Raw genomic sequence first — 115,343 nt, forward strand, 5'->3', positions numbered from 1 at the left:
AGGACGCGAAGCGCAAGATCGCCGACGGCCACGAGGTCGCCCTCCCGGACTTTGCGCGAGATCCGGCAAGCGGGAAAGGCAAAATCCGGCGGATAGACGCCTCCCCGCTGCGCATGCCGGAGGCTCGTCTTGTCCATGTCGCCGCTCTCCAGCCATGCGGCCGCATCCGCGGCGGCAACGACCTCCATCCCGTACGTCCGTTCGAAATAAGCCGCCCCGGCGGCGTGGTCCGCATGCGCATGGGTCAAAATCAGCGTTTTAATCCGGTCCATGCCGAAGCCGGCGGCGGCGATGTTGGCCTCGATCCGTTCCGGATCGACGCCTCCGCCGGCGTCGATGAGGGCGCATTGCTCCCCGCCGTCCAGCAAATAGACGTTGCAGTCGGTCGGGTCGCTCAGCTCCATGCCGAACTTTCCGCTCCCGACCAAATAAACCCGATCGGCGATTTTCACCGTCGCTCCCCCTTGCCGTCGCGTTCATTCCGGTATATAGGCTACGCATTCGATCTCCACCCGCATGCCGGGCGGAAACTTGCCGATCTCGACCGTGCTGCGGGCCGGCGGGTCCTGCTTGAAAAAGCTTGCGTATACCCGATCGTACTCCGCGAACGCGTCCAAGTCGTCCAGGAAAGCCGTCACTTTCAGCACGTGATCGAGGGAAGAGCCCGCTTCCCGCAAAATTTCCGCCATATATTCAAGCACCAGTTTCGTTTGGGCGGCCATATCGCCGGGGTGCTTGACGGTTTTGGACCCGAGCTCGAACGGACACGTTCCCGCCACGTACACCGTGTTGCCGAATTTGACCGCTTGCGAATAGCTGCCCGCCGGCTGCGGGGCTTTGTCGGTGCGGATGATTTCCTTGTTCATCGAAAAGCTCCTTTTTCATCAAAAAATTTCGGAAACGGCCTCCCGTTTCCCGCTCTTGGGCTTTAGCGGAACGTTCGCGCCAGCTCCATGTAAAACTCGGTCGCCCGCTCGACGTCGGACACGGCGACCCATTCCTCGCGGGAGTGGGCCTGGGCGATCGAGCCCGGTCCGTAGACGATGCTGGGGATGCCTTTGATTCCCTGCAGCTTGCTTGCATTGCTGCCGTACGTTTCTCCGAATACGCCGCTATTCAGGCCGAGCGCCGAAGCCGCGTCCCGCGCGCGCCGCACGAGCGGGTTGCCCGGCGGCGTATGGAGCGCCCAATCGAGCAGCAGCGGCTCGATCGCGCATTTGATTCCTTGCGCCGCGCACCATCCTTGCAGCTCCTCCTCGATATCCGCCAGCACCCGATGCGGATTTTCGCCGGGGACGATCCGGCGGTCCACCTCGATGACGCAGCTTTCGGGCACGATGTTGATTTGCTTTCCGCCGCGGATCGTCCCGATGGACAAGGTTGCCGGACCGCACAGGGCGTCGCTGAGGCGCCCGAGCTCCGGCGTCATTTTTTCCTGCAAATATTGAACGATTTTCGCCATCGACACGATGGCGTTTTCCCCCTCGTGAGGAACGGAGCTGTGCGCCGATTTGCCGAACGTCCGCACGGCGAAACGAACGCAGCCCTTGTGCGAGGCGACGATTTTCAGCTCGGTCGGCTCGCCGACGACCGCGGCCGATATCGGCATGTCCAGCTCCAGAAATTTAAGCAGTCCGGTAAACGCATGCTCCTCGTCGACGGACGCGCATAAGACGAGGTCGCACCTCAGCAGCTCGGGATAGCGCGCGCACTGCTCCATCGCGTACATCATCGCCGCAAGCGAACCCTTCGTATCGCAGGCTCCCCTGCCGAACAGCCGCCCGTCGCGGATGGCCGGCACGAGCGGCCGCTCCATGCTGCCGAGCGAAACGGTGTCCATATGGGCCTCGTACAACAGCACGGAATCGGGGTGTCCCGTCCTCAGCTCGACGATCAGGTTGTCCCTTCCTTCGGCGACCGGCTGCCTTCGCACCGGCAGGCCGATCCGCCGAAAAAAACGCTCGATATAACGGGAAAGCTCCATTTCGCCGTTCGCCCCGTCCCCGTAGTGCGGGTTGACGCTCTGAATGCGGACGAGGTCCTCCAAAATATCGATGACCGGATGCTTCATCGTCCGCTTCCGCCCTCCCCGCGCAAGGCCGCAAGAGGCCTTGCGGCGGCGATGCGCGGTCCCCACTCGAGCAGCCATTCCCACGGCAGGCTTTCTCCGCCGACCATATACGGCACGCCGTCGTCCGGGGCGAATTCGTCGGTTCCGAGCGCCGCGTGGAACGTCTTTTTGTATTCGTTGATGACCATCGGAACGTAATATTCGCCGATCGGCACGCCCGTCCAATCGTGCGCCTTCGTATCGAAATAGTGCAGCTTGATCAGGCGGTAATCTTCCTCAGCGTGCCGGAGCGCTTGCGTCGCGTACTCGCGCAGCCTGCCGGCGTCCGCCTGTCCCGAATCCCGCTCGTCCAGAAACCGGTTAAAGAACAGCCCGGCCCGGATAACCTCGCGCATGCGCCTTGCCATCACGAGCGTCGCTTCGGCATTTTCCCGCCGGATCCGGCTCAAGCCCTCCGCCGCGGCGATCGCCGCAAGCTCTTCGATCGCCCGTTCGGCCGCCTCCGCGCATTGCGCCAAATAAGCGGCGCCTTCGTCGCCGACGTACTTGTTCGGCATGAACGGAAACGACGGCAGCGTCGGGCAAATTTGCGTCTCGTGGATGCACGGAAGCGTCCGAATGACCCGCTCGTACCGCTCCCCGTCCGCCTCGCCGTGCAGGTGGCGCGAGGCAAACGCCAAAAAGGCGTCGCGGTCGAACCTCCAGCAATCCCAGCCGTACTGGGCCGTCGCCATAAAAAACAGCTCGTGCCCGTACCATTCGAAGCCGTAGCCGTTGATCGCCGAGCAGTTTGTGTTGACCGCCCCCTGAAACTGGGCGATGTCGTTCCACAAGTGCTGGAACGCATAGTTGCGCAGCGATTCCGGGAACGTATCGGGAATCAGGTACGGAATTCGGCCGAGGCTGGCGGCGAAGCCGCTGCCCTCGCAGTTGCGCGACCAGATGCGATCCGGCCCGAACACCCGCGCCCATTTCAAAAATTCCCGGTCGTCATCCTCCAGTCCCGGCGCCCAGAACAGCTTCACGTCCTCCGGCAGCTTGTCCCGCCAGGCGGCGAGGTACGCTTCGTCCTTGACGATCGGCGGCTCCCGCAGCCAGCGAATGCCGATCAGCGTCTCGGGCTTCAGAACCTTGCGGTATTCGGCAAGCAGCTCGGCCGTTACGGTATGCTTCGCGTCGTTCGGCGGCAAATGGCCGTACTTGCGTTTGCATTCCGCGCATTGGCAAAACCACTGCACCTCTTCGCTCTCCTCGAAGACGAGGCCGTCAAACCCGAGCTCCTCGATCCGCTTGACGCTGGCGAGAAGATAATCGCGTACGTCGACCCGCGACGTGCACATCGAATCGTAATTGTTCACGTGCCCCGCGGCGATCAGTTCGGGCGACAGCACGCTCCGGCTTTCCGGGTGAACGACGGGGTACCCGCCGCTGTACGAGTTCATGCCGATATACGCATAGATCTCGATGCCCCGGTCGTTCGCGTACCGGATCAGCTCCTGAAGGAACGGCTTGCGCAAATTCGGGTGGGTGAACGAAACCTCGACCCAATCGCCGATCTCCTCGGACCACGTTTCCATTCGCAAGCCGCGAAGCTCCGTCTCCGGATACGCCGGGAATTCGAACGGCCAAAAACCGTACATGACGACGTTCAGCGCGTTGATTTTATGCCGGAAGCACCAGTCGACGAACGTCTTCCAACGTTCTCCGTCCCATAGCTGCGTGCCGAACCCCGCCCGGGCGAATCCCGCGTACCACGTCAGCGTCGGCGAGATGATCCGGCGGCCGATATCGGGGCCGTCGGCAATGGAAAGCTCCGGAACGCTGCCGTCCCCGGAGCTTTCGGCAAGCTCGAGCAGCGTCGCCGCCCCGTGCAGCGCCCCTTGGAGGTGCAGCGCGTAGACCGTCGCGCCGGACGCGTCGACTTCGAGCTTGTAAGACTGTTCGGGGAAAGCCTGCCCCCGCAGCTCTTCTTCCGCCTGCGAAGGCATCGTTTCCGGACCTTTGAATCGGATCGCGCGGGAGGAAGACGCGTCCTCCGCCGCGGCCGGCGCCGCTCCGAGCTTGACCAGCTCGGAGCGGACGACGTCGGCGGCTTCCCGCAAGGAAGGGTCCGCATGCAGCGTGATCGGCCCGGGAACGAGCGGAAAGCGCCCGTTCCGGAAAACCGCATGCTTGGGGGTTGGCAGCAGCTCGGCCGGCTGCCGTTCGTAGGTAACCCGCATTCGTGTCCGCTCCTTTTTTAAACCGAGTATTCAAACTTTACTGGATGTATTGGTCCACGTTGTCTTTATTGATCGGAACGTAGTCGACCAGTTCCTTCTTTTCGAACTTCTCGCCTTCGATCAGCCCGACGGCGACTTCGATCGCCCGCTTGCCTTCCTCCGTCACGTTGTCGAGCACGGTCGCGGCCATACGTCCTTCCTTGACGGCCTTGAGCGCGTCGGCGATGCCGTCGATGCCGACGACGAGAATGTCGGTGCGGCCGGCCGCCTCAACCGCTTGCAGCGCGCCCATCGCCATTTCGTCGTTTTGGGCGGCGATGGCGTTCAGCTCCGGAAACCGCTGCAGCCAGTCTTCCGTAATGCTCATCGCTTCGTCGCGGTTCCAGTTGGCGGTTTGCTCGGTCACGAGCTTGACGTCCGGATATTTGTCGAACAGCGCTTTCTGGAGCCCGGCGCCGCGAGTAATTTCCGCGGAATGGCCGATCTGGCCTTGAAGCAGCGCGACGTTCCCTTTGCCGTCCAGCAATTCGGCCAAAATTTCGCCCATCATTACCCCGGACTGCTCGGGATCGGTGCCGACGAACACGTCGTAATTTTCGTTTTCGGTGAAGGTGATCGCTTCGACGAGCGGAATGCCCGCTTCCTTCACGCGGTCGACCGCCGGACTCGAGCCGACCATGTCGACGGCGTTCAAAATGATCGCGTCCACCTTTTGCGAGATCAGGTTGTCGACCTGGTTCAGCTGTTCCTCGATTTTGTCCTGGCTGTCCATGACGAGCAGCTCGACGTTCAGTTCGTCGGCTTTTTCCTGCATCGATTCGACGAGCGATTTGATGAATTCGTGCGACAGACCCTGAGCGGCTACGCCGATCCGGTACTCCTTGCCCGCGGCTTCCCCCGAAGCTCCGCCCTCCGCGCTCGGCGAGGCGGTATTGCCTCCTTCGTTCCCCCCGCATGCCGCCAGCACCGTCGATGCCAGCGCAAGAGTCCCCAACCACTTCCAGCTTTTCATTTTTGCCATCTCTCGTTTCTCCTCTCGTCTATTCGGTTTTATGAAATCAGACGCGAGCGCCGCTTGCCGCGGCGGGCTCGGCCTCCGATTCTGGAGGTTAAGCGCGCTTTGCCCGTTGATCCAGAATGACCGCTCCCGCGATGATGACGCCCTTGATGATTTGCTGCCAATAGGAGGATACGTCGAGCAAATTCAACCCGTTGTTGATGACGCCGATAATGAGGACGCCGACGATCGTGCCGAGCATCGAGCCCCGCCCGCCGAACAGGCTCGTCCCGCCGATGACGACGGCGGCGATCGCGTCCAGCTCGTAGCCCATGCCGCTGTTCGGCTGTCCGGAGCTGATCCGCGAAGCGAGCAGTACGCCGGCAAGGCCGGCCAGCAGGCCGTTGATGACGTACACCCAGATTTTGACCCGGCTGACCCGGATTCCGGAAATGTGGGCCGCGTTTTCATTGCCGCCGACGGCAAATATATAGCGCCCGAACTTCGTTTTGTAGAGGATGATGCTCATGATGACGGTTACGAGGATGAACAAAACGACCGGGAACGGGATGGGGCCGAGATAGCCTTGGCCGAGAAATTTAAAGGAAGGAGAATCGATGACGATGGGACGTCCGTTCGTATAAATGAGCGCAATGCCCCGGGCGATCGTCATCATGGCGAGCGTGGCGACGAAGGGCGCGACGTTGAGCTTGGCGCTCATCGTGCCGCTGACCCCGCCGAGCGCGCCGCTTGCCAGCATGCCCGCGAGCAAAGCCACGATCGCCAGATCGGGATTATAGCTTACGATGCTAGCGGCGATGACGGCCGATACGGCCATCATCGAGCCGATGGACAAGTCGATGCCTGCCGTCAAAATAACGAACGTCATGCCGACGGCCAATATGCCGTTGATGGAGACTTGCCTCAGCACGTTCATCAGGTTCGTAAAGGTAAGGAAGGCGTCGGAAACGATGCTGAGGACGATGACGGCAAGCAGCAGAATGCCGATGAGGCCGTATTTGCGGAGCATGTCGGCCGGAATTCCGCCTCCGCCGGGCGGGGGCTGGCGTTTTAAGGAAAGACCGTTAAGCAATCCGCTCACCTCCGATGGCGCAGGCGAGAATTTGCTCCTGCGTCGCTTGTCCGCCCTGGAACTCGCCCTTGATTCTGCCTTGCCCCATGACCAAAATCCGGTCGCTCATCCCGATCACTTCGGGCAATTCCGATGAAACCATAATGATGGCCAACCCCTCTTTCGCCAGACTTGACATCAGTTTGTAAATTTCCGCTTTCGCTCCGACATCGATGCCTCGCGTCGGCTCGTCGAGAATGAGCACCTTGGGCCTCGTCATCAGCCATTTGGCGATGACGACCTTCTGTTGGTTGCCGCCGCTCAAATTTTGCACGTCCTGGTCGATGTCGCGCATTTTGATGCGGATTTTGCCGGTCATCTCCTCGACGTTGCGAACTTCGTTTTTGGCCGACAGGAACGGGCTTCCTCCGGAAATCGGCATGCTGGCCAGCGTCATGTTCTCGCGGATCGACCGGCAGAGCACGAGCCCGAGCTCCTTGCGGTCCTCCGTCACCATCGCAAGACCTTGGCGAATGGCGTCGGTCGGGTGCTTGATCGCGACCGGCTTCCCTTCCAGCCGCACCTCTCCGCCGTCCAGCCGGTCGATGCCGAACATCGCCCGCATCACTTCGCTGCGACCCGCTCCCATCAGGCCGGCGATGCCGAGAATTTCGCCCGCTCGGACCTGGAACGAAATGTCCTCGAACGCGGAATGCCGCCTTAAGCCCACCGCCTCCAGCACGACGTCGCCCCGGGTTGCCGCCTCCTTCGGATAGATCGCGTCCAGGGGACGCCCGACCATCATGGAAATGAGCCGGTCGGCGTCGAGGTTCGCGATGTCCTCCGAGCCGACGTACTCGCCGTCCCGAAGCACGGTTACGCGGTCGGTCTTGGAGAAAATCTCCTCCATCCGGTGGGAAATGTAAACGATCGGGACGCCTTTTTGCTTCAGATTGTCCATCGTCCGAAAAAGCGTTTTCACTTCGCTCTCCGACAGGGCCGACGTCGGCTCGTCCATAATGATCAGCTTGGCCCGGTACGATACCGCTTTGATGATTTCCAGCATCTGCTTTTCGGCGACGCTCAGGCGCCCGACCGATTGACCCGGCTCCAGCGGAAAATCGAACTCGTCCAGCAGCTCCCGGGTTTGGCGATAGAGCTCCTTGCGATTCAGAAAAATCCCGCCGCGCACCGGCTCCCGCCCGAGAAAAATATTTTCCGCGACCGTCATTTCCGGAATCGGATTGAGCTCCTGATGAATCATCGCGATGCCGAGGCCGAGCGCCGTCTGCGGCGAATCGATTTTGACGGGGTGCCCGTCGAAGACGATTTCGCCTTCGTCGGGCTTCACCAGACCGGTCAATATTTTCATCAACGTCGACTTGCCCGCCCCGTTCTCGCCCATTAACGCATGCACTTCGCCCCGGCGAACTTCGAGGGATACCCGGTTTAACGCCTTCACGCCGAAAAAGGCTTTGGATATGCCCGTCATTTTTAAAACCGCGTCTCCCACTTATGCCCCTCCCTCTTCAACGAAATGGCAGGCTTCCCTTCCGATCCGCCAGGCGCCCGGAGGATCGGCGGAAGCGCGCCCGCTCAAAACCAGAGCGTCTCTCCGTCCTCCCAATGCTTGTCCTCGTCCAGCTCGATGAATTCGCGGTACGAGCGGTAAATGTGCTTGCGCATGATTTTTTCCGCATTGTCGGGATTCCGCTCCTTGAGCGCCTCGATCAGCTCGAGATGCTGCTCGACTTCTTTTTCTTTGGTCGAATTCGAGCCGAGAATCCGGTTCACGAGCGAAATCTGGAACGAGATCGATTCGTAGGTATGGATCAGCCGCGCGTGATTGGACAGCTTGATGATCGACTGGTGAATGAACAGCGAGTCGGGCAGCAGCGTTTCGACGGAATCGTCGTCCAGCTTCGCCTTCATTTCCGAGTAAAAGCTCTCCAGGTCGTCGATCGCCGCCTGCGGCGCGATCTGGGTCGCGATGCGGATGGCCAGCCCCTCGATGGCCGCCCGAAGCGAATAGATTTCGAACACGTCGCTCCGCTGCAGTTCGTTCACGACCGGCCCTTTGTTCGGCACGATCGTCACGACGCCTTCTCCGGCCAGGATGTGCATCGCCTCCCGGACCGGCGTCTGGCTGATGCCGAGCTCGCGGGCAAACTTCGTTTCGACGATTCGGTCTCCCGGATTCAACTCCCCGCTTAAAATCAGCTGCTTGAAATATTCGACCAGATCGTGGCTGATGTTCTGCTTGTCCATAAAGGGCGGCCTCGTAACGATAGGCTTCACTCCTTATCACCTTCCCGTATTGGTTTGCCGTTCGGCATCTTTAGGGATGTCATATTCTCTTACACCATATTCTATAATCTATATTATATATTATATATAATCTTGGCAAGACCGAATTTTTTATTTTTATTCCCGAAGCTCCGTTTTCTCGTTTTCGGGAACTTGTCTTCCGGTCAAGCGCTCCGCAAAGCGCAGCAAAGACGATGGGGCACCCGCATGTCGGGAGCCTTCATCGTCTTTGCCTTTGCGCTATCGCCTTAACCTGCGGTAAAGTCAAACCTGAAAACGGGATACGAGCCGGGTCAGCTCGGCGGACATTTCGTTAAGCTTGTCCGCCGACTCCGCCATAGCCCCAGGCGGAGCATCTGCTCCTCCGTCCCCGCCGCCATCCGGGCCGCTCCGTCGGCGGAAACTTTCGCGATTGCGGCCAACTGCTGCACGGAAGCCGCCACCTCTTCGGACCCCGCCGACATCTGTTCCGTAATGGCGGACATATCCTCGGTCTGCGCGGATACGTCGCGGATCGCATCGAAGATGCCGTCAAACACCTCGCTGCTCTCTCTCGTCACCTGCATGCCGCCGTTTACCTCCTCAAGGCCCTGCCGCATCAAATGAACCGCTTCGCCGATTTCATGCGCAATCTGCGACGTGATGCTGGCGATGTCCCCGGCGGCGCTGGCGGACTGGTCGGCCAGCTTGCGGACTTCTCCCGAGACGACGGCAAAGCCCTTGCCGGCTTCGCCTGCGCGGGCGGCTTCGATGGCCGCATTCAGCGCGAGGAGTTCGGTCTGGGACGCGATGTCCGAAATCCCTTTTACGATATTCCCGATCTGGCGCGAACGCTCGTCGAGCATCCGGACGATATCGGACGATTCGTTGACGCTCCGGCTGATGCCGGTCATTTGCCGGACGACTCGCTCGATCGCATTTTGGCCTTCGCCCGCGTTTTCCTTCATCCCGCCGGCAGCCTCCATAACCTGGCCCGCAAGCCGCGCGATGTCCTGGATGCCTTGCGCCATCTCCTCCATCACCCGCGCGCTTTCGCCGGCCGCCTGGTTTTGGGCCTGCGCTCCGCCCAGCACCTCGCGGATAATCGCTGCATTCCGCTCGTAGTCGTTTTTGTCGCTGCGCACCCGATCGGCCAGATCGCGGGAAGCGTCCGCTGCCAGCACCGCCTTTTCCTGTACGCCCTTTATGATGCTTCGCATTTCTCCGACCATTTCCGAAAACTTGACGTTCAGTTCCCCGAAATCGTCCTTCCGGTCGGTTCGCAGCGACACGTCCAGCCGGCCCTCGCTCACTTGTCCGATCGCCGCGAACAGCTCTCTGACCGGGGCGAGCGTGCGCCTCGTGAGGAAGAACTGGACGATCATCATGCCGAGCAGCGCGGCCGCCATCACAAGCAGCGACAACGTCTGAATCCGGCGGGCGTTCTCGCGGATGAGGGAGGCGCTCATATCGACTCCCAGTACGGCCGCGACGTTGCCTTCCTCGTCCAGCACAGGCTCGACGATGCTGATCCAGTCCCCGTATTGATCCTTGTAAATCGGGGTCTGCGACGCTTTCTTCGTCGCGACCACCGTATCGATCGCCTGTTGAACCGCCTCCGGATTTTCGTAGGTCGTCCCCGAAACGAGTCCCGCTTCCGCGATATGATCGGGCGTGGCGATTACTGTAACCTCTCCGTTCGCGTTGGTCGCGGCGGAAAAAAGATAAGCCTGGGCGACATTCGGATTGACCGCCGAAATGGTCGTCAGGCGCTCTGTCAGACGGCGTACCGGCTCGCGGTCCAAGCCGGGCTCCGCGATCGCCTTCGCAACGTCCTCCGCATTCAGCGGCAGCAGGGCCATGGCGGCAATCCCGTAGGCTTGCTCGTACAAATAGTCGGTCGTCATCCGCTTCTGCATCGCCACTCCCGACGCCGTCAGCACGGCGCCGACGATCGCGATGCTCAGGAAGGAAATCAGCAGGTTTTTTGCAAAAAAAGTTAAACGAATAGACTTCGCCATTTCGGACGTCCTCTCCCCGAATCCGATTCCGCTTGACCGCGTGTCTGACGGACGATCAAACGTCGCCCAGTACGGGCGGCACCTCTTTATAACCTTTGGACTTGACAAAGCCGTAGACGACTCCGATCGCCAGCCAGGCGAAGCCGATATACAGAGTCTTCGAATCGAAGCCGCTCCAGATGAAGGCGATGACCGAGAAGCCGATCAGCGGCGAGATCAGATACCGGAAGGCGTCGAAGCCGCTTCTTTGCTTTTTGCGAAAGAAAAAGTGCGTCACGACGGCAAGATTCAGCAGCATGTAAGTCGTCATGGCCCCGAAGTTGACGAGCCTGGCCAGGAAATCCAGCGAAAGAAACAAGGCGACGAGGATCGACACCGCCCCGACGAACAGGGTGGCATTGGCCGGGGTCTTGAACTTCGGATGAACCTTGGCCAGGAAACCGGAAAAAGGAAGCATTTTGTCCCGGCTCATCGAGAAGATGACGCGGGAGATGGCGGATTGGACGGTCAGCGCGTTGGCGATGCCGACCGAGACGACGCCGACGACGATAAAGGCGTAATACAGACCGTCGCCGCCTACCTCGCGCATGATGTCGAAATACCCCATTCCCGGGTCGAGATCGCCGTATTCGGGATGCGCCAGCGAGGCCATATAGGATTGCATGAGAAACAGCATGCCGATGAGCGCCAGCGAAGCGACGACGGACCGTCCGACCGTGCGGGTCGGATTTCGGGTTTCTTCGGACAGGGTGCTGATGCTGTCGAACCCGATAAACCCGAGCACCGCGATGGAAGCGGCCGTGGCGATAAGCTGCAGGTCGATTTTGCCCGGCTGATAAAACGGCGCGATGGAGAAATGGCCCATGCCGTTTCCGTCGATCAGGACGTATTTGAGCGCGCACAGGACAAAGATGGCGATCAGACCGAGCTGGCAGATCAGGAACAGATAGCTCGCCCATCGGGTCAGAGAGATGCCCCTGGCATTGACGATCGTGATAATGAGCGTAAAGACGAGGATCATCAACCCGTTCGGAACGCCGGGCAATGCGGCAGACAGCCAAAGATTGGAGAAAGCGATCAGCATTCCCGGGATAATCAGATAGTCCATAATAATAATCCAGCCGGTCAGAAACCCGATATGCGGATTCATTCCCCGCTGCACGAACGAGTACGCCGAGCCCGCGATCGGAAATTCCTTGCTCATGGAAGCGTAGCTCATCGCGGTAAAGATCATGGCGACGACGCCGACCAGATAGACGAGCGGAGCCATGCCGCCGCTGGCTATGGAGGCGGAGGCATATACCTGCGTCGGCGCGATCGGCAGCATCGTGATCAGGCCGAATACGACGAGATCCTTGAATGTTAGCGTTCGCTTCAACTCTTGGGCGTACCCGGTCGCCGAATCCCCTTCGGAAAGCCGGGACGAATCGGAAATCGGACGAATCGGAAGAGCGTTTTCCCTCGATTTGGATACTTCGGACATATACAGCGCCTCTCCTTCTCCTTCTATTTGTTGCCTGTCTCCCGTTCATGGTCGGTTCCCGCCGGGGGCAAGCCTGGTTATCGTCTGCCGAGCGCGTTCAGTTCTTCCCGCACGAAAATGCCTTTCGCGCTGCGAATCGCGGCGATCCGTTCTTCGGCAAGCCTGGCGGCCGCCTGATCGGTCGGGATTCCCAACTCCTTCGAAATGGAAAAAATGCGGGCGATGCCGAATCGAATCTCCTCGATCTTCCGGAAAGCGCGCTCCCGATTGTAGCCGTTCAGCTCGTCGGCGATGTTGATGACGCCGCCGGCATTGAGCACGTAATCCGGCGCATAAGCGATGCCAAGCTCGTACAGCATGCGGCCGTGGCGTTCTTCCTGCAATTGGTTGTTGGCAGACCCCGCGACGATTTTGGCTTTAAGCCGGGGAATCGTCTCATCGTTGATCGTGGCTCCGAGCGCGCAAGGCGCGTAGATATCGCATGCCGCATCGTAAATATCGGCCGGATCCACCGCCTTCGCCCCGAATTCCTCGACCGCCCGGCGAACCTGATGCTCGTTAATATCGCAGACGACGAGCCTCGCGCCCTCCTCGCGCAAATAGCGGCACAGGTGGTAGGCGACATTCCCGACGCCTTGAACCGCGACGACCTTGCCCTCAAGCCGGTCGGAGCCGAAAACCTCGTGCGCCGCGGCCTTCATCCCGTGGTAGACGCCGAACGCCGTAGCCGGCGAAGGATTGCCGGACGAGCCGAAGGTCGGCGAGACGCCGGTGACATAGCTCGTTTCCAGACGGATCGTGTCCATATCCTCGACCGTCGTTCCGACGTCCTCGGCCGTTATATACCGCCCTCCCAAACCTTGAATATAGCGGCCGAAAGCGCGGAACATCGCCTCGCTTTTGTCCCGGCGGGGATCCCCGATGATGACCGCCTTGCCGCCCCCTAGATCGAGTCCGGATACGGCATGCTTGTACGTCATCCCCTTCGCGAGGCGGAGCACGTCCTCAAGCGCTTCGTCCTCGCTCGCGTAATTCCACATCCTTGTGCCGCCGAGCGCAGGTCCCAGCGTCGTATCGTGAATGGCGATGATCGCCTTCAGTCCCGAACGCCTGTCCTGGCAGAACAGCACCTGCTCGTAATCGTCCAACTCCATGCGTTCGAAAATCATTGTTCAATCCCTCCTGTACAAGTTGAACCAACCGCGCCCGGCCAGCGCGGCCAGCGCCGCCATCGCGCAAGCGAACGCCGCGGTAGCGGCCGTCAGCCCGATCCATGACGTCGCATAGCCAAGACCGAGAACCGGAACGGCGACGCCGAGATACGTCATCGCGTAAAAAACGGAGACGAGATCGCCCCTCATGCCGTCGGGAGCCGCCGCATTGACGGCCGCCAGACTCGCGGCGTACAGCGGACCGTGACCGAGACCGACGCAAACGGTGGACAGCATCAGCATCCAAAGCGTCGGATGCGACAACGCGACGATGAGCAGCGCCAATCCGGCCGCGATGCAGCCGAAGCCGATCATGACCCCTCTCAGAGGAGACAGAAACCGCAGAAGGGGCTGGCTCGCCGCCGAAACGCCCATCGCCAGGGCGGCCGCGACGCCTGCGGCCGACAGGCTGGACCTTCCCGTCCATGCCTCCATCGAAGATGGAATCACCGACATGTACAAGCTGATCACTCCCCAGGCGATGAAGGACGTCAGCGCCGCCGGATAGAAGGCGGGCTTCGCCTGCGCCGGAACCGCGGGCCAGCGCAGGCGATTCGCTTTCTGCCCGGCACCGTCCGGGCCGATGCGGACGAACAGCAAACCGGCAAAGCCGGGCAATGTCAGCAGAATATGAACGAAATAAGGCAGCTGCGTCGGCAGAGGACCGTATTGCGCCAAAGCGCCGCCCAAGACCGGTCCGAGCGCGTTGCCCGCCGTGACCGCGATCGCCGCCGCATAGGCCGCCTTGCTGCGGCTTCGCTCCCGGTGCAAAATCGTCATCGCCGCAATCGCCACGCCATTGAACATGCCGGCCGACAACCCTTGAAACAACCGCGCGACCAGCAACGGCGGCAGACCGTCCGCCAGCGCCAGGAAGAGCGAGCCCAGCATCGCGGAGATCAGGCCGCCGATCAGAATGCCGCGCGATCCGAGCCGGTCCGATAACTGGCCGAACAGCACGATGGAGGGGATAACCGCAAAGGCGTAGGCCGCATAGACGAGCGTTACCGTCCCGGGCGTCAGCGCCCACATCTGCTTGTATACCGCATACAGCGGAGAAGCCACATTAATTCCTAAAATCGCGACGAACAAGCTGTAGGCGACAATCCAATAAGCGGCGGAGCCGCTTCGTGCCGCCTTTGCCCGGATTCGCACGACATCCTTCAGCCCTTCCAGCCCCGCAAGCAACGAGTCCAACCGTTCTTGCTCGCCGCAGCAGGCGTCGAGCTTCAGGCGCGCATGACCGGGATTGCGCGAGCGCACGACGATCACGCGCTCGATGTTGCAGCCGAACGAAGCGATCACTTGCGAGATGGCCGCCAACGCCCCCGGCCGGTTGCGTACGATCGCGCGAATCGTGAGCGTTGCCATGTGTATCCCCTCCTGTACATCGATCCGGGCGGCAGGCCCCGGCCCTTTTTCAACCGCAGCCTGTATCGGCCCCGCTTCGGGAACCGCTGTGCTCCGACAGGCCCACGCCGTCGCCGGGCGCGCCGCCTTCGGGTTCGCCGGCGTCTTTTTCTTCCGCGCCGAGCACCGAGATGAGCTTGCGCAGCCGTTCGCGAAGCAGCCGGCAGTCGCGCGCCGACAGCTTCACGCCCAGATCCAGTCTAAAGACGCCCGGTTCGGCCGCGGGCTGCAATTCCATGCTTACGAGCGCGATGCCGCTGCGGTTCAGCACTCCGACGATTCGCAGCAAAGCGTCCGGGGAGTTGCGGAACACCACTCTGAGCGCGCGGGCGGCCGCCTGTTCATCCGGGAGACGGTATCCGGTCATATGCTCACTCCGTCGTCAGGGCAACGTACTTCAGCACCGTGTATTCCTCAAGCCCCTGACGGCCGCCTTCCCTGCCGATGCCGCTCTCCTTCACCCCGCCGAACGGAGCCTGCGGGTAGGCGAGCGAAGTTCCGTTAACGCCGATGTTGCCTGTTTTCAATACCCGAATCATGCGGTGAATGCGCGCGAAATTCTGCGTATATACATAAGCAGCAAGTCCGTAGTCGGTGTCGTTGGCGGCCGCCACGACCTCCTCCTCCGTTCGAAACGCCAGCACCGGCGCGACCGGACCGAAGATCTCCTCGCGCGCGATGTCCATCTCTCCCGTGACCCCGGCAATCAGCGTAGGCGCATAGAAGTAGCCGTCCGCATACGGTTCCGCCTGCAGCCGGCGGCCGCCCGCCAGCAATTCGCCGCCCTTGGCGACGGCGTCGCCGACAAGACGCTCGACCTTGGCGAGCGCAGCGCCGCTGATCAGCGGACCTACATCCGCGCCTTCGGACAAGCCCGGGCCCGTCCGAAGACGGCGCACGCGGGAGAGCAGGGCGGCGACGAAGGCATCGCGGATGTCCTCGTGAACATAAATCCGATTGATGCCGTTGCATACCTGACCGCAGTTTTCGAACTTGTTCGCGACAATGTCGGCAGCCGCTTTTTCCGGATCGGCATCCGGGAAGACGATGACCGGCGAGTTGCCGCCCAGCTCCAGCGACACCTTTTTAACCGTCCGGGCGGCCTGCTCCATGAGCAGCTTCCCGATGCGGGTCGACCCGGTAAACGAAATTTTTCGGATCGCCGGATGGGCCATCAAACGGGCGCCGATGCGGGCCGCTTCGCCCGTGACCAGATTGGCCGCTCCGGCCGGGATGCCGGTCGCCATCAAATGGTCGAACAAGGCGATGGCGGTAAGCGGCGTCGTCTCGGCCGGCTTTAAGACGAGGGTGCAGCCGGCCGCCAGAGCGGGAGCGACCTTGCGAGCCACGGTCGCCGCCGGGAAATTCATCGGCGTGATCAGGCCGACGACGCCGGCCGCCTCCCGGTATACGAGCAGTTGCTGCCCCTCGTTGGAGGCGGGGATAATTTCGCCGTAAGCCCGCTTTCCTTCTTCCGCATACCAGCGGATGATCGCCGCCGCGCCCGCGATCTCGCCGCGCGACTCGACGAGCGGCTTGCCTTGCTCGAGGGTCAGCAAGCTGGCGAGCTCCTCCGAATGGTCGAGCAGGCGCTGCGCCCATTCGTTCAGATAACCCGCTCGAACGCCCGCCGGCAGCCGCGACCACGAATCGAATGCCTGCCCGGCGCTTTCTATCGCGCGATCGACGGCTTCGTCCTCCAGATCGGGCACCCGGGCGATCGTCCTTCCGGTTGCCGGATTTTCCACTTCCATTGCCGCCGTGCCTTGAACCCGTTCTCCGCCGATCCAGTTGCAACTGTATCGATCCAGCTCTATTGGCGTTTTCATTCGTGCTCCTCCTTCGCCGGCCGCGGCGTCTGCGCGCGATCGGCCCGCGTCCTTCTGCGGCTTAAATGAATTCGAAATACTTCTTGCGCTCCCAGTCCGTGACCGCCTTGGAGAAATCGTCGATCTCGAGCTTCGCGGCTTGCAGATAATGATTGACGACCGCGTCGCCGAGCAGCGACCTGGCCGCCTCGCTTCGTTCGAGATTGTCGCGGGCCTCCATCAGGCTGGACGGGAGAAGCGGAACCGCCTGGGTTCCCGCGTTGCCCTTGACCGGCGCCGGAATGTCGATCCGGTTTTTGATGCCGTACAGGCCGGAGGCGAGCATGGCCGTCAGCACGAGATAATGATTCGCGTCGGCTCCGGGCACGCGGTTCTCGAATCGGGCCGATCGGCCTTTGCCGTCGAAGCGGAAGGACGTGCTGCGATTGTCGATGCCCCAGCTTATCGTGTTGGGCGCGCCAGAACCGAAGTCCGCAAGACGCTTATACGAATTGATATAAGGGGCGTAAAACAGCATCATTTCCGGCGCGAGCGCCATCATGCCGCCCAGGAAATAACGGCCCGTTTCCGATAGTCCGCATTCCCCCTCGGGATCGGACAGCAGGTTGGTTTCGCCTTCCGAATCCCACAGGCTGATATGGGTATGGCCGCTGCTGCCGGAATCTCCGGCGTCCTGCTTCGCCATAAACGTCGCCATCAGCCCGTTCAGCGCCGCCATCTCCTTGATTCCGTTTTTGTATATGGCCGTCCGGTCCGCCATCTCCAGCGCCTCCGCATACCGGACGTTCAACTCGATTTGTCCCTTGCCCCATTCGCCCTTCAACGCCTCGATCGGCACGCCCGCCGCCTCCAGGTTCTCGACGAGCATGCCGAGAAACCCGTGATCGACCGTCAGCCGGTAAATGGAATAGTCGATCGGATATTCGAACAACGGCTTCAGGTCCGTAAAGTTTTTGGCGCGGACGGTCTCCGAAGTTTCCTTGAATACGTAAAATTCGATCTCCGATGCCGCAAAGGCTTTTATGCCCATCGAGGCCGCCTCGGCAATTTGTTTTTTCAACATATTGCGCGGCGCTACGGCAACCTCCGAACCGTCCTTTTCATACGTGTCCGAAAGCACGAACGCCGTTTTGGGCGACCACGGATACGGCCGCAGCGTCGTCAGATCCGGCACCGTCTTTATATCGTGCACCCCGGTATCCCAGTTGCAATAGTCGAATGCGCCGAAGTTAAGGCTCACATCCCAGGCAAAATTCAAGGCGCACGTATGGATGCCGTCTTTGGCCTCCTCGAGAAAATAAGAGACGGGCACTCTTTTGCCGAACAGCTTCCCCTGCATATCGACCGCCGCGATCACCACCGAGCGAATCTCCCCGCCTTCCGCCATTCGCGCCAGCTGCGCCAAATCCAATCTGCTCATGTTCGGTTCTCCCTCTTTTCTGTTGCGTGTGCGGTTAATGAATCGTCCAGCCGCCGTCTACAAACACGGTCGTGCCCGTTACATATTCGGATTCGGGCTGCGCCAGAAACAGCACGGCATTGGCGATATCGTCGGGCACCGCGATCCGACCCGCCGGAATGCGTTCAAGCACCCAGGCCTTAACGTCCGGATTCTCCAGTCCCTTCGCCGTGAACGGCGTTTCGACGACGCCTGGCGCAACGGCGTTGACCGTAATTCCGTAACGGGCCAGTTCGAGCGCCATCGCCTTTGTCAAAAGGTTCAGGCCGCCTTTGGAGGAATTGTAGTGCGGCTGGCAGTGTCCGCTGCTCGAAACGATGCGATGGGCCTCAACGGAGGTGATATTGACGATTCTGCCTTTGACGCCCGCCTCGATCATCGCCTTGGCGGCCGCCTGGGAGCAGAGGAACGGCGCCTTCAGATTGACGTTGTGAACCTTGTCCCACTCCTCCTCGGAGAGTTCCAGAAATTCCGTAAACGCGACGATGCCGGCATTGTTGACCAAAATATCGAGTCCGCCGAACGTTTCGACCGTCGTCCGGATCATCCGCTCCACATCGGCTTTTCGAGTCACGTCGGCCAGGACGACTGCCGCATTCGCCGGTTCGGGCGCAAGCTCCGCCGTCTGCCGCGCGCCCTCTTCCGAGATATCCGCGATGACGACTTTCGCTCCTTCCTTCAGAAAACGCAGCGCAATCGAACGTCCGTTGCCGGATCCCGCTCCCGTGACAATGACGACCTTATCCTTGAATTTCATGCCTATCATCCTTTGCTTGTTTAATGAATTGCTTCAGAATTTGCTTGTAGCGGCCAAGGGACGGAATGTCCGCATATTCGCCGGGGCCGTGGTGATGGGCGCCCGCCGGTCCGAACTCGACGGCCGGAATGCCATGCAGAGCGTAAAACCGGGTATCGGCAGAGCCGTCTTGTCCGAAAAAGGAAGTTCCGGCGATGGCCTGCAGTTTTCGGACGAGCTTGTGCTCCGCCGTCGTGTCGACCGGGTAGCCGTGAAAATGGACCTTGATCTCGGCGTCGGGCAGCGCCTGCCGGATCATCCGAAGCAGGTCGTCCGCCTTCTGGCCGGGCAAATAACGGATATCGACGCCGAACGTACAGCGGTCCGGCACCTGATTGAACACCGTACCTGCCTGAATTTTGGCGAGATTGAGCGACGGACGTTCGAAGTAAGGCGTGCTCTCTTCGAATATTCGCATCGAAGCGATTTTCTCGTAGTGCCGCAGCGCTTCGAGTATCGCGTTTTTGCCGAGCCAAGGCCGGCTTCCGTGGGCGGCGACGCCCGTCGCCTCGACGACGAGCTGGAGAATGCCTTTGGCTTGCAGCGCGATGTTCAGATCCGTCGGCTCCCCGCAGATGGCGATATCTCCTACCTCTCCCTGCTCGACCAGATAGCCCGTCCCCCTCTCGCCCCCGCTCTCTTCGTCGGGCACGAGCGCAAGCTTGACGGTGCAATCCGGCACGTCCTTCGCCAGTTCCGTCATCAGCACCATCATGCTGGCGACGGCTCCCAGCATGTCATAGCTGCCCCGGCCGTACAGTCTGCCGTTTTCCACGCGAGGCGCGAAGTCGTCGGGCTCTCCGGGCACGACGTCCAGGTGGCCGTTCAGCATGATGACGGGCAACCCCGATCCGACGGAGGCCACTACGCTTTTCAGGCCTTGATTCTCGTAAACTTTAACGTTCACACCCCCTTGTTCCAACCAGTCCGCGCAATAATCGGCGCATGCGTTGATCCGCTCGGGCGTCGTCGTTTCGAACCGGATCAGATGGCTGGCCAGAGCGGCGATTCGCTCTTCGTCCAGTCCGAGTGGCATTGTCATATTCAGCTGATGTCACCTCTCGTCTTTAAAAATGCCTGCACCATTATTCAAGCAAGAATCGTGCCAACGCATTGAAACGCAATCTTTTTTGTCAAAAAACGCGGATTATCGCGCTTCATTCCCGCCCCGCAACCTTTCTTCCAAAATAACGGGCTCTTTCCGTCCCGCTTCGCCCCTTCGCCTTCCTCCCATTAATCCCGTTTTATCTCATTTATCCTGTTTGTCCCGTTTATTAAGGGAACAAAAAAATGCCTTTTGAAGATTCAAAGGCATCTTTGGCTTCCGCCGTCATTATCGACTGTTCAGCAGCTCGTACCCTTTTCTGGTCAAACGGCAGCCCCCCCGGCCGATGCGAACCTCCACCAGCCCCCGCCGGTTCAGAACGCCGATCCAATGCCGCATTTGACTTTCGGCAATCAGCAAGCCTTCGCTCTCCGCAAGCTTGATGAGGTTCCGTCTTCCCGCAGGGCGGCCTGCCAATTGCGCTTTCAGGATCAACTCGAGAATCGCGCGTTCGAGTCGGCCTTCCTCCATGTAAGCGGCCGGAACCGCCCTCGCGTCCGGGGCCGGACGCGCGACCGTCCCGATGGGCGCAGCGTCTCCGGCAGGCTGTTCGATGGCGAACGGAAGCTCCTCTACGGAAAATTCTCCCTCGCTCATAATCATCATGTATTCGATCGTATTCTCCAGTTCTCTAATATTTCCCGGCCACTCGTAACAGGCCAGCGCCGCCATGAAGCCGGGGCCCGGCTCGCGGTCGACGCCCCTTCTTTCCAGAAAGAAGCGGACGAGCGGCGGAATATCCGCCTTTCTCTCGCGGAGCGGCGGAATCTCGATATGAAGCACTTTCAGACGATAATACAAATCCTCCCGAAACCGGCCTTCCTTGACCATCTGATATAAATCGCGATTGGTGGCCGCGATAATCCGCACGTCGACTGGAAGCACCTTCGTCCCGCCCACCTTCATAATTTCCTTCTGCTGCAGCACGCGAAGCAGCCTTGTCTGGAGAGCGGGGCTGATGTCTCCGATCTCGTCGAGGAAAATCGTTCCCCGGTGCGCCTGCTCGAACAGCCCCGGCTTGCCTCCCCGCCGCGCGCCCGTGAACGCGCCGTCTTCATAGCCGAACAGCTCCGACTCCAGCAGATTCTCGGAGAGCGCGCTGCAATTGACCGCGATAAAGGGAAAAGAGGCGCGCGGGGAATGATTGTGAATCGAGTGGGCGAACAATTCCTTTCCCGTTCCGTTTTCGCCGAGAATCAGCACGCTAAGCTCGCTTTCCGCCATCTTCCGGGCTCTTGCGATGATGCGGAGCATTTGTTCGGAAGAAGTCACGATGTCGCGGAACGAAAATTTGGCCGCGTGTCCCTTGTCCCGCAGCTGGGTGCGCAGCTTGAGCTCCAGCTCCTCGACCTTCTGGGCGATCTTGAAGATGAGGACGCTCTCCGAATGGCCTCCTCGTCCGAGAATGCGCATATTGTTGACAATGACGGCCTGCTTGCCCACCGTGAGCAGCCGATCCTTCAGTTCCTCGGGAGAATCCAGCAACGCGCGGTCAAGGCCGTGGCCGCCAAACAGTTCGCCGATCGTTCGGCCGGCCCACGACGGTGCCGGTTCCCCGAAGATTTCCTCCGCCGTCCGGTTGACGAACGTGATCGAGCCTCCCTCGTCGTACGTCACCACCCCGTCCTGCACCATATTCAGCGTTTCCTCGAACAAATTTTTGGCGTCGATCAGCCGGTGCATCGTTTGCTGCAAGCCTTGGCTGAGCGATACGATCCGCTCTCCGTACTCGTCCAGCAGCTTGCGGGTCTCGTGATTCAGCAGATTGAAGCGGGTCAGAATTTCGACAATCGTGCTGACGTCCACCACGCGCGGCCCGATATCGATCGTTTCCTTGACCGAGTCCGGGATAAGATGCGCTTCGCCCGGCGTAATGGCAGCGGAGACATCGTAAATGTCCGGCACGCCAGGGTAGTAGGGCAGCAGGTCCACTTGCCTGAGACCGGACTCGTAAAGCAGCGAGATCGTTTCGACGACCGAGTCGCGCTCGTCGTTGACGACCAAGTAACGGTTGCCCGGCGGCAGCTTGCGGATCAATTCCCATCCCGCTCGGGTCAGCGTGCGCTTGATGATCAGCACGTCGGTGAGCTTGGCGCCGCTGTGCAAGGGAGGGTGACGGGTAAAAAGGATATGCGAGCTGAACAGGACGAGATCCATCTCTTCGCCCTCGTGCCAGTCCGTAACCGGATACGGATAAAAAGTCATATAGGCGCCCAACAGCTCGTCCAGCTGCCTGCAAAGCATGGACCCCGTTTCCCGCGTCCCCGCGATCACCGCGATGCGGATGTTTTCCAACTTCTCACCCTCCTCTCAAATGCTGCCTCTGGGAGGTCTTGCCGATGCCAAGCTCCTCCCGGTATTTGGCGACCGTCCTCCGCGCGACCGCGATGCCCTCCGCGGCAAGAAGATCGGACAGGGCCTGGTCGGACAACGGCTTATTTCGGTCTTCGCAGCCGATCAGCCGCTTGATTTTCCCTTTGACCGCATCCTGCGACGATTCGCCGGAGATGCTGCGCAGGCTGGACGAGAAAAAGCTCTTAAGCGCCAGCACCCCCGGTCGGTCAAAACGTATTTGCTTTGAACGGCCCGGCTCACCGTCGACTCGTGCAGCTCCAACGAACGCGCGATATCCTGAAGAGACAGCGGCCTCAGATGACCGGGGCCCCGGCCCAGAAATTCCTCCTGCCGCACGACAATCTCTCCGATGACGCGAAGAAGGGTTTGTTCCCGCTGTTCGATGCTCCCGATAAATTGCGCGGCGGCCCGTCGGCACTCCTGCAGATAGGTTCGTACCGAACGGGAAACGCCGTTCGTCCGCAGCATGGAGGCGTAGCCGTCCGCGATGACGAGCCGGGGATAAGCCCCGGCATGGAGATAAACGGCATATCCCGTCTGCCGCCGAACAATGACGGCGTCGGGAACGATATAAGACGTCCGCTCCCGCGCAAACCGGGCTCCGGGGCGGGGATCCAGCCCCGGACGAGGCGAATCGCATCCCGGAGCCGTTCGGCCGGCGCCTTCAATTTCGCGGCGATTTTCCCGATATTTCCCTCGCTCAGATCCGTCAGGCAGCTCTCGACAAGCCGCTCGGCCAATTCATTCCTTTGTTCCAGCCGTCCGAGCTGAAGAAGCAGGCAGTCGCGAAGTCCGTACGCCCCGACGCCCGCCGGCTCGAAGCTTCGCACTGCGACGAGCGCCTTCTCCACTTCGGTCTCCGGCATCCGGAGCGCATGCGCCATGTCCGCCACCGTCATCGTCAAATAGCCGGCATCCGTCAAATTTCCGATAATAAAAGCGGCGGCCCGATACAGGACGGAACGCCGATCGACCGAAAAATTCAGTTGTTCCGTCAGCACGGCCTCCAGACTGTCGCCCGGGCCCGCCTGCGCTCCCCACTCCTCGAAGCCGGCGGTTCGCGTCCTCCCCCCCGGATCCCGGCGGTCAAAATAGCCGTCAAAGCCCGAAAGGTCGTTCCCGCCGGCCGCTTCTTCCAGCATCGGATTGTTCCAAAGTTGTTCGTAAATCAGCGATGTCAACTCTTCTGACGAACATTGAAGGACTTGGAGGCTTTGTCTCATCCCGGCGCTCAAAGACAGCTTCATCGCCTGCGACTGGACTAGGTTTGCGCCTGTCATCAAGATTGCCACCCTCTGGATTCGTTATATGCGTTATGTTTAGTAACAAAGATATAACGCGTCATCGGAACTGTCAACAAACATTCAATGCCTATACGCAAAAAAACGCCCTCTGCTTGGCATGATTAGCCAGGCAAAGGGCGTTCTTTCGTTGCGGAAAATGGGGCCCGCTAAGGACGGACTGTTGCAGCGCGCCGCTCTTACAGCGTCTTCTGACCGGGCTTCCAGTTGACCGGGCACAGGCCGCCGGATTGCAGCGCCTGCAAAATGCGCAGCGTCTCGTCGACGCTGCGGCCGACGTTCATGTCGGTGACGACCTGGTAGCGCAGCACGCCTTCCGGATCGACGATGAACAGACCGCGGTGCGCGGCGCCGGACGCGTCGTCGAGAATGCCGTAGGCATGGGCGACTTCCTTCGTGAAGTCGGACGCGATCGGGAAGCGGATGTCGCCGATGCCGCCGGCGTCGCGCGGCGTCTGGATCCAGGCGCGGTGCGTATGCACGCTGTCGACCGAAGCGCCGACGATTTCGCAGTTCAGCTCTTTGAATTGGTCGTAAGCGTCGCTGAAGCCGACGATTTCGGTCGGGCAAACGAACGTGAAGTCATACGGCCAGAAGAAGAAGACGAGCCATTTGCCGCGGTAATCTTCCAGGGAGACCGTTTCTTCGAGCGTCTCCATGTTTTTGGTCGAAAGCAGCTTGAACGAAGGGGCGGGCGTGCCGACTTTGGCGAACGGATATTGTACGGTATGCAAGGTCATGATGTCATCCTCCTAAGATGAAAGTGTATAGTTGCAATCAAGGCCGACTGGTCCTCAGGCTTTCAGTTCTTCCAGCGCGCGGGTCAGTTCGGTTTGGTTGAAGCCCAAAATTTTGCGCTCGCCGATGACGGTGACCGGCACCGACCGCATGCCCGAATTCCACAGTTCTTCGGCATACTTCTCGTCGAGGTCGATGTTGCGCTCCTCGAAGGCGACGTTTTGCTCGGCCAAAAACGACTTTACTTTTTTGCAATAGACGCAGTGCGTGCTCGTGTAAATGATAACGGTCGGGTTCGACATGGCGGGTTCCTCCTTTTAGTTAACGGCTGCGGCTTGCGCCTCGGCTTCCGCGGTTTCCAAAAAACGTTCGCAATCGAGGGCGGCCATGCAGCCGGTTCCGGCGGCGCTGATCGCCTGGCGGTACTTGTTGTCCTGGACGTCGCCGCAAGCGAACACGCCCGGAATATTCGTTTCCGTCGAGCCCGGCTTGACGACCAGATAGCCGACCTCGTCGGTTTCCAGTTGACCGTCCAGAAATTTCGTGTTCGGGTTGTGGCCGATCGCGACGAAGACGCCTTCGGCTTCGATCAGCTCTTCCTCTCCCGTCTCGTTGTTGCGAACCTTCAGGCCTTTCACGCCGGTTTCGCTCGCCACGACCTCAAGCGGGGTGCGGTTCAAGCTCCAGCTGATCTTCTCGTTTTGGCGCGCCCGGTCCTGCATGATCTTCGAGGCGCGCAGTTCGTTGCGGCGGTTCACCAGCACGACTTCCGAAGCGAAGCGCGTCAGGAAATTCGCTTCCTCCATCGCGGAGTCTCCCCCGCCGACGACGATGATTTTTTTGCCCCGGTAGAAAAATCCGTCGCATGTCGCGCACGTGCTGACGCCGCGGCCGACGTTGTCCCTCTCGCCGGGAATGCCCAGGTACTTGGCCGACGCGCCGGTGGAAACGATGATGCTTTCCGCCTGCAGCTCGCCCATTCCTTCGACGGTTACGGCGAACGGACGTTTGGACAGGTCCGTTTTCGTCACCCATCCGCGGATGAACTCGGCGCCGAACCGTTCGGCCTGCTTGCGCATGTTGTCCATCAGCTCCGGCCCCATGATCCCTTCCGGGAAGCCGGGGAAGTTTTCAACCTCCGTCGTCGTCGTCAGCTGGCCGCCAGGCTCGGGCCCTTCGATGACGAGCGGGTTCAAATTCGCTCTTGCCAAGTAGATTGCCGCCGTCAGCCCCGCAGGGCCCGTGCCGATAATAATCGTTTTCCGCATGAACTCCACTCCTTATTATATTTAGATTAAGTATAAGCGATGTCTACAAAAATAGCATATCATCCGCCGGTCGACCTTTCATGAAGATGGAATGAAGACATCATGAAGGTTTCATGAAACGGCGCCGGGCGGCGATATGCCTTCTGTTTTTTCAGTCGGCGATGCGGTATCCGATGCCCCTGACCGTCAAAATGTAGCCGGGATTGCGGGGATCGTCGCCGAGCTTTTTGCGCAAGCTTTTAATATGGACGTCGATCGAATTACTGCCCCCGAAATAGGTTTCGCCCCAGATCGATTCCATCAGCCCCTGCCGCGACATAACCCCGTCGGCCGAAAGAAGCGCCTTGAGCAAATCGTACTCCATGCGCGTGAGCTCGATTTTTTGGCTGCCTTTGTGCACGGTCATTTTTTTCAGGTCCATCCGGATGTCCCGAAACGCGAGCATATCCGCCAGCTCCGTGCTGGACACCGGCTCGCGGCTTTCGACCAAAATCTGAATGCGTTCGACCGCCGTCTCGAGCGGACCGGGCCACGGGTGGACATACGCGGCGTTCGGGGGAGCCTCCGACCGGTCCCCGACCAAGTACAGGACCGATCCGGCCGGCGGCGGCGCCTCGTTTCCGTCCGTCTCGAGCGGTGCCACCGTGCGGTCGACGATCATCAGGTCGGGATGAAGGCTCGCAAGCAGCGGCTCCCGCTCATGGTGAAACACGAGCACGTCGTAGCATTTTTCCGTCAGTTCCGAAACGAGCCCCTGCAGCCTTCCGGGAAACGGACTGATGATGACGATCCGCCGCGTCGTTTCGCAGTATGCTCCATAGGGCCCGTTTACTTGTTCGGTCTCGAGGTTTTGCATTCCGCGCACACTCCCTTGAACAAAAATTGCTCCTCGGTTATGTCGTAGCCCGTCTCGACCTCGATTCGCTTCAGCCATTCCGCGGGCGTTTCCGTCATCACCTCGTCCACCCGCCCGCAGGACGTGCACACGATATGATGGTGGTCTTCCGTCCGGGCATCGTAACGGCTCGCGTCGCCCTGAAGCTTCAGTTCGCGAATGAGCCCTTCGTCGGTCAAAAAGCGGAGCGAATTGTATACGGTGGCATAGGCGACGCTTCGGCCGTCCGCTTTGAGCCGGTCGATAATGTCCGCGGCCGTCGGATGGTCGTGCGAGTCGTTGATGATATCGAGCACAAGCTTGCGCGGCGCAGTCAATCCTTTTCTCGTCATGGACTGCCCCTCCTTTGATAATTATACTTAGTCTAAAATTATATCAAAAAAGGGGGTTTGTCAAACGTTTGGGCAGATTTTCCAATTTACGCTCACGCTCCGTCACGTCTGCTTCCGGCCCCGATCTTGGCGACCCCGACTCTGCCGGAAAAAAACGCCGCGCCCCCGCCCATGTCCGCCAGCCGGTCCGGCGTCAGCGCATTGACGGCGCGCTTGCCGTCCGGGCCGTCCGCCCACAAGCCGAGGCTTACGGCCACGCCCCGCAAAACGTCGCGCCCGACCGAAGCCGTCAGCTCGCATTCGCCCCGGGCGTTCCATACGCGCACCGCATCCCCGTCGGCAATGCCGAGCTCGGCCGCGTCCAGTTCGTTCAAAACGAGCTTCGGCGATTTCTCCATTTGCGCGTGCTTCGCGTTATTGGAAAACGTCGAGTTCAAAAAGTTGTGGTTCGGTCCCGGAATAAACAGGAACGGCAGCTCTCCGTCGTCCGCGAGCGGAACGAACGTAGGCAGCGGCGGCAGCCCTTTGCGCTCCATCGCCTTCGAATACAGCTCGATTTTGCCGCTCGGCGTCCGCAGCTTGCCGGGAAGGGGCGGTCTCGCCTTAACCTTGACGAACGGCTTCTCCCGCAGCAGCTCCAGCGTAATGCCGTCATAGGCGGGGTTGAACGGCGCGTTCAGCGCCTGTCGGATCAGATCGTCCTCCGTATCCCGGAAGGCCTCGTCCTCGAACCCCATCGCTTCGGCCAGCAGGCGGAACGTCTCGACGTTCGATTTGCTTTCGCCGTACGGCGCGATTACCGGCTCCTGAATTTGCACATAATGATGCCAATAGGAATGATAAAAATCGGTATTTTCCAGCGACGACGTCGCCGGCAGCACGATGTCCGCGTACGCGGCCGTCTCCGTCAAAAACAGATCGTGCACGACGGTGAAGAGGTCCTCCCGCCTGAGCCCCTCGCGCACCTTGTTCGTGTCCGGGGCGACGATCGCCGGATTCGAATTGTACACGTACAGCGAGCGAATCGGCGGGTCGAGCTCGAGCAGCGCGCTGCCGATCCGGTTCATGTTGACCGAGCGCGGCTTCGTCCGGCGCAAATCCGGGCGCGTCAGCGCCTTGTCGTTGTGGGCGACGTGCCCGCCGTTGCCTTTGATCGCTCCTCCGCCCAGGTCGAGCCAGGAGCCGGTAACCGCGGGCAGGCAAGCGATCGTCCGGACGCACATGCCGCCGTTGTCGTGGTGCTGCGGGCCGTTGCCGATGCGGATGAAGGCCGGCTTCGTCCCGCCGTAAAGCCTCGCCAGCCGCACGATGTCTTCCGGGGGGACGCCGGTAATGGCCGAAACCGCAAGCGGATCGTACTGCCGTACGTGCTCGCGCAGCTCTTCGTGCCCGACGGTATATTCGCGCAAAAAGGCTTCGTTCGCAAGCCCTTCCGCGAACAGCACGTGCATCATGCCGAGGGCGAGCGCGGCGTCGGTGCCGGGCCGGATCGGAACGAACCAGTCGGCCCAGCGCGCGGTGCGGTTGCGATGAACGTCGATGGCGACGACGGTCGCGCCGTTTTTGCGGGCTTTTTCCGCGATCGTTACCTGGTGCATGTTCGTCGAGACCGCATTGATGCCCCACATGACGATGAGCTTCGCGTGAACGGTATCCTCCGGGTCCGTGCCGTAGCTTCCGCCCATCGTGTAGCGGTAGCCTTCCGTGCCGGCCGATTCGCAAATCGTCCGCTCCAGCTCCGACGACCCGAGCCGGTGGAAAAACCGCCGGTCCATCCCTTCGGTTCCGATCCGCCCCATATTGCCGTAGAAGCTGTAGGGCAAAATGGCCTCCGGCCCGGACTCCGCGATCAACTCCTTCCAGCGCCCGGCGATCGTCTTCAGCGCTTCGTCCCAACCGACTCGCTCGAATTTCCCCTCGCCCTTCGGCCCCGTCCGCTTAAGCGGGTAGGCGAGCCGCTTCGGATCGTAAATCCGCTCCGTCAAATGGCGGACTTTGTTGCAGATCGCGCCCAACGTGACCGGATGGGACGGATCGCCTTCGATTTTGACGATGCGGCCGTCCTTTTTGTGAACGAGCAGTCCGCATTGATCCGGACAGTCGAGGGAACAGACGGACGGAAAGACGCCGTCGGGCATCTCCGTCCATCGCAGGCTTGCGCGCCGTTGCATAAATCTACCTCCCTGTTTTGCATCTCGCCAAGGGCCTTTTCCGTATGGTTCAGCATATGTCTAGGATAACCCCTGCGGCGATGCAAAACAATAAAGAGAATGGAGGCTTCCCTCAACCCTGCGGCCTTCGCGCGACGCTGCCCCGAATCCAGGCGGCCAGGCAAAGAAGCAGGCCGATCGCGATAAACGCGAAATCGAACACGATGTGGCTCGACCCCAAATAGCGGTCGAAATCGACTTCGCTCGACGGCCCCCAAACGCTCAAAACGAGGGTGAAAAACCCGATCGGGAAGGCGATCGCCTTGTAATCTTCGATCCCCAGCCACTGCGCCGTCCCCAGCACCGCGGCGTACTGATAGGTGGCCAACTGCAGGAACGTTCCCGGAAGCCAAACGGCCAGCAGCAGGGCGTCGACATGCTGGAAAAATTCGCCGATCGCGATATAGCGGACGACCTCGATGAACGGGTAATTCAGCGTGCCCGCATGCTTTCCGAACAGAAAAACCGACACGAGGCCGGAGACGACGAGCGTAAGCATCAGCGAAAACCAGGTCAGCAAAGTATAGGTTTTCGCCTGCCGCTGATTCGAAATCAGCGGGTAGTACAGCCCCAGCATGATGTATCCGGCGAACCAGCTCGTCGGAACGAGCGCGCCCTTGACGGAAGGAAGAGGTCCTTGCCCCATGATCGGCAAAACGTTCGTCACCTCCCACTCGGGAATGGTCAGCACGATCAGGAAGCCGAACACGAGCACCGTGACCGGCAGAAACAGCTGCGCGAGCCTCCCCAGCGCCTCCACTCCCCCTCTGACCGCATAAGCCGCAAGAAGCATGATCCCGCCCGCCGGGACGAGCGGAGGCGTTCGATCCAGAAAAACGGCGGAAATGAAATCGCCGTATATCCGCAAAATGACGGAAGTCAGGTAGACACAGTAAAAAATGACGGCCGCCCCCGCCGCCTTTCCCCCGACCGTGCCCAGCAGCCGCTTGCCGTATTGAACGACCGTCTCCTTCGGAAACATGCGGGCCATGCGAAGAATCGCTATCACGTAGACCAGGCCGACCAGATGGGCCCAGACGGGCGACAGCCATAAATCGCGGCCCGCTTCCTTGCCCGTGATTTTGGGAATCAGAAGCAAGCCGTCATAAGCCAGGATGGAATAAAAAAGAATCCCGAATTGCGCCGCCGAAATTCTTCCTTTCTCCATGGAGCGCCCTCCTCAGCTCAGCTTGCCGGCCAGCGGCTTGCAGATCCAATCGATCAGTTCCATCGGTCCCGGCATATTCGGAAACATCAGGACGAGCACCGCGGCAAGCCAGCCGGCGGCGGCCACGGCTACGAGCGCCGCCCTTTCCTTCTTGCGGCAGGGATCCAGGCTGCGCCATTCGGCCCCGACGATCGCCGCGACGACGAGCGACACTCCCGCGACCTTCAGCCAGATCATCGGCTCTCCCCCGTTTTCGGCGTTCGCCCGACGGGCTCGTTGTTCATGCCGATGCGGCGGACGTTCACCCGAACCGCGACCTCGACTTCCAGCGAAGGAAAAACCTGCTTCCAGCGGGCCTTCATCCGGTTCCATTCCCGCGGGCGGCTGCGGTTGATCGCTTCCCCGAACCCGAAGACATCGGATTTCATCTTTTGCGCCCGCTCGACGGCAAGCTCGACTTTTCGGCGGATATGCTCCGCCTCGGCCTTTTCCGTTTTGCGAATATATTCCGGGTCGGCCAAAGCGTAAGGGGTCGTATTCTGAATGATGCTCAACTCCGTCTCGATGCGAATTTCCATAGCGGGGCGATCTCCTTTCAGATGGGGAATCAACCGGGTTTTCGCGGACATCACCATGAGCGAGACGAGCGGAGGAGACGCTTCCAGCTTGACGGTTTCGATATCGCGATGCAATTGCTCCAGCACCCACTTGGTTCCCGAAAACGCTTCTTCGTCCATTTCGCCTGCCATGCGGCCTTCGGAAAGAACGGCATACCCTTTGATGTAAGGGGCGGTTTCCTTGCCGTCGCGCGAAAGGTTGATAAGGGGCACGACCGCGTCTTCCGTTTCATCGGTCATCTTTTGAATGAGCCGGTTCATCGTCATTGGCTTGGGGAACAGGCGAGCGGCTTCGCCCCCCAAAAAGTCGGCTTTCGTTTGTTCGAGGGAATACCCGGAAGCGAAAAAATCGCGGACGCTTCCTCCGAAAACGAACGGCTGCACCCGCAGGCGCACTTCGTTGTCGCGGACCAGGTAATCCAGCTGCTCGCGAAACCCGGCGCGCGCCAGCTTTTCCCCCACGACAAGCATTTCCAGCTGCCCCCAATAGATCGTGCGGGGCAGCTTGGCTTGCAGCTTGCTCACCGCATCGGCGGCGGTTTCGCCCTCGGCGGACCGAACGATCGTTTGCCCCCCGCCCCCCGGCTGGCTCCCGCTTTGCGCCCGGCTGCCGTCCTCCTGCTTCGGAACGATGATTTCCAGCGTCATCTCGACGGCTCCGCTCTCCTTCCGGTCCAAGCCGACGCTCGTCACGATCGCCAATCCGTTCACTTCCTCCCGGTCCCAGCAGCCGGCAATCGGCGCGATTGCAAGCGCCAGGAACAAAAGCGGCAAGCGCTCGCTCAAAAGCCGCCAATAGGCAACCGTCCGTTCAGGCATGCCGCTTCATTCCTCCTCTCCCCGTCCCGGCTCCGGCCGCTGTCCGGGGGCAAGCCGGTCCCGGTTTCGCCCGTTCGCGAAGCTCGGGCGCTTCGTCATCTTCCACCAGGGAACCCGGACCATCGTATCCTTCGTATCGCTGGCGACGAACGGCGCGAACGGCGTCAGGTAGGGAACGCCGAACGATCGCAGCGTGCACAGGTGAATGGCGATGGCGATAATGCCGAACATGACGCCCAGCATGCCGAGCATGCCTCCCAGCACGATGAGCAGGAGCCGGAGCAGGCGGATGGACAGCTCGATCGAATAGTGAGGGGCCGTAAACCCCGCGATGCCGGTAAACGCGATAATGATGACGATCGGCGCGGAGACGAGGCCGGCGGAAACGGCAGCCTCTCCTACGACGAGCGCGCCGACGATCGTGACGGCCGAGCCGATCTGCCGCGGCAGACGCAGGCCCGCTTCGCGCAGCACCTCGAACGCCAGCTGCATCATCAGCACTTCCACGATCGTCGGGAACGGAATGGCTTCCCGCGCCGACGCGATGCTGATCATTAATTTGCCCGGCACCATCTCCTGGTGAAAATTCAGGAGCGCGACGTACGCCGCCGGAAGGATGAGCGAAATGAACAGCGTGCAGTACCGCAAAAAACGGAGCGTGCTGGAGTACAACGAGCGGTTGTAGTAATCGTCCGCCGCCTGCAGCAGCGTAACGAGCGTCACGGGGACGATCAGCACGTTGGGGGTGCCGTCGACGAGGATGACGACGCGGCCTTCGAGCAGGCTCGCCGCCGCGATATCGACCCGCTCCGTAAATTGCTGCTGCGGAAACGGCGAGTACGGGCTGTCCTCCGTCAGCTCTTCGATATATCCCGTTTCCAGCACGCTGTCCAGGTCGATTCGCTCGATCCGCCGCCGCACCTCCTCGACCAGAGACGGCTTGGCCAGCCCTTCGATGAAGGCAATATAGACGTCCGTCTCGGTATAACGGCCGAGCTGCAGCGATTGCAGCTTCAGCTTGACGGTCTGGACTTTCCGGCGGAGGAGCGACAGATTGGTCGCGATCGATTCGGTAAAGCCTTCGCGCGGCCCCCGAAGCGACGGCTCGGTTTTCGGCTCTTCCACCGCTCGTTTTTCCCACTTGGCGATTTTGAGCAGCAAGGCGCGCTCGCAATCGTCGATCAGCAGCAAAGGGTCCCCTTTGATCAATTGACGGGCGCATTCGCCGATCGTGCCGATCTCCTCGACCGACACGATGGACAGCACCCGGTTTTTGACCTCTTGCAAATCCGCCTTCTCCGCCGGTTCCGACCGCATCAGCGGCTTCAGCACGCTGACATCGATCTCCTGCCGGTCCGACATGCCGGGGATATAGACGAGCTCGGCCTTCACCGTTCCGCCGATCAGGAACGTCCGGAACGAGACGTCGTCAGAGAGGCTGAAAATCCGTTTGAGAGCTTCCACGTTTCGGTCCAGCGACGCGGACAAAGCCGCGCTTTCTTCCGGCACGAACGTTTCGGAAGCTTGGTTTGGTTTGAAAGACCGTTTTCGCATCACCGTCACCCTGTTTCGCTTCGGCGGCCGCCCGTTTCATTTTTTCCTCGATTCCGTTAGGGTTGCCAAAAACCGCCGTTTCATGAATGTCCCGGGAAAACGCAAATTCGAATGCAAAAAATCGTCGCATTATACGTAATTATTACGATTAAACAACAGACTTAAACCGGAATTTATTCGACCGTAAAAGAACGGCCCTTCGAGACCGTTCCGCATCCACCGGGGCCTACAGATCAGGTATTTCCGGGCCATCGGGGGAACAAACGGACGGAAAGATCCCGTCCGACAGCTCCGCAAACGATCCGCTTTTCCGTCGGATCCGCGTTTTCTCTTTTCGCATTTCGCTATTTCCATACGACTTTTTCGCCGTAGTCCTTGCCCCATTCGTACATCAGCTTCAAAATCGGCATCAGCCCCTCGCCGTATTCCGTCATGGAATATTCCACTCTCGGCGGCACCTCGGCGTACACCTTGCGGCGAACGAGTCCGTCGTCCTCCAGCTCGCGGAGCTGGTTTGTCAGCATCTTCTGCGTAATCGAAGGGATGAGCCGCTTCAGCTCGCTGAACCGTTTCGTTCCTTCCAAACCCAGATGCCACAAAATGATAAGCTTCCATTTTCCGCCTATGACCGCCAGCGTCAGCTCTTTTTCGCAATTGATTTCTTTCAGGTTGATTCGTTCTTTCAACTCGGTGGCCATGATATTCGAAGCCTCCCCTTTCAAAAGCCCCGCCGGGGCCCAATAGTATCCTTGCGGTAACTACATTACGGCAAAGTGCGTTCTTCCGAAAAAGACGGCATACGTCTAGAATAACCCCTGTACCCTAGCAAACACAACAAACGATTGGAGGAACGGTTATTATGCAACTGCAATTGGCGCTGGATCTGGTGGGCATCCCGGAAGCGATCGAACTCGTTCGGGAGGTCGAAGCGTTTATCGATATCGTGGAAATCGGCACCCCTGTCGTCATCAACGAAGGACTTCATGCGGTCAAAGCGGTCAAGGACGCGTTCCCGAAGCTTAACGTGCTGGCCGATCTGAAAATTATGGACGCGGGCGGCTATGAAGTAATGAAAGCTTCCGAAGCGGGTGCGGATATCGTGACCGTGCTCGGCGTCTCGGACAATTCGACCATCGTCGGAGCCGTGGAAGAAGCGAAAAAACGGAACAAAAAAATTATGGTCGACATGATCAACGTCAAAAATCTGGAGGAACGCGCGCAAGAGATCGACGGGCTCGGCGTGGATTATATTTGCGTCCATTCCGGATACGACCACCAGGCCGCGGGCCTCGACTCGTTTGCGGATTTGGCGGCGATCCAGCGCGTCGTCAAAAACGCCAAAACCGCGATCGCGGGCGGCATCAAGCTGGACACGCTGCCCGAGGTCGTGGCGGCGGGGCCGGATTTGGTCATCGTCGGCGGCGGGATTACCGGCCAGGCCGACAAGCCTTCGGTCGCCGCGGAGATGCGGCGGCTGATCGGACGGGCCTGACCCGATGGCCGGTCAGCAACGGCCCGTTGCCGCGGACGCTTGGACGGAACGCGTGCTGGAGGAGCTGATCCGCACGGTGGCGGCCGTGCCCGGGGCGGCTTTGGAGGCGGTCGCCGGGCAGATCGGCGGGGCCCGTCGAGTCTACGTAGCGGGCGCGGGGCGGTCGGGCCTCATGATGCGGGCGTTTGCCATGCGGCTCATGCACCTGGGGTTCGAAGCGCACGTGGCGGGAGAGACGGTGACGCCGGGAATCGGGGAGGGCGACCTGCTCGTGATCGGATCCGGGTCGGGAACGACCGGGAGTCTGCTTCGCATGGCGGAGAAAGCGAAAGGAGTCGGCGCCCGGCTCGCGCTGCTGACGACCGCCGCAGATTCCGACATCGGGCAATTGGCGGACGTGACCGTGCCGATTCCCGCCGCGGCGAAGGAGCAAAGGGGCTCGTCTAAAAGCGTGCAGCCGATGGGCTCCCTGTTCGAGCAGAGCCTGCTGCTCACGCTCGATGCTGTCGTCCTGAAGCTGATGGAGGCCGGGTCGGTCGACGCCCGCGCCATGATGGCCAGGCACGCGAATCTGGAATAAACCGAAAGGCCGCCAGGCGGGAACAATCGTTTCTTCCTCGCACGGCGGCCTTTCGGTTTTTCCCGCCAGCCTTCGGGTGATCTCGGCTGACGCTTTAGCGCGTTTCCCGGTGCAGCGTGCGGCGCTTCAGCCGCGGGCAGTATTTCATGCGCTCCAGCCGCTCCGGGTGCGTTCGTTTGTTTTTCGTCGTCGTATAGTTGCGGTCGCCCGTTTCGGTACAGGCCAATGTAATCGTGACTCTCATCGTTCGGTCTCCTTTGCATTGTACTTAAGAAATTTTAAGAGCAAGCGCTTTTGAGCGAATTTCATGACGCCTTCCAGCCTAATTTACCGCGTTACGCGGAGGTCGGGCCTTCCTCTTCGCCTCAATCGCCTCAATTGCGAAAGCATCAGCCGGACGAGGCTCGCCTTAGCCCCCGGCCAGCTCTGCCTGCATTCCGGGGAACGGGTCCTTCAGAACGCTCCAATTTCCCGCAAGCTCGTCCTCGGTCAGCAGGCAGCCGTCGAGTTCGGACTCGATCGTTCCCCGGTCGAGTCCGATGCCGATGAACACGACTTTATTGATCCGGTCTCCGTATGCCGGGTGCCAGCGCTCGCGGAGCTCCTCTTCCTCGCGCAGAACCTGCTCCCGCTCCTCTTCCGGCAGCGCCGCCAGCCAATAGCCCGCAGGCCCCATCTGGATCGACGGGCCCGCCTGGCTGAAGCTTTGCGCCATCTCGTTGCGCGTCGCCAGCCATACCACTCCTTTGGCGCGGACGATCTCTTCCGGCCATTCCGACATCCACCGCATCAGACGCTCCGGATGGAACGGGCGAATGCGCTCGTACACGAACGAGCCGATGCCGTATTCCTCCGTTTCCGGCGTATGCTCCGGCGCTTCCAGCTCCTTGATCCAGCCCGCCGACCGGCTTGCTTCCTCGAAGTCGAACCGCCCGGTGTTCAAAATTTCCGCCGGATCTACCCGGCCCTGCTCGCTCCGAATGATGCGGGCCCGCGGCTGCAGCCTGCGCAGCAGGCGCTCCAGTTCTTCCAGCTTGTCGGGCGCCACTTTATCGCACTTGTTCAAGACGAGCACGTCGCAGAACTCGATCTGGTCGATCAGCAGATCGACGACCTCCCGCGTATCGTCTTCTCCGGCCGCCTGCTTGCGGTCGAGCAGCGTCTCCCCGGACGAAAAATCGTGCCAGAACCGGTAGGCATCCACGACGGTGACCATCGTATCGAGACGGCAAAAGCGGGTCAAATCGATGCCGAGCTCCTCGTCGATATAGCTGAACGTTTGCGCCACGGGAACGGGCTCGGCAATGCCGGTCGACTCGATCAATATGTAGTCGAACCTCCCCTCCTTCGCCAGCCGCTCGACCTCTTGGAGCAAATCGTCGCGCAGCGTGCAGCAGATGCAGCCGTTGGACATTTCCACCAGCTTCTCCTCCGTGCGCGACAAGCCTCCCCCGTCGCGGATCAGGTCCGCGTCGATATTCACTTCGCTCAAATCGTTGACGATGACGGCGACCTTCAAGCCGTTGCGGTTGTTCAACACATGGTTGAGAATCGTCGTCTTGCCGGCTCCCAGGTATCCGCTCAGCACGGTGACCGGGATCTTGTTCGAGTTCGGATTCGGGTTCAGGTTCGGGTTATTTGTCATGTCGATCCCTCCAAAAATGTAATTTTTACGATTATGAATCAAGGATAAACCGGACAACATTTGCCTGTCGCTGCGCTTGCGCATCCCCGACATCCAAACGATGTCCGGCTATCCCGTTCGCCTGTACGGCATCACCCATCGTCTCACGACGTGGTTCTGGCGGTCTTCCTCACGCCATCGTCTTTTTCGCGCCATACGATGCTCATTCGCCGGATTATTGTGTAATTATTACGGGTACTAGACGAGCATCAGCCTGGAATCCTATGTCGATAAGATTAGCGCCTTTCGAGACTAAGGCATCTGTCCGACGCCCCGCCTTCGCCATGGCATTTGTACGATTTTTCATCCAAATCCGCCACGTCAGGCGGGTCTGCGTACGTTTTTGTATGATTTTTCATACAAAAACCCTCCCTTTGCCGCTTTCGCCATGGTATTTGTACGATTTTTCATACAAAATCGCTATTTCAGGCGGGTCTGCGCACGTTTTTGTATGATATTTCATACAAAAACCCTTCTTTTTCCGCTTTCGCCATGGCATTTGTACGATTTTTCATCCAAATCCGCCACGCCAGGCGGGTCTGTGTATGTTTTTGTACGATTTTTCATCCAAATCCGCCATTTCAGGCGGGTCTGCACACGCTTTTGTATAATATTTCATACAAAGACCCTTCATCCGCGAACGAAATACGCTAGTTACGCGTTCAACGCCTTCGTCAGCGCTTCGAGATTGTTCCGCATCACGCCGAGATAGTCGAGATTGCTGTCCTGCTCTTCTTTCGTCAGCCCTTCCAGCGGGTTCAGCACGTCGGTCGAGGCTCCGATTTCATCGGCGATCGTTTGCGCGACTTTCGGGTCGACCAGCGTTTCGAAGAAAATCGTTTTGACGTCATGCTCTTTCGCCAGTTCTACGACTTCGGCCATTTCTTCGGGGGAAGGCTCCTGGTCGGGGTCAAGCCGGAAATCGGAATTTGCGTCAAGCCGTACCGTTTGGCCAAATAACCGAATGCGGCGTGCTGCGTGACGAATTCCTTGCGCTTGGCGTTCCGGAGGGCTTCGCCGAACTCCGCGTCCAGCTCCTGAAGCTTCGCGATATAGGCATCCGCATTCGCTTTGTAATCGTCCTTATGCTCCGGGTCCGCTTGAGCCAAGGCCGCTTCGATGGTTCGCACTTCCTGCTGGGCGAGCACCGGGTCCAGCCATACGTGCGGATCGAGCGATTCCTCTTCATGACCGTGCTCTTCTTCGCCTGCATGAGCCTCTTCGGCGGCATGCTCGTCTTCATGCGCGTGCTCGTCTTCATGCGCGTGCTCTTCCTCCGCCGCATGCTCCTCGCCTTCGCCGTGGTGATGATGGGCCTCGCCTTCCTGCAATTCAATGCCTTCGCTCGCCCGGACGACGACGCGATCCGAGTTCGCCGCGCTCTCGAGCGCGCTGTCTACCCATCCCTCGACGATGCCGTGATAGACGAATACATCGGCTTCGCTAATTTGGGCCATATCCTTCGGGGCCGGCTCCCAGTCGTGCGGCTCGGTTCCTGCCGACACGAGCGCCGTCACGTCGGCGTGCTCCCCCGCCACCTGACGCGTAAATTCATACATCGGATAAAAAGTCGTAACGACTTTAAGCTTGCCATCCTGCGGCGCCTCCGCACTCGCGGTTGCCGATGCCGTTGCTTCTGCGCTCGCCGAGCCGGACGGACTGGCCGACGTATTCGAATTGCCGCCTCCGCAGCCCGCGAGCGCGAGCGCAACCGACGCAAGCAGCAGAGACGATTTCAAAAGCTTGTTGCTCATTCTTCTTTTCCTCCAGACTGTACGTATGAGTATTTATTCGATAAACGGGGAATGCGAGCCTCGCTCTCACTCTCCGTCCAATCGCGTTTCCGGTTGGTCCTTTTGCCGAAACGGACCACGATTTTTTGCAAAGCTATGCCGGCCAGCAGCATAAGCAGCAGCGACAGCGCGATCGTCGCCCCCGGCGGCGTGCTGAATTCGTAGGAGGCAGTCAACCCCGAGAACACGCCGCAAAGCGCTGCGATCATCGCGATCCAAAGCGCCGCCCGAAAGCTCGGAGCGATCCGGATCGCAAGCGAGGCCGGCAGCACGATCAGCGATGACACGAGCAGCACGCCGACGATCGGCATCGCCGCGGCCACGATCATCCCGGTCAGAACGCTGAAGCCCATGGAAATCCATTTGACCGGGAGACCGTTCGTCTTCGCCGTATCTTCGTCGAACGTCATCTGATACAGCGGGCGCCGCAGCAAATAGAAAAAGACGGCCCGAGAACGGTCACGGCGAGCATCAGAAGCAGTTCCGTCCGGTTGACGGCGACGACGGAGCCGAACAAATAGGAGCTGAAGCTTTTGTTGACGGCGCTGTTCATGCTCATCAAAATGACGGCCGTCGACAAGCCGCCGACCATAATAATGGCGATCGAAATTTCGCTGTAAGATTTATACGTTCTGCGGACGTATTCGACGGCGACCGCGCCGACCAATGCGACGACGAAACCCGATACCGTCGGATTCAGGTGCAGCAGCGCGCCCGCGGCGATCCCGGCCAGCGATACGTGCGACAGCATATCCGCCATCAGCGCCTGCCGGCGAAGCAGCAAGTACACGCCCAGCACCGAGGCGATTACCGCGATTAGTGCACCGGCGAAAAATGCCCTTTGCATGAAGTCGTAGTGCAGCATTTCCAGCCCCCATCCTCCTTTCGCTGAAGCTCGATGATCCGATCCAAATAGGGACTTGCTTCCGTCAAGCCGTGCGTAACCATGACGACGGTCCGCCCGTGCTGCCGGACCTGATGATGCATCAGCTCGTAAAAGCCCATCCGGCTCTCTTGATCCATCCCCGTCGTCGGTTCGTCCAGCACGAGCAAATCCGGCTCCATGGCGAGCGCCCGGGCGATGCAAATCCGCTGCTTCTGTCCGCCCGACAATTCGCCGATTCGGCGGTGCCGCCATTCCCACATGCCGACCTGGCGCAGCGCTTCTTCGGCGCGCTCCCGATCTTCGGCTCGCAGCTTGCGAAACCAGGAGCCGCTGCCGTAGCGTCCGGACAGAACAAATTCCCAAACTTTGCTCGGAAAGCCGCTGTTGAACGCGGCGATCTGCTGGGGAACGTATCCGACCGCCAGCTTCCGGCCGCCGTCGCCTTTTTTGGCCAGTTCGATCCGGCCGGACCACGGCTTAAGCAAGCCCAGCATCAGCTTTAGCAGCGTCGTCTTCGACGCGCCGTTCGGGCCGGTTACCGCGACGAACTCTCCGGGCAATATGTCCACGCTCACATCCACCAGACTGGGGACGTCCGAGTAGCCGAATACGACATCCCGCATCGAGGCCAATGTTTGCTGCATGTTCGCTCTTCCTCTCGTTCCGTTCTCTTTCGTTCTAATTGTAATAATTACGTGCCTTGGGCAACAAATGTAATAATTACGGCTTAAGCGCAACGAAACGGATGCGGCTAGCGTGCGCCGCATCCGGATCTCGTTCAGGGCGTCGATTCAAGCCTGCACTGCTCGCACAGGCCGTATATTTCAAACCGGTGGTTCAAAATTTTATAATTGCCCGGCAGCTGCAACCCGTCTTTCATCGGGCAGTAATCGAACGTTTCCGTCTTCTCGCAGTTCATGCAAATCAAGTGATGATGGTGGTGATTGAGGCAGGACGCCTTGAATTTCAAGCCGCCTTCCATAAAATAGAACTGCTCCAGCACGCCCATCTCGCTCAGCATCCGCAAATTGCGGTAAACGGTATCGAAGCTGACGCTTGGATACTTCACCGACAACTGGTCGTAAACGTCTTTCGGAGAAAGATAGCCGTCCGTGGACGAAAAAATTTTCGCCAGCGACCTGCGCTGATCGGTAATTCTCCACCCGCTGCGGGACATCATCGCGACCATGTCCTGAACCTTCTCGTGATCGCCGACGGAACGCTGCGGGTCGCTGCTATGATCGTGATCGGACAACGGAATCCCCTCTTTTCCTCGTACAGGATGTCCGAAGCTTATTAACGTAATAATTACTAATAGATCATAATGCTCATTGCTCCAATTGTCAACTCGGCTGCGTCCGTACGTCAGTGGTCAGCGTCAAGCCTGCGCGTCACTTTAACGCCAAATGCATGCAGCCGCCCGCAGTTGAGTAAAAATGACTCATTTTACCGCCTCTCGTGCACGCTAACGATCCAGTTGAGTCGTCATGACTCATCTCGACCCGCCAAGCGCGCACAGCCGCCCGCAGTTGAGTAAAAATGACTCATTTTACCGCCTCTCGTGCACGCTAACGATCCAGTTGAGTCGTCATGACTCATCTCGACCCTTACGCACCTGCCGATCTGCCGACACGAACTCCTCAAGAAAAAAATCCCTCCCCGCCGTTATTCGGCGGATGAGAGGGATTTTGCTTCCTTCATCTATCCGACCAACTATTCATTCGCCCGAACCCGCAAAGCCAGATAAGGCCTGCCCGGCAGCTCCACCCGGCATTTGCCCGCGAGCGACGGCGCGATCGTTTCGATCGTCATCGCCTGCGTATCGATCAGCTCGAACCGGAACGTCAGTCCCTCCGGCAGTTCGAACTCCCGATACTTGGGCCTGTGGATGCCGAAGTAAAGCAAATAATAGCTGTATTCGACGCCGATGGCCGGCACGTCGGGGATGGAGGCGACCGGCTTCAGGCATGCCGGCGCTTCCTCCAGCAGCTTTCGCAAAAACGCGATTCGGGCCGGGCTTTCGCCGTACAGCCTGCCGCCCTTCGCCCACCACAGCTCGTCCGCGGGATGCACGTACGTTTCGCCGTGGCCGACAAAGCCGCCTCTGAACGTTCCGTCCCAGACGCGATGCGCCATTTCCTCGGCGGGCAGGTTGCCCCAGCGCTGCGGAATGTTGCCTTCGTAGCCGCATTCGTCGACGACGATCGGCTTGCGGTATTGCTTGTGCCAATGGGGCACGAGCGTGACGTCCCAGTGCTGCACGCTGCAGTGGGTCACCCAGCTTTTGCCGTGATCGTACATGCGGATGCTGTCGGGATCGTACATCCGGGTCCAATTGTGAATGGACCTCGGGTGCCCGTACGGATCCTCCTCCTGCACGATGCGGAACAAGCGGTCCCAGTCGCCCTCCGACTTCCGGTCCATCAAATCGTACTCGTTGGCGAGCGACCACCAGACGTTCCGGTAAGCGGACAGGCGGGCCAGAACGTAGCGCAGATAGAACGCATCCTGCTCGGCCGTCATTTCGTCGAAGCCCCAGCGTCCGTTGTCGTACGGGTGGAACAAAATGAGATCGGCTTCGATGCCCAGCCGTCCCAGCTCCTCGATGCTCTTTTCCAGTCTGGCAAAAAATTCGGGATCGAACCGGTCAAAATCGAAGCCGTCCGCCCGGCTGCCCGGAAACGGGAAGCGTTCCGGATCGGTTGCGTTAAAGCTGTAATTTTTCGGAAAGACTCACATTCTCAGCTTGTTGAACGGCGAAGCGGCGAGCGTTCGCAGCGTCGCTTCCCGCAGCTCCTCCTCCTGGTGAATCCAGGCGTAGCACGTCGTGCCGAAGGGAAGATATGCGCCCCCGTCCGCGTATTCAAAATGAAGCTCGTCGCGTACCCGCACGGGTCCCCGATTCGCCGGGGACCGCGGGGCGATGCATTCGAACCGCCCCTTATGGCCCGAGAGCGCTTCGCAGGAGCTCGTCGTTTCGTAACTCCACGTTCCTTCCCGGTCGGGCATAAACCGGATGCGGTAAACCCCGTTCCCGTCGTAAAAGCCCGGGACCGTCACTTTCCGGCTGCCGCAGGCGAATTCCCCATGCAGCCGGATTTCCCGAAACGGATTGCCGCCGGCCGGCCCCTCGATCGACCATTCGAATAGTTCCCAGCGCTCAACCGAACCCGATCCGCTCAAACCCATCCCTCTTTCCGACTCGTATTGTCAGCCTTTGATCCCCGTCGTCGAAATCCCCTCGACGAAATACCGCTGCAGCGAGAAAAACAAAATAAGCGAAGGAACAAGCGCCACCACGGACATCGCGAACAGCGGCCCCCAGGCCGATTCCCCCGACGAGTCCATGAACATGCGAAGGCCGAGCGGAACCGTATACAGGCTGGAGGTGTTCAAATACAGCAGTTGGCTGAAAAAATCGTCCCATGTCCAAATGAAGGTGAAAATGGCCGTCGTGACGAGAGCCGGAAAAGCGAGCGGCAGCACGATGCGCCAGTAGATGCCGAACCGGCCGCAGCCGTCGATCGTCGCCGATTCGTCGAGCTCGCGGGGCAAGCCGCGGATGAACTGCACCATGAGGAAGACGAAAAACGCTTCCGTCGCGAGAAACTTCGGGATAAAAAGCGGCAAATACGAGTCGACCCAGCCCATTTCCTGAAACAGAATGTATTGCGGGATAATCGTCACATGGTGCGGAAGCATGATCGTCACGAGCATGATCGCGAACCAGAAGCTTTTGAGCGTGAATTCCATGCGCCCGAACGCGTAAGCGGCGAGCGAGCAGGAGATCAGATTGCCGACCAGGCAGAGCGCGCAGACGATCAGCGAGTTGACCATGAAGGTCCAGAACGGCGTTCCCGATACGCCCTGCCAGCCCAATTTGTAGTTGTCGAGCGTAAACTCCGCCGGCCACAGGCTGAGATCGGAAAAAATCAGCTGGCTCGGCTTGAACGAGCTCATGATCAGCCACAAAATCGGGTAAAGCATGACGACGCCGAGCGCGATGATGAACGGATGAAGCCAGGCGTTGCGTCCCAGCAGCGTGCGAATGCGCATATCGGTCATCTCCCCCGTCGCCGTAAGTGACCCAGTATTTGGACGTCGTGAACACGATTCCGGTCAAAACGCCGATGATGATCAGCAGCACCCAGGCCATTGCGGACGCGTAGCCCATTTCAAAGAAGGAAAATCCCTTCATATACAGATACAGCGTGTAAAATAACGTGGAATCGAGCGGGCCGCCCTTGCCGCCGCTTATAATGAACGCCTGCGTAAACGCCTGAAACGAGCCGATCATTTGAATGATCAGGTTGAAGAGCAGGACCGGCGACAGCATCGGCAGCGTGATCCGGACAAACTGGCGAACCTTGCCGGCTCCGTCCACCTGCGCCGCTTCGTAATACTCGGTCGGGATTTGCTTCAAGCCGGCCAGGAAAATGATCATCGAGGAGCCGAACTGCCAAACCGTCAGCGCCACGATCGAATAAAGCGCATACTTCGGATTGGCGATCCAGTCCGGCGCATCGAAGCCGAACATCCACAGCAGCGCCTGGTTGACGATGCCTTCGCCGCCGAAAATTTTCCGCCACAACACGGCGATCGCGACGCTGCCGCCAAGCAGCGTCGGGATGTAATAGATCGTCCGGTACAAGCCGAGTCCCTTGAGCCCCTTGTTCATCAAAATCGCGACCAGCAGCGCGAATCCGAGCTTGAGCGGGACCGACACAAACACATAAATAAAGGTGACTTTCAGCGAAGCGAAATATTTCGGATCGGACCCGAACATCGTCTCGTAATTTTGCCAGCCGATCCATTTCGCCGGCGTCAGCATGTCGTACGAGGTAAACGAAAGATACAGCGAACTGACCATCGGACCGAGCGTGAGCACCAGAAAACCGAGTAGCCAGGGGAGGAGAAACGCGTAGGGAACCGCGTTTTTCCTCCATAATCTTCGAATCCAACTATCGGAAGTTCGGTTCATTCCTGGTCCCTCCTCATCATTTCAAGGATTTGTCGATCGCGGCTTGCGCGCCGTCCACGATAATTTGCGCCGCCTGCTCCACGCTGCCTTGCTTGAACGATACCGTTTCGGCCGCCTGCGTCATCGCGGTATTGAACTCGACGCTGTTCGGCAATTCGCGGTCCATCGTGCGGGAGTTGGCGATGGCGAGATCCAAATATTCGTACACCATCTTGTTCGTGGCCGTACCGCTGTCCTTCAAAGCGTCGCGCACCTTGGAGGAACCCGGAATGCCGCGCTCGCTGCCGAGAATGGCCGTCGCCTCCGGATCGTTCACCATGAAGCTGATGAACATGGCGACTTCCTTCGGGTGCTCGGTCTTCGCATAGCCCGTGAGGAACTGGCTCGGCTGGATCCACATGCCTTGCGTCGTGCCGCCGGAAGGAGGCAGAACCGCGCCCAGTTCATCCTGCATCAGGCTTTGGTACGCATTGATCTGGTTGGACCAGACGACGGACAGCACGGCTTTGCTCTGCACGATGGCCGACGTGTCGGGACCCGTTTCCGTGTAGGCGGAAGCGGCTTCTTCGGCGGTCGGAATGAGCCCGGCCGCGCGGTAGCGGTCCCAGATCGAAAGCCAGTCGGCGGCGTCCTGGACGCCGATGCCGGTTTTCCCGGCGGCGACGTCGTACATCGGCTTGCCGGATTGGCGGGCATAATAGGCAAAAAACGGAGCCGAGCTGGACAGGTCGGTGAAGGCGTAGTAATCGTCTCCGAGCTTTTCCTTCAATTGCGTGCCGTAAGCCTCGAATTCTTCCCAGGTCATGCTTTCCTTCGGCGGCTCCATGCCGGCTTTTTCCACGAGCGCTTTATTGTAAATGAGCGCCAGCGCGTTGCTGCCTAGAGAAATACCGTATTGCTTGCCGTCCATCGCCCCCGCTTCGACGACGGAAGGATCGAAATGGGATACGTCGATTTCCTTGCCCATATAAGGCGTCAGGTCGAGCAGGGAGCCTCTCGCGGCATAGTCCGGATAATTGTTTCCGAATTGCAGCAGGTCGGGGGCGCTCCCCCCGCGATCAGCGTGTTCAGCTTGTCCCAGTAACTGTCGCTGCCCATGTACTCGCCTTTGATCGTAATATTCGGATATTTCTGATGGAACAGCTCCAGCACTTTCAGCGTCGCGTCGTGGCGCGCCTGGGATCCCCACCACATCATGCGCAGCTCGACCGGTTCGCCGGACGAGGACTCTCCGGACGCCCCTCCCTCGGAAGCCGACGAAGAAGCTGGCGCCGAACCGCTTGGGGACGAACCGGAACCTCCTCCTCCGCATGCGGACAATACCAGAACGAACGAAAGAATCAGGCTCGTAAACCACATTTTTTTTGTCATTGATGTGCGCCTCCCGCTTTTCTCCGATTTCATTCCTTGCATCGTCTTTGTTTAGTAAATTATTACAAATCATCTAACTAAACGAAAGCGGTTACTAAATAAAAATCACTTTTAGGTAAACGCTTTCATTTCTTGTTATTCATCATATCATCGAGAATTCACCGAGGTCAAGCCGATTTTGACTAAATTTGAGCTTAACAAGCTAAATTAATTTTAATTTAGTGATGAATTGTTTAGTTCGAAGGCGATTGATCCTTGATTATCTTATCCCTCAATGAAAAAGCTGCCGGTACTGGCGGGGAGACATCCCTTCGAGCCTGGAAAAGCAGGAGCTGAAGTAAGGAGCCTGGTTGAAACCGACCTCCTCCGCGATGCGGGCGACGGTCCAGTCGGTCTGCATCAGGAGGAGCTTGCTCTGCTCGATTCGAAAACGAAGCAAATATTCCATCGGCGTGCAGCCGTATTCCCGCTGCATGCAGCGGGCGATATAAACCGGATGGAAGTTCAGGCTCTCCCCTAGCTCCTTTACGGTAATCTCCTCGCGATAACGGCTGCGCAGGAAGGCCGCCGCCCGCTCCGCGCACTCCTTGCCCGGGGAAGCCCGGCGCGATTCCGGAGAGGCCGCGAGCAGCTGCGCGAGCTCCTGAAACAGCAGCTGCTGCTTGAAGCGAGCGGCGCTAAGATGCGCATTCGGATGAAGCCGGCTCAAATGCTCGAACAGCTCCTCCGCTTTTCCCGGCTTTGCCAATCGGATAAACTGCGGCATCCGGATCGAAAACGTCCGCACCGCGAAATTTTCATCCCCCGCGACGCTGTCATTGGACTCCCCGCTTCGTTCCGCCGGGCCGTCCGCGACGGCCCAAGCCCCCGTCGTTTGAAAGTGAAGCCAATAATATTCGGTTCGCTCCCGGCACCCTTCCTGTCCGTAATGAAAGCAATCCGGGCGCAGGATGAGCGCGCAGCCCGGTCCGACTTCGTAATGCCGATCCTCTTCCCCCATAAATAAGCAGCCTTTCCGCACGAACAGCAAATCGAACACCCGGATGTTCCGGCGGCTCATATGACGGTCCCCGGGAACGAAAATCGTATGGCCGCAAGCGATATAATGCAGCAGCGGAGGGACGGTGAACTCCAGCAGGCTCATGGGAGCGCTTCCTTTCCAATCAGGTTTCAAAATTGAACGTTTACGTTTTGAAAATGAACCATCGCCGTCAGTATACCATCTATAATCTGTTAGGGATATAACGAGACTATCCATCGTTCCCGAAGGGAAGCAACCAGTCCAGTCAGGGGGTTTCATTTGTGAATCCTAAATATTCGCTTTGGGCGCTTTCCTGGCCCGTTTTTATCGAATTGCTCCTTCAGACGCTGCTCGGTACCGTCGATACGATCATGGTCAGCCGAATTTCGGACGAGGCCGTCGCCGTCGTCGGCTTCGCCAACCAGCTGTTCAATGCGCTCAACACGCTGTTCATGACGATCGCGACCGGCGCCGGCATTCTCGTCGCGCAGCGGCTCGGCATGAAGCGCGGGGAGGATGCCCGCACGATCGCGATTATGGCCGTGTCGGCATGCGCGCTCGTCGGTATGGCGCTAAGCGTCGTTCTGTACGCATTCGCAAGTCCGATCGCCGGACTGCTGAACGTTTCCGACGAATTGCTCCCGCTTTGGAACGTCTATGTTTCCCATCTCGGCGGAGGCATGTTCCTGACGGCGCTCATCGCCGTGCTCGGCACCGTCATCCGCAATACCGGCAATACGAGAGGCCCGATGTACATCAGCATCGCCATGAACGTCATCCATATCGTCCTGAACTACGGCTTTATTTTCGGCGCCCTCGGCATGCCGAAATGGGGGCTGCTCGGCGTGACGGTGTCCGGCAACCTGTCCAAGCTTTTTGCCGCTGCGATTTTGCTGTACCTGTTCGTATTCGCCTTCGAGCGAACGATCCGAATCCGCGACTTCCGCGTTTTCGACGCTTCCCTGTTCAAGGAAGTGCTGAAAATCGGCTGGCCGCTCGGCATCAATATGTCGTGCTGGGTGTTCTCGCAGCTCGCGATCTATGCGTTCCTTGCCGATCTGGGCGACAAGGAGCTCGCCGCCCGGACGTACATGAACACGCTCGAATCGTTCTGCTTCATGCTGGGCAGCGCCATCGCGCTTGCCGTCCAGATACAGATCGCCCATCTGTTCGGCGCGGGCAATATCCGGGAAGCCTACCGGGCGGCTTACCGCGCGCTTGCGATCGGCCTCGGGTTCGTCGCGGCCTGCGCGCTGCTGCTCTTCCTGTTCGGCCGTCCGATGCTCGGCCTGTTCACGAAAGACGGCGAAATCGTCGCCATGGGCGTTTCGCTGCTCGGACTGAACCTGCTGCTTCAACCCGGCAAAATGCTGAACATGGCGCTCGGCAACTCGCTGAACGCCGTCGGAGATACGCGCTTTACGATGTATATTTCGATCGGCTCGATGTCCGTCATCGCGACGGGCTGCTCGTACTGGCTCGGGCTTCACGCGGGCTGGGGGCTGATCGGCATTTACTGCTGCATGATCGCGGACGAATACGTGCGGGGAATTCTTTCTCTGATCCGATGGAGGGGAAAAAAGTTTTTGCTGAAGGGCAGCGGAAGCGGCGCCCAGGGACGCTTCGAGGCGGCACCGGCCATTCATCTGTGACGCGATTCTCGCAACGACGGTCCGAAAAACAAAAAACTCGTCTCCCGGCGCGCTTTCAAGCGGCCAAGGGACGAGTTTTCTAGTTTCGGCGGAGCGCCTTCAATCGAAATCGTAACGCTGCTCCTTAAAGGGATCGCCGTACATGTGGTACCCGTTCCGCTCCCAGAAGCCCGGCTTATCCTTGGCCATGAACTCGATGCCGCGCAGCCATTTGGCGCTTTTCCAGAAATACAGATGCGGCACGACCATGCGAACGGGATACCCGTGCTCGGGCGTCAACAGCTCTCCGTTATGCTTCAAGCCGAAAAAGGACGTATCGCGCAAAAAATCTTCAAGCGGCAGATTCGTCGTCCATCCCTGTTCGGCGTGCAGCATCACGAAACGAGCCTCCGGCTTCGGCTTCACTCGCTCCATCAGCGTCGACACCGCGACGCCTTCCCAGACGTTGTCCAGCCTGGACCAGGTCGTGACGCAGTGAATATCGTTGACGAACTCTCGGCGCGGAAGCTTCATGAATTCGGCATAGGAGATCGCGACTTCCTCCTCGACGAGACCGAACACGCGCAAATCCCATTTGCTCATATCCCGGTAGTAAGGCACTTCTCCGTGATGGAGAACGGGAAAGCTGGTCGTCAAACGCTGGCCCGGCGGAACCCGCGACTCCATGTTCGTCATGCTCATTTTAAGCCCCCTCCTTCGACTTTGCCTCAATCCGTTTAAATTTTCGACATCATGTTAGTTTGCGCCGAATTTGCCGAAAAAAGCCGCGGCGCGCAGCGAATCTAAACCTGATCCTCCACAAGCGGCAAATAAATAATAAATTCCGTGCCCTCATTCAGTTCGCTGTCGACCTGGATCGTGCCGCCATGATTGCGGATAATCCGATAGCTCACCGACATGCCGAGACCGGTTCCTTCCTGTTTGGTCGTGAAAAAGGGATCGAACAGCTTCGTCATCGTGAGCCGGTCCATTCCTTTGCCGTTATCGCGGATCCGAATGACGGCGTAGCGGTTTTCCCGGTTGGCGGACATTTGAATCAGTCCGTTGCGGTTGTCGCCCGCCCCTGGATCGCATCCATCGAGTTTTTCATAATGTTCAGCAGCACTTGCTTGATCTGCTTGACGTCGATGGCGATCTGAATGGCCGGATCGAAGATTTCGCACTTCAGTTCGCAGCCTTTCATATTGGCTTCGCTTTCGAACAGCAAAATCGATTCCTTCAGCAGCATGCCGACCGAAATCCGCTGCTTCATCGGAGCGGAAGGCTTCGACGAATTCAGAAACTCGAAAATGATGTCGTTGGCGCGGTCGATCTCGGATAAAATGATGCGAACGTATTCCTGCTTGCCGATCGTCTCCAAATACGGCTTCAGCAATTGGATAAAACCGCGTATCGAGGTTAAAGGATTGCGAACTTCGTGCGCGATGGACGCGGCGATTTTGCCGAGCATGGCGAGCTTGTCGTTTTGAAACGCGGACTGCTCGATTTGCTTGTATTCGGACACGTCCTTGACGCTGACCAGGTAATCCCCGTCCAATTCGTCGATTTGCGTAATGCTGATCAGCAGAAAACGGCCTTGCGAATCCTGAAACTCCCCATAGTTCCTGCGATAGTACAGCATATCTTTGTACATCCGCACGAAAATCGCCCGAACGGACTTGCGCAATGCCGGATGGAACATCAGCTGGCGCAGCGAATTGCCGATCAACGCGTTGCGCGGGGCCTGCATCAAACGGGACATCTGAACGTTCAAAAAACGTAGATTTCCCTCCGAATCGAAAAGAGCGATTCCGCTGTCCATATGCTGCAAAATCGTCTCGAATTTACTCGGACGAACTTCTTCGATCGGAAGCGACTGAATGGCGGCTTCCTTCAGACGCCTCATTTCGGCCCCTTCCTGACCGGCCGCGGCTTCGGGAAGCCTCATCGAAGTCAGAATTTCCATCAGGAAAAGCAGGGACCGGTGCATGAGCGCAACCCGATCTTCCGCTTCGGCGTTGGAAAGCAAGTACTTCAAGCTCTCCTCATGATGGCTGAGGAGTTCATCGGTGGGTACTCCTTGCAGATGCTGCAGCAATTCCGCTTTTTCCGCAAAAGAGCCTGCTTTCCCCAGCGCGAATTCCGCCAAGGCCGGAAAATAGCGAGTTTTCCACCTCTTCATGAACGACTCCTCCCGATTTCTCGTCTATCGACAGGTTCGTATTGCCAAAAAATCACATTAATCATAGCTATGGATGAAACATCCTGTCAATGAGAGATCGTGTCGTTCGATGTAGAATGAAGACTGATCGCCGTTTTCTTCCTTAGCGCTCGCTCCGGTTCGAATTCCCGTGTTCCTTCCGGCCGCGGTTCTCGCCGGATTCCTTGCGGTCGTCCTCGTTTTCCGCCTTCCGGCCTCCCTCCGATCCGGAGCCGCTCCCGCCCCGGTTTGACGAACTCCATTGCCCGTTCGCGTTCTCGCCGCTCGTCCCCCCGCTCCCGGATGGCTGCCGGACCTGTTCGTTATGGCCGACGCCGTTTCGGCGGTTGCCGCTCGGACTTTCGTTTCGGTTGTCGTCTCGGTTGTCGTTTTGGTTATCGTTGCGATTGCCATTCTCTTTCCCGGTCGGGGCGCCGTTCGGTTTTTCGGTCGGATCGCCGTTCCCGCCCTGTCCGTTTGGCCGTTGCCCGCGGTTATCCGGCTGCTGCCGGTTCTCTTCCTTGTCCCGGCTATTCTCGCGCTCTTCGCCCTTTTGCCCGGCCGGCTTCGGAGTCCCGGATTGGACGTCGGTCTGCCCGCCATCCTCGCGCTGCTCCGGCTCCTCCTGACGGTGCTGCCGATCGGTTGCCCGCCGCTCGTCGCGCTGCTTCTTGTCCTCTTCAACTTTGGCCTTCGACGCTTCGACGAGCGCCTTCCATTCGTCCTTGCCCTTTTCCTTGTCCGCGGAGGCCGATTCGCTCTCGGTTCCGGCTTCGTTTCCGGTTGCGCTCCCGTTTTCGTTTCCGGTTCCCGCCAGCACCCGATCGACGCCGCCCCAGTCGCTCGCGATCGTTTTCAACGATTCGCGCCTCAGCGTCTCAAGCGGTACCTCGTGCCCCTGGCTTTCCGCTTTCAGCCAGAACGCCATCTTGCCGGCCGACACGCCGCTTTTGATCGCTTCTTCCCTTACCTCCTCGGGGACCGACACGACCGTAATTTCCGGAAGCTGCTCCGCCCCTTCGGACGCTTGCCGGGCCGCCTGCCGGATCGCTTCCTCGATTTCGCCGATCACTTCCGCTTCCCAATCGACGTCGACTTTCCCGACCGCTACGCTGGCCAGCACGACTTCTCCGTCCGCGCTTAGCAGCTTTCGGGAAGCGAGCTCCGCGGCGAGCCGCGCCGTCACTTCCGCCACCGGCTTCCCCTTGTAATCCGCGACAGCTTCGACGATCGGACGCGCGTCCCCGTTGATCGCATGCAGCTCCCGAACGTTTTCGTTGCTGTCGAGACCGAACTCAACGCTCGGATTGACATCCATCGTCACGTAAGCCACGACCGGCGGCGTTCGGAACGCCCACAATCCGACCAGCAGAAGAACAAGCGCAGCCGCGGAGGCGCATGAAGCGAACACGCGCTTGCGATTCGCAAAAAAGCCCCGATCCGCCGCTTGAAGCTCGGATTCCCATTCGATTTCGTCGCCGATTCGAAAATGAGGCCGGCGTCTGATGCGAACGAAACGGCCGCCGGGCGCAAGCGCGATCGCTTCCTTTTTCTCCAAAGACATAATGACGGCCCGCTTCATTCCGACGCTCCCCCTTTATCCTCCGGCTCCTCTTCCTCTATGTACGGCTTCAGCCATCCGTACGGCCCTCCCGCGATAAGGGCGACCGCGATCAAATACTTCCGGTTGCGCTCCAGCGTTTTTCTCGATACGCGTTCCTTTTCGCACAGCTCCTTGAGGGGCAGCTGACGCTTTTCTTTAAGCAAGGCAAATAAATCGGGCGTTTCAGCCAGCCTCCGGCCGATGCCCAGCAGCAGCTTGCGCGAATCGTAATGCTTCGGGGAATGATCGCTCAATTCCGCAAATCGGATGCCGAAGCCCGCCAGTTCCTCGGCCAGCGCCTCGATTTCCTCCCGGCGCGCGGCTTTTTCCCGATCGAGATCGTATGCCGCCAGCGCCTCTTTCGACTCGAGCCTCGTTAGCGGAGACAGCCCCTCGTCTTCTCCCGCGCTCTCCATCGCGCTGAACGGGACAAGCGCTGCATGCCGCTCCTCCTTGCGCGCAAAATCGATCAAGCGCCTCGTCATCACCTGCGCGGCGAAGCTGAGAAATTTTCCGCCCGATTCGGGGGAGTACCCGTTTATGGCTTCGTCGAACGCCGTGAGCGCCACGCTGTATTCGTCATCCCGCGAAGGATCGATATAGCGTTTGCTGAAGCGGCTGGCGGTTTTCAAAATAAAAGGACGGTATTGTTGGATCAAATCATTGCGGAGTTCTTCGTTTCCCAGTTGAATGGATGCAACGGCTTCTTCCGGCGATTGGCCGACGGACGCACTGTCCGCGTTGAAGCGCGAGCGTCCGACCCATCTTCTCCACAGTGCGAGCAGCAAAAACTCACCCCACAACTACAAAATTCGAACGTCGATCCTTTTATGAGCGGGTACCCCGCTTTATGCATGCAGAAAAATCGCCCCGCACCGCGGCGCTGCCGACCAGTGGGGGCGATCAACACTTCCGTATTCCATCGGCTAATGAGCGCCGCCGCTCGTTCGCTTGAGCCTCAGCTTATGGCGGCGCTGGGCCAGCATGCCGAGACGGCGCTTGAGCTGCTGCTCCCATTCCGCGTCTTCCAGTTCCTTCGCAAACGTAAGCAAATCCAAGGCCATATCGATCTGATACTGAACGACGTAAAGCGGATCCTCATCCTCGTTGTTCACACAGTTTTCGTGGAGGGCTTTATCCGATTCGTCCACGTAGTCTTGAAAATCGACTTCGGATGCTCCGTCGCCGTGCGCGTACTCGGCCAAAATTTCGTATTCGTTCTCGACCAGATAATGAACCTCGACCCTGTGGCAAACCGGACAAAACAAAATGGGGACATTATGGATTCGCGTTCTGTAATGCTTCAGCGTCCCCTTCGTGCCGATCATGCTGGCTCCGCAGCAAAAACTCATCGATACCCCTCCCCGTTCCGCGCGTTTGGATGATTTTATTCACTATATTCTCTTTGCGAATATAGAATTCCTGCCGATAAATCGCATGCCGCTATTCTTCATTTTGACGTATTTTGTCGGGAAAAGCAAAGGCGCATGCATCATGCATGCGCCTTTGCCGATATGAAAGTTAAACATTCATTATTTGGCAACCAGGTGCTTGTCCCCCGGTTTCCAGTTCATCGGGCACAGACCGCCGGATTGAAGCGCTTGAAGCACGCGGAGCGTTTCTTCGACGCTGCGGCCTACGTCGTTATGGTTGACGACCTGGTATTTCAGTTCGCCTTCCGGATCGATGATGAACAGGCCGCGCAGAGCGACGCCTTCTTCTTCGATCAGGACGCCGTAGTCCTTCGCCGTCTTCTTCGTAATGTCGGCAGCGAGCGGGAAGTTCAGCTTGCCGAGACCGTTGTCGTTAACCGGCGTGTTGATCCAGGCGCGGTGGCTGTGGATGCTGTCCACGCTGACGCCGAGAATTTCGGTGTTCAGCGCTTTGAATTGGTCGGCCGCTTCGGAAAGAGCGGTAATTTCCGTCGGGCAAACGAACGTGAAGTCCAGCGGGTAGAAGAAAAATACGAGCCATTTGCCTTTGTAATCGGAAAGGGACGCTTTGCCGAAGCCTTGTCCGTCGCCAAGAGCCGTTTCAAGGTTGAAATCCGGAGCCGGGCGACCTACCAAACGTTCTGCCATTATGGATTACCTCCTACTTTTCCGGCCTTGTGGCCGGGCTTATGTCTATTCCAATCCTACCATCATTGAGAAAGAAAATCAATATGGAACGATTACTTATTTAGAATAAATACAAACAAGTGATCAGCGTGCCATGGCCGCGACGATCAGGTCGCCCATTGCCGTCGTGCCGATCGCTTTGCTCTTGTCGACCGCGATGTCGCCCGTGCGGTGGCCGGCGTCAAGCACTTGCTTCACGGCGTTTTCGATGACGTTGCCCGCTTCCTCGAAACCGAAGGTGAGCTTGAACATAAGCGCGACCGACAGAATCGTCGCGATCGGGTTGGAAATGCCTTGGCCCGCGATATCGGGAGCGGAGCCGTGCACCGGCTCGTACAGGCCGAAGCTGCCTTCGCCGAGCGACGCGGAGGACAGCATGCCGATGGAGCCGGTCAGCATGGCGGCTTCGTCGCTCAGGATGTCTCCGAACATGTTCTCCGTCACGATGACGTCGAAGCTCGACGGGCGGCGCAGCAATTGCATCGCGCAGTTGTCGACCAGCACGTGCTCCAGCTCGACGTCCGGATATTCCGGCGCGATGCGGTTCACCGTTTCCCGCCATAGACGGGACGTCTCCAGTACGTTCGCCTTGTCGACGGAGGCGAGACGCTTGCTGCGTTTTTGCGCGATTTCGAACGCCTGGCGAACGATCCGCTCCACTTCCGCTACGTTATAAACGCACGTATCGACGGCTTCTTGTCCGCCCGCGCCCTCGCGGCGGAACTTCTCGCCGAAGTAGATGCCGCCCGTCAGCTCGCGCACGACGATCAGATCGGTGCCTTCCAGCACTTCGGGCTTCAGCGTGGAAGCGTCTTTCAGGCAGTCGAACACGACGGCCGGACGGATGTTGGAAAACAGGCCGAGCGCTTTGCGGATGCCCAGCAAGCCGGTTTCCGGACGAAGCTCCTTCGGATTGTTGTCCCATTTCGGGCCGCCGACGGCGCCGAGCAGCACGGCGTCCGCTTTTTGGCAAATTTCCAGCGTCTCCTGCGGCAGCGGCGTTCCTTTCTCGTCGATCGCGATGCCGCCGAACAGGCCGTATTCCAGTTCGAATTTGTAGCCGAACAGCTCTTCCGTTTTTTTCAATACTTTGACCGCTTCCGCCACGACCTCGGGGCCGATTCCGTCCCCGGGGATGACGGCGATTTTTTTCACTTCTGCCATAATTGCGATTCACTCCCGTTTTCCATAAGATTTACGTGTCCGAGACTCTCCATTCATTTGTAGCACATTTCCTCTGAGAGGCAAAATAGATAAATCCTATTGTTTTCATATTCGGGAACTATAACCGATCCAGCGCGCGTGCCAAACCCGGCCGAACGGGGAGCAGGCCCTTATCGCCCGGCTGTAGGGCCGGCGAGGCGGCCTGCCGCCGCCCATTAACGAATTCCCACGATCAGACGAGCACGCTCTCGATCGCGCGCGTCATTTTTTCCATGCCGGAAATCGTGGCGTCGTAGTCGTTGTGCGTAAAATTCATCCGCATGCAGTTCGTCGGCGCGTTTTCCGCGAAGAAGGTTACGCCCGGCACGAAAGCGACGCCCAGCTCGACGCATGTTTTAAGCAGCTCCGTCGTATTGACCGATTCCGGGAATTCCAGCCAGAAAAACATGCCGCCCTTCGGCTCCTGCCATTTCACCCCGGGCCAATCGTGCTTCTTCAGCAGGTCGGCCATTTGCCGCATCCGCGCCTCGTACTCCTTCCGGACAAACTCGATATGGCCGTCCAGATCGAAATGCGCAAGCAATTGGTACAGCGTCTGCTGGTCGAGCGAGCTCGAATGCAAATCGGCGGCTTGCTTGGCCTGCGACATCGCGCGGATCAGCTTCGAATCGCCGATGACCCAGCCGGTGCGAAGCGCGGGCGCGACCGTCTTGGAGAACGTGCTCGTGTACACGACGCACGAGTTATCCGTTTGCTCGTCCAGCGACAGGATCGACGGGTACGTGCGGGATGCGTCTCCGAATTTCAGCTCGCCGTACGGGTCGTCCTCGAGAATGAGCGTGTCCGAAGCCCGGCATGCCTCCAGCACGGCGCGGCGGCGCTCCTCGCTCCATACCTTTCCCGTCGGATTCGAAAAGGTCGGGATGACGTAAAACATTTTCGGCTTGTGCTGCTTGATTTTCGCCGCCAGATCGTCCAAATCCGGGCCGTCCAGGTCCGCGTCGACCGAAATCGGCACGGCGCCGTAGGAGCGGAACACCTGCAGCGCCGACAAGTAGGTCGGGCGCTCGACGAGAATGACATCGCCCGGGTCGATGTAAATCCGGGTCAGCAAATCGATCGCCTGCTGGGAGCCGGTCGTCAGCAGCATGTTTTCGGGCTTCGCCTTCACGCCTTTGCGGGCCATCCGGTCGCACAGCGCTTCCCGGAGCGGCATATACCCTTCGGTCAGCCCGTATTGCAGCGCTTTGTTGCCCTGCTCCATGACGCGACCGAACGCTTCGCTGACCGCCGCGACGGGAAAGTGCTCCTCCGCGGGCAAGCCTCCGGCAAACGAGATGATCGAATTGCCCTGCGTCAGCTTCAAAATTTCGCGCACCGCCGAAGAGGAGAAGCTCCCCAGCTTGGCGGAAAACCGATAATTCATGTAAGGGTTCCTCTTTTCGTGGCAAAATGGGCGAAGCCCCCGCTTGCCGGGGACCTCGCAGCCGAAAAGGATAAACGTGAAATTCAGCCTTTACGGTTCGTTTAAATGAGCGTCACGTTGTCGCGGCGGGCGCGCGTCGGCGCGTTTCGCTTGTCGATCAGGCGATTGAGCGCGTCGACGTAGGCGCGGGCGCTCGCCTCGAGGATGTCGGTGCTGACGCCGCGGCCCTGCGCGCTTACTTCGCCCTGCCGCAGGACGACGTGAACGTCGCCGAGCGCATCGGTGCCGTCGGTGACGGATTTGATCGTGTAATCGTCGAGGACGACTTCTTCCTTCGTCAGCTCGTCGATCGCGCGGTAAATCGCGTCGACCGAACCGTTGCCGACCGCTTTCGTCTCGATTGGGCCGCCGTCCGTTTGGAGACGGACGGTTGCCTCCGGTCCTTTGCGGCTGTCGAAGGCGATGACCAGTTGGTCGAGCGCGTACACTTCCGGCGTATCGACCATCTTCTCTTCCATCAGCGCGATGATGTCTTCGTTGCTGACGTCTTTCTTGCGGTCGGCCAAATCCTTGAACTTGCCGAAAGCGGCGTTCAGCTGATCCCCGGTCAGGTTTTCGAAGCCGAGATCGACCAGCTTCTCCCGGAACGCATGGCGGCCGGAATGCTTGCCGAGCACGAGCTTGCTGTCCTTGAGGCCGATCGTCGCCGGGGAGATGATCTCGTACGTCGTCTTCTCCTTCAGCACGCCGTCCTGGTGAATGCCGGACTCGTGGGCGAACGCGTTCGCGCCGACGATCGCTTTGTTGCCGGGAACGACCATGCCCGTCAGCTTGCTGACGAGCCGGCTCGTTTTGGCGATTTCCTGCAGGTTCAGCGTCGTCTTCGCCTGGAAAAATTCGGCCCGCGTATGCAGCGCAAGCGCGACTTCCTCAAGCGCCGTGTTGCCGGCGCGCTCGCCGATGCCGTTGATCGTGCCCTCGATTTGATCGGCTCCGTTCAAAATCGCCGCGAGCGCGTTCGCCGTCGCCATGCCGAGATCGTCGTGGCAGTGCGCGGAAAGCTGGATGCGATCGATGTCCGGCACCTTTTCCTTCAGCGTCTTGAAAATGTTGCCGAACTCTTGCGGCGTCATATAGCCGACCGTATCGGGGATGTTGACGACGGAAACGCCGTTCTTGACGGCAAGCTCAGTCACCTCGCAGAGGAAGTCCAGCTCCGTCCGACCCGCATCCTCGGCGGAAAACTCGATTTTGCTGAAATACTTTTTGGCATATTGAATGGCGCGCTCGGCCGTTTCCAGTACCTGTTCCTTTTCCATCCGGAGCTTGTGCTTGCGGTGAATCGGGGACGTGGCGAGAAAAATATGAATGCAGGGATCCTGCGCGTCCTTCAGCGCGTCGCGCACGGCGTCGATGTCCTGTTCGCGGGAACGCGCAAGTCCGACGATGCTGGCGTTTTTGACGGCTTTCGCCACCGCGTTCACCGCGGCCAGATCGCCGGGGGAAGCGGCCGGAAAGCCGGCTTCGATCCGGTCGACGCCGAGACGCTCCAATTGGTAAGCCATTTCCAATTTCTCTTGGGTGTTCAGGTTGACGCCCGGGGATTGCTCCCCGTCGCGGAGCGTCGTGTCAAAAATATATATTTTTCGCATATGGCAACTGGTTGCCCGCACCTCCTGAAACCGGGATTAAGTTCGGACCGTTCGCTTTTCGTCCGGCCACGAATCGATTATATCATAAACTTGATAAATAACCCCGGCCGAAGCCGGGGTTGTCCATCGCGCTATTGGGGGGATTACTTGTTGATCCAGTGCATCAGGCCGCGAAGCTGGGAACCGACCACTTCGATCGGATGCTCGGCTTCGTTGCGGCGAGTCGCCGTCAGGAACGCGCGTCCGGATTGATTTTCCAGGATGAAGTCGCGGGCGAAGCGGCCGGCTTGGATGTCGGCGAGCACTTCTTTCATCGCTTTTTTCGTTTCGTCGGTCACGATGCGAGGACCGGTTACATAATCGCCGTACTCGGCCGTATTGGAGATCGAGCTGCGCATTGCGGCAAGTCCGCCTTCGTACATCAGGTCGACGATCAGCTTCAGCTCGTGCAAACATTCGAAGTAGGCCATTTCCGGAGCGTAGCCCGCTTCGACGAGCGTTTCGAAACCGGCTTTGACGAGGGCGCTCGCGCCGCCGCACAGAACGGCTTGTTCGCCGAACAGGTCGGTTTCCGTCTCTTCGCGGAACGTCGTTTCGATGACGCCCGCGCGGGTGCAGCCGATGCCTTTGGCATAGGCCATGCCGATTTCGAACGCTTTGCCGGTGCCGTTTTGGTGGATGGCGATCAGGCCGGGAACGCCGAAGCCTTCGACGTACGTGCGGCGAACCAGGTGGCCCGGCGATTTCGGAGCGACGAGCAGAACGTCGGCGTCGGCCGGCGCGACGATTTGGCCGAAGTGCACGTTGAAGCCGTGGGAGAACATCAGGGCCGCGCCTTTTTTGAGGTTCGGCTCGATTTCGTTTTTGTAGACGGCGGCTTGCGTTTCGTCCGGCATCAAAATTTGCACGACGTCCGCTTTGCGGGTCGCGTCGGCGACGGACAGCACTTCGAAGCCGTCGTTGCGGGCCGCTTCCGCGGATTTGCCTTCGCGAAGACCGATGATGACGGACAGGCCGCTGTCGCGCAGGTTTTGCGCTTGAGCGTGGCCTTGGCTGCCGTAGCCGATGACGGCGATCGTTTTGCCTTTCAGGGCGCCGAGGTCGGCGTCTTTTTCGTGGAATAACTTAACTGCCATGGAATGTGTTCCTCCTTAAATTGTAAAACCTTTTTATGGCAACCCTCATGGAACGGGCGTCCCAAGAGAGAACCGGCCTTTGTCGGCGGTTCTCTCCTCGAACTCCCGCTCCCTGGGGGAGCGGTCAAAAGCGGGATAAGGCCCCGATTACTTCGCGCCGCGCGTCAAAGCGGTAACGCCGGTGCGGGAAATTTCGCGAATGCCGTACGGCTTCAGCAGCTCGATCATCGCCTCGATCTTTTCCGGATCGCCGACGACCTGGACGATCAGGCTGTTCGGGCTGATGTCGACGACGGCGGCGCGGAACGTCTCGACGACGCCCAAAATCTCCGGCCGGGCCGACGGCTCGGCGGAAACCTTGATCAATCCCAGTTCCCGGCCGACCATCGGATTGGAACCGACGTCGATGACTTTGATGACGTCGATAATTTTGTAAAGCTGCTTTTGAATTTGTTCGAGCGTGTGCTCGTCGCCGCTCGTCACGATGACCATGCGGGACAGCCCCGGCTCTTCCGAACTTCCTACGGTAATGCTTTCGATATTGAAGCCGCGTCTGCCGAACAGGCCGGACACCCGCTGCAGAACGCCCGGCTGGTCGTTGACGAGAATCGCGATCGTATGCTTCCGGTTCATTCCGCATCCCCCATGATCATTTGGTCGATCGAACTGCCCTGCGGCACCATCGGATAAACGTTCTCTCCCTTGCGGACGACGAATTCGACGACCGCCGGGCCCGGGTGCTTCAACGCTTCCTCCCAGGCGCGGCGCGCCTCCTCCTTGTTCGTCGCGCGGAATCCCTTGACGCCGTACGCCTCCGCCAGCTTCACGAAGTCCGGGCTTCCGGACAGGTCGATATGGCTGTAGCGGTTGTCGTAAATGAGCTCCTGCCACTGGCGGACCATGCCGAGCACCTGGTTGTTCAAAATGGCGACCTTGACCGGAATGTTGTTGATCGCGCAAATCGCCAGCTCCTGGGCGCACATCTGCATGCCGCCGTCGCCGTTGATCGAAACGACGGTCCGGTCCGGGTTGCCCATTTGAGCGCCGATCGCCGAAGGGAAACCGAAGCCCATCGTGCCGAGGCCGCCGGACGTTACCCACGAGCGCGGCTTGTTGAACGGATAATATTGCGCCGCCCACATTTGATGCTGGCCGACGTCGGTCGTGACGATGGCGTCGCCCCCGTCGTTTCGTGAATCATCGAAACGACCCACTGCGGCTTCAATTCCGCGCCCGAATCGGAGTACGAGAACGGCTTGGCCGCCTTCCACTCCTGAAGCTGGGCGCGCCAGGCATCCGCTTTCGCCGCCCGCTTCGCGCTTTCGTTCGCGAGTTGGAGCACGGCTTTGACGTCGCCGACGATCGGAATTTCCGTCGGCACGTTTTTGCCGATTTCGGCGGGATCGATATCGATATGAACGATCCTGGCCTTCGGCGCGAAACCGTCGAGCCGTCCCGTCACGCGATCGTCGAACCGCGCGCCGATGCTGATCAGCAGGTCCGCGTTCTGAATCGCGGTGTTGGCCGTCCACGTGCCGTGCATGCCCGGGAAGCCGACGTGCAGCTCATGCCCGCTCGGAAAAGCTCCCAGGCCGAGCAGCGTCGTCGTAATCGGAATTTCCGTCTTCGTGACGAATTCGTACAGCTCCTCGTGGGCCCCGGAGTAAACCGCTCCGCCGCCGACCAGCAGCAGCGGTCGTTCGGCTTGCTCGATCGCGCGCAACATTTTGTCCACTTGCATCTTCTTCGGCTGCACCGTCGGGTTGTAGCCGCGCAGCTGGACGGAATTGACGGGCTGGAACAGCGCCTTTTGCGCGGACACGTCTTTCGGGATGTCGATCAAAACCGGGCCTTTGCGGCCGGTGTTCGCGATGTGGAACGCCTCGTGAATGACGCGAGGCAGGTCCTCGACCTTGCGGACCAGGTAGCTGTGCTTCGTAATCGGCATCGTGATGCCGACGATATCGGCTTCCTGGAATGCGTCCGTGCCGATCAGGGTCGTCGCGACGTTGCCGGTGATGACGACGAGCGGCACCGAATCCATATAAGCCGTCGCAATCCCGGTAACCAGGTTCGTCGCCCCCGGCCCCGAAGTGGCGATGCAGACGCCGACCTTGCCGGTGCTCCTCGCGTAGCCGTCGGCCGCGTGAATCGCCCCTGCTCGTGACGGGTCAGCAAATGTTTAAAATCGTCGAAGCCGTACATGGCGTCGTAAATATAAAGCACGGCGCCGCCGGGGTATCCGAAGACGCACTCCACACCCTCCAGCAGCAAACTTCTCAGGAGCATTTCCGAACCGGTAATGACTTCCGGTTTGCTCCATTTTTCAATCAGCTCTTCTTTGGACTTCAGCGTGGCACTTTGCGCGCTCATCCGTCATCCTCCTTTCATCGATTCAAATCCTCTGTCAAAACAAAAAACCTCTCGTCCCGAACATTCAAATGAAATGTTCAGGGACGAAAGGTTGTTCCTTCCGCGGTACCACCCGGATTTGCCGCTCATCTCGCGATGAAGGCCTCATAAAGTACGGTTGCCGACTTGAGCGCTCAAGGGACAACTTCATACTTCGGGCGCGATAACGTGCGCCATCCCGATTCCCCCTACAACGCCGGCATGCGGCGGTTCAGGCGAACAGCTCCAAGGAGACCCAGCGTACAGGGATTAAGGCATCGGTCTCAGCATTCCCGACGCTCTCTGAGCATAAGAGCCCTCGCGCTTCTTCCTCTTCACGGCCATTAAATGTTCGGTCGATGTAGCTCTAATTATATTCTTCACGGAAGCGTTCGTCAATACACGAATCGGACGCGCGGGAAAATTAGCGGGACACGTTTGCGAAGCCCCGATCATACGATGTATCGACCGGCGGAAGATGACGACCGGCAAGCAACCGATTGACGGAGGCGCCCCATGATTCGTTGGAAGCGTAAAGGAGACAACCCGGGCATCATTCGGCTTGTCCGCGCCCAGCTCGTTCCGATTTCTCCCTGGTACGACGAACGCGACAAAAACCTCGACGGGATCATCGCCCGGCGAATCCGCGGCGGGTATACGTTCGTCGTTTCGCGCGTCAGAAGCGGCGCTCCGATCGCCTTCGTTCATTTTATCGTGCGCGGCGAATTGCTGTTCATCGATCTGCTTGCGGTCGACGGCGCATCCCAAGGCCGGGGCTGGGGCACCGAGCTTATGCGCCGCGCGGAAAGCTTCGGCCGAAGCCGCGGCTGCTCGCGGGTTCGGCTGTACGTGGACGAGGGCAACGCGAAAGGGCTGCGCTTTTACCTTCGACTCGGCTACGAAACCGTAAGGCATGCCGCGGAACTTCGCGCCATCGAGCTGGCAAAGCCTTTGTAACCGATACGGGTCACCACCACCAGCCGCCGTCGAATCCTCCCCAGCCGCCGAATCCGCCGCCGTACCCGTAAGGACCGAAGCCGTAGAACGGGGCCGTGCCGATCGCCAGCAGATCGAACAGCACGAGCGGCACGAATGCTTTCGTCCGAACCTTCTTGCCTTTCGTCTCCACAACGAGGACGTTGCCGCTGATGCGAACGAGCTTTCCGCTCACTACCGTGCCGTCTTTCCGTTTGGCGTAGATGCGGCGGCCGACAAGCTTAAGGACTTGCTCGCGTGTAACGCGGGACATGAAAGACTCCTCCTTTCCGGGAAGATGAGACCCGCGGTAACCCCGCACCGTCACAAGTCGGTCTGCATCCCCTTTGTCCTACAGCGTATGAGCGCGAAGCCGTCTCGGCTTGCACCCCTGTCCCGCATGGCCAAAAAGGGCGAACGAGCGCATTTCGGCCGCTTCCCTTGCGGCGGCGCGGCTCCCCTCCCTGCAAACGCAAAAAAGCCGCCGCATCCGGCCGCCGGACAGGCGGGGATGCGATGGCTTTTCCGTTAAACGCGTGTTACGCGTTGATTTTCGATTTGGCGACGCCTGCGAGCGAGTTGAACGCGCCGATGTCGTTGACGGCCAGGTCGGCCAGCATCTTGCGGTTCACTTCGATGCCGGCCAGCTTCAGGCCGTGCATCAGCTTGCTGTAGGACAGGCCGTTTTGGCGGGCGGCGGCGTTGATCCGCACGATCCACAGCTTGCGGAAATTGCGTTTCGTTTGACGACGGTCGCGGTATGCGTACGTCAGGGACTTCAGAACTTGCTCGTTGGCTTTTTTGAACAGGCGATGTTTCGCGCCCCAGTAACCTTTTGCCAGTTTCAGGACTCTATTGCGACGGCGGCGCGTTACGAATCCGCCTTTGACTCTTGCCATTTGCCATTACCTCCCGGTACGAATGAATATGCGCTAATTAGGGCCGCGGCGCGGCTTATTTCAGGTTGGCCAGCTGTTGCTGCATGCGGCGAACGTCGCCTTGGGCAACGAGCGGCTGCGTGGAGAGCACGCGTTTTTGACGGCCGGACTTGTGAGCGAGCAAGTGGTTCTTGTACGCTTTGTAGCGTTTGACTTTGCCCGTACCGGTAATCTTGAAGCGGTCTTTCAGACTGCTGTGCGTTTTCATCTTAGGCATCTTTTGTTCCTCCTGTCATCAGTGGCTCTTCGGAGCCAGAATCATAATCATGCTGCGCCCTTCGAGCTTCGGCACGCGTTCGACGACGCAAATGTCGGCCACTTCGCTCGCCACCCGCTCCAGAATCTTCTGGCCGATGTTGGCGTGAGCGATTTCGCGTCCGCGGAACCGCACGGAACATTTGACTTTGTCGCCGTCTTTCAAAAACTTGACTACGTTGCGGAATTTGGTCTGGTAGTCGTGTTCCTCGATGTTCGAGCGGAACCAAACCTCTTTCAGATCTACAATCTTCTGATTCTTCCGGGCTTCCTTCTCTTTCTTCTGCTGCTCGTAACGGAATTTGCCGTAATCCATGATCCGGCATACCGGCGGCTTCGCCTGAGGAGCGATGTTCACGAGATCGAGATTGGCGTCGATGGCGAGCTGCATGGCTTCGCGGAATGGCTTGATTCCGATTTGCTCTCCGTCCGGCCCGACGAGCCGAACTTCCTTCGCCCGGATTTCCTCGTTGATTTGATGATCTTTGCTGATATGTTCCACCTCCAGATTGGACTGGTTGTCATGCGCCAACAACAAAAAAATGCGGGCCCAGAAGACCCACATTCCGCTGCAAACGTTGTGCCGGCAAAGGCGGATTTCCATCCGTCGCAAACCGGACCTCGCTACGCGTACCAGCCGATCGGCATCGGTCAGGTGAGAAGCGGGCGCTTCTGCTTAAGCGTGCTGATTCATTTCGTCACTCGAGTACTATACCATCCCCCGCAGACGTTGTCAACCTTCCGGCAGGCGGGGTCAGTGTCAAGCTAGCGTGGGCAGTCATTTAAGATGCCTGGAACGCGAACCCCGAAGGAACCTCTTCCTTGTAAGCGCTTTGCTTCGTTCTTTCATCAAACACAAGTGATTTGTCAGAATTTTTTGCCGTTATCCGCGAAGTGCTTTGAGTGCCATACCCGTTGTGCTGCTTTGCTTCGGTCCTTGCAGCATGCGAATCATTCCAGCGATACAACCCTTGACCGGTTGCGTCACGTTCTTGAGCAATTGCCGCATGTTTATCGACTGCTGCGGCGTTGCCTGCTTACTCGCTTGTCCTTCAACCGTTCTTACCACCGTGCCCGCTTCTTGAATCCTCATCATCGTCCTCAGCATCGCCCTGACGCCTCGCTCACTCCAACTGTACCCGCCACGCTTCGTCCGCTTGGCGAATATACGCATCTGCGATTCCGCGCTTCCCATCGGGCGCATACCGCTTGTGTCGATCCCCTTCGCCTGGAGTGTTTTTCGGTAGTCGTCCAAATGCTTCTCATGCCGCTTTAGAAATCTTTTATACGGCTTCCAATCCTTCCGGTTCTCTTCCGCTATCTCTTGCTCCGACACGCCTTCCAGGACCGCCATAAGCGCGGCTGCATCCTGTTTGGCCAAAGACCGTCTCACGGTCTCCCACACCTGCGGCAAATGACCAACAAAGCGTTTCAAATCACGCGCCACATGAAAGCGGTCCAGCATGTACAGACATTGGTGAAAGTAGGATGTACATTCCCCGATCCACGCCGCGCCGTCTCCGTTCACCACAAGCCACGTGTTCTCGTCGATTTCGTAACGCTCCACCAGAAAGTCCCCGAACCCTTCCCAGAAGTCGCCGCCGCTCGTATGCAGGTAATGCTGTTTGTTCTTCAGCTGTACCCGCTTGCCGTTCTTCTCCCAGCCTTCGTGTACGACTGCAATTGCGTTCTCCATCCCGCGCTTTTTGCTCCGCTGCAGCTTCGTGTACAGCCCATCCACTTCCACGAACAGCACGCGGGCAGCGCGCCGTTTCACCGCTGGCATCGGCTGTTGCGCACGCTCCATCAGTTTTTCCCTGATCGCTTGGTGGCTCAGCACATTGTAGCCCAAAAGCTGCTCCAGCCTCTTTGCGCTGTCCCGGTACGACGGTCCTTGGCTTGCGAATGCGATTGCTGTCTCTTCCAAATGCGGACTGACTTTCCCGCGCCCTTCGAATTGCAACAGCTGATCCAGCAGATACACGTGTTTGCCGCTTCTACGGTCACAGTACAATCTCCGCTTAAAGCGCACATTCCCGAACACTGTGTTGACGCTTGTTTCACGCTCGTCCTTTACTCGATAACGCTCTCGGTCCCGTTGCTCCAGGATCTGCTGATCCAGCGCCTCCAGTACCTGCTTCATCGCACGAGCGAATTCCTCCTGCATTTTCCGGAAAATCCATTGCTCAATCTCTTTCATCGTCGGCATTGTTGTGGTAAAGTGGCTCACAGGAGCTTCCTCCTTCTTGGTGTGTTGTGCGCAAACATCACTTTACCAAGGGAGAAGCTCTTTTTCTATATCCGCTTTTTCCAATTCCTACACCCACAGAGATTTTACACTATCGCAGGCGGGTGTTGTTCGTCTGTGATAATGTCACCCTGTAACTGTTCTGAGATAATGTCACTATGGGACAGGAGACATTAACATTGACCAGAGCAGAACTGAAAAAGGTACTTGTCGTGGAGAAGATTTTAGACGGACACATGACTAATGTGGAAGGAGCAGCGACACTCGGACTAACAGTGCGACAAATGATTCGGCTGAAGAAAAAGTATGTGGAAGAGGGAGGAGCGCAGGCACTGGTGCACCGCAATCGCGGAAAAAAGCCGAAGCACGCCTTGTCCGAGGAAGTTAAACAGCAGGTCGTTGAGTTGTACAACACAAAATACTATGGTAGCAACAACTGCCATTTTGCGGAGCTTTTGGAGGAACATGAAGCATTGAAATTGAGTCCTTCCAGTGTAAGACGTATTTTGCTTTCTGAAGGAATCAAACAAGCCAAGCAGCGCAGACGTAGCAAAGCTCATCAACCACGTCAGCGCAAGCCGCAAGCCGGAATGCTGTGGCAGATCGACGCGACGCCATTTGCTTGGCTGGAGGACCGGGGTCCTGCCTTTGCCCTCCATGCAGCCATCGACGATGCCACAGGCACGGTTGTCGGCGCCATATTCCGGCTCAACGAATGCCGCGAAGGATACTCGCTCGTCATGCAGCAAGGCATTCAGAAATACGGCGTACCGCTCGGCCTGTACAGCGACCGACACACCATCTTTCGCTCTCCTAATGAAAAGCTGACCGTAGAGCAGGAACTGGCTGGTGAAACGAAGCCGCTCTCTCACTTTGGCAAGGCGATGGCCGAACTTCACATTGAGCATATCAAGGCCATTACGCCGCAGGCTAAGGGCCGTGTAGAAAGGCTTTGGCAGACGTTCCAAGATCGCCTGGTCATCGAACTCAGGCTGCTCGGCGCAAAGACGATTGAGGAGGCCAATGCGGCGTTGCCCATGCTGTTGGAGAAGCACAATCGCAAATTTGCTGTTCAGCCCAAAAAAGTAGAATCGGCGTATATGAAGCTGGATCCATCCGTCAATTTGAATCATGTGTTCACGATTCGCGAGTACCGAAAGTTAGGACACGGAAACACACTCTCTTATTACGGGAAAGTGTATACCTTCGCCAAGCCCTGTGATTTCCGTTTCGAAGCCAGAACAACGGTAGAGGTGCGTAAAACGCTCTCTGGAGAAGTGCTCGTTTGGCACAATGGCCAGGCGATTCCGCTGAAAGAGACGGAAAAGCCGGTACGCAAACCGATGTCCAAAACAAAAAAGGCGGAGCCTGCGCAGTCACGCAAACCCGCCGCCAACCACCCTTGGAGGTTGGCATGGAACTGTAGACAACAACAGGATAACACAAAAACGACAGCCGTCCAAGTCACTTGAACGGGCGGCTGCCCAAATTAGCAAAGTGACATTTTTACAGACGAGTTATGGTGACATTTTTACAGCATATTGACACCTTCCGGCAGGCGGGAAGCTTTGCGAGGATGCGCCGGGTGCCGAAGAAGCAAAAAACGGCCCGAAGGCCGTTTCGCTTTTGCCCGTTTACATCTGCTTGCCCTGCACCTCGTCGAGCCGAAGCACGCGCGTGTGCTCGGTATGGCTCCACGTCTTGTTGTTTTGCGTGAAAAAGGCGTACACCGTGATCGGCCACCACGAAATGGAGAAAATCGGGAACGTGACGAGCCTGAGGTACATTTTCCACGGCACCTTCTCCAGCAGCATCGCCAGCGGCGTCTGCGCGTACATGTACAGCGCGATCGGAATCGAAAGCCAGGCCGGCGCCACCGCGTAAATCGAATCGAAATTCGGATCGCCCGGCAGCAGCTGGTCGAACCACAATACGCCGGTTACCGTAAATCCGAGCAAAAAGTAATACGCGTTGAAAATATAAAGGGCGGCGTCGATCTTCGCCCATTTGCGCTCCTTGATGCCCTGCCACAGCGTCGGCAGCATATAATGGCGGGCGACGTGAAAATGCCCTTGCATCCACCGCAGCCGCTGGCGGGACGACGCGCGGAACGTAATCGGCTTTTCGTCGTAAACCCGGGCATCGAAATTGAACTTCGGATAAATGTTGCGCTGAATGCAGCGAATCGTGAATTCCAGGTCCTCGACCAGGCTCGTCGCGCCCCAGCCCATCTCCTTGAGCAGCTTCGTCTCGAAGCACATGCCCGTTCCGCCGAGGAAGTTCGCCAGTCCCAGATTATAGCGCGGAAGCTGCCACAGCCGGTTGCAAAACCAGTAGTTGATGCCGTTGGCGGCGCTCACCCAGGAGTCGTGCGGGTTTTTGGTGTCGAGGTAGCCTTGGACGACGCGGTGGCCGTTCAGCAAGTCCTCGTTCATGTACTTCAGGAAATCGGTCGCGACCAGGTTGTCGGCGTCGAACATGACGACGGCGTCGTACTGGCGCGGGTGCTTCCACAGCTTGCGAAGCATCCATTCGATGGCATAGCCCTTGCCGCGCTCTCTCGGATTGACGCGCTCGCAGGCGTAAACGCCGGGATAGCCGCGGACGATGTCGGCCGTTCCGTCGGTGCAGTTGTCGCAGATGACGAACACGTCGAACAGCTCGCGCGGATAATCCATTTTGAGCAGGTTTTCCAGCAGCGCGCCTACGACCTTTTCCTCATTATGGGCGGCGACGAGAACCGCGAACGACTTCGTCGGCTCGTGCTCGATTTTTTCCCGCTTCCGCTTCCAAGCGAACACGGACAGGAAAACCTGGTACGTCCCGAGCACAAAAAACAGTCCTTGCGCGATCAGCAGCAAATGGTTCCACATATTCGGTTAGACCCCCTAAAAACCCTTTTTCATTTTTGCGCGTCCGACTTCCATCCGGTGGTCCGGATGCCGTCGCCGCTTTTCTCTTTTTGTTGTTTTTCTCTCTGTTTGAAAACACAAACCTGATTTTCATCCGTACGCGTGCATTTCGTCAAAAAGCATTTTCCGTCATTTCCGGTGTCCAGGCTCCGTTTAAGTTCCCTTCGCTTGCCGGGCATCCGTTTTCAACCGACTTCCTCCGCCAAGCATCCGCAAGCATCGTTTTCCGTCCATTTTGTGTCCGCAGTCCCGATCTCCCGACACCATTCCTTCACAAGTCAGTTCTTTCGGATCGACCTTTCGCCATCGCCGCGGAACCCCGTTCGTTCGCTTTCGACACGTCGTTCGAATGACCGCGAGCGCAACGGCATGGCAGCGGCCGCCGCCGGCCTCCCCGCTATCATATGACGAACCGGGCGGCCGGAAGGTTTCAATCCATGCAGATATCTCCATAAAAGCTTACCCATCCGCCGCGAAAGTAAAACGAGCCGAACATGAAAATCCCGGCAGGAAAGCCCGCCGGGTTTACAGAAATGATATAGTGGATTTATATTTTCTTAATGTTTATCGATTAAAATGACAGTAGCGCTGCGATCCGGATTCTGTTTTGCGAGGCTCGCGCAACCCGGTACCGGGGAAAACGGGAGGGACGCTATGATGATGAGATTTTACAACAGACTCCATGAGTGGGAAGGTCCCTTGTTCCTTCATGTGAATATTCGATGGAACCGCCGAACGTGCAATTTGCTGTTTGCGATCCTTTCGCTCATCGGCGGGGCGACGTTCAGCCTCAGCTTTTCCGCGTTGGTCGGATTTATGATGCCGGACCCGTGGAGAGTCGTCGGCTGGCAGTCGCTGGCGGCCGTGTCGCTGAGCCATCTTCCGGTCGTTCTGGCGAAACGGAGCATGCCGCGCCTTAGGCCTTACCAGGTTTTTCCGCAAGCGAGAACGGGCAGGCGGCCGCTTCAGGATCCTTCGTTTCCGTCCGGCCACACGACCGCCGCTTTCGCGTTGTTGACGCCGTGGATGATCGCGATGCCGGGCATGTTCCCCCTGCTGCTGGCCGTCGGGCTCGGCGTCGCCCTGTCGCGCGTGTATTTCGGCCTGCACTACCCGAGCGATACCGCCGTCGGGGCGATGCTCGGTTTTCTGACCGCGCTCCTGATGATCAAACTGATCGGATAAATCCGCTACGAAAACGCGAAAAGGCAGACGGCCTCGCAGAAGGTCCGTCTGCCTTTTCGCGTTCATCGGCGTCGCCGCGCATGCCGCCCGATCAAAACCGGCCCGAGCGGAAAATGGAATAAATCAGCCACACGAACATGAGCGCGGCCACGATAAAGCCGACGACGACCGCCGGGACTTTCCACGGCAGCATGTACTCGTGCCCCATGGACGACCCGACGATGAGCCCCGCCATCATAATGCTGAAGGCAAGCAAAACGATGCTGAACGCCAGCCGGTTGCCGACCCGGTCCAGCTTCTTCAGCATCCGGTTCATCTGCTTCTCCGGCACCGACAGCTCCAGCTTGATTTTCCCTTGCTTCGCGAGCGTCAGCAGCTCCCGCAGCTTTCCCGGCGCTTCCGTCAGCAGGTCGGCGTATTCGGGCAAATGACGGGCCCAGATTTTCAGGATCGAGAACGGATTGAGCCGGTCGGTGACGAGCCGGCGGCCGAACGGTTCGGCCGCGTCCATAATGCTGAAATCCGAATCGAGCCCGGATACGACGCCTTCCATCGTCATCAGCGACTTGCCCAGCAGCGTCAAATCGGCGGGGATGCGGATGCGATGGCGGTAGGCGAGGGACATCAGCTTTTTGACGGCGTCGGCGATGCTGATTTGGCTTAGCGGCACCTGGTAATAGTCTTCCCTCAATTCGTCCACGTCCGAGCGAAGCGAGGCGCGATCGGCGTCGTCGGGAATGAGCCCGAGCCGTTCGATCGCCGCGATGATTCCGTCCGTGCTCTGATTGCGCAAAGCGATCACGAACGTAGCGAAATGCGTCTTGGCTTCCGACGACAGCCGGCCGACCATGCCGAAATCCAAAAATGCCAGTTCCCCTCCGGGCAGCACGAGCACGTTGCCGGGATGCGGGTCGGCATGAAAGAAGCCTTCGATCAAAATTTGCTGAAGCATCGCGGTCGTGAAACGCTCGGCGACCTGCGCCCTGGAGATCCCTTCCCGTTCGAGCTTCTCGCGCTCGTTCAGGCGAATGCCGTCGATAAACTCCATCGTCAGCACCTTGCCCGACGAAAGCTCCCGAAACACGCGCGGAATGCGAACATAGGGCAGCTCGGCGGAAAAGACGGCGAATTTCTCCGCATTGCTTGCCTCCCGGCCGTAATTCAATTCGTTGCGCAGAGCGCTTCCGAGCTCCTCCATCATCTCGCTGACCCGGTACCTTCTCGCCCAGTCCAGCCTTTTCTCGGCCAAGCGAGACAGCTCCCCCAATATTTCCAGGTCGGTTTCGATACGGGAACGCACGGAAGGACGCTGTACTTTGACCGCCACGTCGGTTCCGTCCTTCAGCACGGCGTAATGGACCTGTCCGATGGAAGCGGCCGCGATCGGCGTCTCCTGGATTTCAAGGAACAGCTCCTCGACGGACGAGCCGAGCTCTTTTTCCAAAATCGTTCTCGCTTCCGAAAAAGGAAAGGCCGGAACGTCGTCCTGCAGCCGCGCAAGCTCCGCGATCACCTCGGCCGGAAGGAGATCCGCCCGGGTGCTGGCAAGCTGGCCCAGCTTGACGAAGGTCGGTCCCATTTCCTCGAGAAACAGCCGAATCCGGAGCCCGATCGAATGCTTTTGCAAATCCCGCCGTTCCTCGTCCCAGATCGCTTTATAGGATAACCCTTGGGCGAGCCCGAGGTCCTTGACGATAAATCCGAAACCGTAGCGCACGAATGCGGAGACGATTTCCCGGTAGCGTTTGAGATGGCGGATTCTTTTGCCGACGTTCATATCGTCCCTCCCCCGAACGCGGCGCGTTTGCCCGCAGAAGGCGCGCGGCCTTTAAACGGATTCGTCGTTCCCGGGCGTTTCGGTTCCGCTTTTTTCGCCGCCCGCGATCGCGACGAGCTCGTCCAGCCGCCGCTCCAGCCGCTCGATATCGGCTTTCGTCGCCAGATTTCTTTCGCCTAAAGCGGTCTGAATGCGCTCCTGGATGTAGGATTCGAGCTTCCGGCGGGATTCCTCGCCTTTTTGCAGCCACTCGTCGACGAAGCCGAAAGACTCCGCGCGGCTCATCTCGCCTTTCTTGACCAGTTCGTCGACCAGTTTTTCCACCTGCTCCTTGCTGGCCGCGGCAACCCCCAGCCCGAGGGAGAACGCCTTGTTCAAAGCCTCTTTCATGCTCCAGACCTCCTCATCCTTTTAGAAAAAATGAATGCCGGATTCGATGTCGTTAGTGTGGATAAGAGCCGATGGTTTATACCTATTTCGTTTGCTCCTTCCTTATAAAAGTCTGATAATTCCGTCTCCTTCATCGTACCGGATGATGCCCAAAAGTCAACCGACGATTCGATGGCGATTCTCTTGGCCGGTCTGCTCGACAGGGCGGAGCTTTCGGAGGGCATGAAATTGGCGGCACTCAAGAGTGCGACCATAGTCGAGATGAGTAATGGTTACTCGATTGCGCGCGGGTCTGTGTGCACGGCGGGTTGAGATGAGTAATTTTTACTCAACTGCGTGCGGATCTAGGCGCATGGCGGGTTGAGATGAGTATTTTTTACTCAACTGCGCGCGGGTCTTGGGCGTATGGCCGGGCAGATGAGTATTTTCTACTCAACTGAGTCGGTTCTGGGCGCACGGCGGGTGGGAGTTGAGTCACCATGAGACAACCGGGTTCCCGGAGGGCAGAGCCGATTTCCTGAGCGGCTGCGGGAGATGTCGCCGGAGAGGCATTTCGTGCGGCCCGAGCGGCGCCCCCGTCCCCCGGCGGGCTTGTCCGGCTCTTGTCTGTTCGTACGGCAAAAAAATTTAACAAAAAAAGCCGGCCGAAGAAGGCAAACGTTCGTTTGCCGCCTTCGGCCGACCCGAATCCGCTCGATCGTCACGGTTCGTTTTTCTCGAGGCGCTCCTGCGCCCTCATCTCGCGCTTGCGTTCGGCGGCGCGCTCCGAAGCGATGCGGTCCGCGTTGTCGGCGATCGCCCGCTCGCCGACGACGGCCTCCAGCCGGTAAATCGGCTGCCCGAGCCCGACGAATTTCGCCTCGTATTCGGTCAGCACCAAATCTTCGCGCAGCGTTTCCCGGTGCAAATGCAGCGAGATGTTCCGCATCTGCAGGCCGCAGTCCGAGAAGCTGTTCAGCGAAAACTCGAACAGCGTGAGCGAGTCCGTTTTGAAGTGGATTTCCCCCCGCTCGTTCAACGCGAGCTTGTACTTCTCCAGCATTCGCGGATGGGTCAGGCGGCGCCTGGCATGCTTGCTTTTCGGCCACGGATCGCTGAAATTCAAATAAATCCGCTCCAGTTCCCCCGGCTCGAACATGTCCTCCAGAAACTCGACGTTGCCGCGGACGAGCGCCAAATTCGGAACGCGATCCGCTCCGGCTTCCCGCCAGGCCGCGCGCGCCTTTTCGCTTCCGCGGCGCAGCAGCTCGTCGTACATGTCCATGCCGATGTAGTTGATATCCGGATTCCGAACGCTTTGCGTGCTGATGAAGCGCCCCTTGCCCATCCCGAGCTCGACATGGATCGGACGGTCGTTGCCGAAAAACTCGCGCCATTTTCCTTTCCATTTATTCGGCTCCAGCACGACCAGTTCCGGCTGGGCCTCCAGGCTTTCCCTTATATTTTTTCTGCCACGCAGTCTCATCGCTCGTCCTCGTCCTTCCGCTATGTTGGGCCGCAGCCCGCCGATTGCGCCGGCCGGACCTCGCCGGTCCCCGGCATCGACCTTTATTTTGCCGAATCCGGCCCCGATTGTAAAGGGGAAAGCGATTGCCGCGCCGCGGGCAGACATGAAAAAAGACCGCGCTCCTTCGCTTTCGGAACGCGGCCTCGCGATATTCACAGAAAGCCGGCGTTCGGCTTTCCTTTAATTCAGATACTTTTTGTCGTCTATGTCGTACTGAACGTCGAGGGCGTCCTGGAGCTTTCTTTTCGCGGACACTTCCACTCCGTGATTGTTGTGGAACTTGATGCCCGCGAGCGCCATCACTTCCTTGACCGTCAACTCGACCTTCATCGTGTCGTCCCCTTGGGGATTTTTACGTTGTTCGTCACGATCCTCACCTCTCGCTTTCTCCAAAATGACTGTGGGGCTTCTGCCCCCCGGAACGGAACAGCGGCAACAGCTATGCGTACAGTGCTGGAAATGGAGTGTGATGTCAGATTTTTTTGTTGATTTGGCGCACTTTTAATATAACAGATCATGTTAGGTATTTCAAGATGAAACCGCTTTATTTTTTGCTAAATCCGCGAAAACCTATTTATCGTTCTCCCCCGAACCTCAAAAAAACGTTTATCGGAATCCCCGTCCTCGCCACCCGATTGATTTTCCGGTACAATGGAAGAAGCGATTTTAGGGCAAGGAGAGGCTAAAGGCCATGCAGCAGACCCGCTCGATCCGGCCGGAAGCTTCCGGCCTCCCTTTGCGTTGGGGCGACAAAAGGTTTCACCCCTGGAGTTACGAAATGCGGCAAACCTTCGGCACGAAGGCGTTTAAAGTGATGCTGGACGCGGGCTTCACCTGTCCGAACCGGGACGGCTCCATCGCCGCGGGGGCTGCACCTTTTGCAGCGCGCGCGGCTCGGGCGATTTCGCGGGCAGCCGGCGCGACGATCTCGTCACGCAATTCAATTCGGTGCGCGACCGCCAGCATTTGAAATGGCCGGAAGCGAAATACATCGGCTATTTTCAGGCGTATACGAACACTTATGCTCCGCTCGCTGTTCTGAAGGAATATTATGAAACGATTTTGCGGCAGCCCGGCGTCGTCGGCCTGGCGATCGCCACGCGGCCCGACTGCTTGCCGGACGACGTGGTCGATTATTTGGCCGAATTGAACGAGCGAACCTACCTTTGGCTCGAAATGGGCCTGCAAACCGTGCACGAATCGACGTCCGCGCTGATCAACCGGGCGCACGACACCGCCTGCTACCTGGACGCGGTCCGGCGCCTGCGCTCAAGAGGCATTCGCGTCTGCGCCCACATCATCTACGGCTTGCCCGGCGAGACGCGCGAGATGATGCTGGAGACCGGCCGGCAGGTCGCGGAGATGGACGTCCAAGGCATCAAAATCCACCTGCTCCACCTGATGCGCAAAACGCCGATGGTCCGCCAGTGGCGGGACGGCCTGCTCCGGTTTCTGGAGCGGGACGAATACGTCGAGCTTGTCGTCGACACGCTCGAAATGCTCCCGCCGGAAATGATCGTGCACCGGCTGACGGGAGACGCTCCCCGGGAGCTGCTGATCGGGCCGGCGTGGAGCCTGCGCAAATGGGAAGTGCTGAACGCGATCGACGCCGAGCTGATCCGGCGCGCCAGCTGGCAGGGCAAGCTTTGGAAGGGGCGCTGACCGATGGGGTTCCTTTCGGTGCTCGCCATGGCGCAGCGCTGGGTGGCGGAGCGGGCGGGTCCGGGCGCCGTGGCCGTCGACGCGACGGCCGGCGGCGGGTGGACACGCTGTTTCTTGCCCGAACGGTCGGACCGGGCGGGCTTGTCTACGCCTTTGACATTCAGGAAGCCGCGCTCGACCGGACGCGGGAACGGCTGGCCGCAGCCGTCGGCCCCGGCGGCGGAATCGCGCCCGTCCGGCTGCTGCGGGCCGGGCACGAACGGATGGCCGAGCTGATCGATCCGCGGCATCGCGGGCTTGTCCGGGCGGCGATGTTCAACCTCGGCTTTTTGCCGATGGCGGATGCCGACCGCTCCGTCATAACGAGGCCGGATACGACGATTCCGGCCATGAAGGCGGCGCTCGGCCTGATGGCGCCGGGAGGCGTGCTCACCGCCGTCGTATACCCCGGTCACGAGGGCGGCGGCGAGGAGGCGCAGGAAGTGGAGCGCTGGATGACGTCGCTCCCGGCCGCCGAGGCGCAGCTGGCCCTGTACCGGATGCCGCAAAAGCCCGCGGCGCCCTACCTGCTCGCGCTTGAGAAGCGGGCGCCGCTGCCGGGCTGATTTTTCGCGAAACTTGCGACGAAGCTCTTGAATTTTTGCAATCGATTAGAGGAGGATTACCCGCATGACCGTCAAACCTTATCCCTTGCATTTCAAACCGGAATTCAAAGAACGCGTCTGGGGCGGACGCGCGCTGGAGCGCTTCGGCTTCGACGTGCCGGAAGGCCATATCGGCGAAGGCTGGATGATCGCCGACCACCCGAACGGCGTATCCCACGTGCTGAACGGCGAACTGGCCGGCCAAGGGCTCGACCGGATCCGCGAGACCGTCGGCGCGGAATGGTTCGGCGACCGGGGCGCGCTGTCCGGCAACGGACGCTTTCCGCTGCTGATCAAGCTGCTCGACTGCAACGACGACCTTTCGGTGCAGGTTCACCCGAACGACAGCTACGAGGGACTGCCGAAAGGCGAACTCGGCAAAACCGAAATGTGGTACGTGCTGGACGCGAAACCGGGCGCCAAAATCATTTACGGGCTGAAGCCCGGCGTCGATCGGGAAGAGCTGGCGAAAGCCATTTCCGAAAACCGCATCATGGATACGCTGCAGGAGGTGCCCGTCAAGGCGGGCGATACGTTCTACATCCCGCGGGAACCGTCCACGCGCTCTGCTCCGGCGTGCTGGTCGCGGAAATTCAGCAAAACTCCGACACGACCTACCGGTTGTACGATTACGACCGGCCCGGACTCGACGGCAAACCGCGGGAGCTCCATATCGAGGATTCGCTTAACGTCATCGCCTACGAAGGAGCCGGGGCAAGCCGGATGGAAACCGACGGCGCCGCCCCGGGACAATGGCTGAACCTGGCGCAATCTCCGTACTTTACGACGGACAAAGGCGTCGTCGACGGCGCCTGGGAGCTGTCCACCGATCCGTCCAGCTTCGTCGTGCTGATCGTCGCGGACGGAGAAGGCTCGATCCGCTGGTCGGGCGAATCGCTGCAGGCCAAAGCCGGCGACTGCTTCCTGCTTCCGGCCAATTTGGGCTCATACGCGCTCGACGGCAAAATGACGGTGCTGCGCAGCCGTCTTCCCGAGTAACACGACTTCGTCGGTCATGCGGAGGCACGATCGTTCAAGCTGTCGGCCTCCGCCATTTCCCGCGCCTGCCGCGCGAAAGGAAGGAAACGAATGCTGCGCCAAACGTTGGTATTAACGGGACTCGGCCTTGCCATGTGGGTCATCTCCACGCTATTCTTCATTCTTTTCGGGGATTGGGTTCTGGTGGGCACGGACGATTCCCATTTCGGCTCTTCCTTGTTTTTGCTCGAGGCGCTGACGCTGCTCGTGCTCATCGGCCTATCGCTGATCGTAAGGCTGCGGCTGTTTCGCCAGCGCGGCTCGGCTACCCGTTTCGGCTATATTGCCGCTTCGATCGGCCTGCTGCTGAGCGCCTTGGCCATCTGGAACCGCAGCCGCGTTTTCTCCGATTTGGACGAAAGCCAGCTTCACGCTTTTTCGATTTGGATGACGCTGGCTTACGCCATGACGCTGCTCGTGCCCGCCGCAACGGACCGGCTCGTCCGGACGAAAAGCGAAGAAGCGGCCCCGGCGGACGAACGGCCGAGCGAACCGTCGGATGAATACGCCGATGCCGGCCGGGACGAAACCCGCCTGTAAAAAGAACGCCGGAAAGAACGTCGAAAAAATTTTCCCGCGGCCGTCAACCCCTGTCACCCGATACGGATTGGCGGCCTTATTTTTATCGAACGAAGGAGTTGCGAAATGAGCACTTCAACCGAACAGCATCGCAGCGAAGCGCCGGCAACCGTCTCTTGCCTGATCGTTACCGTATCCGATACCCGCACGCCCGAAACGGACAAAAGCGGGCAGCTCATCCGCGAGCTGCTGGAGAACGGCGGCTATCGGGTCGTCGACCGGATCATCGTTCCCGACGAATTCGAACGGATTCGAAGCGAAGTGAAGCAAGCGGCGGACAGGCCCGACGTCGAAGCCGTCCTGCTCAACGGGGGAACGGGAATCGCCGCCCGCGACACGACCTGCGAAGCGGTGCAAAGCTTGCTCGACAAGGAGATGCCCGGGTTCGGGGAGATTTTTCGCTACCTGAGCTTCGCCGAGGATATCGGTTCGGCCGCCATATTGTCGCGGGCCATCGCCGGCACGATCGGGCGAACCGCCGTTTTTTCGATGCCGGGCTCGACGGGAGCCGTGAGGCTGGCCATGACCCGGCTCATCGTGCCGGAGCTCGGACACGTGATGCGGGAAATTTATAAGGACCGTTAGGGGGATTTGCGGCATGTCCGAACGCTCCGCTTTCGTGCCGGCTTTTTTCGTGTGGGCGCTGCTCGCGGGATCGGGCCTGCTTCGGATCCGCCGGACGGCTTCAGCCCCTTCGCCGGTGCCGCGGACCGCAAGCTGGCGCGTTGGTCGGGTTACGCGCTGATATCCATGTCGGTGTTCCGTCTATAAACGGAAGGGCGGCCCCGGGGGTCGGTTTGACCTCTTGGGACCGCCTCTTCTCCTTTTACTGCTCGCCTTTTAAAATGTCTTCGATGCGCTGAAGCTCCTCGGCCGTGAAGTCGAGGCGGTTGACGGTCGCGGCGTTGTCGTCCACCTGCTGGACGCGGCTCGCGCCGATCAGCACAGTCGTCACCCGGCCGCCGCGCAGCACCCAGGCAAGCGCCATCTGGGCGAGCGTCTGGCCCCGCTCCGCGGCGACTTCGTTCAAGCGCCGCACTTTGTCCAGCTTGTCCGGCGTTATGTTGGATTCGCTTAAAAACACGGAGGCTCCGGCAGCCCGCGAGTCTTCCGGGATCCCCTGCAAATATTTGTTCGTCAGCAAGCCTTGCTCGAGCGGCGAGAAGGCGATCGAGCCGACGCCGTTTTCCTCCAGGACGTCGAGCAGTCCGTCCTCGACCCAGCGGTCGAACATGCTGTAGCGGGGCTGATGGATCAGCAGCGGCGTGCCCAGGTCTTTCAAAATCCGGATCGCCTTGGCGGCCTCCGGCGCGCGGTAATTCGAGATGCCCACGTACAGCGCCTTGCCGGAACGGACGATATGGTCCAGCGCCGCCATCGTTTCCTCCAGCGGGGTTTCGGGATCGGGGCGATGATGATAGAAGATGTCCACGTAGTCGAGCCCCATCCGCTTCAGGCTTTGATCGAGGCTGGAGACGAGATATTTGCGGGAGCCCCAATCGCCGTAAGGTCCCGGCCACATATAGTAGCCCGCCTTCGTCGAAATGACCAGTTCGTCGCGATACGGCTTCAAGTCGGTCGCGAGCAGGCGGCCGAAGTTTTCCTCGGCGGATCCCGGAGGCGGACCGTAATTGTTCGCCAGATCGAAGTGCGTAATGCCGAGGTCGAACGCTCTTCTTACGATGGCCCGGCCGTTCTCGAACTTGTCGTTGCCGCCGAAATTGTGCCACAGGCCGAGCGAAATCGCGGGCAGCTTCAATCCGGTGCGTCCGCAGCGATTGTACTTCATGCCTTGATACCGTTCCTCGCTAGCCACATAAACCATGTTCCTTGCTCCTCTCCGGCTATTCGATAGTTTTGCCCGCTTCCGAAAGCTGTGCCTTGCCTAAGGGCGAAGGAAGCGCAAGCAATTGAGGCGGCGTTTCCTCTCCGCCGTAAAGCACCGCGAGCAGCGTGCCGTTCTCCCGGTCGATGCGGCCTTCCCCCGACCAGGCGGCGTAATCGAACGGAACGTATTCGAGAACCGCCTTTTTCGCGAGTTCCCTTTGATCCAAACCCAGCCGTTCCGCCGCCGCCTTCAAATGACCGGACCAGGCGTCCTTGTCCATTCGATCTTCCCACCAGATTTTGCGGGGCTTGTATTTGTGCTGGAGGAAGTAATCGATTTTGAGCAATCCGAGCGTGACGTCAAGATCCAGGGCGGGGTTGGCATCCTCTTTCAGGAACGACCAGATCCGGACGAACAAGTCCTCCAGTTGATGCCCGATCCGCTGCCAGCCGCGTTCCTCCCAATAATCCCCGAACCGCTGAAAAAAGTCAAACGGCGACGGATACGCGCGGCCGACCAAATATTCGATCGTGCGGTCCATCCGGTGCGCGTTCCAGTATTTTTCCAGCACATCCTCCACGCGCTTGATGCGGACGATATCGGAAAACGGCATCCGATCGTTGCCCAGCATTTCGTACGGGGCGCGATCCGAATAGACGTAGCCGTACTTGTCCGCGTCGATCCGCAGTCCCGTTCCCCGCAGCATTTTGAGAAATCCGAGCTGCAGCTCCTCCGGCCGAAGCTCGAACACGTCGTTGAACGTTTTCCGGAACGTGTCGTAATCTTCGTGCGGCAGTCCGGCGATCAGGTCGAGATGCTGGTCGATTTTGCCGCTTTCCTTGACTTTCGTTACCGTGCGAACAAGCTTCGTCCAGTTTTGCCGGCGCTTGACCGCCAGATTGGTCGGATCGTTCGTCGACTGCACGCCGATTTCGAACCGGAAAATGCCGGGCGGCGCGTGCTCCGCGAGAAAATCCAGCACCTCCGGCCGCATGATGTCGGCGGTGATTTCGAATTGAAACACGCAGCCCTTGTGGTTGTCGATCAAAAACCGGAAAATTTCCAGCGCGTAATCGCGCTTGATGTTGAACGTCCGGTCCACGAATTTGATCAGCTTCGCCCCGCTGTCGATCAAATAGAGCAGATCGGATTTGACCCGGTCCATATCGAAATAGCGGACGCCCACCTCGATGCTCGACAGGCAGAACTGGCAGCTGAACGGGCAGCCCCGGCTCGTCTCGAAATAAACGACGCGATTTCCGAGCGACGGCAAATCCTCCTTGAAGCGGTAAGGCGAAGGGAGGGCATTCAGGTCGAGCTTCGGGCGTCCCGGATTGATGACCGTTTCGCCGTTTTTGCGGTAGGCGAGCCCGAACACGAAGTGGAACTTGCGGTCTCCCGCCAGCTCCCGCAGCAAATCCCGCAGCGTCTCCTCCCCCTCGCCCATGACGATGAAATCGACCGCGGGCAGCCGGTTCATCCAATACTCCGTATCGTAGGAAACCTCCGGGCCGCCAAGCACGATTTTGACGTCGGGCATCACCTTGCGCAGCATGTCGATGACGACGATCGTCTCTTCGATGTTCCAGATGTAGCAGGAGAACCCGATCACGTCCGGCTTGCGGCGATACAAATCGGAGGCGATCGTCATCGCCGGATCTTTGATCGTGTATTCGGCGAGCTCGATGTCGAACTCGTCCCGACAATAAGCCTTGAGCACGCGCAAAGCCAGGGAAGTGTGAATGTATTTGGCGTTCAGCGTCGCCAGCACGACGTTCATGGCAGAACCTCTTTTCAAATCGAAGCATTCTCTTCATTGTACCGGAAATCGCGGCGAAAAAACAAAAAAAATCGATCCGCCGGTCGATGCGGGGGCAGGCGAAGCTTGGTTGGATTTTGTCCGATCAAAACCGGTGTTTTCGCGAAACACGTCATCTTCGTTGCAAATAGTTAAAAAAAGACCGCTCCCGAAGCGCGGGAGCCGTCCCTTGTCAAATGGCTTTTACACGTCCAGCCCGCCGTCGGCGATGACCTGCCGGATGAAATAATAGCTGTCCTTCGGATAGCGCGCGAACGTCTCGTAATCGGTGTACACGATGCCGAAGCGTTTGCGGTAGCCTTCCGCCCACTCGAAATTGTCCAGCAGCGACCAGGCGAAATAACCCTTGAGCGGAACGCCCGATTCGATCAGCCGGTGGCACTGGATGAAGTGCTTGCGATAGTACTCGGTTCGCAGCTCGTCGTGCACCCGATGGTCGGCGGTCAACTCGTCCTCGTAGCAGGCGCCGTTTTCGGTAATGTAGATCGGCGTGTCCCCGTACTCGTCCTTCACCCACGACAGCACCTTGTACAGTCCGTCCGGATACACGTTCCAGTCCATGAACGTCTTGTCGAAGCCGAGCTGCACTTCCTCGCAGTCGAACAGGCCCTCGCCCTGCTTGTAGCGGCCGAAACCGCCGCTGTAATAGTTGACGCCGATAAAATCGATCGGCTGCGCGATCGTCTCCATATCCCCCGGCTCGATCGGCACCTCGGCGCCCTTCTCGCGGAACCAGTCGACCATGAACGCCGGATACGTTCCCTTGAACGTCGGCTCCATAAACCACTCGTTGTTCCACGCCCGCTGCCGCCGCGCCGCCTCGACGTCTTCCTCGCGCGTCGTGTACGGTTCGTACCAGTACAGGTTGTGGGTGGTGCCGATTTCGCCCTTCACGCCCAACGAGCGGAACTTTTTGACCGCCTCCCCGTGGGCCACCATGCAATTATGCGCAACCGTTACGGCCAGCTGCAGGTCTTTGTTGCCGGGAGCGTGGGCTCCCAGGTAGTTGGACAAAAACGAAACGCACCACGTCTCGTTAAACGTTATCCATTGCTTTACCTTTCCGTCGAATGCCTTGAACACCGTTTCCGCATAGCGGACGAACGCGTCGATCGTATCCCGGTTCGCCCAGCCGCCCTTGTCCTGAAGCGCCTGCGGCAAATCCCAGTGATACAGCGTGACGCAAGGCTCGATTCCGGCCGCCAGCAGCGCGTAAAGAACGCGCCGGTAATAATCCAGTCCTTCCGGATTGAGCTCGCCGTCCCCGGTCGGATATACGCGCGGCCAGGCGATAGACAGCCGGTACGCTTTGACGCCGAGCCCCTTGAGCAGGGCGACGTCCTCCTCGTAGCGATGATAGCTGTCGCATGCCCTGTCGCCGTTGTCGTCGTTCGCCACCTTGCCGGGCGTATGGGAAAACGTATCCCAAATGGAAAGCCCTCTGCCGCCTTCCCGGTATGCCCCTTCGATTTGATAGGAAGCCGTTGCCGTCCCCCAGACGAAATCGGCCGGAAACGTTAATTTTGCCATCGATCCTACCTCCGCACAGAGAATAAATACGTGCATGTAAAACGTTTTCTATCCCGATTTTAACATGTTCCCGGGAAGAACGCCCGCTTTTTTCTGTGCGATTTTGCTTACTATTTATTCGGGTTAGGCGCTTTTTTCGGGGAGCTCCCGGGCGAGCGTCCCGATCGAGTCGAGAAATTCCTGCACGGCGGGAATGCCGCGTTCCAGCGCGTCTTCTCCCCGCTCGTACACGGCGCCTCCCGTCCCCTCCAGCAGCTATTGCGTTCGGCCCTCATTCGCCTTTGAATTGCAACGAAAGGAAAAATGCGTTAAAAAGAAAAGAGAATCGGCGCACGCCGTCCGGCGGCGGCAAGCAGGACAGACGAAGGGGAGGACCGAATGGACAACCGAAGCTACGAGTGGGTATTGGCCGACGGCAGCCGCATGTTTGCGTGCGAATGGAGACCCGGCGAACGCGCTTCCGTCCGCGGCGTCGTCGCCATCGTGCACGGGATGGGGGAGCATATCGGGCGCTATGCGCATGTCGCCGAGACGCTTACGGAAGCCGGGTTCGCGGTGTTCGGCTTCGACCAGCGCGGACACGGACGCACGGCCGGAAGACGGGGGCATACGCCTTCCTACGAAGCCCTGTTCGAAGGAGTGGACCGCATGCTGGACGACGCGAGGCGGAGCTGTCCGGGGGTCCCTTTGTTTTTGTACGGGCACAGCATGGGCGGAAACGTGACGCTGAACTACGTGCTGCGCCGCAAGCCGGCCATCGCGGGCGCCATCGTCACGAGCCCCTGGCTTACGCTTTCCTTCAGTCCCCCGCCGCTGCAGGTCGTCGTCGGGCGAATGCTGGAACGAATCCGGCCGACCTTTTCCAACAATCGGCCGATGATTCCCGAGCGATTGAGCTCCGATCCCGACATGATTCGCCGGCTGAAGGAGGATCCGCTCGGACACGGCCTGATCAGCGCCGCTTTTTTCTTCGGCGTGCAGCGGGCCGGGCTGTGGGCGCTCCAGCATGCGGGGGATCTGTCCGTCCCGCTGCTGCTCATGCACGGAGACGACGATAAAGTCACGTCCTTCGTTTCCAGCGCGCGATTCGCAAACGCCGCCGGACCGCTGTGCTCCTTCCGGGAATGGCCGGGCTTCAAGCACGAGCTGCACAACGAAACCGGGCGGGAGCGGGTTTTCGCCGCGATCAGGGATTGGCTGGACGAACGCATGGGCGCGGAACGCTTGTCCTAAGCCCGTCAGCCCCCTCTGTACCATCCCCGTCCGTTCCGGTACAATCTATGGAGAGAACGATAAGAGAAAAAGGAGAGAACCGGAACCGATGACAACGTATAAATTGGTGGCCATGGACCTTGACGACAGCTTGCTGAGAGACGATTTAACCGTCAGCGACGAGACGAAAGCGGCCATGGCCGCAGCGATTGCGAAAGGGGCGCACCTGACGATCGCGACCGGCCGCATGTTCGCTTCCGCCAAGCGGGTAGCCGAGCAGGTCGGCATCAACGTCCCCATCATTACGTATCAAGGCTCGCTCATTCGCAACCTGCTCGATCCGCAGGTGCTGTACGAGCGTTTCGTGCCTCGGGAAGTCGCCCGCAAGCTGTACGACTATACGCGCGAACGCGGGCTTCACCTGCAAACGTACATCCGCGACCGGCTGTACGCCTTCGACGAAGGCGACAAGATTGTCGCTTATGCCCGGCAATCCGGCATTCCCTATACCGTGGAGCCCGATTTCGACCGGCTGCCGGCGGGAGATCATATCAAGCTGATGATCATCGACGAGCCGGAGCGGCTGCTCGAGCTGGCCCCCGTCCTCCGGCCGATCGTCGGAGAAGACGTCCATGTGACGACCTCGAAGCCGCACTATCTGGAATTCGTGCACCGCGAAGCGACCAAAGGCCACGCGCTCCGCTTTCTCGCGGAGCATTACGGAATCCCGATGGAGCAGACGATCGCCATCGGGGACGCCTGGAACGACCGCGAGATGATCGAAGCGGCCGGTCTCGGCGTCGCGATGGCCAACGCCGTGCCCGCGCTGCGGGAGCTGGCCGATTTCGTTACGCTCGGCAACAACGAGGACGGCGTCCGCCACGTGCTGGAGAAATTCATTTTGAACGCCTGAAACGCAAGCGAAAAGCCCCCGCGGCGCCGAATACGGCGGCACGCGGGGCTTGATCTTTTTATTTCGGTCCGAGAGGCTTCTCCAGCGTCAGAAACTTGACCGTGCCGGCCGGGCGCACGACAAGCTCCTGGTCCGCGACCTCATAGCCCATGTTCTCGTACATGACGAGGTTCTTATGTACGGTTTGCCGAACTTTGCAGCGGCTGATTTCCGCGCCTTTGGCGACGCCCTGGCGTTCGCCCCATTCCATGAGCTTCCGGGCGTAGCCGCGCTTGCGCCGGGACGGAACGACCGACAGCCGGGAAAATACGACCGCGTTGCCCTCGAACCGGTACCTGACCGCTCCGACGGCGGTTTCGTCCTCGTACAGAATGCCGGCGAATTCCTTCTCCTCTTCGAGCAGGGCGCGGATTTGGCCGGCCGTTTCCTCGAGCGCGCTCGAAGGCGGCACCGCCACCCGGTATTCCTCGAAAGCGGCTTGAGTGACCGCGTACAGCTCGTCCGCGTCTTCCGGACCGGCATTCCGGATTTCGATATCCGGGTTCGCTCTCGGCTTCGGTTCGGAGTTGGCGGCCGGCTGCGGATCCGGGAGCTTATCGCGCGCGCTCGTTCCGGCCGAGGCTGCCGGCACTGCGTCCGCTTCGTCTTCCGCGGCCTCTCCCGTCACGTCGATCGGAGCCGCCTGCCTGCCGGGCGAAACGCCGGGCGCCGAAGCCGCTCCTTCGAAATAAAGGCGAGCGGGGCGCAGCAGAAGCAGCACGACAATGATTAGCGACAGCAGCAGCTGAAGCGGGTTGTTGGACGAAAACCAGAACACGACGAGCGACAAGACGATCGCAAGCATTCTCTTTTTCCTGGCGATGGCGACGAGCGTCAGAATGATCCCCAAAATCGAAGGCGCCAGATTGACCGCCACGACGCCGAGATGCTGGGGTCTATACTCTTCCGGATTATCAAAGCCGAACATCGTCGTTATCGTATTGGCCTTGTATTCGTTCCATCCGCTCCAGGCGCCGTCCGGAACGACGAGCAAAAGCGTGGCGACAATAAGGATAAAGGCGAATAAAGCCAGTTTGAAATAAAGAAGCAGCTGCACGATGCGGATGGAATTCGGTTTAGCCAATGGAAAACCCCCTGAAATTTTTGGACGAATGAATGTTTCCAATCTACAGTATACGTGCGAGAAAGCGCTACGTTTCAGTATCCGCGAAGCGACGGCGGATCATCCGTCCTTTTCGCCCCTTTTCTTCCTTTTTCGGTCGTGCTCCCGCTTTTCTTTCAACAACCGGAACATTTCGAGGCTGTCCAGAAGATAACGGGCTTCTTCGTCGGTAAGGTTTTCCCGGATGCCTCCCACGCAAATTCGGTTGCCGGCTTCCTCGCCGCTTTCGGCCTTCTTCCCGCCGGCGAGCAGCCAATCGAGCGACACTTCGTATAGCGATGCCATTTCCCGCAAAATGTCGTTGTCCGGCTGGGACTTGTTGTTTTCGTACTTCGAAATCGTCGTAAAATCGATTCCCAGCTTGTCCGCAACTTCGTTCTGGGTCATCCGTTTCCGGTTGCGGGCTTGCTTGAGCCGGGTTCCGAACGTTTCGGCCATCGGCACCGCCCCTTTAAAAATAGTATAAAAGATTTAGTTCCGGGTCCAAATAAAGATGAAGAATTTTCAATAATATTAACCGCTATTGCCGTAATGTCAAGTTTTTCCGGACACCGGCGGCCAACGCAAAAATAAAAAAGAGCGCCCCTGAGGGCGGCTCCCGAAGCCTTGCGATTAAATTCCCGCGAGCACCTGGTACCAGACGCCGCGGCTCGAATACAGCGTTTCCCGTACTTCGTCCCAGCCGCCCAGGTAGCCGATGTCGAACAAATCGTCCGGCTGCCGGAATTCGTCCTTCCAGTTGGCCGCCGTTTCTTCGTGCACCGGGCGAAACCCGTGCTCGGCGAAAATTTGCTGGGCCTGCTCCCCGTGAAGGAAGGCGACGAACGCGTCGGCAACCTCCCGCACGCCGTGGCGATCCGCATTGACGTCGACGACGGCGGCCGGATTCTCGATCAGAATCGTCCGGCTCGGCGTCACGATGTCGTAATCGACGCCCTGGGCCATACGCGCGAGCAGCTCGTTCTCGTAAGTGACGATAACGTCGCCGACGCCGTACTCGAAAGCCGCCATCGACGCGCGCCCGCTTTTATCCATCGATTCGATGTTGCGGTGCACGTCTTCCAGAAACCGCTTCGCGTAAGCGGGGTCTTTGGCGCCCGTCTCCTCCTCCGACTTCTTCAGCCCGTAGCCGTACAGCGCGTTGATATCCCATTGCGCACCGCCTGACGTTTTCGGATTCGGATAGAGCACCTTCACGTCGTCGCGCGTCAAATCGTCGAAGTCGGAAATGCCGAGCGGGTTGCCCGGGCGCGTTCCCATCACCACGATCGAACGCGTGATCATGCCGCCGTTGTCCGAATCGTCCTTCCAGTTCGCGCGCATGAAGCCGGCGTTTGCGACTTTGTCCATGTCGCCTTCCATCGACAGCACGGCGACGTCCGCCTCGAAGCCGCCGGCGATCGAGCGCGCCTGCGTCCCCGACGCTTCGTAAGATTCCTGAAACCTGACGTCCTGCCCCGTCTTCGCTTTCCATTGTTCGCGAAAAAGCGGCATAATTTCCTGCAGGGCGTCCTTGGCGACGGAGTACGCCCCGACGACAAGCGTCACGCCGCCTTGCTCGCCCCCGCCGGATCCGGTCGTCCCCGAGGACGGCCCGCCGCCGCCGCATCCGGCAATCGTGCCCAACAGCAATATGAATGCGCCCCATCCGGCTAGTCCGACTTTCCGTCGGCGGAATGGCGCGCGGCTTCCCCGTCTCATTCCGTTTCCTCCTTGCGGTGCCTTCGAAGGCTCCCGCCGCCCGTCGATCGTTTAAATTTCGAAGGCAATCGGACTTGCCTTCAATTTATTTTCCATCACCCAGCTGTCGTTGTCGTTGAACAGATAAGCCCGGTGCACGAGCACGAGCACCTCGTCCCCGGCATGCAGCACTTCCTTTTCCAGGGAGCGATAGGTGACCAGCTTGTTGTCCCCGACCTCGACCTCGACGAGCCATTCGCTTCCCCGGAAATGAATGTGGCTCACGCGCCCCGGAACCGTCGCGGACAGCAGCTGGGTAAAATCGTCCCGCAACCCGACCTCGACGTATTCGGGGCGGATTAGCGCCCGCGTGCCCGGCCATAGGGCCACATCCTCGAAGCCGTTCAGGGCCGAAATATTTTCGACGACGGTGGATTCCCCGATAAAGCCCGCCACGAACGGGGTTTGCGGATCTTTATAAATTTCCCAAGGAGTGCCTTTCTGCTCCAGCCGCCCCTTGCTGATAATCATGATTTCGTCCGCGACCTCGATCGCCTCGTCCTGATCGTGCGTGACGAAAATCGAGGTGATGCCGAGACGGTCGATCATTTCCCGCAGCCAGGAGCGCAGCTCGTGGCGGATTTTGGCGTCGATCGCCGCGAACGGCTCGTCGAGCAGCAGCAGCTGCGGCTCCGGCGCCAGCGCTCGGGCGAACGCCACGCGCTGCCGCTGGCCCCCGGACAATTGATGGGGATAGCGCTTCTCGAAGCCGACGAGCCCGGTCAATTCCACCAGCTCGCCGACGCGGTCCTTGATTTTCGCTTTTGTCCACTTTTTGACTTCGAGTCCGAAGGCGATGTTTTCCGCGACCGTCATATGCTTGAACAAGGCGTAGTTTTGGAAAACGAAGCCGATGCCGCGCTCTTGAGGCGGCAGGTCGTTAACCCGTTTGCCATGAAAAAGAATATCGCCGGAGTCCGGCGTCTCCAGCCCGGCCAGCATGCGAAGAATGGACGTTTTGCCGCCGCCGGAAGGTCCGAGCAAACCGATCAGCTGACCTTTTTCGATATCGAAATGAACGTCGGAAACGGCCTGAAACTCCCCGAACTTTTTATTCAATCCGCGAACTTCCACATGCATGGCTGCACCCCTCCAGCTTTCTCTTCTATTTATCGTTCGATCGCGCCCGCTTCAGTCCGCTTTCCTCGATTTCGCCCATTCCATGAAGAGCAGCAAGCCGATGGAGGCGGCCGCAAGCACGAGAGCGACCGAATTGGCTTCCGTCAAATTAAAGTTTTCCACGTCCTGATACACCAAGGTCGTCGCCGTTTGCGTTTTGAACAATATGTTGCCGGATACGACAAGCACAGCGCCGAATTCGCCCAAGCAACGCGCGACCGTCAGCACGACGCCGTAGACGACGCTCCATCGGATCGAAGGCCAGGTCACCCGCCAAAACGTCGTCCACGCATAGGCGCCGAGCATTTGCGCGGCCTCCTCCTGCTGCGAGCCGATCTCCTGAAGCACGGGCATCACCTCGCGGATGACAAGCGGAAACGTGACGAACAGCGTCGCGATCAGCATGCCGGGCAGCGCGTAGACGATATCGATTCCCGCCCGGCCGAGAAGCGCGCCGAGCGCCGTTTCGGGACCGAGCAGCAGCACGATCATGAGGCCCCCGATAATCGGGGATACCGCGAACGGCAGGTCGACGATGCTGTTCAGCAGCCGCTTGAGCTGCGGGCGCAGCCATTTGGCGCGCACGAGATACATCGCCAGCATGACGCCGAACAACGTATTGATCAGCGTAACGACAACGGCGATAATGCCGGTCATCATGAGCGCGTGCAGCGCCTCGGGCCTCGAGATTCCTGCGGCGAAGCCGCTCCAGCCTTCCTCCCAGGCGCCGACCGCGATCCGGAAGACGGGAATAATGAGCAGCAAGCCGAAAACGGCGTACGTAAGTCCGATCCAAAGCCGCCTCATCCGTTCATCCTCCTCGTCTGCACGTAGTTGACGACCCAGAGAATGACGAAGGAGAACGTGAGCAGCAGGACGGAAACGGCGGCGGCGCCCGCCGGATTGTCGCTTTCGATTTCCCCGAAAATATAAACCGACGCGACCAGCGTCTTGCCGGGAATGTTGCCCGCGACGAGCACGACGGCGCCGAATTCCGCCAGCGACCGCGAGAAAGCCAGCATCGCCCCGCTCAGGATGCCCGGCACCATGCTCGGAAAAAGGACCCTCCAGAACGTTTTCGCTTTGGACGCTCCGAGCGTATAGGCCGCCTCCTCCTCCGAAGCGTCGAGTTCTTCCAGCAGCGGTTGAATGGCGCGGATCACGAACGGAAACGTGACGAATACCATCGCCACGACGATGGCCGGCTCATGGAACAAAATCGTAAAGCCGAGCCTGTCGGCGCCCTGGCCGACCCAGCTGTTCGGTCCGAGCAGAAGCAGAATCATCAGGCCGACGACCGCCGTCGGAAGCGCGAACGGCAAGTCGACGAGACTGTTCAGCAAGCTTCTTCCGGGGAAGCGATAGCGGGTCAGCACCCAAGCCGCCATCGTCCCGATGAGCACGTTGACGACGGTGGCGACCAGAGCCAGCTTCACCGTGAGCATGACGGCCTTCCAGGCCAGCGGCTCGGTCAGGTTGCGGACGAAAGCGTCCCAGCCATCGGAAAGCGATTGGCCGTAAATGCCGAGAATCGGAAAAACGATCAACAAAACGAAATAGAGCATGACGGCGCTGCGGAATCCCCAGCTCCACCATCGGCTGCGCAGCATGTTGGTCACGTATGCGAACCTCCCGGGATATGGGCCGAAAACATAATTCCTATTAAAACAGTAGGTATTGTTAATGTAGCAGAACACCGCTTCTCGCGTCAATTGAAAAATGACGAAATTTCCTAAAAATCAGCACAATCGATGGAAACGATAATTTTCCATTATAAATCATACGAACGACGGCACGTTCGCGTGACCGGAACTCTTTATTTTTCAGGGGGCGGGTTGTTCGCTATAATGGGGATAAACGGAAGGAAAGGTCGGGTGGGTTATGCTGCACCGCGAAACGCTGCAAACGTCCAGGCGCGACGAAATGATCGAGATTACGAGACAGGTCGCCTCCGCCGTCGCGAAGCTCGGAATCGAAGACGGGGCGGTCGTCGTCTATTGCCCGCATACGACGGCGGGGATCGCGATCAACGAAAATGCCGATCCCGACGTGAAGCGGGACGTCCTGATGCGCCTCGACGAAGTTTACCCGTGGGAGCATCCGAAGTACCGGCACGCCGAAGGCAACACCGCCTCGCACTTGAAGGCGATTACGACCGGCACGTCCCAAACCGTTATCGTGGCGGGCGGACGGCTGCTGCTCGGCCGCTGGCAGGGCATTTACTTCTGCGAATTCGACGGGCCGAGATCGCGGGAGTACATCGTGAAGGGGTTAAAAGGTTGAAAGTTGAATGGCCGACTTACTCCCCTTCGATAAAATATTTTTCCTCCCCCGTCTCGATCCGCGCTTGCCCTTGGGTCAGGTCGGTCATCCAGGCGGCGAAGCGCTCGGCTTCGGGCGCTTCCGGCAGGCAAACGACGCGCACCCGATCGGTGAACGAAATGTCGCCGAGACGGGTGCCTTTTTGCCGGAGCTCGTTTTCCAGCTTGCCGTACCAGGTGTAGTCCACGTCGACGGCGATTTCCCGGTGCAGCACCTTGACGATCGGCTCTGCGGCGTCGATGCCGGCGACCGCTCCATCCGTATAGGCCCGGACCAGACCGCCGGCTCCCAGCAGAATGCCTCCGAAATACCGGGTCACGACGACCGCCGTGTTTTTCAATCCCCGGTGCTTGATCACTTCCAAAATCGGCTTGCCCGCCGTGCCGCTCGGCTCCCCGTCGTCCAGCGCCTTCTGGTATTCGTCGCGCTCTCCGATGACGTAGGCGGAACAGTTGTGCGTGGCGTTCCAGTGCTGCTTTTTGATTGATTCGATAAAAGCGACCGCTTCCTCCTCGCTCTCCACCGGCCGCGCGTGACCGATAAAACGCGATTTTTTGATGACGATTTCGCTGTTTCCGTAATCCCGTACCGTTGCGTATCTGGACAGCATTCCAATCTTCCTTTCGTCGTGAGGCGAACCTAATAGATCGTATAACGTCTATTATACAGGAATTTCGGGGCGCGCTCCGTACGCGTGGTTTAGGCTTTCCCAAAAATAAAACCCGGTCACGAATACCGGGCTTGGTTATGCTTTCGTCATATTCAGCTACGTATTTCAGCTTTACTTCGAATGATTTTGCACCCTGGGTCTTCCTTGATCGTTCGGGTCATTCGATCGCGACGGGCTATTTTTCGGGTTGTTTTTGTCGGGCTTGGTTTTTGTGCTCATTTCATCGATCACCTCCTGCGTTATCCGTATGAGTATGTCACCAAATGGTTATCTTTATCAAAATAAGGGCAGGCGGTGAGTTTAGCTATTACTCCATGCCCGGGTAGCGTCCGCCGAATGATTTTGGACTTTTGGCATCGATACGGGCCAGATCCTCGGAAGTAAGGCAGCTACGCTTATGGGATTATTGTGTGGTGGATTAGAGATGGCATCCATAATAGCTCTGAATATATAGCCAAACCAAATCACTTTACTGTACAGAGGAAGTTAGCGTCTTCATGTAGTGCGCCGGGTGCGCTTCTTTGGCGAAAATGGTGGGGCGGCGTCTCCATGTAGTGCGCCGGGTGCGCTTCTTTGGCGAAAATGGTGGGGCGGCGTCTCCATGTAGCGCGCCGGGTGCGCTTCTTTGGCGAAAATGGTGGGGCGGCGTCTCCATGTAGCGCGCCGGATGCGCTTTTTGCTGCCGGAAGCTTCCGCATTGGCAGATGCATAAATAGTGCTTAGAGCTTGCGCAAGGAAGGAATCATTGGCAGAGCTATAAAAGCAGCTAAGGGTCGCGCTAGGCAGATTCTTGCCGATTCGGGCACGGAAAGTTCCGGAATGTATAGCTGCGCGGGGGTTGTCCGGCGCAGAATTTCGGCGCAATGGCCCTGCGGCGCTCCCTGGCCTCGGCTCGGGAGCGCCGTGCCGAATGCGCGGCCGGTTCCAGCAGGACCAGATCGCGGCCGCGACCGGCAATCATGGACAGGCCGACCGCCGCGCCATATAAACGTCCAGCGCGGCTTGCACGGCTTTGCCGGCGTCGATCGCCGCGCCGTGGCGAAGCAGCGCCGCCTCGAGGGCGCCGAGCGCGTGCAGCACGTTCGTCTGCCGGCAGCTGTAGCCCATCGTCCCGATGCGCCAGATTTTGCCGGCGAGCGGGCCGAACGAGCTGGCGATTTCGACGCCGAACTGCTCCAGCAGCATTTGCCGGACGGACTCGCCTTCGATCCCTTCGGGAATGTTCACGCAGGTGACGACCGGAAGCTTGCAGGCGGGATCGCCGAACAGCGTCAGGCCCATCGCCTCAAGGCCCTCCATCAGCGCCCGCTCGTGCAGCCGGTGACGCGCGAAGCGTTCCGCGAGTCCCTCTTCCAGCACGATGCGCAGCCCCTCCCGGAGCGCGTACAGCATCGAGGTCGCTTCCGTATGGTGATTGAGCCGCCGCGGGCCCCAATAGTCCATCAGCTGGCTCAAGTCGAAGTAGTTGCTTTGGATCATGCGGCCCGACAGTTCGACATCCGTATCCGGATTGCGGATGCCCCGCTCGACCCGTTTGCGCGAATTGATTTTTCGCTCCGCCCGTTCGTTGAACGTAATCGGCGCGAGCCCCGAAGGAACGGAAATGTTTTTTTGCGTGCCGCCCATCGCCGCGTCGATCCGCCAAGCATCCGTCTTGACGTCCGTGCCGCCGATCGTGGCCACGACGTCGACGATGAACAGAATATCGAGTTCCCGGCAGGCCTTGCCGATCTCCTCGAGCGGCTGCATCCGGCCCGTCGACGTTTCCCCGTGCACGATCGCGACGACGTCCGGGCGCTCCCGCTGGATGGCGGCGATGACCTCCTCGGGATCGAACACGGTTCCCCATTCCCGTTCCAGCGTGACGACCTCCGCGCCGCACCGTTCCGCGATTTCGACGAGGAGATGGCCGAAGCGGCCGAAAATCGGCACGAGCACTTTTTCGCCGGGCGCGATCAGGCTGACCATCACCGCTTCGATCCCGGAGCGCGACGTGCCGTCGACCGGAAACGCCTGGGTATTCGCCGTTTGAAACACCTCGCGGACCATTTCCATCGTTTCGTTCATCAGCCCGGTAAACTCGGGATCGAACTGGCCGAGAATCGGCGTCGCCATCGCGCGCAGCACGCGCGGATCCGCCTCCACCGGGCCGGGGGTCATGATGATGCGCTGCGACGGGGCCAGGTCTCTATATTTTTTCATGGATAAATTCCTCCTTGTAGGCGTGCAAAAACAGCCACTCTGCAAGCGCGGCGATTCCGTCGGCCAGTTGCTCCGGCTCGGTGTGCTCCAGCGGAGAATGGCTGATCCCGTCCCGGCTCGGGACGAACAGCATCGTCGTCGGAAACGCCCCCCGAAACACCTGCGAATCGTGCCCGGCGCCGCTGTACATCGAGCGGTACGAATACCCGGCCGCCTCGCAGACGGACATCATCGCGCGGTTCATTTCCTCGCTCATCCGGACCGGCTCCGCGTTCATCCATTCCGACACCTCGACCGACAGGCCGCGCCTTGCCGCGATTTCCGCGAACGACTGCCGGAACGCCCCGCAGAAACGGTCCAGCTCCCCGGCGTCCTTATCCCGAACGTCGACGGAAAAAACGGCTTCGCCCGCAATGACGTTGGCCACGTTCGGGCGAACCTCCAGGCGTCCCGCCGTCGCGACGAGCCCGTCCTCGCGAGCAAGCGCCGCCCGCTCCAGCCAGCCGATCATCTCGCACGCTCCGGCAACGGCGTCCCGGCGGCCCGGCATCGGCGTCGTGCCCGCATGATTGGCCGCGCCTTCCACGCGAACGGCGAACCGCCTTTGCCCGACGATGCCGTCCACGATGCCGAGGGCGAGCCCCTCCCGCTCCAGCACATAGCCTTGCTCGATGTGAAGCTCGATAAACGCGGCAATGTCGTTCCGTCGCGGAGAGGCGTGAAGGCCCAGGCCGAAGCCGGCCGTTTCCATCGCTTCCTTCAACGAAACTCCGTCCGCATCGCACAGGTTCGGCACGGAGGCGATGTCGTATTTTCCGCAAACGTTGCCCGAGCCCCAATAGGTCAGCGGGAACCGGCTTCCCTCTTCCTCGCACAGCGACGCGGCCTCAAGCGTTCGCAGCGGCGGGCCGAATTTTTCCCGCAAAAACTTCAGCGCGATCATGCCCGCGAGCACGCCGTACGCCCCGTCCAGCTTGCCGCCGCTGACGACGGTGTCGACGTGGGAGCCGGTCACGATTTTCGGCAGCCCGGGCTTTCGGCCCTCCAGGCGTCCGAACAGATTGCCGACGTCGTCGAAATAAGGCCGCAGGCCGTCCGCCGCCATTTTTTCGGCCAGAGCCCGCTGCGCCGAGCTCCACGCCGCGTCGTACAAAAGCCGGGTGACGCCGCCCGCCTCGTCCGCCCCGTATCGGGCCAGCCATTCGACGGCCTCCGTTATTTCCCGCCTGAACCGGACGCGGTCGGCGTCCGTCACGAGGCGTTCGCGAGCGCTATTGTCGGTCACGCCAAGCCCCCCTTTGTCCGTGTTGTCGTCGATCACTTTCCGGTCGCCAGAGGGCCGAACCATTCGCCCGCCGCCGCGTCCGCAACGCCGCCATGCCGATCGTAGACGACGCTGCCCCGCAGAACGGTCGTTTGCACGCGGCAGCGCATCGTTTTGCCGATGTAGACGTTCTGCTTGTGCCGGTCATGCAGGTGTTCCTTGCGCAGGACATACGGGGAAAAATCGACGATCGCCAAGTCCGCGTCGGCGCCGACGGCGATCTGTCCCTTGCGGGGGCCGAGCCCGAACCGCCGCGCCGGACCGCCCGAGAGCAGCCGGCAAAGCAGCGGCAGCTCGAGCCCCCGCGCGGCATGGCCTTCGCCGAGCACGAGCTCCAGCGAATTTTGCGCGCCGGAAATGCCGCCCCAGATTTCGAACCAGTCGGCGGACGTCTTCATCTCCGGCGGGCAAGGCGAATGGTCGGAGGCGATCATGTCGATTTCGCCCCGCGCGATCGCCGCCCACAGCCCTTCGACTTCCGCTTGCGTGCGCAGCGGAGGCGCGCATTTCGCCACCGGTCCGGCCTGCTCGAGCGCATCGCCCGTCAGCGTCAAATAGTGCGGGCACGTCTCCAGCGTAACGTCCAGGCCCGACCGCTTGGCCCGCGCGATCTCTTCCGCCGCCTCCGGACTGCTGATATGCACGAAATGAAGCGGGCAGCCCGTCTGCTCCGCGAAAAACAACGCCCGCCGCACCGCCTCGACCTCGGCGTAAACCGGCCGGGTCTGCAAATAATCGGCAGGCCCGGCGAGGCCGCGGCTCGCCTTGTCCGCGGCGAGCGCCCGGATGACGGCTTCGCTTTCGGCATGCAGCGCCAATATTTTGCCGAGCCGGGCGATTTCCCGCATGCCGGCGTACAGCGTCGCGTCGTCCACCTCGCGGAAAGCTCCTTCCTCCTTGCCGCCGGCCGCGGACATAAACGCTTTGAAGCCGACGACGCCCGCTTCCGCCAACGGCGCGAGCTCCTCCAGGTTGCCGGGAACGAGGCCGCCCCAAAACGCGTAGTCGACGCGGGAACGTCCTTTCGCCAGCCGCTTCTTCTCCTCCAGCGCGGCCAGCGTCGTCGTCGGAGGCAGGCCGTTGAGCGGCATATCGAAGTAAGCGGTGCAGCCGCCCGCGGCGAGCGCCGCCGAGCCGCTCGGAAACCCTTCCCAATGCGCCATGCCCGGCTCGTTGAAATGAACGTGAACGTCGATCATGCCCGGCACGACGACAAGCCCTTCCGCTTCGAGCGCCGTCTCCGCCTCTTCCGCCGGAACGGTCCCCAAAACCGCGATCTTGCCTCCCTGAATCCCGATATCCGTACGCTCGACTCGGTCGTCCAGCACGACACGGCCGCCCTTGATCACCAAATCGTACTTGGCTGCCATCCGATTTCCTCCCATCCTTCCGGTCAAACAGCGGTTCGCCTATTTGTCACGAATAGTAACATTTCGAACGCCAGTTGATTTCATCTTAGCAGAAATAGAAGTCAAAACAATAGACAATGTGCACAAAGGTAACATAATTAATTGTTTGAATTGCACAAGCCCATATTTTGTTGCATAATTCTCTAAAGACAAACCTTTTTTTATGTAATTTTATTTAACATAAATTCGTTCCGGAGGGGATCGCATGCAGCTTCAAGAACTGCTCAAGCTGCCGGTTTATCGCGGCGCCCGCCTGCTCGCCGGCAAAGGCGGCGCGGCGCGGCAGGTCAAATCGGTCAACATGATGGATGCGCCCGATATCATTGGCTTTCTCAAGCCGAATGATCTGCTGCTCACGACAGGGTACGCCATGCGCGACAAGCCGGAGGAGCTGGCCGGACTGATCCGGCAGATGGCCGAAAACGGCTGCGCCGGCCTCGGCATCAAGCTCAAGCGGTTTTTGCACGAAATCCCGCAGAGCGCGTTGGACCTGGCCGACGAGCTGGACTTTCCGCTGATCGAGCTCGCGCTCGAGCCTTCCCTCGGCGAGCTGCTTCAAGCCTCGCTGAGCCGCATGATGGAAAAGCACAACGAAGAGCTGCACTACGCGATCGATCTGCACCGCGATTTTTCCCGGATGATCATGCAAGGTCACGGAATCGCCGCCGTCATCCAGGCGCTGTCGCGCGTCGTCGAAGGCACCGCCCTGCTGATGAATCACCGCTGCGAGACGATATTCGGCTCGGGGCCGCTTCCCGATGCCGTATTCGGGCAGCTGCGGGAGCAATCGCGCCGCATGCTGGCCGGGCAGCCGGACTCGGACGCCGAAACGGTCGGCTTGCGTTTGCCGGCAGACGAAACCGAAGAAGGGCCGGAAGCTTTTTTTTACCGGATCCGGCTGCCGCAGCAAACGTATTTCATGGTTTTGGTCAATGCGGCGCGAATGGACGGGTCGCCGCTGCCCAGCCTCGCCGTCGAACAGGCCGCCAACGTGATCGGGTTCGAGCTGATGAAGCAGCAGGCCGTGCGCGAACGCACCCGCCGGTTCAAAAACGAATATTTCGATAATTTGGTGGAAGGCCGATTCGGTTCGGCCGCGGAAATTTTGCATTCGGGGAAGCGCTACGGACTGCAGGATCGGGTCCCGTATTTGTGCATCGCCGCCCAAACGGACCCGGGCACGGGGGAAGCCGACGACAGCCAGTTCCAAAAACGGGACTACATTTACGAGCGATTGAAAACGATGCTGTCCGAGCGCAAGCGGAAGTTCGTCATGTTCAACAAAAAGGAACGGTACGTATTGCTGGTGGAGTGGGAGCGGCAGCCGGCTTCCGGGGTCGCCCTTTTGTCCCGCGAATTGGCCGAGCTTCAGGAAAGCCTGTTTTCGGCGGACCGCGTTTCGCTGTCGTTCGGCATCGGCAACCCGGCGGAGCAGCTGACGCAAATTCCGGGCGCTTTCAAAGAAGCGGCAAACGCGCTTGAGCTCGGTTACCGGGGGAGGCAAACGAGATTCGTGCAAATTTATCGGGCAAAAGAGGTCGCCGGGCTGCTCGGCATGATCCCGAAAGAAGCGCGGCGCGACTTTGTGGCGGAATCTTTCCGGCCGCTTGCGAACGTGGAGCCGGGCGAGCGCGAGGAATTGCTGAACACCGCCCGGGCGTTTCTCGAAACGCAGGGCCAGATCGCCGAAACCGCGAAGCGGCTGTACATTCACCGGAACACGGTCGCCTACCGCATGGCCAAGTTCGAGAAGCTGACCGGGCGCAGCTTGCGGGATCCGAACGATTCGCTGCGGCTTCGGCTCGCTTTTTTGCTTCGGGAGCTGCAGTAGGCTTCCAGCTGCAACGGCGAAACCGCCCCCTCAAACGACGAAGCTGTCCCCGTCGGCTTGAAAGCCGGTTCGGGGACAGCCGGCCTGTCCTATCCTTTGATCGAGCCGAGCATGGCTCCCTTGGCGAAATGCTTTTGCAAAAACGGGTATACCAGCAAAATCGGCAGCGTCGCGACGACGATGACGGCCATTTTGACCGATTGCTCCGGAGGCGGCACCGCGGAATCGAGATTCGAGCTGTAGTCCATCCCGCTCGCCAGCACGACGATCTGGCGCAGCAGCACCTGAATCGGCCACATTTCGCTTTTGTTCAAATACAAAATGGCGTTCATATACGTGTTCCAGTACGTGACCGCGTAAAAAAGCGAAATGGTCGCGATCGCCGGCATGGACAGCGGCAGCACGATCCGGAACAAAATGCCGAAATCGTGGCAGCCGTCGATTTTCGCCGATTCCTCCAGCCCCTCGGGAATGTTCTGGAAAAAGTTTTTGAGAATGATCATGTTGAACGCGGTAATCGCCGACGGCAAAATGAGCGCGGCGTACGTATCGATCAGCCCCAGCTCCTTGACGACGAGAAAAGTCGGAATCATCCCGCCGCTGAACAGCATCGTAAAGACGACGAGAAACATCAGGCCTCTCCGGCCGTCCAGGTCCCGCCGCGACAGGCCGTACGCCATGAGCGACGTGATCAGCATGCTGAACAGCGTTCCGACCAGCGTGACGCCGATCGATACGGCCATCGCGCGAAAAATCGTCGGCGTCGAGAAAATGAAGCGGTACGCTTCCGTGCTCCAGACGGTCGGCACGAGAATGAACTTCTTCGCGGCGATTTCCGCGTTCGTCGTAAACGAGCCCGCCACGACATGGACGAACGGAAGCACCGTCACGAGCGCGATGACGGCAAGCAGCGCGAAATTCACGATCGAGAACAGGCGCCCGCCAAACGTTCGGTCTTCTACCATGAGCAGCCTCTCCTTCGCTTTTAGTAAATGCCTTCTTCTCCGAATCTTTTGGCCAGGCGGTTCGCGACCATGACCAGCACGAGGCCGACCGCCGATTTGAAAAATCCGACCGCGGCGCTGTAGCTGAACTGCATTTGCCTCAAGCCGGCGGTATAGACGTACGTATCGATAATTTCAGCGACATTGCGGTTCATCGAGTTGAGCAGCAGGTACACATGTTCGAACCCGAGCTCCAGCACGTCGCCAATTTTCAAGATCAAAAGGACGACAATGACGCTCCGGATCGCCGGCAGCGTAATATGCCAAATCTGCCGCAGCCGTCCGGCGCCGTCCATCCGGGCCGCCTCGTACAGTTGGGGATCGATCGAGGCGATGGCCGCCAAATAGATGATCGTCCCCCACCCCGCCTCGCGCCAGATAACCTGGACGATATACGTGGGCCGGAACCATTCGGGGCTGAGCAGGAAGTTGATTTTGGGCAGCCCCAGCATGACGAGCAGCTCGTTGATAATCCCGCCGTCCATCGTCAGCATGACGTAGCCGATCGAAACGATAATGACCCATGACATGAAATGGGGCAAATAAACGAGCGATTGGAAAAACTTTTTGAAAAACGCGGTCCGCACTTCGTTCAGCATGAGCGCGAGAATGATCGGCACCGGGAAATAAAAGACGAGGTTCATGCCGAACAAAATAAGCGTATTGGATAAAATCTGCCAGAAATCCGGCATCGTGAACAGGCGCTCGAAATGCTCGAAGCCGACCCATTCGCTGCCCAAAATGCCTTTGAACGGCTTGTAATCCTGAAACGAAATGACGAGCCCGAACATCGGGACGTATTTGAAAATCAGAAAATAAAGCAAGCCCGGCAAAATCATGACGTAAATCCAGCGGTTTCTCCACATGCGTTTTTTCCGCTCGCTCTTGGTGCGCTCCCTGAGAGCGGCCTGCGAGCGGACAGCCATTTCCTCCATAACTCCACATCCTTAGAAGAGGTCGGTCAGCGCGAGAGGCATCTCCTTCGCGGAAAGCTTTCCCGTTCGAAAGCCCCGCGAAGGAAATGCCGGGTCGGATCATCGGGTGCTGGTCGCCGTTACTGCCTGGCGGCGTTGAATTCCTCGATGATGTTGTCCCCGCCGTCTTTTTTCCATCTTTCGATCGCTTTATCGAAGCCGGCCTTGTCGATTTGCCCGTAAATATACTGATACGTCGCATCCGTCATAATCTGCTGCAGTTCCACGCCTTTCTCGGCATAGGTGGCCGAATCGAGCGCGGCCGTCGGGTCCTTGACGCCGATTTTCTCGTTTTCGACGATGAGCTGTTCGGCATGAATCCGCCCCGGCAGCTCGTTCAGGCTTTCGTACATGCCGTTCGTCGCGGCCTCGCCGATGACGCTGTCCTTGTAGCCTTTGACTTCGCGTTCCACGAGCTCCTTGTCGTCGGAAACCTTCGCTTTGCCGTCGACGACCGTGTAGTGGACGCCTTCGATGCCCCAGTACATGAGATTCGCCACTTCCGGCGTCATCATTTTGTCGAAGAAGGCCAAAATCTTTTTCAGCTCCGCTTCGTCCTTGACGGCCGTTTTCGGGAACAAAATGACGTTATTGTAGCCCGGAATCATCCATTGGCGAAGCTCGCCGTCGGGACCGGCCACCATGCTGTGCACGTCCAGGACGGCTTCCGGCACGTTTTTGATAAGATCCTTGTTCAGCGAGTCGATATCCTGCATCGAGCCGCCGATATAGATGCCGGCTTTGCCGCTCGTGAACATTTTGACCGCGTCGGTTTTGCTCGTCGCCGCGAAGTCCTGGTTCATGTAGCCGCCGTCGCGCAGCTTTTTGAAGAAGTCCATCGTCTCGACGTACTGCGGGAACATGAACTCCGGCAGCAGCTTGCCGTCCTGCTCGCCCCAGTAGTTCGGCGTGCCGAACCAGGCCGAAACCGTCTTGAACGCGCCGTAGACGAGTTCGTTGCGGTCGACGATGCCGATCGTGTCCGCCTGGCCGTTGCCGTCGGGATCTTTTTCCGTAAACGCTTTCGCCATTTCGAACAGCTCGTCGACGTTTGCCGGCGGCTGGATGCCGAGTTTGTCCGCCCAGTCCTTGCGGTAAATGATGCCCTGGCGCGCCAGCGGGCGGCCGATGTACAGCGAGTACAGCTTGCCTTCGACCTTCGTATTGTCCAAAATTTCCGGCTTCAGCTTGCTCAGGTTCGGAAACTCCGACAGGTAAGGCCCGATTTCCCAGAACTGGCCGTCCTTGATCGCTTCCCTCATGAGCAGGAACGTCGTGGAGTTTTTCAAATACGTGACCTGCGGCAGCGTTCCGGTGGCGAACGACGAGTTCAATTTCTCTTCGTAAGTGTCCGCCGGGAAAAATTGATACGTCAGCTTGGTGTTCGTGAGCTTTTCGACTTCGGTTTTGATGCGGTCGGGCGGCGTCTCCGCCGTGTTGAGCGGCAGCATGATCGTAATTTCGGTCGGCTTTTCGTCCGCCGGCGCTTCCGCGCTTGCGCTCGGGCTCGCGCCGGAAGGCGCCGCTCCGCCGGATGCGGACGGCGACGCGTTATTGCTTCCCCCGGTGGCGCACGCCCCGAGCAGCATGGCAAGCGCGGTCGCCGTGCAAAGCGCGAGCGATAAAGGCTTTCTGTTCATGTTTCGTAGACCTCCATCTTTTTTTGAAATTGGATTTCCGGTCCTGCACCTTGAACACTACACCCCGGCGAACGGTTGCGTATACAATCCTTTGCTCAGGTCGAGCCGTCCGGCCGGCCCGCGTGAAAAAATGATTATTCTCGGCCAAAATGACACCCGGACCGCTCTCGAATCGTCAACGAAATGAAAAAGACGGCCGCCCGGAATGCATCCGGATGACCGTCCGATGGTTCGCCGCACCGTTGTTTGGCCCCGCTCGCCATTCGTTTCCGCGATTCGCCGTTCATTTCGCCGAGCCGAAATAGCCTTGCGTAAACTCCTTAATAATTTGATCGCCTCCGTTTTGCTTCCAGCGCTCGATTTCCTTTTTGAACCCCGCCTCGTCCAGCTGGCCCAAGATATAATTGTAAGTCGCGTCTGATATGATTTTGTTCAGCTCCGCATTTCGCTCGTCGTACGTGACGGACTCCAGGCTGACCGTCGGATCGCGAACGATGAACTTCTCGTTGTCCGAGGTAAGCCGCTCCGCGATTTCCGTCAGCGACTCCTGCTCCTTGATTTTCATCAGATTCGGGTTGCTCATATCCGCGATCATCAGCGTATACAGGGCATTCACTTCCATGACGCGAAGCCGCGTGCTTTCCTGCGGCAGCACCACGAACTCTCCGTCTTTGACATAGTGGCGGCCCTCGTGGCCGTACTTCATCAAGTTCGCGACATCCGCGTCCATCGTCCGGTCGAAAAAGCCAAGAATCCGCTTCAGCTCCTCCTCCGTTTTGATCGCCTTTTTGGAAAACAAATACAAGCCGTTATAATTCGGAATCGACCATATGCGATAACCGTGGGGCCCTTCGATCCGGTTGACGACCGTAAATCGGGCGTCCGGATTGACGAGCGCCGCTTCGTCCGACAGCCGCTGAACGTCGGTCATGCTGCCGATGTAAACGCCCGCCTTGCCGCGAATGAGCAGGTCGCGCTGCTTCTCTTTGCTGGTCACGGCGAAGTCGGGATTGACGATGCCTTCCGAATAAAGCCTTTTCATAAAATTCATCGTTTCCATGTAGGCTTGCGTTTTGAACTCCGGGACAAGCCGACGGTTCTCCACGCCCCAATTGTTGGGCGCGCCGAAGTAGGAGCTGAGCGTCTTGAACGCGCCGAATACGAGATCGTTGCGATCGGTAAGACCGTACGTGTCGTTTATGCCGTTGCCGTCCGGATCGTCCTGCGCAAACCTGCGCATCACCTCGTACAGCTCGTCGATCGTGCCCGGCTCCTTGAGCCCCAGCTTCTCCAGCCAGTCGGCGCGGAGAATGACGCCTTGCCGCGAGGAAGGCCGTTCCGTATACAGGCCGTAAATTTTCCCGTCCAATGCGGTCTGCTTCAAAATCGATTCGTCCAGCCGCCGTAGATTCGGATATTCGTCGAGATAAGGCCCGATTTCCCAAAACGCGCCCGACCGGATCGCCGTTTTCATGAACATGTAATCGGTATGCTTGACGAACGTCGCTTTTTTGAGCGTATTCGTCGTCAGCGCCGTATTCATTTTGTCCGTGTAAATGCCGTCCGGCACCCATTCGATTTCCAGCTTCGTTCCGGTTCCGTCCTCGATTTCGGCGAGCAGCGATTCGGAAGGCGTTTGCGGAAAATGGAGCGGGGCCATCACCGTCAACACCGGCCGTTCTTCCGCGAGCGGCTTCGTCCCGGCCGGCGCCGCCATCGCGCACGACGCGAGCAAAGCGCCGATCGGCAGCAAAATCGCCATTTTCCGTAGCTTGATCATCCAGGTTTCCTCCCCGATTCCTTGAAAAACGCGCGAAAACAACGAAATGATTATCGCCTGATCAGATGATTGTTGTTCCGTTCCGGCCGACTGGCTACAATGGAACTATCACTTATTCGAGATAAGGTGTTGGCTGCCGATGCGCTCTACCAGTTTTCTGACCAAGCTTACCGTATTCGGGTTTCTGCTGAGCACGCTACCCGTGCTGTTCATCGGCTTGTTCTCGTATGCCACCTCGTCCCGGGAAATTCAAAGTCACGTCAACAAAGGGAAAATACAGCTATTAATTCAAATTAATGCCAATGTAGAGCAAATTCTTGTCACTGTCAACCACACGCTGAACCAGGTGCTGAACTCGACCGTGCTCAAACGCGCGATGGGCAACCCGCTTTCTGTAAACGATTTCACGCTCTATGATAACCTAAGAAACGAACTTCGTCACATGCAATCTTTCGATACGCGGCTGGAGGACGTCGTGCTCATCAACCGGGATTACAACTGGATGGTCAAAAATTCCGGGCTCTACCGGTTTGACGAGTATGCCCATTATGACGAAATCGACAAATTGGTCGACTCTTCCGGAGACAGCGCCTGGATGCTGAACCCTTCCGATTGGTTTTACAGCGAGGAAAACGCGGGCAGCGCGCCATGCCGATACAGCATCAGTCTGGCGAAGAAGCTTCCGGTCAACGGATTGGATAAAAGCGGGCTCGCGCTCGCCAACATTCCGGCCTGCGCTCTTCAGGATTTCTTGAGCGGAAACGCGGAGCGGGACGACCGGCTCATGGTCGTCGGCGAGGACGGCCGGCTGCTGCTGCACCCGGATCCGGAGCTGATCGGGCAGCCGCTGGAAGCCGCCGGATTGGCCGAAACGGACAAATTCTCGGGAGACAGCGGCCAGTTCCGCGCGGATATCGATCAGCAGCCTTACTCGGTTACTTATTACCGCTCCCCATATAACAATTGGACTTATGTCTCGTTCACGTCGATCGGCAGCCTGACCAAGGAATCGGACAAAATCGGCATGTACACGCTGCTGGTCTGCTTATTCATGCTGCTGTTCATGCTCTCGCTGGCCTGGATCGGCTCCCGCCGGATGTACTCTCCCGTTCAACAGCTTATGCTGCAGTTGGACGCGGGCGCGGCGACCGGCCGGAAAAACCGGAGCGACGAATTCCAGGTGATCGGCGAGCGGGTGCGCCATTTGTTCCAGTCCAAATCGAGGCTGGAGCAAGAGGTGCACCGGCATATCCGCCAGGTGTCCGCCTTTTATTTAATGAAAGCGTACCAAGGCGGCGGCAAGCCGAGCGAACTGGAGGATCAGCTCGAACGTTTCGGCTACGGCGAGCGCATCCGCGACTGGGAACTGAAGGCGGTGCTTACTCTCCAGATCGATTCGCTCGAATCGACCGGCTACGAAAAGCGCGACGCGGAGCTGCTCCTGTTCGCCATCCAAAATATGATCGAGGAAATCATCCCCGCCGAACGCCGCCTGGCCCCGGTTACCGTCGAGCATACGGTCGTGCTGACCGTCGGCGGCCGCGCGGGGGACCGGACGTATCTCGCGGAATCGGCAGCATCTTCGGCATCTGCTGAATCTGCGGAATCGGTGGAAGCGGCGGCATCTTCGGCATCTCCGGCATCGGCGGGAGCGGCGGAATTTTCGAAAACGGCCCACTCGGCCTCATTTAAAGAGGAAATCATCGCGCTGACCGAGGAATTGCAGAAAAAAATCGCCGACTACTTGCGTCTGACCGTCAGCATTGGCATCAGCCTGCCTTTCCGGAGGCTCGAGGATCTGTCCAACGCGTATCGCGAAGGACTGGAGGCGCTTCGCCAAAGACTCAAGCTGGGCGGCGGCATCATCGTGCAATACGAGCACCTGAACGCGGGCAAGCACGTCCTTAGCTTGCATTACCCGCACCAGCTCGAAAACGAGCTGATCGAAGCCGTCAAGCTGGCGGACAAAGACCGGGCGAAAGAGCTTCTGCACCAGTTTCTCGTGCCCGTTTTCGCCTCCGAAACGTCGCCTCGGGAGTGCCAGATCCCGCTTACCCGGCTATTGAACAACCTGCTCGTCGTCATGCAGGAATCGGGCATTGCCGTTAGCGTCATTCACCCGGAGCGGAGCACGCTGTACGAGGATCTTCTGGAGCTGAACACGTCCGCCGAAATCGAGGACTGGTTTTGGTCGTGCGTCGTGCATCCGATGCTCCGCATTTTCCGTGACCGGCAGGAAGCGCAGTACGCCAACATTTCCGAAAAAATCATCGATCTCGTCCACCGCTACTACGATACCGATTTGACGCTGGAGGAATGCGCCGCGAGGCTCCACTACAATCCAAATTACCTGAGCAGCGTATTTCGCAAGGAAACGGGCCGGTCGTTCAGCGAATATTTGACCGCCTACCGGTTTCAAACGGCCAAAAAATGGCTCGCCGAAACCGACATCCCGATCAAAGACATCGCGGCCAAATTGCGCTACAACAATTCCCAAAACTTCATTCGCTCCTTCCGCAAACAGGAAGGCATTACCCCCGGCCAGTTTCGCGAATCCCGGGGCGGGCGAGCGCTGTAGCGACGTTTGGGTGCGGGTTCCCGTTGCCTCAGTGCTTCTTCGCTCCCCGTCTCTACGGTTACTCGGCTCCGAGCCTCACCGCCTCCCCCGCGTTCCCCCGGCTCCCGGTCTCACCGTCTCCCCCGCGTTTCCCCGGTTCCCTGCGATTCCCGGCTCCCTGCGATTCCCGGCTCCATGCGATTCCCGGCTCCATGCGATTCCCGGCTCCATGCGATGGCTCCCCAGCTTTCCTGCTCCCTCAGCTTCCCTGGCCCTCTAGAACCCTTGAGCCGTCTAATCTTAAATTTCTTTCCCTTATTACGATATCCCGTCGGCTCAGATGCTCCGAAAGCCAATCTCCCGTTCTAACTCCCTATTTACGGTATCCCCTTCGCTCAGATAATTCGGCTTCTCCTTTGCTCTTCGTAACCGGCCCGATTCTTGTCCATGCGCGAGAAATTCGAGAAGTTTTGAATGACTTTTATTGGCATTTATTATTGAAATAAGAACATTTGTTTGGTAAAATTGAATCAGAAAAAACAATCCCGTTGCCGAATCGGAGGAATGCGCCGTGATCGAGCTGATGTCCTTTGAGGAGTTTTGCGAGTTGGTTCGCGATGAAAGCCACTGTATCCGGATCTTGTTTCAGGCAAAATGGCCCCATGGCTTCCGCTGTCCTCGCTGCGCGCATCCTCACGCTTCCGTCACTTCCACCCGCCGGCTTCCTTTATACGACTGCCGCGCTTGCGGCAAGCAAACATCGCTTACGGTCGGCACGATTATGGAGGGCAGCCGCACGCCGCTTCGGCTCTGGTTTCAGGCTCTTTTTCTGCATGCCCAGCCCGACGATATCAATGCCGTGCAATTGTCCGAACGGATCGGCGTTACCTATAAAACAAGCTGGCTCATGTGCCACAAAATTCGTCATGCCATGCGGCAAGCGGAGGACGGACAGCTGCTCACCGGCACCGTCTGCATGATCAACGCGATATACAGCGAAAAATTCCGCGCCTCCGCAGAAGGGCACAAGCAGGAACAGCCCGTGATCGTCGGCGCCAGCGTGGGCCTCTGCGAGGAGATGTCCCGGATCAAAATCAAAAAGCAGCCCAAAACGCCCCGCAGCCGGGCGCCCGAAATATCCGATCGGGATCGGTTCGAGGAGGAATGGGTAGACGAGGAGGCCGATGTCGATCTTCGTTGGCGCCTCATGCGCTATCGTTCCGGAAAGCTGAAGCGGATTTTCAAAACCGCCGAAAACTGGCTGGCGGACTTATTTCGCGGCATCAGCAGCAAGCATCTGCAGGCGTATCTGGAGCATTTTTGCTATTTGTGGAACCGGCAAGCGGGGATGATTTTCATCGAGCTGTTAATCGACTGCGCAACGCGGTCCACCATCACCTATCCGGCTTTGACGGGGACGCCCGGCAAGAGCAAGCACGTTCGCTCGCTTGCCGCTATTCCTCCCGCCTACTTCCCATCTGCAAGTTGAGTTGAATTGAATGAAACTCTATTTGATGATTCTTACCCACGATTCGGCCTATTTACGGGTCGGCTTCCAAAATGATTTACTCTGATTTGATTCCTTCCATGCACGTTCGATGTTCATACTGGTGCCGATTACCGTTTATGTCCGTTCCGGTTTCATGCCGCCGAATGTCTTTTATATGCCGCTACGGTTTTACGCCGCCGATTGCTGCAAGCCACTGCGATTCCACGCTGTCGATTATCTTCTATAAGCCATTCCGCTTTCATACCGTGGATTATCTTCTATAAGCCACCACGGTCCCAAGCTGCCGTTTGCCCTTAACGGTTCCACACCCGATCACCTTCAAAAAGCTATTCCGATTCCATATTACAGCTAATTACCGTCTACGGTTGTTCCGTTTCTTTTGCGATTATCGGGTTTCTGCTTGCCGTGGGGGGATTGCCTCAGGCACAATAATAACGCAGTTTCATTTCCTGAGCGAACGGGATTTCGTAACAAGCGGTTTTTTTCGGCAATGTGTCCTGGCGGGAATTTCGCGACTAGCGAATTCTTGTAATAGTTGGTCCTTGGCGGGATGATTGTGACTAGCGAATCTTTTGCGGCAATTTGTCCCGGGTGATGATTTTGTGACTAGCGAATCTTTTGCGGCAATTCGTTCTGGTGAGGGTGATCGTGACTAGCGAATTTTTGCGGTAAAATCGTTTTGGCGAACTTCTGAGTGAACGGGATACCGTCGTAAGGGGGAAAAAAGAGAAACATACCTCTCCGAGACCGGCCCCCAAAAAAAGCCCGAAGCCCCGCTCGGGGAACTTCAGGCTTTAACCCGTTTCAACCGTTTATTTGACTCCGAGCAAATCCAAATGCTTGCCGATATGCTTTTTGAGCGCATGGGCATAGTCTTCTTCCCGCTCGCTCAACGTTCGGAAAAACTCGTCGCGGAACAGGCTGGATCCGTCCTCCCGCTTGGCCTGCAACAGGATGCCGTACGTAATATGCAGAAGCTGGCGAGCGTCGTTTTCCTCCATGTATTTCGGCAATTCTTCGTCGGTAACTTCCTTCAGCGGCCGGATGTTGTCCAGATTTGTCGTGACATGATAATAAGCCGTCGCTTCTTCGAAATGCTCCAGAGCATATTGATGCATCTTGCGGTACAATGACGGGTTCGTTCGAGCGACGATCCGCACGGCTTCCAGCCAGTTCGTGCCTGCCGTCTTGACGTGGAAGCGGCCGTTCGTATATTTGCCGACAAGCGCGAACACGCTGAATTTGTCGCTGCCGGAGTGAATGCTCAGCTTGTAGCCGAAATGATCGGCAATCGCCGCGTGAACGGCCAGCTCCTGCTCAAATTGGGCGAGATCCCCGATATAGTCGATTCCTTTTTGGAATTCGCCGATGAACCGGGGAGCCATGCTGAAAATGTCGACGTTTTTGGCGTTCAGTTCCGAAGCGACGAGGAAGTGCGATCCGGGAGCCGTAGGCGTCAGCGTTTCATCGATCGAAATTTCGAAATCGACGGCGCGGTCGGCGGTTTTAATGTACTTTTCGTAAATAAAAACCATAAACTCGATCGCTTCATGGTACACGAGCACATCGCGTTTCAGCGTAGCGGCGTCGAAATGGATCGATTGCGAACCTGCCGTAAACGTTTTGTTCAAATAGTTGGACTCATAATGGGTGCGAACGGCCTCCGGCAAAGCTTCGTATTTGCGGTTGACTTCCGCTTCGTCCGCTTGGGCGGCCGCGTTGTCGATTTGTTCGGAGCAATCCAGCGTCAGCATCGTAAACCCTAGATCGAGCGACATGCGGATGTCTTCTTCTTTTTTCAAATGGTCCCCGTCCGCGCCGTAGCCTTCCGTATAGCCTTCCTGAAGCGCCGCATAAGCAGCCGCGTCGATGACCTGCTTATAATCGCGGCCGGTCAGGGCAAGCTCGCGAATGCTTTGCTGGGCCAGAATGGGATGGATCGCACGGCCTTTTACCGTTTGCAAATGACCCGGTCCGGCAATGCCAAGTCGGTCTCCAAGTCCGATCGTCGTGCTTTGCTTGCCGAACGCTTGCGGAACGGTAAACGGAAAAAACTTGTTAATGACCAGACGGTTGGCATGCGACAGCTCGCACAGCTTGACGCCGTTTGCCGTTTCGCCTTCAAGCTCGTCGATAAGCTTGCCGCTTCCTTCGGCCAAAATGTATTTGCGATCGGCGGCCTTCACGATTTGCAGCTTGGTCCCTTCATGTTCGTGCTTGGAACGAGGATAAACATATGCATTTCCTGCCGCGACTTGTTCAATCACCGATTGAGCTCCCATATCCAACCTTCTCCTCTCATGATAACAACGTTGTTATTTTCATTTAGAAAAATAGTCCGGGGTAAATGCCTAATTGACGTTATCGTCCCTCATTTTGCCCCGGAGTTGCAACAAATCTATTTTTAGGAGTCGATCTCCCCGAATCGCTTCAGCGTTTCCCGATAAACCGTACGAAGGGAGACCCCGTAGGCTTTTGCCGCTTGCGCGGCGTCCTCAAACTCTGGCGAAGCCTGGACCAGCTTATCTTTTTCGTAGCCGAGCTTGACCCGCACGATGCCGAAAGGCGTTTCGACTTGCTGCCACTTTCGTTCCAGCATTCGCCGGGTTCGCTCGCTTCTGCGGACTCCGAAAGTGGTCGTCTCCTTAAGCAGCGTCGTTTCACAGGCATCGGCATCGACCGGCAAACAAATGACGGTGACGTGCACGCCGGGGCGGTTTTTTTTCATATATACGGGCGCGTAAAACACGTCCAGCGCTCCGGACGCAAACAATCGCTCCATCGCATAGCCCATCGTTTCACCCGTCGCGTCGTCGATTTGCGCTTCCAGGACGACGACTTTCTCGCCTGGCGAAGACGACTTCGTTCGCTTCAGCAAAATCGCCCGGAGCACGTTCGGATGCTCGAAGTCCTTGTTGCCCGCCCCGTACCCGATCCTGTCCATCGTCCCTTCGGGAATCGCACCGAACTCGGAAGCCAGCGCCTTCGCAAGGCCCGCTCCGGTCGGAGTCGTCAGCTCGGCGCTGACGGGAAAGGAGGCCAGCGGAACGCCGCGAAGAAGTTCGGCCGTCGCCGGCGCCGGTACCGGATACAGTCCGTGCGCGATCCGCACTTTGCCCATGCCGGTCGGAATCGGCGAGGCTACGATGTCTTCGACCCCTAAATCCTCAAGCGCCAAACAAACGCCGATAATGTCGACGATCGAGTCCATCGCGCCGACTTCGTGAAAATGCACTTCGGCGGGATCGATGCCGTGAATTTTACCCTCCGCGGCTGCGATGAGCGTAAATACGCTTCGGCTGCGCTCTTTTACGCGGGGCGGCAGCTCGGAGTTCGAAATCATCGCGAGAATATCGGCCGCCTTGCGATGCTCATGGTCGTGCGAGTGCGCATGCGCATGCCCGTGGCTGTGGTCGTGATCGTGGCTGTGATGGTGCGCATGTCCGTGGCTATGGTCGTGATCATGGCTATGTTCATGATCATGGCCGTGGTGATGCGCATGCCCGTGGCTGTGGTCGTGATCGTGGCCGTGATGGTGCGCATGCCCGTGGCTGTGGTCGTGATCGTGGCCGTGATGGTGCGCATGTCCGTGGCTATGGTCGTGACCGGGTTCATGGCCAGGCTCGGAAAAAGTCAGCTTGAGCAGCTTGGCGGAAATGCCGCGGCGGACGACGGGCACGAACGCCATCGCGAACGGATCTAGCGGCAGCTTGCGCAAATGCGATTCGATGTAGGCCGGATCGGCCCCGAGGTCGACGAGCGCCGCCAGCGTCATATCCCCCGCGATGCCGGAAAAACAGTCCAGATAAAGAGTCGTTTTCATGTCGCTCATCGCGCCGCCTCCGCCGCCAGTTGTTGGATCATCGCCGCATTGTAGCCGGCGCCGAAGCCGTTGTCGATATTGACGACGGATACGCCCGCCGCGCACGAGGTCAGCATGGAGAGCAGCGGCGTCAAGCCTTGAAAATGCGCGCCATAGCCGACGGATGTCGGTACCGCGATGACGGGCCTGCGAACCATGCCTCCCACGACGCTGGCCAGCGCTCCCTCCATGCCGGCGACGACGATGACGACGTTCGCTTCCCGAATGCGGTCCCGCTGGGCCAAAATCCGGTCGATGCCCGCCACGCCCACGTCATAGATGCGCTCGATTTCGCAGCCCATCCATTCGGCCGTTCCGGCCGCTTCCTCGGCTACCGGGATGTCCCCGGTTCCTCCGGTAAGAACGGAGACCTTCCCGGGAAACCGCCTGGGCGACGTTCCGTAAACGACAAGCCCCGACCTCGGGTCATGCTTGGCTTCCGGGAACGCGGACAGAATCGCCGCTGCCATCTCCGACGACGATCGGGTGAGCAGCGCCCGGCCGTGCTTTTCCACCAGCTTGGCGAATATGGCCGACGCTTGTTCCGCCGTTTTTCCCGGTCCGAACACGACCTCGGGATGCCCGGTTCGTTCTTCTCTTGCTACGTCCAGCTTGCAAAAATCCATATCCTCGAATCCGCCGTTCACGCCTTCGCACGCTCCAATGCCCGATTCATGCTTCCGCTCGCATAGCCCGCCAAATCCATTGCGACATGCGTATACCCAATTTCTCTCAACTCCCGGACGATATCGGCGCCGCGTTCGACGAGGCGCGCCATATCCCGGGGCTCCACCTCGATGCGGGCGACGTCGCCGTGCGATCGTACCCGCACCTGGCGAATGCCAAGCGACCGGACGAAACGCTCCGCCTGCCCCACTCGGGTCAGCTTTTCCATCGTGATCGTTTCGCCGTAGGCGATTCGCGACGAAAGGCAGGCGAAGGAGGGCTTATCCCAAGTGGGCAATCCCATCTGGCGGGACAAGGCGCGAATTTCTTCCTTGTAAAGTCCCGCCTCCTGCAGCGGTCCCCGCGCGCCGTGCTCGCGGGCCGCGCGAATGCCGGGACGGTGTTCGTTCATGTCGTCGGCGATCAATCCGTACGCGACGTGCCGGTAACGCCCGCCGCTGACGAATGGCGTCAAATGCTCGAACAAGCTTTTTTTGCAAAAATAGCAGCGATTGCCGTTATTCTCTTTGTAGCCGGGAATGGCAAGCTCCGACGTTTCGATGACCTCGTGGGAAGCTCCCAATTGCTTGGCCAGCCTGCGCGCTTCTTCCAGTTCCTCGGACGGATACGTTTCCGAGTCGGCGGTTACGGCCAGCACCCGCTGCGGACCGAGCGTATCCAATGCCGCCTTCAGCAAAAACGTGCTGTCCACCCCGCCGGAAAAAGCGATTACCACCGACTCCATTTCGGTCAAAATGGCCTGGAGCTTTTCATATTTCTCCGCCTCTTGCGCCATCGAAGCCGTCCCTCCTTTTTAGCCCGGGAGCGCTTGCCGCTGTTCAAAGCCGGTAAGGTCCTTCATGCTGTCTTTTAGCTTATCATACAATCCGAGATAAATCGGAAAAAGTTCGCGGTAGGCGTTCGCGCGCTCCGGGTTCGGCTCGTAGACTTGCGAAACGGTGCCGGGCCAGCGCAGCAGCGGCCCTTGGCCGTCCTCCATGGCGTAAAATCCGAGCTGCGCCGCTCCAAGCCCGGAGCTCTCGATGATTTCGGGCACGGCGACGGGAACGCCGAGCAAGTCGGCCGCCATTTGACACCAGGCCGCCGAACGGGCAAATCCGCCCGAAGCGAGCAACCGATCCGGAGATCCCGCGCGTTCCTCCAGAAGCGTTTGAATCGCGCGAATTTGAAAAAGGACGCCTTCCAGTCCGGCCTTGAGCAAATGCTCCTCCTTGTGGGCGAGCGTCAGGCCGAACCACGTTCCCCGCGCGTGAGCGTCCCAGAACGGCGCCCGCTCGCCGGAAAGCAGCGGCATCATGAGCAAGCCGTTGGAGCCGGGCGGCACCGATTCCGTCAACGGCACAACCTCTTCCATCGGCCGGCCCGGGTACAATCGTTCGGCCGCCCATTGGGCCACGATGCCGCCGTTGTTGGAGGCTCCTCCGACGACCCAGCGGTCTTCGGTGAGCGCGTAACAGAACAGCCGTCCTTGCGGATCGAGCGACGGTTCGCCGACCATGGCGCGGACGGCGCTGCTCGTGCCGATCGTGACGGCGAACAGCCCCGGCCCGGCCGCGCCGATGCCCAGATTGGCCAGCACGCCGTCCGACGCGCCGAGGACAAACGGGGTATCCGGCGCAAGGCCGAGCCGCCGCGCGGCCGTTTCCGGGAGCCCGGTCAGCCGGAAGGTCGTCGGCTTCGGCTCCGGCAATTGCTCCGGCGCGATGCCCGCCAGCTTGAGCGCGCCTTCGTCCCAGTCCAGCGTCCGCAAGTTAAACAATCCGGTCGCGCTGGCGATCGAATGGTCGA

General features: G+C 59.0%; 99 protein-coding genes and 8 pseudogenes (2 of these 107 running past the window's edge). 18 read left to right on the plus strand and 89 right to left on the minus strand.

Annotation, left to right across the window (positions count from 1 at the left end):
* The 30 genes and pseudogenes from JW799_RS01055 to JW799_RS01205 all read right to left on the minus strand — a co-directional run.
* On the minus strand, positions 1-452 hold the 5' portion of the coding sequence (locus JW799_RS01055; protein WP_080836534.1) for an MBL fold metallo-hydrolase. The gene continues 286 nt to the left of window position 1, outside the view; 452 of the gene's 738 nt are visible here — the first part of the coding sequence; it begins with the start codon at positions 450-452; the stop codon falls past the left edge of the window.
* Between the two features lie 24 nt (positions 453-476).
* Positions 477-866: a RidA family protein gene (locus tag JW799_RS01060; protein ID WP_080836533.1), complete on the minus strand. Its 390-nt coding sequence runs from the start codon at positions 864-866 to the stop codon at positions 477-479.
* A gap of 62 nt (positions 867-928) precedes the next feature.
* A complete protein-coding gene (locus JW799_RS01065) occupies positions 929-2,071 on the minus strand; it encodes a M20 family metallopeptidase (protein WP_205428308.1) in 1,143 nt (380 codons plus the stop codon).
* Complete coding sequence (locus JW799_RS01070; RefSeq protein ID WP_205428310.1) at positions 2,068-4,293, minus strand: glycoside hydrolase family 20 zincin-like fold domain-containing protein; 2,226 nt, start codon at positions 4,291-4,293, stop codon at positions 2,068-2,070. The genes JW799_RS01065 and JW799_RS01070 overlap by 4 nt, the downstream gene beginning before the upstream one ends.
* Positions 4,294-4,330: 37 nt before the next feature.
* Entirely contained in the window at positions 4,331-5,314 is a 984-nt protein-coding gene (locus JW799_RS01075; RefSeq protein ID WP_080836528.1) for a substrate-binding domain-containing protein, read from the minus strand.
* 88 nt (positions 5,315-5,402) lie between these two features.
* Positions 5,403-6,383 carry an ABC transporter permease gene (locus tag JW799_RS01080; protein WP_338026195.1) on the minus strand — a complete coding sequence of 327 codons (981 nt, stop codon included), beginning with the start codon at positions 6,381-6,383 and terminating at the stop codon, positions 5,403-5,405.
* Positions 6,376-7,875: a sugar ABC transporter ATP-binding protein gene (locus JW799_RS01085; protein WP_281256508.1), complete on the minus strand. Its 1,500-nt coding sequence runs from the start codon at positions 7,873-7,875 to the stop codon at positions 6,376-6,378. Before JW799_RS01085 ends, JW799_RS01080 begins: the two co-directional genes overlap by 8 nt.
* An 83-nt stretch (positions 7,876-7,958) precedes the next feature.
* The gene (locus JW799_RS01090; protein ID WP_080836526.1) at positions 7,959-8,630 is read right to left on the minus strand and encodes a GntR family transcriptional regulator; all 672 of its coding nucleotides are present in this window, start codon (positions 8,628-8,630) and stop codon (positions 7,959-7,961) included.
* A 332-nt stretch (positions 8,631-8,962) separates the two neighbouring features.
* Complete coding sequence (locus tag JW799_RS01095) at positions 8,963-10,669, minus strand: methyl-accepting chemotaxis protein (RefSeq protein WP_205428312.1); 1,707 nt, start codon at positions 10,667-10,669, stop codon at positions 8,963-8,965.
* A gap of 55 nt (positions 10,670-10,724) precedes the next feature.
* Positions 10,725-12,152, minus strand: a complete 1,428-nt coding sequence (locus JW799_RS01100; protein WP_205428313.1) for an APC family permease — start codon at positions 12,150-12,152, stop codon at positions 10,725-10,727.
* A gap of 77 nt (positions 12,153-12,229) precedes the next feature.
* A complete protein-coding gene (locus JW799_RS01105; RefSeq protein ID WP_205428314.1) occupies positions 12,230-13,321 on the minus strand; it encodes a Glu/Leu/Phe/Val family dehydrogenase in 1,092 nt (363 codons plus the stop codon).
* 3 nt (positions 13,322-13,324) lie between these two features.
* Complete coding sequence (locus JW799_RS01110) at positions 13,325-14,734, minus strand: MFS transporter (protein WP_205428315.1); 1,410 nt, start codon at positions 14,732-14,734, stop codon at positions 13,325-13,327.
* Positions 14,735-14,783: 49 nt separating this feature from the next.
* On the minus strand, positions 14,784-15,140 hold the full coding sequence (locus JW799_RS01115; RefSeq protein WP_205428316.1) for an ACT domain-containing protein: 357 nt from the start codon (positions 15,138-15,140) through the stop codon (positions 14,784-14,786).
* Between the two features lie 4 nt (positions 15,141-15,144).
* The gene (locus JW799_RS01120) at positions 15,145-16,602 is read right to left on the minus strand and encodes an NAD-dependent succinate-semialdehyde dehydrogenase (RefSeq protein ID WP_205428317.1); all 1,458 of its coding nucleotides are present in this window, start codon (positions 16,600-16,602) and stop codon (positions 15,145-15,147) included.
* Between the two features lie 61 nt (positions 16,603-16,663).
* On the minus strand, positions 16,664-18,022 hold the full coding sequence (locus JW799_RS01125; protein WP_205428319.1) for a glutamine synthetase family protein: 1,359 nt from the start codon (positions 18,020-18,022) through the stop codon (positions 16,664-16,666).
* A 34-nt stretch (positions 18,023-18,056) separates the two neighbouring features.
* On the minus strand, positions 18,057-18,818 hold the full coding sequence (locus tag JW799_RS01130) for an SDR family NAD(P)-dependent oxidoreductase (RefSeq protein ID WP_205428321.1): 762 nt from the start codon (positions 18,816-18,818) through the stop codon (positions 18,057-18,059).
* Positions 18,802-19,899: a M20 family metallopeptidase gene (locus JW799_RS01135; RefSeq protein WP_205428322.1), complete on the minus strand. Its 1,098-nt coding sequence runs from the start codon at positions 19,897-19,899 to the stop codon at positions 18,802-18,804. The genes JW799_RS01130 and JW799_RS01135 overlap by 17 nt, the downstream gene beginning before the upstream one ends.
* Positions 19,900-20,190: 291 nt before the next feature.
* The gene (locus JW799_RS01140) at positions 20,191-22,257 is read right to left on the minus strand and encodes a sigma-54 interaction domain-containing protein (protein WP_205428324.1); all 2,067 of its coding nucleotides are present in this window, start codon (positions 22,255-22,257) and stop codon (positions 20,191-20,193) included.
* 4 nt (positions 22,258-22,261) lie between these two features.
* Positions 22,262-23,597, minus strand: a pseudogene (locus JW799_RS01150) (RNA polymerase factor sigma-54); the annotation flags it as partial.
* 200 nt (positions 23,598-23,797) lie between these two features.
* Positions 23,798-24,358: a peroxiredoxin gene (locus JW799_RS01155; RefSeq protein WP_080836502.1), complete on the minus strand. Its 561-nt coding sequence runs from the start codon at positions 24,356-24,358 to the stop codon at positions 23,798-23,800.
* Between the two features lie 54 nt (positions 24,359-24,412).
* On the minus strand, positions 24,413-24,658 hold the full coding sequence (locus tag JW799_RS01160; RefSeq protein WP_205428330.1) for a glutaredoxin family protein: 246 nt from the start codon (positions 24,656-24,658) through the stop codon (positions 24,413-24,415).
* Between the two features lie 15 nt (positions 24,659-24,673).
* Positions 24,674-25,624 (minus strand): thioredoxin-disulfide reductase, encoded by a 951-nt coding sequence (gene trxB / locus JW799_RS01165; protein ID WP_205428332.1) that lies wholly within the window; start codon positions 25,622-25,624, stop codon positions 24,674-24,676.
* A 151-nt stretch (positions 25,625-25,775) separates the two neighbouring features.
* Complete coding sequence (locus tag JW799_RS01170; RefSeq protein WP_205428334.1) at positions 25,776-26,480, minus strand: winged helix-turn-helix transcriptional regulator; 705 nt, start codon at positions 26,478-26,480, stop codon at positions 25,776-25,778.
* Positions 26,453-26,851 carry a Fur family transcriptional regulator gene (locus JW799_RS01175; protein WP_205428336.1) on the minus strand — a complete coding sequence of 133 codons (399 nt, stop codon included), beginning with the start codon at positions 26,849-26,851 and terminating at the stop codon, positions 26,453-26,455. The genes JW799_RS01170 and JW799_RS01175 overlap by 28 nt, the downstream gene beginning before the upstream one ends.
* Positions 26,852-26,943: 92 nt before the next feature.
* A complete protein-coding gene (locus tag JW799_RS01180; RefSeq protein WP_205428338.1) occupies positions 26,944-29,022 on the minus strand; it encodes a molybdopterin-containing oxidoreductase family protein in 2,079 nt (692 codons plus the stop codon).
* 112 nt (positions 29,023-29,134) lie between these two features.
* The gene (locus JW799_RS01185; protein ID WP_205428340.1) at positions 29,135-30,229 is read right to left on the minus strand and encodes a GerAB/ArcD/ProY family transporter; all 1,095 of its coding nucleotides are present in this window, start codon (positions 30,227-30,229) and stop codon (positions 29,135-29,137) included.
* Positions 30,230-30,241: 12 nt separating this feature from the next.
* A complete protein-coding gene (locus tag JW799_RS01190; protein ID WP_205428342.1) occupies positions 30,242-30,466 on the minus strand; it encodes a hypothetical protein in 225 nt (74 codons plus the stop codon).
* Positions 30,463-31,665: a Ger(x)C family spore germination protein gene (locus JW799_RS01195; RefSeq protein ID WP_080836487.1), complete on the minus strand. Its 1,203-nt coding sequence runs from the start codon at positions 31,663-31,665 to the stop codon at positions 30,463-30,465. Before JW799_RS01195 ends, JW799_RS01190 begins: the two co-directional genes overlap by 4 nt.
* A 6-nt stretch (positions 31,666-31,671) precedes the next feature.
* The gene (locus JW799_RS01200) at positions 31,672-33,219 is read right to left on the minus strand and encodes a spore germination protein (RefSeq protein WP_205428344.1); all 1,548 of its coding nucleotides are present in this window, start codon (positions 33,217-33,219) and stop codon (positions 31,672-31,674) included.
* 344 nt (positions 33,220-33,563) lie between these two features.
* Positions 33,564-33,917 carry a winged helix-turn-helix transcriptional regulator gene (locus JW799_RS01205; RefSeq protein ID WP_080836483.1) on the minus strand — a complete coding sequence of 118 codons (354 nt, stop codon included), beginning with the start codon at positions 33,915-33,917 and terminating at the stop codon, positions 33,564-33,566.
* A gap of 161 nt (positions 33,918-34,078) precedes the next feature.
* On the opposite strand from JW799_RS01205, the gene hxlA reads away from it, so the two are divergent.
* Positions 34,079-34,711 (plus strand): 3-hexulose-6-phosphate synthase, encoded by a 633-nt coding sequence (hxlA, locus tag JW799_RS01210; RefSeq protein WP_080836480.1) that lies wholly within the window; start codon positions 34,079-34,081, stop codon positions 34,709-34,711.
* Positions 34,712-34,715: 4 nt separating this feature from the next.
* A complete protein-coding gene (gene hxlB, locus JW799_RS01215) occupies positions 34,716-35,291 on the plus strand; it encodes a 6-phospho-3-hexuloisomerase (protein ID WP_080836477.1) in 576 nt (191 codons plus the stop codon).
* A 94-nt stretch (positions 35,292-35,385) separates the two neighbouring features.
* Here hxlB and rpmG read toward each other — a convergent pair whose 3' ends face one another.
* The 14 genes and pseudogenes from rpmG to JW799_RS01270 all read right to left on the minus strand — a co-directional run bounded on the left by rpmG (position 35,386) and on the right by JW799_RS01270 (position 47,150).
* The gene (gene rpmG / locus JW799_RS01220; RefSeq protein ID WP_080836475.1) at positions 35,386-35,535 is read right to left on the minus strand and encodes a 50S ribosomal protein L33; all 150 of its coding nucleotides are present in this window, start codon (positions 35,533-35,535) and stop codon (positions 35,386-35,388) included.
* A gap of 165 nt (positions 35,536-35,700) precedes the next feature.
* On the minus strand, positions 35,701-36,936 hold the full coding sequence (locus JW799_RS01225) for a GTP-binding protein (protein ID WP_080836473.1): 1,236 nt from the start codon (positions 36,934-36,936) through the stop codon (positions 35,701-35,703).
* Between the two features lie 693 nt (positions 36,937-37,629).
* Positions 37,630-38,729, minus strand: a pseudogene (locus JW799_RS01230) (metal ABC transporter substrate-binding protein).
* Positions 38,726-39,639, minus strand: a pseudogene (locus JW799_RS01235) (metal ABC transporter permease). The pseudogenes JW799_RS01230 and JW799_RS01235 overlap by 4 nt, the downstream one beginning before the upstream one ends.
* Positions 39,585-40,298, minus strand: coding sequence for a metal ABC transporter ATP-binding protein (locus tag JW799_RS01240; protein ID WP_080840848.1), 714 nt, complete (start codon positions 40,296-40,298; stop codon positions 39,585-39,587). The pseudogene JW799_RS01235 and the gene JW799_RS01240 overlap by 55 nt, the downstream one beginning before the upstream one ends.
* Positions 40,299-40,432: 134 nt before the next feature.
* Positions 40,433-40,909, minus strand: a complete 477-nt coding sequence (locus JW799_RS01245; RefSeq protein WP_080836470.1) for a Fur family transcriptional regulator — start codon at positions 40,907-40,909, stop codon at positions 40,433-40,435.
* 458 nt (positions 40,910-41,367) lie between these two features.
* On the minus strand, positions 41,368-41,727 hold the full coding sequence (locus JW799_RS29485; RefSeq protein ID WP_338026338.1) for a DUF5605 domain-containing protein: 360 nt from the start codon (positions 41,725-41,727) through the stop codon (positions 41,368-41,370).
* Between the two features lie 24 nt (positions 41,728-41,751).
* Positions 41,752-42,297, minus strand: a pseudogene (locus JW799_RS29490) (apiosidase-like domain-containing protein); the annotation flags it as partial.
* A gap of 90 nt (positions 42,298-42,387) precedes the next feature.
* Positions 42,388-42,837 carry a DUF5060 domain-containing protein gene (locus tag JW799_RS29495; RefSeq protein WP_338026196.1) on the minus strand — a complete coding sequence of 150 codons (450 nt, stop codon included), beginning with the start codon at positions 42,835-42,837 and terminating at the stop codon, positions 42,388-42,390.
* Positions 42,838-42,864: 27 nt separating this feature from the next.
* Positions 42,865-43,710: a carbohydrate ABC transporter permease gene (locus JW799_RS01255; protein WP_080836466.1), complete on the minus strand. Its 846-nt coding sequence runs from the start codon at positions 43,708-43,710 to the stop codon at positions 42,865-42,867.
* 1 nt (position 43,711) lies between these two features.
* Positions 43,712-44,635: pseudogene (locus tag JW799_RS01260) on the minus strand (carbohydrate ABC transporter permease); the annotation flags it as partial.
* A 16-nt stretch (positions 44,636-44,651) separates the two neighbouring features.
* Positions 44,652-45,716, minus strand: coding sequence for an ABC transporter substrate-binding protein (locus JW799_RS01265; protein ID WP_240353460.1), 1,065 nt, complete (start codon positions 45,714-45,716; stop codon positions 44,652-44,654).
* Entirely contained in the window at positions 45,611-46,006 is a 396-nt protein-coding gene (locus JW799_RS28175; protein WP_240353885.1) for a hypothetical protein, read from the minus strand. The genes JW799_RS01265 and JW799_RS28175 overlap by 106 nt, the downstream gene beginning before the upstream one ends.
* A gap of 271 nt (positions 46,007-46,277) precedes the next feature.
* A complete protein-coding gene (locus JW799_RS01270; RefSeq protein ID WP_205428353.1) occupies positions 46,278-47,150 on the minus strand; it encodes a helix-turn-helix transcriptional regulator in 873 nt (290 codons plus the stop codon).
* A gap of 158 nt (positions 47,151-47,308) precedes the next feature.
* On the opposite strand from JW799_RS01270, the gene JW799_RS01275 reads away from it, so the two are divergent.
* Positions 47,309-48,679, plus strand: a complete 1,371-nt coding sequence (locus JW799_RS01275; RefSeq protein WP_205428361.1) for an MATE family efflux transporter — start codon at positions 47,309-47,311, stop codon at positions 48,677-48,679.
* A gap of 99 nt (positions 48,680-48,778) precedes the next feature.
* Here JW799_RS01275 and JW799_RS01280 read toward each other — a convergent pair whose 3' ends face one another.
* The 13 genes and pseudogenes from JW799_RS01280 to ilvB all read right to left on the minus strand — a co-directional run bounded on the left by JW799_RS01280 (position 48,779) and on the right by ilvB (position 62,332).
* A complete protein-coding gene (locus tag JW799_RS01280; RefSeq protein ID WP_139787225.1) occupies positions 48,779-49,360 on the minus strand; it encodes a sulfite oxidase-like oxidoreductase in 582 nt (193 codons plus the stop codon).
* A gap of 101 nt (positions 49,361-49,461) precedes the next feature.
* Positions 49,462-49,710, minus strand: a complete 249-nt coding sequence (locus JW799_RS28180) for an ATP-binding protein (protein ID WP_240353117.1) — start codon at positions 49,708-49,710, stop codon at positions 49,462-49,464.
* A gap of 5 nt (positions 49,711-49,715) precedes the next feature.
* On the minus strand, positions 49,716-50,840 hold the full coding sequence (locus JW799_RS01285; RefSeq protein ID WP_240353118.1) for a histidine kinase dimerization/phospho-acceptor domain-containing protein: 1,125 nt from the start codon (positions 50,838-50,840) through the stop codon (positions 49,716-49,718).
* Between the two features lie 142 nt (positions 50,841-50,982).
* Positions 50,983-52,440, minus strand: coding sequence for an anti-sigma-I factor RsgI family protein (locus tag JW799_RS01290; protein ID WP_205428363.1), 1,458 nt, complete (start codon positions 52,438-52,440; stop codon positions 50,983-50,985).
* Positions 52,437-53,249 (minus strand): RNA polymerase sigma-I factor, encoded by an 813-nt coding sequence (sigI, locus tag JW799_RS01295; RefSeq protein ID WP_205428365.1) that lies wholly within the window; start codon positions 53,247-53,249, stop codon positions 52,437-52,439. Before sigI ends, JW799_RS01290 begins: the two co-directional genes overlap by 4 nt.
* Positions 53,250-53,387: 138 nt before the next feature.
* Positions 53,388-53,813 (minus strand): hypothetical protein, encoded by a 426-nt coding sequence (locus JW799_RS01300; RefSeq protein WP_080836450.1) that lies wholly within the window; start codon positions 53,811-53,813, stop codon positions 53,388-53,390.
* 180 nt (positions 53,814-53,993) lie between these two features.
* Complete coding sequence (locus JW799_RS01305) at positions 53,994-54,542, minus strand: peroxiredoxin (RefSeq protein ID WP_080836448.1); 549 nt, start codon at positions 54,540-54,542, stop codon at positions 53,994-53,996.
* A gap of 123 nt (positions 54,543-54,665) precedes the next feature.
* Positions 54,666-55,745 (minus strand): 3-isopropylmalate dehydrogenase, encoded by a 1,080-nt coding sequence (leuB, locus tag JW799_RS01310; RefSeq protein ID WP_080836446.1) that lies wholly within the window; start codon positions 55,743-55,745, stop codon positions 54,666-54,668.
* Between the two features lie 232 nt (positions 55,746-55,977).
* Entirely contained in the window at positions 55,978-57,171 is a 1,194-nt protein-coding gene (locus tag JW799_RS01315) for an aminotransferase-like domain-containing protein (RefSeq protein WP_080836444.1), read from the minus strand.
* A gap of 101 nt (positions 57,172-57,272) precedes the next feature.
* Positions 57,273-58,823, minus strand: a complete 1,551-nt coding sequence (locus JW799_RS01320) for a 2-isopropylmalate synthase (protein ID WP_205428367.1) — start codon at positions 58,821-58,823, stop codon at positions 57,273-57,275.
* A gap of 143 nt (positions 58,824-58,966) precedes the next feature.
* Complete coding sequence (gene ilvC, locus JW799_RS01325; protein ID WP_080836439.1) at positions 58,967-59,959, minus strand: ketol-acid reductoisomerase; 993 nt, start codon at positions 59,957-59,959, stop codon at positions 58,967-58,969.
* A 147-nt stretch (positions 59,960-60,106) separates the two neighbouring features.
* Positions 60,107-60,592, minus strand: a complete 486-nt coding sequence (gene ilvN, locus JW799_RS01330) for an acetolactate synthase small subunit (protein WP_080836436.1) — start codon at positions 60,590-60,592, stop codon at positions 60,107-60,109.
* Positions 60,589-62,332: pseudogene (ilvB, locus tag JW799_RS01335) on the minus strand (biosynthetic-type acetolactate synthase large subunit). Before ilvB ends, ilvN begins: the two are co-directional and overlap by 4 nt.
* 534 nt (positions 62,333-62,866) lie before the next feature.
* On the opposite strand from ilvB, the gene JW799_RS01340 reads away from it, so the two are divergent.
* Entirely contained in the window at positions 62,867-63,307 is a 441-nt protein-coding gene (locus JW799_RS01340) for a GNAT family N-acetyltransferase (protein WP_080836432.1), read from the plus strand.
* A 10-nt stretch (positions 63,308-63,317) separates the two neighbouring features.
* Here JW799_RS01340 and JW799_RS01345 read toward each other — a convergent pair whose 3' ends face one another.
* The 5 genes from JW799_RS01345 to JW799_RS01365 form a co-directional block, all read right to left on the minus strand.
* Complete coding sequence (locus JW799_RS01345) at positions 63,318-63,599, minus strand: 50S ribosomal protein L33 (protein ID WP_080836430.1); 282 nt, start codon at positions 63,597-63,599, stop codon at positions 63,318-63,320.
* Positions 63,600-63,864: 265 nt separating this feature from the next.
* The gene (rplT, locus tag JW799_RS01350; RefSeq protein WP_080836428.1) at positions 63,865-64,224 is read right to left on the minus strand and encodes a 50S ribosomal protein L20; all 360 of its coding nucleotides are present in this window, start codon (positions 64,222-64,224) and stop codon (positions 63,865-63,867) included.
* 55 nt (positions 64,225-64,279) lie between these two features.
* Positions 64,280-64,480, minus strand: coding sequence for a 50S ribosomal protein L35 (gene rpmI, locus JW799_RS01355; RefSeq protein ID WP_080836426.1), 201 nt, complete (start codon positions 64,478-64,480; stop codon positions 64,280-64,282).
* Between the two features lie 18 nt (positions 64,481-64,498).
* Positions 64,499-65,083: a translation initiation factor IF-3 gene (infC, locus tag JW799_RS01360; RefSeq protein ID WP_240353462.1), complete on the minus strand. Its 585-nt coding sequence runs from the start codon at positions 65,081-65,083 to the stop codon at positions 64,499-64,501.
* A 318-nt stretch (positions 65,084-65,401) separates the two neighbouring features.
* Positions 65,402-66,748 (minus strand): ISLre2-like element ISTco1 family transposase, encoded by a 1,347-nt coding sequence (locus JW799_RS01365; protein WP_080836672.1) that lies wholly within the window; start codon positions 66,746-66,748, stop codon positions 65,402-65,404.
* A gap of 197 nt (positions 66,749-66,945) precedes the next feature.
* Between JW799_RS01365 and JW799_RS01370 the strand changes: the two genes are divergently transcribed.
* Entirely contained in the window at positions 66,946-68,238 is a 1,293-nt protein-coding gene (locus JW799_RS01370; protein WP_205428370.1) for an ISNCY family transposase, read from the plus strand.
* A gap of 162 nt (positions 68,239-68,400) precedes the next feature.
* Here the strand turns inward: JW799_RS01370 and JW799_RS01375 are convergent, their stop codons facing one another.
* Positions 68,401-69,639: a glycosyltransferase family 2 protein gene (locus JW799_RS01375; protein WP_205428372.1), complete on the minus strand. Its 1,239-nt coding sequence runs from the start codon at positions 69,637-69,639 to the stop codon at positions 68,401-68,403.
* A gap of 693 nt (positions 69,640-70,332) precedes the next feature.
* On the opposite strand from JW799_RS01375, the gene JW799_RS01380 reads away from it, so the two are divergent.
* Positions 70,333-70,863: a phosphatase PAP2 family protein gene (locus JW799_RS01380; RefSeq protein ID WP_240353119.1), complete on the plus strand. Its 531-nt coding sequence runs from the start codon at positions 70,333-70,335 to the stop codon at positions 70,861-70,863.
* A gap of 91 nt (positions 70,864-70,954) precedes the next feature.
* Here JW799_RS01380 and JW799_RS01385 read toward each other — a convergent pair whose 3' ends face one another.
* The 4 genes from JW799_RS01385 to JW799_RS01400 all read right to left on the minus strand — a co-directional run bounded on the left by JW799_RS01385 (position 70,955) and on the right by JW799_RS01400 (position 74,867).
* Positions 70,955-72,640: an ABC1 kinase family protein gene (locus JW799_RS01385; protein ID WP_080836421.1), complete on the minus strand. Its 1,686-nt coding sequence runs from the start codon at positions 72,638-72,640 to the stop codon at positions 70,955-70,957.
* 51 nt (positions 72,641-72,691) lie between these two features.
* Entirely contained in the window at positions 72,692-73,030 is a 339-nt protein-coding gene (locus JW799_RS01390; RefSeq protein WP_080836420.1) for a phasin family protein, read from the minus strand.
* Between the two features lie 700 nt (positions 73,031-73,730).
* Positions 73,731-74,495, minus strand: a complete 765-nt coding sequence (gene trmB / locus JW799_RS01395; protein WP_080840844.1) for a tRNA (guanosine(46)-N7)-methyltransferase TrmB — start codon at positions 74,493-74,495, stop codon at positions 73,731-73,733.
* A gap of 222 nt (positions 74,496-74,717) precedes the next feature.
* Positions 74,718-74,867: a hypothetical protein gene (locus JW799_RS01400; protein WP_205428374.1), complete on the minus strand. Its 150-nt coding sequence runs from the start codon at positions 74,865-74,867 to the stop codon at positions 74,718-74,720.
* Between the two features lie 361 nt (positions 74,868-75,228).
* Here JW799_RS01400 and mnmL point away from each other — a divergent pair.
* The 6 genes and pseudogenes from mnmL to JW799_RS01430 all read left to right on the plus strand — a co-directional run bounded on the left by mnmL (position 75,229) and on the right by JW799_RS01430 (position 79,205).
* Positions 75,229-76,199 (plus strand): annotated as a pseudogene (mnmL, locus tag JW799_RS01405) (tRNA modification radical SAM protein MnmL/YtqA).
* A 98-nt stretch (positions 76,200-76,297) separates the two neighbouring features.
* Positions 76,298-76,804: a tRNA 5-(aminomethyl)-2-thiouridylate-methyltransferase MnmM gene (gene mnmM, locus JW799_RS01410; RefSeq protein ID WP_338026197.1), complete on the plus strand. Its 507-nt coding sequence runs from the start codon at positions 76,298-76,300 to the stop codon at positions 76,802-76,804.
* A gap of 64 nt (positions 76,805-76,868) precedes the next feature.
* Positions 76,869-77,842, plus strand: a pseudogene (locus JW799_RS01415) (type I phosphomannose isomerase catalytic subunit).
* Between the two features lie 90 nt (positions 77,843-77,932).
* Complete coding sequence (locus tag JW799_RS01420) at positions 77,933-78,421, plus strand: hypothetical protein (RefSeq protein WP_080836406.1); 489 nt, start codon at positions 77,933-77,935, stop codon at positions 78,419-78,421.
* Positions 78,422-78,526: 105 nt separating this feature from the next.
* Complete coding sequence (locus JW799_RS01425; protein WP_080836404.1) at positions 78,527-79,045, plus strand: MogA/MoaB family molybdenum cofactor biosynthesis protein; 519 nt, start codon at positions 78,527-78,529, stop codon at positions 79,043-79,045.
* A gap of 13 nt (positions 79,046-79,058) precedes the next feature.
* Positions 79,059-79,205 carry a hypothetical protein gene (locus JW799_RS01430; RefSeq protein WP_176220785.1) on the plus strand — a complete coding sequence of 49 codons (147 nt, stop codon included), beginning with the start codon at positions 79,059-79,061 and terminating at the stop codon, positions 79,203-79,205.
* 81 nt (positions 79,206-79,286) lie between these two features.
* Here the strand turns inward: JW799_RS01430 and mgrA are convergent, their stop codons facing one another.
* From mgrA to JW799_RS01445, 3 genes are all read right to left on the minus strand, one after another.
* Positions 79,287-80,285, minus strand: a complete 999-nt coding sequence (mgrA, locus tag JW799_RS01435) for an L-glyceraldehyde 3-phosphate reductase (RefSeq protein ID WP_080836401.1) — start codon at positions 80,283-80,285, stop codon at positions 79,287-79,289.
* A gap of 19 nt (positions 80,286-80,304) precedes the next feature.
* Positions 80,305-82,068 (minus strand): B12-binding domain-containing radical SAM protein, encoded by a 1,764-nt coding sequence (locus JW799_RS01440; protein ID WP_205428376.1) that lies wholly within the window; start codon positions 82,066-82,068, stop codon positions 80,305-80,307.
* Between the two features lie 222 nt (positions 82,069-82,290).
* A complete protein-coding gene (locus tag JW799_RS01445) occupies positions 82,291-83,637 on the minus strand; it encodes a GH1 family beta-glucosidase (protein WP_080836396.1) in 1,347 nt (448 codons plus the stop codon).
* A 378-nt stretch (positions 83,638-84,015) separates the two neighbouring features.
* Here JW799_RS01445 and JW799_RS01450 point away from each other — a divergent pair, with 378 nt between their 5' ends.
* The gene (locus JW799_RS01450; protein WP_080836394.1) at positions 84,016-84,870 is read left to right on the plus strand and encodes an alpha/beta hydrolase; all 855 of its coding nucleotides are present in this window, start codon (positions 84,016-84,018) and stop codon (positions 84,868-84,870) included.
* A gap of 88 nt (positions 84,871-84,958) precedes the next feature.
* Positions 84,959-85,762, plus strand: a complete 804-nt coding sequence (locus JW799_RS01455) for a Cof-type HAD-IIB family hydrolase (RefSeq protein WP_080836393.1) — start codon at positions 84,959-84,961, stop codon at positions 85,760-85,762.
* Between the two features lie 58 nt (positions 85,763-85,820).
* Here the strand turns inward: JW799_RS01455 and JW799_RS01460 are convergent, their stop codons facing one another.
* The 6 genes from JW799_RS01460 to cysT all read right to left on the minus strand — a co-directional run bounded on the left by JW799_RS01460 (position 85,821) and on the right by cysT (position 91,393).
* On the minus strand, positions 85,821-86,885 hold the full coding sequence (locus JW799_RS01460; protein WP_080836391.1) for a GNAT family N-acetyltransferase: 1,065 nt from the start codon (positions 86,883-86,885) through the stop codon (positions 85,821-85,823).
* Between the two features lie 99 nt (positions 86,886-86,984).
* Positions 86,985-87,362 (minus strand): helix-turn-helix domain-containing protein, encoded by a 378-nt coding sequence (locus JW799_RS01465; RefSeq protein WP_080836389.1) that lies wholly within the window; start codon positions 87,360-87,362, stop codon positions 86,985-86,987.
* Positions 87,363-87,536: 174 nt separating this feature from the next.
* The gene (locus JW799_RS01470) at positions 87,537-88,625 is read right to left on the minus strand and encodes a sulfate ABC transporter substrate-binding protein (protein ID WP_080836387.1); all 1,089 of its coding nucleotides are present in this window, start codon (positions 88,623-88,625) and stop codon (positions 87,537-87,539) included.
* Between the two features lie 51 nt (positions 88,626-88,676).
* Complete coding sequence (locus JW799_RS01475) at positions 88,677-89,744, minus strand: sulfate/molybdate ABC transporter ATP-binding protein (protein ID WP_080836385.1); 1,068 nt, start codon at positions 89,742-89,744, stop codon at positions 88,677-88,679.
* A gap of 51 nt (positions 89,745-89,795) precedes the next feature.
* Positions 89,796-90,590, minus strand: a complete 795-nt coding sequence (locus JW799_RS01480; RefSeq protein WP_080836383.1) for a sulfate ABC transporter permease subunit — start codon at positions 90,588-90,590, stop codon at positions 89,796-89,798.
* Positions 90,587-91,393 (minus strand): sulfate ABC transporter permease subunit CysT, encoded by an 807-nt coding sequence (cysT, locus tag JW799_RS01485; protein ID WP_240353463.1) that lies wholly within the window; start codon positions 91,391-91,393, stop codon positions 90,587-90,589. Before cysT ends, JW799_RS01480 begins: the two co-directional genes overlap by 4 nt.
* A 271-nt stretch (positions 91,394-91,664) precedes the next feature.
* On the opposite strand from cysT, the gene JW799_RS01490 reads away from it, so the two are divergent.
* A complete protein-coding gene (locus JW799_RS01490; protein WP_080836379.1) occupies positions 91,665-92,066 on the plus strand; it encodes a secondary thiamine-phosphate synthase enzyme YjbQ in 402 nt (133 codons plus the stop codon).
* 16 nt (positions 92,067-92,082) lie between these two features.
* Here the strand turns inward: JW799_RS01490 and JW799_RS01495 are convergent, their stop codons facing one another.
* From JW799_RS01495 to JW799_RS01510, 4 genes are all read right to left on the minus strand, one after another.
* Positions 92,083-92,715: a YigZ family protein gene (locus JW799_RS01495; RefSeq protein WP_080836376.1), complete on the minus strand. Its 633-nt coding sequence runs from the start codon at positions 92,713-92,715 to the stop codon at positions 92,083-92,085.
* A 1,017-nt stretch (positions 92,716-93,732) separates the two neighbouring features.
* Positions 93,733-94,977: a pyridoxal-phosphate-dependent aminotransferase family protein gene (locus tag JW799_RS01500; RefSeq protein ID WP_205428378.1), complete on the minus strand. Its 1,245-nt coding sequence runs from the start codon at positions 94,975-94,977 to the stop codon at positions 93,733-93,735.
* The gene (locus JW799_RS01505) at positions 94,964-96,325 is read right to left on the minus strand and encodes a Zn-dependent hydrolase (RefSeq protein WP_080836373.1); all 1,362 of its coding nucleotides are present in this window, start codon (positions 96,323-96,325) and stop codon (positions 94,964-94,966) included. Before JW799_RS01505 ends, JW799_RS01500 begins: the two co-directional genes overlap by 14 nt.
* Positions 96,295-97,671, minus strand: coding sequence for an allantoinase (locus tag JW799_RS01510; RefSeq protein ID WP_080836371.1), 1,377 nt, complete (start codon positions 97,669-97,671; stop codon positions 96,295-96,297). The genes JW799_RS01505 and JW799_RS01510 overlap by 31 nt, the downstream gene beginning before the upstream one ends.
* Positions 97,672-97,915: 244 nt before the next feature.
* Here JW799_RS01510 and JW799_RS01515 point away from each other — a divergent pair, with 244 nt between their 5' ends.
* Positions 97,916-99,541, plus strand: coding sequence for a PucR family transcriptional regulator (locus JW799_RS01515; protein ID WP_205428380.1), 1,626 nt, complete (start codon positions 97,916-97,918; stop codon positions 99,539-99,541).
* 89 nt (positions 99,542-99,630) lie between these two features.
* Here the strand turns inward: JW799_RS01515 and JW799_RS01520 are convergent, their stop codons facing one another.
* From JW799_RS01520 to JW799_RS01535, 4 genes are all read right to left on the minus strand, one after another.
* A complete protein-coding gene (locus JW799_RS01520) occupies positions 99,631-100,506 on the minus strand; it encodes a carbohydrate ABC transporter permease (protein ID WP_205428383.1) in 876 nt (291 codons plus the stop codon).
* A 20-nt stretch (positions 100,507-100,526) separates the two neighbouring features.
* A complete protein-coding gene (locus tag JW799_RS01525) occupies positions 100,527-101,471 on the minus strand; it encodes an ABC transporter permease (protein ID WP_420830670.1) in 945 nt (314 codons plus the stop codon).
* A gap of 128 nt (positions 101,472-101,599) precedes the next feature.
* Entirely contained in the window at positions 101,600-103,159 is a 1,560-nt protein-coding gene (locus JW799_RS01530; RefSeq protein ID WP_080836363.1) for an extracellular solute-binding protein, read from the minus strand.
* 283 nt (positions 103,160-103,442) lie between these two features.
* Positions 103,443-104,939: an extracellular solute-binding protein gene (locus JW799_RS01535; protein WP_080836361.1), complete on the minus strand. Its 1,497-nt coding sequence runs from the start codon at positions 104,937-104,939 to the stop codon at positions 103,443-103,445.
* 139 nt (positions 104,940-105,078) lie between these two features.
* Between JW799_RS01535 and JW799_RS28185 the strand changes: the two genes are divergently transcribed.
* Together JW799_RS28185 and JW799_RS01550 are read left to right on the plus strand one after the other, a co-directional pair.
* Positions 105,079-107,517: a helix-turn-helix domain-containing protein gene (locus tag JW799_RS28185; protein ID WP_240353120.1), complete on the plus strand. Its 2,439-nt coding sequence runs from the start codon at positions 105,079-105,081 to the stop codon at positions 107,515-107,517.
* Between the two features lie 550 nt (positions 107,518-108,067).
* Positions 108,068-108,985 carry a transposase gene (locus tag JW799_RS01550; RefSeq protein ID WP_205428385.1) on the plus strand — a complete coding sequence of 306 codons (918 nt, stop codon included), beginning with the start codon at positions 108,068-108,070 and terminating at the stop codon, positions 108,983-108,985.
* Positions 108,986-109,818: 833 nt separating this feature from the next.
* On the opposite strand, the gene JW799_RS01555 is transcribed toward JW799_RS01550, so the two are convergent.
* The 5 genes from JW799_RS01555 to JW799_RS01575 all read right to left on the minus strand — a co-directional run.
* Positions 109,819-111,288, minus strand: coding sequence for a tagaturonate epimerase family protein (locus JW799_RS01555; RefSeq protein WP_205428387.1), 1,470 nt, complete (start codon positions 111,286-111,288; stop codon positions 109,819-109,821).
* 122 nt (positions 111,289-111,410) lie between these two features.
* Positions 111,411-112,829, minus strand: coding sequence for a nickel pincer cofactor biosynthesis protein LarC (gene larC, locus JW799_RS01560; RefSeq protein WP_205432762.1), 1,419 nt, complete (start codon positions 112,827-112,829; stop codon positions 111,411-111,413).
* A 5-nt stretch (positions 112,830-112,834) separates the two neighbouring features.
* Positions 112,835-113,515, minus strand: a complete 681-nt coding sequence (gene larB / locus JW799_RS01565) for a nickel pincer cofactor biosynthesis protein LarB (RefSeq protein ID WP_080836352.1) — start codon at positions 113,513-113,515, stop codon at positions 112,835-112,837.
* The gene (gene larE / locus JW799_RS01570; protein WP_080836350.1) at positions 113,512-114,330 is read right to left on the minus strand and encodes an ATP-dependent sacrificial sulfur transferase LarE; all 819 of its coding nucleotides are present in this window, start codon (positions 114,328-114,330) and stop codon (positions 113,512-113,514) included. Before larE ends, larB begins: the two co-directional genes overlap by 4 nt.
* An 18-nt stretch (positions 114,331-114,348) precedes the next feature.
* Positions 114,349-115,343, minus strand: partial view of a gluconokinase gene (locus tag JW799_RS01575; protein ID WP_080836348.1) — the 3' portion only. Its footprint extends 526 nt past the window's final position; the window shows 995 of its 1,521 coding nt (coding positions 527-1,521); its start codon lies off the right edge, out of view — the gene reads right to left on this strand; the stop codon is at positions 114,349-114,351.

Origin of the sequence: Cohnella algarum, assembly GCF_016937515.1 — a bacterium.
Taxonomy (GTDB): Bacteria; Bacillota; Bacilli; order Paenibacillales; family Paenibacillaceae; genus Cohnella; species Cohnella algarum.

Bases quoted from the DNA above. Each gene is read 5' to 3' on its own strand.
- JW799_RS01060 (WP_080836533.1), bottom strand. From the start codon at position 866: ATGAACAAGGAAATCATCCGCACCGACAAAGCCCCGCAGCCGGCGGGC.
- JW799_RS01065 (WP_205428308.1), bottom strand. From the start codon at position 2,071: ATGAAGCATCCGGTCATCGATATTTTGGAGGACCTCGTCCGCATTCAG.
- JW799_RS01070 (WP_205428310.1), bottom strand. From the start codon at position 4,293: ATGCGGGTTACCTACGAACGGCAGCCGGCCGAGCTGCTGCCAACCCCC.
- JW799_RS01075 (WP_080836528.1), bottom strand. From the start codon at position 5,314: ATGGCAAAAATGAAAAGCTGGAAGTGGTTGGGGACTCTTGCGCTGGCA.
- JW799_RS01090 (WP_080836526.1), bottom strand. From the start codon at position 8,630: ATGGACAAGCAGAACATCAGCCACGATCTGGTCGAATATTTCAAGCAG.
- JW799_RS01095 (WP_205428312.1), bottom strand. From the start codon at position 10,669: ATGGCGAAGTCTATTCGTTTAACTTTTTTTGCAAAAAACCTGCTGATT.
- JW799_RS01100 (WP_205428313.1), bottom strand. From the start codon at position 12,152: ATGTCCGAAGTATCCAAATCGAGGGAAAACGCTCTTCCGATTCGTCCG.
- JW799_RS01105 (WP_205428314.1), bottom strand. From the start codon at position 13,321: ATGATTTTCGAACGCATGGAGTTGGACGATTACGAGCAGGTGCTGTTC.
- JW799_RS01110 (WP_205428315.1), bottom strand. From the start codon at position 14,734: ATGGCAACGCTCACGATTCGCGCGATCGTACGCAACCGGCCGGGGGCG.
- JW799_RS01115 (WP_205428316.1), bottom strand. From the start codon at position 15,140: ATGACCGGATACCGTCTCCCGGATGAACAGGCGGCCGCCCGCGCGCTC.
- JW799_RS01120 (WP_205428317.1), bottom strand. From the start codon at position 16,602: ATGAAAACGCCAATAGAGCTGGATCGATACAGTTGCAACTGGATCGGC.
- JW799_RS01125 (WP_205428319.1), bottom strand. From the start codon at position 18,022: ATGAGCAGATTGGATTTGGCGCAGCTGGCGCGAATGGCGGAAGGCGGG.
- JW799_RS01130 (WP_205428321.1), bottom strand. From the start codon at position 18,818: ATGAAATTCAAGGATAAGGTCGTCATTGTCACGGGAGCGGGATCCGGC.
- JW799_RS01135 (WP_205428322.1), bottom strand. From the start codon at position 19,899: ATGACAATGCCACTCGGACTGGACGAAGAGCGAATCGCCGCTCTGGCC.
- JW799_RS01155 (WP_080836502.1), bottom strand. From the start codon at position 24,358: ATGACCTTGCATACCGTACAATATCCGTTCGCCAAAGTCGGCACGCCC.
- JW799_RS01160 (WP_205428330.1), bottom strand. From the start codon at position 24,658: ATGTCGAACCCGACCGTTATCATTTACACGAGCACGCACTGCGTCTAT.
- trxB (WP_205428332.1), bottom strand. From the start codon at position 25,624: ATGCGGAAAACGATTATTATCGGCACGGGCCCTGCGGGGCTGACGGCG.
- JW799_RS01170 (WP_205428334.1), bottom strand. From the start codon at position 26,480: ATGCAAAACCTCGAGACCGAACAAGTAAACGGGCCCTATGGAGCATAC.
- JW799_RS01175 (WP_205428336.1), bottom strand. From the start codon at position 26,851: ATGACGAGAAAAGGATTGACTGCGCCGCGCAAGCTTGTGCTCGATATC.
- JW799_RS01180 (WP_205428338.1), bottom strand. From the start codon at position 29,022: ATGCAACGGCGCGCAAGCCTGCGATGGACGGAGATGCCCGACGGCGTC.
- JW799_RS01185 (WP_205428340.1), bottom strand. From the start codon at position 30,229: ATGGAGAAAGGAAGAATTTCGGCGGCGCAATTCGGGATTCTTTTTTAT.
- JW799_RS01190 (WP_205428342.1), bottom strand. From the start codon at position 30,466: ATGATCTGGCTGAAGGTCGCGGGAGTGTCGCTCGTCGTCGCGGCGATC.
- JW799_RS01195 (WP_080836487.1), bottom strand. From the start codon at position 31,665: ATGCCTGAACGGACGGTTGCCTATTGGCGGCTTTTGAGCGAGCGCTTG.
- JW799_RS01200 (WP_205428344.1), bottom strand. From the start codon at position 33,219: ATGCGAAAACGGTCTTTCAAACCAAACCAAGCTTCCGAAACGTTCGTG.
- JW799_RS01205 (WP_080836483.1), bottom strand. From the start codon at position 33,917: ATGGCCACCGAGTTGAAAGAACGAATCAACCTGAAAGAAATCAATTGC.
- hxlA (WP_080836480.1), top strand. From the start codon at position 34,079: ATGCAACTGCAATTGGCGCTGGATCTGGTGGGCATCCCGGAAGCGATC.
- hxlB (WP_080836477.1), top strand. From the start codon at position 34,716: ATGGCCGGTCAGCAACGGCCCGTTGCCGCGGACGCTTGGACGGAACGC.
- rpmG (WP_080836475.1), bottom strand. From the start codon at position 35,535: ATGAGAGTCACGATTACATTGGCCTGTACCGAAACGGGCGACCGCAAC.
- JW799_RS01225 (WP_080836473.1), bottom strand. From the start codon at position 36,936: ATGACAAATAACCCGAACCTGAACCCGAATCCGAACTCGAACAAGATC.
- JW799_RS01240 (WP_080840848.1), bottom strand. From the start codon at position 40,298: ATGCAGCAAACATTGGCCTCGATGCGGGATGTCGTATTCGGCTACTCG.
- JW799_RS01255 (WP_080836466.1), bottom strand. From the start codon at position 43,710: ATGCGCATTCGCACGCTGCTGGGACGCAACGCCTGGCTTCATCCGTTC.
- JW799_RS28175 (WP_240353885.1), bottom strand. From the start codon at position 46,006: ATGACAAAAAAAATGTGGTTTACGAGCCTGATTCTTTCGTTCGTTCTG.
- JW799_RS01270 (WP_205428353.1), bottom strand. From the start codon at position 47,150: ATGAGCCTGCTGGAGTTCACCGTCCCTCCGCTGCTGCATTATATCGCT.
- JW799_RS01280 (WP_139787225.1), bottom strand. From the start codon at position 49,360: ATGAGCATGACGAACATGGAGTCGCGGGTTCCGCCGGGCCAGCGTTTG.
- JW799_RS28180 (WP_240353117.1), bottom strand. From the start codon at position 49,710: ATGTCCGCCAACCGGGAAAACCGCTACGCCGTCATTCGGATCCGCGAT.
- JW799_RS01285 (WP_240353118.1), bottom strand. From the start codon at position 50,840: ATGAAGAGGTGGAAAACTCGCTATTTTCCGGCCTTGGCGGAATTCGCG.
- JW799_RS01290 (WP_205428363.1), bottom strand. From the start codon at position 52,440: ATGAAGCGGGCCGTCATTATGTCTTTGGAGAAAAAGGAAGCGATCGCG.
- JW799_RS01300 (WP_080836450.1), bottom strand. From the start codon at position 53,813: ATGAGTTTTTGCTGCGGAGCCAGCATGATCGGCACGAAGGGGACGCTG.
- JW799_RS01305 (WP_080836448.1), bottom strand. From the start codon at position 54,542: ATGGCAGAACGTTTGGTAGGTCGCCCGGCTCCGGATTTCAACCTTGAA.
- leuB (WP_080836446.1), bottom strand. From the start codon at position 55,745: ATGGCAGAAGTGAAAAAAATCGCCGTCATCCCCGGGGACGGAATCGGC.
- JW799_RS01315 (WP_080836444.1), bottom strand. From the start codon at position 57,171: ATGAATTATCGGTTTTCCGCCAAGCTGGGGAGCTTCTCCTCTTCGGCG.
- JW799_RS01320 (WP_205428367.1), bottom strand. From the start codon at position 58,823: ATGCGAAAAATATATATTTTTGACACGACGCTCCGCGACGGGGAGCAA.
- ilvC (WP_080836439.1), bottom strand. From the start codon at position 59,959: ATGGCAGTTAAGTTATTCCACGAAAAAGACGCCGACCTCGGCGCCCTG.
- ilvN (WP_080836436.1), bottom strand. From the start codon at position 60,592: ATGAACCGGAAGCATACGATCGCGATTCTCGTCAACGACCAGCCGGGC.
- JW799_RS01340 (WP_080836432.1), top strand. From the start codon at position 62,867: ATGATTCGTTGGAAGCGTAAAGGAGACAACCCGGGCATCATTCGGCTT.
- JW799_RS01345 (WP_080836430.1), bottom strand. From the start codon at position 63,599: ATGTCCCGCGTTACACGCGAGCAAGTCCTTAAGCTTGTCGGCCGCCGC.
- rplT (WP_080836428.1), bottom strand. From the start codon at position 64,224: ATGGCAAGAGTCAAAGGCGGATTCGTAACGCGCCGCCGTCGCAATAGA.
- rpmI (WP_080836426.1), bottom strand. From the start codon at position 64,480: ATGCCTAAGATGAAAACGCACAGCAGTCTGAAAGACCGCTTCAAGATT.
- infC (WP_240353462.1), bottom strand. From the start codon at position 65,083: ATGTGGGTCTTCTGGGCCCGCATTTTTTTGTTGTTGGCGCATGACAAC.
- JW799_RS01375 (WP_205428372.1), bottom strand. From the start codon at position 69,639: ATGTGGAACCATTTGCTGCTGATCGCGCAAGGACTGTTTTTTGTGCTC.
- JW799_RS01380 (WP_240353119.1), top strand. From the start codon at position 70,333: ATGATGATGAGATTTTACAACAGACTCCATGAGTGGGAAGGTCCCTTG.
- JW799_RS01385 (WP_080836421.1), bottom strand. From the start codon at position 72,640: ATGAACGTCGGCAAAAGAATCCGCCATCTCAAACGCTACCGGGAAATC.
- JW799_RS01390 (WP_080836420.1), bottom strand. From the start codon at position 73,030: ATGAAAGAGGCTTTGAACAAGGCGTTCTCCCTCGGGCTGGGGGTTGCC.
- trmB (WP_080840844.1), bottom strand. From the start codon at position 74,495: ATGAGACTGCGTGGCAGAAAAAATATAAGGGAAAGCCTGGAGGCCCAG.
- JW799_RS01400 (WP_205428374.1), bottom strand. From the start codon at position 74,867: ATGAAGGTCGAGTTGACGGTCAAGGAAGTGATGGCGCTCGCGGGCATC.
- JW799_RS01420 (WP_080836406.1), top strand. From the start codon at position 77,933: ATGCTGCGCCAAACGTTGGTATTAACGGGACTCGGCCTTGCCATGTGG.
- JW799_RS01425 (WP_080836404.1), top strand. From the start codon at position 78,527: ATGAGCACTTCAACCGAACAGCATCGCAGCGAAGCGCCGGCAACCGTC.
- JW799_RS01430 (WP_176220785.1), top strand. From the start codon at position 79,059: ATGTCCGAACGCTCCGCTTTCGTGCCGGCTTTTTTCGTGTGGGCGCTG.
- mgrA (WP_080836401.1), bottom strand. From the start codon at position 80,285: ATGGTTTATGTGGCTAGCGAGGAACGGTATCAAGGCATGAAGTACAAT.
- JW799_RS01440 (WP_205428376.1), bottom strand. From the start codon at position 82,068: ATGAACGTCGTGCTGGCGACGCTGAACGCCAAATACATTCACACTTCC.
- JW799_RS01445 (WP_080836396.1), bottom strand. From the start codon at position 83,637: ATGGCAAAATTAACGTTTCCGGCCGATTTCGTCTGGGGGACGGCAACG.
- JW799_RS01450 (WP_080836394.1), top strand. From the start codon at position 84,016: ATGGACAACCGAAGCTACGAGTGGGTATTGGCCGACGGCAGCCGCATG.
- JW799_RS01455 (WP_080836393.1), top strand. From the start codon at position 84,959: ATGACAACGTATAAATTGGTGGCCATGGACCTTGACGACAGCTTGCTG.
- JW799_RS01465 (WP_080836389.1), bottom strand. From the start codon at position 87,362: ATGGCCGAAACGTTCGGAACCCGGCTCAAGCAAGCCCGCAACCGGAAA.
- JW799_RS01470 (WP_080836387.1), bottom strand. From the start codon at position 88,625: ATGAGACGGGGAAGCCGCGCGCCATTCCGCCGACGGAAAGTCGGACTA.
- JW799_RS01475 (WP_080836385.1), bottom strand. From the start codon at position 89,744: ATGCATGTGGAAGTTCGCGGATTGAATAAAAAGTTCGGGGAGTTTCAG.
- JW799_RS01480 (WP_080836383.1), bottom strand. From the start codon at position 90,590: ATGAGGCGGCTTTGGATCGGACTTACGTACGCCGTTTTCGGCTTGCTG.
- cysT (WP_240353463.1), bottom strand. From the start codon at position 91,393: ATGCTGCGCAGCCGATGGTGGAGCTGGGGATTCCGCAGCGCCGTCATG.
- JW799_RS01490 (WP_080836379.1), top strand. From the start codon at position 91,665: ATGCTGCACCGCGAAACGCTGCAAACGTCCAGGCGCGACGAAATGATC.
- JW799_RS01495 (WP_080836376.1), bottom strand. From the start codon at position 92,715: ATGCTGTCCAGATACGCAACGGTACGGGATTACGGAAACAGCGAAATC.
- JW799_RS01500 (WP_205428378.1), bottom strand. From the start codon at position 94,977: ATGAAAAAATATAGAGACCTGGCCCCGTCGCAGCGCATCATCATGACC.
- JW799_RS01505 (WP_080836373.1), bottom strand. From the start codon at position 96,325: ATGGTTCGGCCCTCTGGCGACCGGAAAGTGATCGACGACAACACGGAC.
- JW799_RS01510 (WP_080836371.1), bottom strand. From the start codon at position 97,671: ATGGCAGCCAAGTACGATTTGGTGATCAAGGGCGGCCGTGTCGTGCTG.
- JW799_RS01515 (WP_205428380.1), top strand. From the start codon at position 97,916: ATGCAGCTTCAAGAACTGCTCAAGCTGCCGGTTTATCGCGGCGCCCGC.
- JW799_RS01520 (WP_205428383.1), bottom strand. From the start codon at position 100,506: ATGGTAGAAGACCGAACGTTTGGCGGGCGCCTGTTCTCGATCGTGAAT.
- JW799_RS01525 (WP_420830670.1), bottom strand. From the start codon at position 101,471: ATGGCTGTCCGCTCGCAGGCCGCTCTCAGGGAGCGCACCAAGAGCGAG.
- JW799_RS01530 (WP_080836363.1), bottom strand. From the start codon at position 103,159: ATGAACAGAAAGCCTTTATCGCTCGCGCTTTGCACGGCGACCGCGCTT.
- JW799_RS01535 (WP_080836361.1), bottom strand. From the start codon at position 104,939: ATGATCAAGCTACGGAAAATGGCGATTTTGCTGCCGATCGGCGCTTTG.
- JW799_RS28185 (WP_240353120.1), top strand. From the start codon at position 105,079: ATGCGCTCTACCAGTTTTCTGACCAAGCTTACCGTATTCGGGTTTCTG.
- JW799_RS01555 (WP_205428387.1), bottom strand. From the start codon at position 111,288: ATGGGAGCTCAATCGGTGATTGAACAAGTCGCGGCAGGAAATGCATAT.
- larC (WP_205432762.1), bottom strand. From the start codon at position 112,829: ATGAAAACGACTCTTTATCTGGACTGTTTTTCCGGCATCGCGGGGGAT.
- larE (WP_080836350.1), bottom strand. From the start codon at position 114,330: ATGGCGCAAGAGGCGGAGAAATATGAAAAGCTCCAGGCCATTTTGACC.